General features: G+C 69.5%; 105 protein-coding genes and 2 tRNA genes (2 of these 107 running past the window's edge). 52 read left to right on the plus strand and 55 right to left on the minus strand.

Annotation, left to right across the window (positions count from 1 at the left end):
• The 7 genes from pheS to uvrB all read right to left on the minus strand — a co-directional run.
• Positions 1-878 carry the 5' portion of a phenylalanine--tRNA ligase subunit alpha gene (gene pheS / locus ICG51_RS03155; RefSeq protein ID WP_190281610.1) on the minus strand. It extends 133 nt beyond the left edge of the window, so only the first 878 of its 1,011 coding nucleotides appear in the window; its start codon is at positions 876-878; its stop codon lies off the left edge, out of view.
• Positions 879-1,036: 158 nt separating this feature from the next.
• Entirely contained in the window at positions 1,037-1,396 is a 360-nt protein-coding gene (gene rplT, locus ICG51_RS03160; protein ID WP_190281611.1) for a 50S ribosomal protein L20, read from the minus strand.
• A gap of 11 nt (positions 1,397-1,407) precedes the next feature.
• The gene (gene rpmI / locus ICG51_RS03165; protein WP_027083463.1) at positions 1,408-1,605 is read right to left on the minus strand and encodes a 50S ribosomal protein L35; all 198 of its coding nucleotides are present in this window, start codon (positions 1,603-1,605) and stop codon (positions 1,408-1,410) included.
• 325 nt (positions 1,606-1,930) lie between these two features.
• Positions 1,931-2,455, minus strand: coding sequence for a translation initiation factor IF-3 (gene infC / locus ICG51_RS03170; RefSeq protein WP_223809556.1), 525 nt, complete (start codon positions 2,453-2,455; stop codon positions 1,931-1,933).
• Positions 2,456-2,545: 90 nt separating this feature from the next.
• Positions 2,546-4,447 carry a threonine--tRNA ligase gene (thrS, locus tag ICG51_RS03175; protein ID WP_190281613.1) on the minus strand — a complete coding sequence of 634 codons (1,902 nt, stop codon included), beginning with the start codon at positions 4,445-4,447 and terminating at the stop codon, positions 2,546-2,548.
• Positions 4,448-4,690: 243 nt separating this feature from the next.
• Positions 4,691-4,765, minus strand: a tRNA-Val gene (locus tag ICG51_RS03180).
• A 105-nt stretch (positions 4,766-4,870) separates the two neighbouring features.
• Entirely contained in the window at positions 4,871-6,919 is a 2,049-nt protein-coding gene (uvrB, locus tag ICG51_RS03185; RefSeq protein ID WP_190281614.1) for an excinuclease ABC subunit UvrB, read from the minus strand.
• Between the two features lie 172 nt (positions 6,920-7,091).
• On the opposite strand from uvrB, the gene ICG51_RS03190 reads away from it, so the two are divergent.
• Both ICG51_RS03190 and ICG51_RS03195 read left to right on the plus strand, forming a co-directional pair.
• Positions 7,092-7,622, plus strand: coding sequence for a GspH/FimT family pseudopilin (locus tag ICG51_RS03190; protein WP_190281615.1), 531 nt, complete (start codon positions 7,092-7,094; stop codon positions 7,620-7,622).
• Between the two features lie 116 nt (positions 7,623-7,738).
• Positions 7,739-7,815, plus strand: a tRNA-Asn gene (locus ICG51_RS03195).
• A 179-nt stretch (positions 7,816-7,994) separates the two neighbouring features.
• On the opposite strand, the gene ICG51_RS03200 is transcribed toward ICG51_RS03195, so the two are convergent.
• A complete protein-coding gene (locus tag ICG51_RS03200) occupies positions 7,995-8,630 on the minus strand; it encodes a lysoplasmalogenase family protein (protein WP_190281616.1) in 636 nt (211 codons plus the stop codon).
• 311 nt (positions 8,631-8,941) lie between these two features.
• On the opposite strand from ICG51_RS03200, the gene ICG51_RS03205 reads away from it, so the two are divergent.
• The 19 genes from ICG51_RS03205 (at position 8,942) to ispA (ending at position 30,900) form a co-directional block, all read left to right on the plus strand.
• On the plus strand, positions 8,942-10,429 hold the full coding sequence (locus ICG51_RS03205) for a GGDEF domain-containing protein (protein ID WP_190282330.1): 1,488 nt from the start codon (positions 8,942-8,944) through the stop codon (positions 10,427-10,429).
• A 76-nt stretch (positions 10,430-10,505) separates the two neighbouring features.
• Complete coding sequence (pyrH, locus tag ICG51_RS03210) at positions 10,506-11,228, plus strand: UMP kinase (RefSeq protein WP_190281617.1); 723 nt, start codon at positions 10,506-10,508, stop codon at positions 11,226-11,228.
• A 68-nt stretch (positions 11,229-11,296) separates the two neighbouring features.
• The gene (gene frr / locus ICG51_RS03215) at positions 11,297-11,854 is read left to right on the plus strand and encodes a ribosome recycling factor (RefSeq protein WP_190281618.1); all 558 of its coding nucleotides are present in this window, start codon (positions 11,297-11,299) and stop codon (positions 11,852-11,854) included.
• A gap of 58 nt (positions 11,855-11,912) precedes the next feature.
• The gene (gene uppS / locus ICG51_RS03220) at positions 11,913-12,683 is read left to right on the plus strand and encodes a polyprenyl diphosphate synthase (RefSeq protein WP_190281619.1); all 771 of its coding nucleotides are present in this window, start codon (positions 11,913-11,915) and stop codon (positions 12,681-12,683) included.
• Positions 12,680-13,531: a phosphatidate cytidylyltransferase gene (locus tag ICG51_RS03225; RefSeq protein ID WP_190281620.1), complete on the plus strand. Its 852-nt coding sequence runs from the start codon at positions 12,680-12,682 to the stop codon at positions 13,529-13,531. The genes uppS and ICG51_RS03225 overlap by 4 nt, the downstream gene beginning before the upstream one ends.
• Positions 13,516-14,697 (plus strand): 1-deoxy-D-xylulose-5-phosphate reductoisomerase, encoded by a 1,182-nt coding sequence (gene dxr, locus ICG51_RS03230; RefSeq protein ID WP_190282331.1) that lies wholly within the window; start codon positions 13,516-13,518, stop codon positions 14,695-14,697. Before ICG51_RS03225 ends, dxr begins: the two co-directional genes overlap by 16 nt.
• Positions 14,694-16,052: an RIP metalloprotease RseP gene (gene rseP / locus ICG51_RS03235; RefSeq protein WP_190281621.1), complete on the plus strand. Its 1,359-nt coding sequence runs from the start codon at positions 14,694-14,696 to the stop codon at positions 16,050-16,052. Before dxr ends, rseP begins: the two co-directional genes overlap by 4 nt.
• Positions 16,053-16,150: 98 nt before the next feature.
• On the plus strand, positions 16,151-18,616 hold the full coding sequence (gene bamA / locus ICG51_RS03240) for an outer membrane protein assembly factor BamA (protein ID WP_190281622.1): 2,466 nt from the start codon (positions 16,151-16,153) through the stop codon (positions 18,614-18,616).
• A 13-nt stretch (positions 18,617-18,629) separates the two neighbouring features.
• Complete coding sequence (lpxD, locus tag ICG51_RS03245) at positions 18,630-19,649, plus strand: UDP-3-O-(3-hydroxymyristoyl)glucosamine N-acyltransferase (RefSeq protein WP_190281623.1); 1,020 nt, start codon at positions 18,630-18,632, stop codon at positions 19,647-19,649.
• On the plus strand, positions 19,646-20,113 hold the full coding sequence (gene fabZ, locus ICG51_RS03250) for a 3-hydroxyacyl-ACP dehydratase FabZ (RefSeq protein ID WP_190281624.1): 468 nt from the start codon (positions 19,646-19,648) through the stop codon (positions 20,111-20,113). Before lpxD ends, fabZ begins: the two co-directional genes overlap by 4 nt.
• A gap of 16 nt (positions 20,114-20,129) precedes the next feature.
• On the plus strand, positions 20,130-20,924 hold the full coding sequence (lpxA, locus tag ICG51_RS03255; protein ID WP_190281625.1) for an acyl-ACP--UDP-N-acetylglucosamine O-acyltransferase: 795 nt from the start codon (positions 20,130-20,132) through the stop codon (positions 20,922-20,924).
• Between the two features lie 256 nt (positions 20,925-21,180).
• On the plus strand, positions 21,181-22,320 hold the full coding sequence (lpxB, locus tag ICG51_RS03260) for a lipid-A-disaccharide synthase (protein ID WP_190281626.1): 1,140 nt from the start codon (positions 21,181-21,183) through the stop codon (positions 22,318-22,320).
• The gene (locus tag ICG51_RS03265) at positions 22,317-22,931 is read left to right on the plus strand and encodes a ribonuclease HII (RefSeq protein WP_190281627.1); all 615 of its coding nucleotides are present in this window, start codon (positions 22,317-22,319) and stop codon (positions 22,929-22,931) included. The genes lpxB and ICG51_RS03265 overlap by 4 nt, the downstream gene beginning before the upstream one ends.
• A gap of 121 nt (positions 22,932-23,052) precedes the next feature.
• Positions 23,053-23,682 (plus strand): hypothetical protein, encoded by a 630-nt coding sequence (locus ICG51_RS03270; protein ID WP_190281628.1) that lies wholly within the window; start codon positions 23,053-23,055, stop codon positions 23,680-23,682.
• Between the two features lie 100 nt (positions 23,683-23,782).
• A complete protein-coding gene (gene dnaE, locus ICG51_RS03275; protein WP_190281629.1) occupies positions 23,783-27,355 on the plus strand; it encodes a DNA polymerase III subunit alpha in 3,573 nt (1,190 codons plus the stop codon).
• Positions 27,356-27,409: 54 nt separating this feature from the next.
• The gene (locus ICG51_RS03280; RefSeq protein WP_190281630.1) at positions 27,410-28,372 is read left to right on the plus strand and encodes an acetyl-CoA carboxylase carboxyltransferase subunit alpha; all 963 of its coding nucleotides are present in this window, start codon (positions 27,410-27,412) and stop codon (positions 28,370-28,372) included.
• Between the two features lie 70 nt (positions 28,373-28,442).
• Positions 28,443-29,765, plus strand: coding sequence for a tRNA lysidine(34) synthetase TilS (tilS, locus tag ICG51_RS03285; RefSeq protein ID WP_190281631.1), 1,323 nt, complete (start codon positions 28,443-28,445; stop codon positions 29,763-29,765).
• 9 nt (positions 29,766-29,774) lie between these two features.
• Positions 29,775-30,038 carry an exodeoxyribonuclease VII small subunit gene (locus ICG51_RS03290; protein ID WP_190281632.1) on the plus strand — a complete coding sequence of 88 codons (264 nt, stop codon included), beginning with the start codon at positions 29,775-29,777 and terminating at the stop codon, positions 30,036-30,038.
• Entirely contained in the window at positions 30,025-30,900 is an 876-nt protein-coding gene (gene ispA, locus ICG51_RS03295) for a (2E,6E)-farnesyl diphosphate synthase (RefSeq protein ID WP_190281633.1), read from the plus strand. Before ICG51_RS03290 ends, ispA begins: the two co-directional genes overlap by 14 nt.
• 31 nt (positions 30,901-30,931) lie before the next feature.
• Here the strand turns inward: ispA and ICG51_RS03300 are convergent, their stop codons facing one another.
• The 4 genes from ICG51_RS03300 to pmbA all read right to left on the minus strand — a co-directional run bounded on the left by ICG51_RS03300 (position 30,932) and on the right by pmbA (position 34,428).
• On the minus strand, positions 30,932-31,777 hold the full coding sequence (locus ICG51_RS03300) for a CPBP family intramembrane glutamic endopeptidase (RefSeq protein WP_190281634.1): 846 nt from the start codon (positions 31,775-31,777) through the stop codon (positions 30,932-30,934).
• A gap of 148 nt (positions 31,778-31,925) precedes the next feature.
• Positions 31,926-32,366 (minus strand): DUF4870 domain-containing protein, encoded by a 441-nt coding sequence (locus ICG51_RS03305; protein WP_190281635.1) that lies wholly within the window; start codon positions 32,364-32,366, stop codon positions 31,926-31,928.
• Between the two features lie 186 nt (positions 32,367-32,552).
• On the minus strand, positions 32,553-32,972 hold the full coding sequence (locus ICG51_RS03310) for a DUF4870 domain-containing protein (RefSeq protein WP_190281636.1): 420 nt from the start codon (positions 32,970-32,972) through the stop codon (positions 32,553-32,555).
• Between the two features lie 88 nt (positions 32,973-33,060).
• Positions 33,061-34,428: a metalloprotease PmbA gene (pmbA, locus tag ICG51_RS03315; protein ID WP_190282332.1), complete on the minus strand. Its 1,368-nt coding sequence runs from the start codon at positions 34,426-34,428 to the stop codon at positions 33,061-33,063.
• 32 nt (positions 34,429-34,460) lie between these two features.
• Here pmbA and yjgA point away from each other — a divergent pair, with 32 nt between their 5' ends.
• Positions 34,461-35,036: a ribosome biogenesis factor YjgA gene (gene yjgA / locus ICG51_RS03320; protein WP_190281637.1), complete on the plus strand. Its 576-nt coding sequence runs from the start codon at positions 34,461-34,463 to the stop codon at positions 35,034-35,036.
• Positions 35,037-35,044: 8 nt separating this feature from the next.
• Here the strand turns inward: yjgA and tldD are convergent, their stop codons facing one another.
• The 4 genes from tldD to ICG51_RS03340 form a co-directional block, all read right to left on the minus strand.
• A complete protein-coding gene (tldD, locus tag ICG51_RS03325; RefSeq protein WP_190281638.1) occupies positions 35,045-36,484 on the minus strand; it encodes a metalloprotease TldD in 1,440 nt (479 codons plus the stop codon).
• Positions 36,485-36,615: 131 nt separating this feature from the next.
• The gene (locus ICG51_RS03330; protein WP_223809557.1) at positions 36,616-40,440 is read right to left on the minus strand and encodes a YhdP family protein; all 3,825 of its coding nucleotides are present in this window, start codon (positions 40,438-40,440) and stop codon (positions 36,616-36,618) included.
• Between the two features lie 127 nt (positions 40,441-40,567).
• On the minus strand, positions 40,568-42,061 hold the full coding sequence (rng, locus tag ICG51_RS03335) for a ribonuclease G (protein ID WP_190281640.1): 1,494 nt from the start codon (positions 42,059-42,061) through the stop codon (positions 40,568-40,570).
• Positions 42,058-42,627 carry a Maf family nucleotide pyrophosphatase gene (locus ICG51_RS03340; RefSeq protein WP_190281641.1) on the minus strand — a complete coding sequence of 190 codons (570 nt, stop codon included), beginning with the start codon at positions 42,625-42,627 and terminating at the stop codon, positions 42,058-42,060. Before ICG51_RS03340 ends, rng begins: the two co-directional genes overlap by 4 nt.
• 122 nt (positions 42,628-42,749) lie before the next feature.
• Here ICG51_RS03340 and ICG51_RS03345 point away from each other — a divergent pair, with 122 nt between their 5' ends.
• The 6 genes from ICG51_RS03345 to ICG51_RS03370 all read left to right on the plus strand — a co-directional run bounded on the left by ICG51_RS03345 (position 42,750) and on the right by ICG51_RS03370 (position 49,318).
• Positions 42,750-43,487 (plus strand): SIMPL domain-containing protein, encoded by a 738-nt coding sequence (locus ICG51_RS03345; protein WP_190282333.1) that lies wholly within the window; start codon positions 42,750-42,752, stop codon positions 43,485-43,487.
• Positions 43,488-43,708: 221 nt separating this feature from the next.
• Positions 43,709-44,407 carry an energy transducer TonB gene (locus tag ICG51_RS03350; RefSeq protein WP_190281642.1) on the plus strand — a complete coding sequence of 233 codons (699 nt, stop codon included), beginning with the start codon at positions 43,709-43,711 and terminating at the stop codon, positions 44,405-44,407.
• 79 nt (positions 44,408-44,486) lie between these two features.
• Complete coding sequence (locus tag ICG51_RS03355; protein WP_190281643.1) at positions 44,487-44,735, plus strand: GlsB/YeaQ/YmgE family stress response membrane protein; 249 nt, start codon at positions 44,487-44,489, stop codon at positions 44,733-44,735.
• A gap of 193 nt (positions 44,736-44,928) precedes the next feature.
• Positions 44,929-46,755 carry an assimilatory sulfite reductase (NADPH) flavoprotein subunit gene (locus ICG51_RS03360; RefSeq protein ID WP_190281644.1) on the plus strand — a complete coding sequence of 609 codons (1,827 nt, stop codon included), beginning with the start codon at positions 44,929-44,931 and terminating at the stop codon, positions 46,753-46,755.
• A 59-nt stretch (positions 46,756-46,814) separates the two neighbouring features.
• On the plus strand, positions 46,815-48,560 hold the full coding sequence (gene cysI / locus ICG51_RS03365) for an assimilatory sulfite reductase (NADPH) hemoprotein subunit (protein ID WP_255428741.1): 1,746 nt from the start codon (positions 46,815-46,817) through the stop codon (positions 48,558-48,560).
• A 23-nt stretch (positions 48,561-48,583) separates the two neighbouring features.
• Positions 48,584-49,318: a phosphoadenylyl-sulfate reductase gene (locus ICG51_RS03370; protein ID WP_190282334.1), complete on the plus strand. Its 735-nt coding sequence runs from the start codon at positions 48,584-48,586 to the stop codon at positions 49,316-49,318.
• 57 nt (positions 49,319-49,375) lie between these two features.
• Here ICG51_RS03370 and ICG51_RS03375 read toward each other — a convergent pair whose 3' ends face one another.
• Positions 49,376-50,338 carry a LysR family transcriptional regulator gene (locus ICG51_RS03375; protein WP_190281646.1) on the minus strand — a complete coding sequence of 321 codons (963 nt, stop codon included), beginning with the start codon at positions 50,336-50,338 and terminating at the stop codon, positions 49,376-49,378.
• 149 nt (positions 50,339-50,487) lie between these two features.
• Here ICG51_RS03375 and cysG point away from each other — a divergent pair, with 149 nt between their 5' ends.
• Together cysG and cysK are read left to right on the plus strand one after the other, a co-directional pair.
• The gene (gene cysG, locus ICG51_RS03380) at positions 50,488-51,942 is read left to right on the plus strand and encodes a siroheme synthase CysG (protein WP_190281647.1); all 1,455 of its coding nucleotides are present in this window, start codon (positions 50,488-50,490) and stop codon (positions 51,940-51,942) included.
• Positions 51,943-51,975: 33 nt separating this feature from the next.
• Positions 51,976-52,935 carry a cysteine synthase A gene (gene cysK, locus ICG51_RS03385; protein WP_190281648.1) on the plus strand — a complete coding sequence of 320 codons (960 nt, stop codon included), beginning with the start codon at positions 51,976-51,978 and terminating at the stop codon, positions 52,933-52,935.
• 214 nt (positions 52,936-53,149) lie between these two features.
• Here the strand turns inward: cysK and ICG51_RS03390 are convergent, their stop codons facing one another.
• The gene (locus tag ICG51_RS03390; protein ID WP_028838986.1) at positions 53,150-54,568 is read right to left on the minus strand and encodes a mannose-1-phosphate guanylyltransferase/mannose-6-phosphate isomerase; all 1,419 of its coding nucleotides are present in this window, start codon (positions 54,566-54,568) and stop codon (positions 53,150-53,152) included.
• A gap of 42 nt (positions 54,569-54,610) precedes the next feature.
• Between ICG51_RS03390 and ICG51_RS03395 the strand changes: the two genes are divergently transcribed.
• A complete protein-coding gene (locus ICG51_RS03395; RefSeq protein ID WP_190281649.1) occupies positions 54,611-55,615 on the plus strand; it encodes a phosphotransferase in 1,005 nt (334 codons plus the stop codon).
• Positions 55,612-56,310 (plus strand): N-acetylmuramate alpha-1-phosphate uridylyltransferase MurU, encoded by a 699-nt coding sequence (murU, locus tag ICG51_RS03400; RefSeq protein ID WP_190281650.1) that lies wholly within the window; start codon positions 55,612-55,614, stop codon positions 56,308-56,310. Before ICG51_RS03395 ends, murU begins: the two co-directional genes overlap by 4 nt.
• Here murU and hda read toward each other — a convergent pair.
• Genes hda through ICG51_RS03415 form a run of 3 tightly spaced genes read right to left on the minus strand, consistent with a single transcriptional unit; the run spans position 56,307 to position 59,285 of the window.
• Positions 56,307-57,014 (minus strand): DnaA regulatory inactivator Hda, encoded by a 708-nt coding sequence (gene hda / locus ICG51_RS03405; RefSeq protein ID WP_190281651.1) that lies wholly within the window; start codon positions 57,012-57,014, stop codon positions 56,307-56,309. The genes murU and hda overlap by 4 nt on opposite strands.
• Position 57,015: 1 nt before the next feature.
• Entirely contained in the window at positions 57,016-58,179 is a 1,164-nt protein-coding gene (locus ICG51_RS03410) for an AI-2E family transporter (RefSeq protein ID WP_190282335.1), read from the minus strand.
• A 2-nt stretch (positions 58,180-58,181) separates the two neighbouring features.
• Complete coding sequence (locus tag ICG51_RS03415; RefSeq protein ID WP_190281652.1) at positions 58,182-59,285, minus strand: DUF2066 domain-containing protein; 1,104 nt, start codon at positions 59,283-59,285, stop codon at positions 58,182-58,184.
• Positions 59,286-59,436: 151 nt separating this feature from the next.
• Between ICG51_RS03415 and purM the strand changes: the two genes are divergently transcribed.
• Genes purM through ICG51_RS03430 form a run of 3 tightly spaced genes read left to right on the plus strand, consistent with a single transcriptional unit; the run spans position 59,437 to position 61,835 of the window.
• A complete protein-coding gene (purM, locus tag ICG51_RS03420) occupies positions 59,437-60,486 on the plus strand; it encodes a phosphoribosylformylglycinamidine cyclo-ligase (RefSeq protein WP_190281653.1) in 1,050 nt (349 codons plus the stop codon).
• Positions 60,486-61,130 carry a phosphoribosylglycinamide formyltransferase gene (gene purN, locus ICG51_RS03425; protein ID WP_190281654.1) on the plus strand — a complete coding sequence of 215 codons (645 nt, stop codon included), beginning with the start codon at positions 60,486-60,488 and terminating at the stop codon, positions 61,128-61,130. The genes purM and purN overlap by 1 nt, the downstream gene beginning before the upstream one ends.
• A 33-nt stretch (positions 61,131-61,163) precedes the next feature.
• On the plus strand, positions 61,164-61,835 hold the full coding sequence (locus tag ICG51_RS03430) for a DUF3108 domain-containing protein (RefSeq protein WP_190281655.1): 672 nt from the start codon (positions 61,164-61,166) through the stop codon (positions 61,833-61,835).
• A 273-nt stretch (positions 61,836-62,108) separates the two neighbouring features.
• Here the strand turns inward: ICG51_RS03430 and ICG51_RS03435 are convergent, their stop codons facing one another.
• From ICG51_RS03435 to surE, 4 genes are read right to left on the minus strand one after another with little or no spacing between them, the layout of a single operon-like run.
• A complete protein-coding gene (locus ICG51_RS03435) occupies positions 62,109-62,891 on the minus strand; it encodes a peptidoglycan DD-metalloendopeptidase family protein (protein WP_190281656.1) in 783 nt (260 codons plus the stop codon).
• 30 nt (positions 62,892-62,921) lie between these two features.
• Entirely contained in the window at positions 62,922-63,569 is a 648-nt protein-coding gene (locus ICG51_RS03440; protein ID WP_190281657.1) for an exopolysaccharide biosynthesis protein, read from the minus strand.
• Positions 63,566-64,246, minus strand: a complete 681-nt coding sequence (locus tag ICG51_RS03445) for a protein-L-isoaspartate(D-aspartate) O-methyltransferase (protein WP_190281658.1) — start codon at positions 64,244-64,246, stop codon at positions 63,566-63,568. The genes ICG51_RS03440 and ICG51_RS03445 overlap by 4 nt, the downstream gene beginning before the upstream one ends.
• Positions 64,243-65,031 (minus strand): 5'/3'-nucleotidase SurE, encoded by a 789-nt coding sequence (surE, locus tag ICG51_RS03450; RefSeq protein ID WP_190281659.1) that lies wholly within the window; start codon positions 65,029-65,031, stop codon positions 64,243-64,245. The genes ICG51_RS03445 and surE overlap by 4 nt, the downstream gene beginning before the upstream one ends.
• Positions 65,032-65,103: 72 nt before the next feature.
• Here surE and ICG51_RS03455 point away from each other — a divergent pair, with 72 nt between their 5' ends.
• Positions 65,104-65,670, plus strand: coding sequence for a Smr/MutS family protein (locus ICG51_RS03455; RefSeq protein ID WP_190281660.1), 567 nt, complete (start codon positions 65,104-65,106; stop codon positions 65,668-65,670).
• Between the two features lie 46 nt (positions 65,671-65,716).
• Here the strand turns inward: ICG51_RS03455 and truD are convergent, their stop codons facing one another.
• From truD to ICG51_RS03500, 9 genes are all read right to left on the minus strand, one after another.
• The gene (truD, locus tag ICG51_RS03460; RefSeq protein ID WP_190281661.1) at positions 65,717-66,748 is read right to left on the minus strand and encodes a tRNA pseudouridine(13) synthase TruD; all 1,032 of its coding nucleotides are present in this window, start codon (positions 66,746-66,748) and stop codon (positions 65,717-65,719) included.
• The gene (gene ispF / locus ICG51_RS03465) at positions 66,745-67,224 is read right to left on the minus strand and encodes a 2-C-methyl-D-erythritol 2,4-cyclodiphosphate synthase (protein WP_190281662.1); all 480 of its coding nucleotides are present in this window, start codon (positions 67,222-67,224) and stop codon (positions 66,745-66,747) included. Before ispF ends, truD begins: the two co-directional genes overlap by 4 nt.
• Positions 67,225-67,320: 96 nt before the next feature.
• On the minus strand, positions 67,321-68,007 hold the full coding sequence (gene ispD / locus ICG51_RS03470) for a 2-C-methyl-D-erythritol 4-phosphate cytidylyltransferase (protein ID WP_190281663.1): 687 nt from the start codon (positions 68,005-68,007) through the stop codon (positions 67,321-67,323).
• Positions 68,004-68,339, minus strand: a complete 336-nt coding sequence (gene ftsB / locus ICG51_RS03475; protein WP_190281664.1) for a cell division protein FtsB — start codon at positions 68,337-68,339, stop codon at positions 68,004-68,006. Before ftsB ends, ispD begins: the two co-directional genes overlap by 4 nt.
• Before the next feature lie 13 nt (positions 68,340-68,352).
• Entirely contained in the window at positions 68,353-69,645 is a 1,293-nt protein-coding gene (gene eno, locus ICG51_RS03480; protein WP_190281665.1) for a phosphopyruvate hydratase, read from the minus strand.
• 22 nt (positions 69,646-69,667) lie between these two features.
• The gene (kdsA, locus tag ICG51_RS03485) at positions 69,668-70,501 is read right to left on the minus strand and encodes a 3-deoxy-8-phosphooctulonate synthase (RefSeq protein WP_190281666.1); all 834 of its coding nucleotides are present in this window, start codon (positions 70,499-70,501) and stop codon (positions 69,668-69,670) included.
• A gap of 8 nt (positions 70,502-70,509) precedes the next feature.
• Positions 70,510-72,177 (minus strand): CTP synthase, encoded by a 1,668-nt coding sequence (locus ICG51_RS03490; protein ID WP_190281667.1) that lies wholly within the window; start codon positions 72,175-72,177, stop codon positions 70,510-70,512.
• A 183-nt stretch (positions 72,178-72,360) separates the two neighbouring features.
• A complete protein-coding gene (locus tag ICG51_RS03495; RefSeq protein WP_190281668.1) occupies positions 72,361-73,380 on the minus strand; it encodes a glucokinase in 1,020 nt (339 codons plus the stop codon).
• 106 nt (positions 73,381-73,486) lie between these two features.
• Positions 73,487-73,900, minus strand: coding sequence for a globin (locus ICG51_RS03500; RefSeq protein WP_190281669.1), 414 nt, complete (start codon positions 73,898-73,900; stop codon positions 73,487-73,489).
• A 169-nt stretch (positions 73,901-74,069) separates the two neighbouring features.
• Between ICG51_RS03500 and parE the strand changes: the two genes are divergently transcribed.
• Positions 74,070-75,959, plus strand: a complete 1,890-nt coding sequence (parE, locus tag ICG51_RS03505; RefSeq protein WP_190281670.1) for a DNA topoisomerase IV subunit B — start codon at positions 74,070-74,072, stop codon at positions 75,957-75,959.
• Positions 75,960-76,032: 73 nt separating this feature from the next.
• On the opposite strand, the gene ICG51_RS03510 is transcribed toward parE, so the two are convergent.
• The 3 genes from ICG51_RS03510 to ICG51_RS03520 form a co-directional block, all read right to left on the minus strand.
• Positions 76,033-76,221 (minus strand): hypothetical protein, encoded by a 189-nt coding sequence (locus ICG51_RS03510; RefSeq protein ID WP_190281671.1) that lies wholly within the window; start codon positions 76,219-76,221, stop codon positions 76,033-76,035.
• A 99-nt stretch (positions 76,222-76,320) separates the two neighbouring features.
• A complete protein-coding gene (locus tag ICG51_RS03515; protein WP_223809558.1) occupies positions 76,321-77,580 on the minus strand; it encodes an FAD-dependent oxidoreductase in 1,260 nt (419 codons plus the stop codon).
• A 284-nt stretch (positions 77,581-77,864) separates the two neighbouring features.
• Positions 77,865-78,347, minus strand: a complete 483-nt coding sequence (locus ICG51_RS03520) for a peptidylprolyl isomerase (RefSeq protein ID WP_190281673.1) — start codon at positions 78,345-78,347, stop codon at positions 77,865-77,867.
• 62 nt (positions 78,348-78,409) lie between these two features.
• Here ICG51_RS03520 and ICG51_RS03525 point away from each other — a divergent pair, with 62 nt between their 5' ends.
• Entirely contained in the window at positions 78,410-78,970 is a 561-nt protein-coding gene (locus tag ICG51_RS03525; protein WP_190281674.1) for a C40 family peptidase, read from the plus strand.
• A 146-nt stretch (positions 78,971-79,116) separates the two neighbouring features.
• Positions 79,117-79,773: a C40 family peptidase gene (locus tag ICG51_RS14460; protein WP_345776114.1), complete on the plus strand. Its 657-nt coding sequence runs from the start codon at positions 79,117-79,119 to the stop codon at positions 79,771-79,773.
• 46 nt (positions 79,774-79,819) lie between these two features.
• On the opposite strand, the gene ICG51_RS03535 is transcribed toward ICG51_RS14460, so the two are convergent.
• The 3 genes from ICG51_RS03535 to ICG51_RS03545 all read right to left on the minus strand — a co-directional run bounded on the left by ICG51_RS03535 (position 79,820) and on the right by ICG51_RS03545 (position 82,490).
• Positions 79,820-80,329 (minus strand): acyl-CoA thioesterase, encoded by a 510-nt coding sequence (locus ICG51_RS03535; protein ID WP_190281675.1) that lies wholly within the window; start codon positions 80,327-80,329, stop codon positions 79,820-79,822.
• Positions 80,330-80,446: 117 nt separating this feature from the next.
• A complete protein-coding gene (gene dgcA / locus ICG51_RS03540; protein ID WP_190281676.1) occupies positions 80,447-81,430 on the minus strand; it encodes an N-acetyl-D-Glu racemase DgcA in 984 nt (327 codons plus the stop codon).
• 22 nt (positions 81,431-81,452) lie between these two features.
• Complete coding sequence (locus ICG51_RS03545) at positions 81,453-82,490, minus strand: DUF1611 domain-containing protein (RefSeq protein WP_190281677.1); 1,038 nt, start codon at positions 82,488-82,490, stop codon at positions 81,453-81,455.
• A gap of 190 nt (positions 82,491-82,680) precedes the next feature.
• Here ICG51_RS03545 and ICG51_RS03550 point away from each other — a divergent pair, with 190 nt between their 5' ends.
• The gene (locus ICG51_RS03550) at positions 82,681-83,793 is read left to right on the plus strand and encodes a helix-turn-helix transcriptional regulator (protein ID WP_190281678.1); all 1,113 of its coding nucleotides are present in this window, start codon (positions 82,681-82,683) and stop codon (positions 83,791-83,793) included.
• 6 nt (positions 83,794-83,799) lie between these two features.
• Here the strand turns inward: ICG51_RS03550 and ICG51_RS03555 are convergent, their stop codons facing one another.
• Together ICG51_RS03555 and ssb are read right to left on the minus strand one after the other, a co-directional pair.
• Positions 83,800-84,972, minus strand: coding sequence for a P1 family peptidase (locus tag ICG51_RS03555; RefSeq protein ID WP_190281679.1), 1,173 nt, complete (start codon positions 84,970-84,972; stop codon positions 83,800-83,802).
• 193 nt (positions 84,973-85,165) lie between these two features.
• Positions 85,166-85,708 (minus strand): single-stranded DNA-binding protein, encoded by a 543-nt coding sequence (ssb, locus tag ICG51_RS03560; protein ID WP_190282337.1) that lies wholly within the window; start codon positions 85,706-85,708, stop codon positions 85,166-85,168.
• Between the two features lie 143 nt (positions 85,709-85,851).
• Here ssb and ICG51_RS03565 point away from each other — a divergent pair, with 143 nt between their 5' ends.
• On the plus strand, positions 85,852-86,850 hold the full coding sequence (locus tag ICG51_RS03565; protein ID WP_223809507.1) for a polyprenyl synthetase family protein: 999 nt from the start codon (positions 85,852-85,854) through the stop codon (positions 86,848-86,850).
• Positions 86,851-86,885: 35 nt separating this feature from the next.
• On the opposite strand, the gene ICG51_RS03570 is transcribed toward ICG51_RS03565, so the two are convergent.
• The 4 genes from ICG51_RS03570 to ICG51_RS03585 form a co-directional block, all read right to left on the minus strand.
• Positions 86,886-87,680: a dienelactone hydrolase family protein gene (locus ICG51_RS03570; RefSeq protein WP_190281680.1), complete on the minus strand. Its 795-nt coding sequence runs from the start codon at positions 87,678-87,680 to the stop codon at positions 86,886-86,888.
• A 138-nt stretch (positions 87,681-87,818) separates the two neighbouring features.
• Positions 87,819-89,216, minus strand: coding sequence for a UDP-N-acetylmuramoyl-L-alanine--D-glutamate ligase (murD, locus tag ICG51_RS03575; protein WP_190282339.1), 1,398 nt, complete (start codon positions 89,214-89,216; stop codon positions 87,819-87,821).
• Between the two features lie 4 nt (positions 89,217-89,220).
• Entirely contained in the window at positions 89,221-90,582 is a 1,362-nt protein-coding gene (gene murL, locus ICG51_RS03580) for a UDP-N-acetyl-alpha-D-muramoyl-L-alanyl-L-glutamate epimerase (RefSeq protein WP_190281681.1), read from the minus strand.
• Positions 90,579-93,227, minus strand: coding sequence for a bifunctional aspartate kinase/diaminopimelate decarboxylase (locus ICG51_RS03585; RefSeq protein ID WP_190281682.1), 2,649 nt, complete (start codon positions 93,225-93,227; stop codon positions 90,579-90,581). The genes murL and ICG51_RS03585 overlap by 4 nt, the downstream gene beginning before the upstream one ends.
• A gap of 91 nt (positions 93,228-93,318) precedes the next feature.
• Between ICG51_RS03585 and ICG51_RS03590 the strand changes: the two genes are divergently transcribed.
• The 4 genes from ICG51_RS03590 (at position 93,319) to ICG51_RS03605 (ending at position 96,420) form a co-directional block, all read left to right on the plus strand.
• Entirely contained in the window at positions 93,319-94,185 is an 867-nt protein-coding gene (locus ICG51_RS03590; RefSeq protein WP_190281683.1) for a PhzF family phenazine biosynthesis protein, read from the plus strand.
• A gap of 30 nt (positions 94,186-94,215) precedes the next feature.
• Positions 94,216-95,097 carry a PhzF family phenazine biosynthesis protein gene (locus ICG51_RS03595; RefSeq protein ID WP_190281684.1) on the plus strand — a complete coding sequence of 294 codons (882 nt, stop codon included), beginning with the start codon at positions 94,216-94,218 and terminating at the stop codon, positions 95,095-95,097.
• 141 nt (positions 95,098-95,238) lie between these two features.
• Positions 95,239-95,739: a sigma-70 family RNA polymerase sigma factor gene (locus tag ICG51_RS03600; protein WP_190282340.1), complete on the plus strand. Its 501-nt coding sequence runs from the start codon at positions 95,239-95,241 to the stop codon at positions 95,737-95,739.
• 9 nt (positions 95,740-95,748) lie between these two features.
• Positions 95,749-96,420 (plus strand): hypothetical protein, encoded by a 672-nt coding sequence (locus tag ICG51_RS03605; protein ID WP_190281685.1) that lies wholly within the window; start codon positions 95,749-95,751, stop codon positions 96,418-96,420.
• An 80-nt stretch (positions 96,421-96,500) separates the two neighbouring features.
• Here ICG51_RS03605 and ICG51_RS03610 read toward each other — a convergent pair whose 3' ends face one another.
• Positions 96,501-98,159 (minus strand): serine hydrolase, encoded by a 1,659-nt coding sequence (locus tag ICG51_RS03610; protein ID WP_190281686.1) that lies wholly within the window; start codon positions 98,157-98,159, stop codon positions 96,501-96,503.
• A 93-nt stretch (positions 98,160-98,252) separates the two neighbouring features.
• On the opposite strand from ICG51_RS03610, the gene ICG51_RS03615 reads away from it, so the two are divergent.
• From ICG51_RS03615 to ICG51_RS03635, 5 genes are all read left to right on the plus strand, one after another.
• Positions 98,253-99,086, plus strand: a complete 834-nt coding sequence (locus tag ICG51_RS03615) for a DUF72 domain-containing protein (protein ID WP_190281687.1) — start codon at positions 98,253-98,255, stop codon at positions 99,084-99,086.
• Positions 99,087-99,120: 34 nt separating this feature from the next.
• Positions 99,121-100,068 (plus strand): DMT family transporter, encoded by a 948-nt coding sequence (locus tag ICG51_RS03620; protein WP_190281688.1) that lies wholly within the window; start codon positions 99,121-99,123, stop codon positions 100,066-100,068.
• Positions 100,069-100,104: 36 nt separating this feature from the next.
• Positions 100,105-100,335 carry an RNA-binding S4 domain-containing protein gene (locus tag ICG51_RS03625; RefSeq protein WP_190281689.1) on the plus strand — a complete coding sequence of 77 codons (231 nt, stop codon included), beginning with the start codon at positions 100,105-100,107 and terminating at the stop codon, positions 100,333-100,335.
• A gap of 73 nt (positions 100,336-100,408) precedes the next feature.
• Positions 100,409-100,960, plus strand: a complete 552-nt coding sequence (locus ICG51_RS03630) for a LemA family protein (protein WP_190281690.1) — start codon at positions 100,409-100,411, stop codon at positions 100,958-100,960.
• A complete protein-coding gene (locus ICG51_RS03635) occupies positions 100,957-102,687 on the plus strand; it encodes a DUF2207 domain-containing protein (RefSeq protein WP_190281691.1) in 1,731 nt (576 codons plus the stop codon). Before ICG51_RS03630 ends, ICG51_RS03635 begins: the two co-directional genes overlap by 4 nt.
• A gap of 46 nt (positions 102,688-102,733) precedes the next feature.
• Here ICG51_RS03635 and ICG51_RS03640 read toward each other — a convergent pair whose 3' ends face one another.
• The 3 genes from ICG51_RS03640 to ICG51_RS03650 all read right to left on the minus strand — a co-directional run bounded on the left by ICG51_RS03640 (position 102,734) and on the right by ICG51_RS03650 (position 105,599).
• The gene (locus ICG51_RS03640; protein WP_190281692.1) at positions 102,734-103,858 is read right to left on the minus strand and encodes a hypothetical protein; all 1,125 of its coding nucleotides are present in this window, start codon (positions 103,856-103,858) and stop codon (positions 102,734-102,736) included.
• 93 nt (positions 103,859-103,951) lie between these two features.
• Positions 103,952-105,049 (minus strand): DUF1615 domain-containing protein, encoded by a 1,098-nt coding sequence (locus ICG51_RS03645; RefSeq protein WP_190281693.1) that lies wholly within the window; start codon positions 105,047-105,049, stop codon positions 103,952-103,954.
• Positions 105,050-105,110: 61 nt separating this feature from the next.
• Complete coding sequence (locus tag ICG51_RS03650) at positions 105,111-105,599, minus strand: MgtC/SapB family protein (protein WP_190281694.1); 489 nt, start codon at positions 105,597-105,599, stop codon at positions 105,111-105,113.
• 105 nt (positions 105,600-105,704) lie between these two features.
• Between ICG51_RS03650 and dbpA the strand changes: the two genes are divergently transcribed.
• A complete protein-coding gene (dbpA, locus tag ICG51_RS03655; protein ID WP_190281695.1) occupies positions 105,705-107,087 on the plus strand; it encodes an ATP-dependent RNA helicase DbpA in 1,383 nt (460 codons plus the stop codon).
• A gap of 26 nt (positions 107,088-107,113) precedes the next feature.
• Here dbpA and arsJ read toward each other — a convergent pair whose 3' ends face one another.
• The 5 genes from arsJ to ICG51_RS03680 are packed head-to-tail and all read right to left on the minus strand — an operon-like array spanning position 107,114 to position 110,998.
• Positions 107,114-108,340: an organoarsenical effux MFS transporter ArsJ gene (arsJ, locus tag ICG51_RS03660; RefSeq protein WP_190281696.1), complete on the minus strand. Its 1,227-nt coding sequence runs from the start codon at positions 108,338-108,340 to the stop codon at positions 107,114-107,116.
• A 4-nt stretch (positions 108,341-108,344) separates the two neighbouring features.
• On the minus strand, positions 108,345-109,349 hold the full coding sequence (locus tag ICG51_RS03665; RefSeq protein ID WP_190281697.1) for an ArsJ-associated glyceraldehyde-3-phosphate dehydrogenase: 1,005 nt from the start codon (positions 109,347-109,349) through the stop codon (positions 108,345-108,347).
• Between the two features lie 10 nt (positions 109,350-109,359).
• On the minus strand, positions 109,360-109,620 hold the full coding sequence (locus ICG51_RS03670; RefSeq protein ID WP_190281698.1) for a thioredoxin family protein: 261 nt from the start codon (positions 109,618-109,620) through the stop codon (positions 109,360-109,362).
• A gap of 14 nt (positions 109,621-109,634) precedes the next feature.
• Positions 109,635-110,636 (minus strand): permease, encoded by a 1,002-nt coding sequence (locus tag ICG51_RS03675; RefSeq protein ID WP_190281699.1) that lies wholly within the window; start codon positions 110,634-110,636, stop codon positions 109,635-109,637.
• Positions 110,636-110,998, minus strand: coding sequence for a helix-turn-helix domain-containing protein (locus ICG51_RS03680; protein ID WP_051247080.1), 363 nt, complete (start codon positions 110,996-110,998; stop codon positions 110,636-110,638). Before ICG51_RS03680 ends, ICG51_RS03675 begins: the two co-directional genes overlap by 1 nt.
• Before the next feature lie 170 nt (positions 110,999-111,168).
• Here ICG51_RS03680 and ICG51_RS03685 point away from each other — a divergent pair, with 170 nt between their 5' ends.
• Positions 111,169-112,340, plus strand: partial view of a hypothetical protein gene (locus tag ICG51_RS03685; protein WP_223809508.1) — the 5' portion only. 127 nt of this gene lie beyond the right edge of the window; 1,172 of the gene's 1,299 nt are visible here — the first part of the coding sequence; the start codon lies at positions 111,169-111,171; the stop codon falls past the right edge of the window.

The raw sequence follows: 112,340 nt of genomic DNA on the forward strand, positions 1-112,340 counted from the left end.
CCCACGCTCTTCAATACATTCGGATGCACCATCCCGCAGCCCAGCACCTCCAGCCAGCGGGTGCTGCCATCGGCCTGCTGCCAGGCGATGTCCACCTCCGCCGATGGCTCGGTGAAAGGGAAGTAGCTCGGACGGAAGCGCATCTCGAAGTCACGCTCGAAGAACGCGCGCACGAATTCCACCAGCGTGCCCTTGAGGTCGGCGAAGCTGGCGTGCTCGTCCACCAGCAGGCCCTCCACTTGGTGGAACATGGGCGTGTGGGTCTGGTCGGAATCGCTGCGATAGACCTTGCCGGCCGCGATCATGCGCAGCGGCGGCTGGCCGCCCCGCGCCAGCAGGTCCTGCATGTAGCGGATCTGCACGCCGGAGGTATGGGTGCGCAGCAGCCGGCCGTCCGGGAAATAGAAGGTGTCGTGCATGGCGCGCGCCGGGTGATGCGGCGGGAAGTTCAGCGCCTCGAAGTTGTGCCAGTCGTCCTCGATTTCCGGGCCGTCGGCGGACTCGTAGCCCAGCCTCCCGAAGATCTCGCTGATGCGTTCCAGCGTGCGGCTGACCGGGTGCACGCCGCCGCGGGCGGCATCGCGGCCGGGCAGGGTCACGTCGATCGATTCGCCGGCCAGGCGCGCGTCCAGCGCGGCGCTTTCCAGCAGCTGCCTGCGTTCGCCCAGCGCGGCGCCGATGGCGTCGCGGGCGCGGTTGATGGCCTCGCCCGCAGCCTTGCGCTGGTCGCCAGGCAGGCCGCCGAGCGCCTTCAGCTGGGCAGTGATGGTGCCGTTCTTGCCGAGCAGCGCCACGCGCAGGGCTTCCAGCGCATCGGGGGTCGCCGCGGCGGCGATGTCGGCCAGCGCCGCGGTGGACAGGGATTCGATATCGCTCATGTGCTTGATGACTCCAGGACCACTGCGTCCTCATTCCCGCCCTTGCGGGAATGACGCGAAGAATTCAGCGCCGCAAAAACAAACATGGGGAAGGACTTGCGCCCTTCCCCACGTGATGGCGACCGAGGCCGCCGCTACAACTGCTGTGGAGTGACGGCTTACGCCGCCAAAGCGCCCTTGGCCTTTTCGGTCAGGGCGGTAAAGCCCGCCGCGTCGTGCACGGCGATGTCCGCCAGCACCTTGCGGTCCAGGGTGATCCCGGCCTTCAGCAGGCCGTTCATGAAGCGGCTGTAGCTCATGCCGTTGGCGCGCGAAGCAGCATTGATACGCGCAATCCACAGGGTGCGGAAGTGGCGCTTCTTCTGCTTGCGGCCGATGTAGGCGTACTGCAGGGCCTTGGTGACGGCCTGCTTGGCAACGCGGAAGACCTTGCGGCGGGCGTTGTAGTAGCCCTTGGCCTGGCCGATGATTTTCTTGTGACGGCGGCGCGCCGTGACACCACGCTTGACTCGTGCCATTTCTTATCTCCTCACAAATACGGAAGCATGCGGTCCAGACGGCCCGCGTCCTCGGCACGAACATGGTTCGTCTGCCGCAGGTTGCGCTTCCGCTTGGTCGCCTTCTTGGTGAGGATGTGGCTCTTGTTGGCGTGGCCGCACTTGTACTTGCCGGAAGCGGTCTTCCGGAAGCGCTTGGCCGCCGCCCGATTGGTCTTGATCTTGGGCATTGGGAATCCTTGCGAAATCTAGAACTGGCCTGGGCGGCGGTATTGCCTTGCGGCGCCACCACGCTTTCCATCCTGCCCGACCGGTGGGTAAGCCCTTGATCCCAAAAGGATCAGGGCGGGTCCATTGGCGCAACTGACAACAAACCCGGCGAACCGGGCCGCCCATTATGGTTGGCCGTCCGGGGGTTTGCAATCTTCTTCTTTGAAATCAGCGGGTTTCATCCCCGCGAATCCCGGAGGGCGACTGCCGGGCATCCCGATCAGCCGCTCCCCGATGCCTGGTGACGGAACACGCCGCAGTCGCCTGCGGGGCCCGTCGCTAGGCTCACTTCTTCTTCGGCGCGATCATCATCACCATCTGCCGCCCTTCCAGGCGCGGACGCGACTCGATGACGATGTCCTCGCCCAGATCGGCCTCGATCCGCGCCGCCATCTCGCGGCCCAGCTCCTGATGGCTCATCTCGCGGCCACGGAAGCGGATGTTGACCTTGATCTTGTCGCCTTCGACCAGGAATTCGCGCATCTTGCGCAGCTTGATCTGGTAGTCGCCCTCGTCCGTGACCGGACGGAACTTCACTTCCTTGATCTCGACCTGCTTGGTCTTCTTCTTGGCTTCGTTGGCCTTCTTCTGCAGTTCGAACTTGAACTTGCCGAAGTCCATGATCTTGCAGACCGGCGGATCCGCGTTGGGCTGGATCTCGACGAGGTCGAGTTCCTCTTCCTCGGCCATGCGCAGCGCTTCGTCGCGCGAGAGCACGCCGATCATTTCGCCGTCGCTGCCGATGACGCGTACGCGCGGGACGCGGATTTCGCCGTTCCGCCGGTTCTGCTTGTTGTCAGGGATGCTGATTGTGGCTGTCTCCAAGGGTTGGCCCCTGCGGGCCGGTTCGCCCGCCGGTTCCGGAACCGGTGGGCGGGTTTGCGCGAAGCGGCGGGGCGGTCAGCCTGCGCCTTCTTCCCGCAGTCGGGCGGCGAAGGCGTCAACGGTCATGCTGCCAAGGTCTTCCCCACCCCGCGTACGCACCGAGAGCATGCCATTTTCCTTCTCGCGGTCCCCGACCACCAGCAGGTATGGCACGCGCTGCAGCGTGTGCTCGCGGATTTTATAGCCGATTTTTTCGTTCCGCAAATCGGAAACCACCCGGAATCCTTGATTCGCAAGGGTTTTCCTTGCCTCCTCGACGGCATCGGCCTGGGCATCGGTGATATTCATCACAATCGCCTGCACCGGAGCCAGCCAGGCCGGGAACTGGCCGGCATGGTGCTCGATCAGGATGCCGATGAAACGCTCCATCGAGCCCACGATGGCACGATGCAGCATCACCGGGTGGCGGCGCTGGCTGTGTTCGTCCACGTATTCCGCGCCCAGCCGGCCCGGCATCATGAAGTCCACCTGCATGGTGCCCAGCTGCCAGGTGCGGCCGATGGCGTCCTTGAGGTGGTACTCGATCTTCGGGCCATAGAACGCGCCCTCGCCGGGCAGCTCCTCCCATTCCACCCCGGAGGCGCGCAGTGCGCTTCGCAGCGCGTCCTCGGCCTTGTCCCAGGTCACGTCGTCGCCCAGGCGCGAGTCCGGGCGCAGCGCGATCTTGATCTGGATGTCCGAAAAGCCGAAGTCCGAATAGACCTTGAGGGCCTGCGCGTGGAAGGCGCGCACCTCGGACTCGATCTGCTCCTCGGTGCAGAAGATGTGGCCGTCGTCCTGGGTGAAGCCGCGCACGCGCAGGATGCCGTGCAGCGCGCCGGAGGGCTCGTTGCGGTGGCAGGCGCCGAACTCGCCGTAGCGGATCGGCAGGTCGCGGTAGCTGTGCAGGCCCTGGTTGAAGACCTGCACGTGGCCCGGGCAGTTCATGGGCTTCACCGCATAGGTCCGCTTCTCGGACTCGGTGAAGAACATGTTGTCCTTGTAGTTGTCCCAGTGCCCGGACTTCTTCCACAGCTCGACGTCGAGGATCTGCGGGCAGCGGACTTCGCCGTAGCCGGTCTCGCGGTAGACCTTGCGCATGTACTGCTCGACGGTCTGCCAGATGCTCCAGCCCTTGGGGTGCCAGAACACCAGGCCGGGGCCCTCCTCCTGCAGGTGGAACAGGTCCTGCACCTTCGCGATCTTGCGGTGGTCGCGCTTCTCGGCCTCCTCCAGCTGGTGCAGGTAGGCCTTGAGGTCCTTGTCGTTCAGCCAGGCGGTGCCGTAGATGCGGCTGAGCATCTGGTTGTTGTGGTCGCCACGCCAGTAGGCGCCAGCCACCTTCATCAGCTTGAACGCGCGCAGCTTGTCGGTGCCCGGCACGTGCGGGCCGCGGCAGAGGTCGGTGAACTCGCCCTGCGAATACAGCGAGAGATCCTCGTTGGCCGGGATCGACTCGATGATCTCGGCCTTGTAGGCCTCGCCCAGGCTCTTGAAGAACGCCACCGCGTCGTCGCGCGACTTCACGCTGCGGCTGACCGGCAGGGCTTCCTTGACGATCTTCTGCATCTCCGCCTCGATCGCCGGCAGGTCCTCCGGCGTGAACGGGCGCTCGTAGGCGAAGTCGTAATAGAAGCCGTTGTCGATCACCGGGCCGATGGTGACCTGCGCGCCCGGGAACAGGCGCTGCACGGCCTGCGCCAGCAGGTGGGCGGTGGAGTGGCGCAGGATGTCCAGCGCCTCCGGCGACTTGTCGGTGACGATGGACAGCTCGGCGTCACGGTCGATGACGTGGCTGGCATCGACCAGCCGGCCGTCGACCTTGCCGGCCAGGGTGGCCTTGGCCAAGCCCGCGCCGATGGAGGCGGCGACGTCCTGCACGGACACGGGGGCATCGAACTGGCGCTGGGAGCCGTCGGGGAGCGTGATCGAGATCATGGGATTGGCTCTTCTGGAGCGTCCGGCCCGGATGGGCGGACGTGATGTTCAGGACGAACGAACAAAACGAAAAAAGGCGCCGAGGCGCCTTTCGATCATCCACATTGAAGGGAGCGCGAGTGCGTCGGCAGGAATCAGCGGTGGGCGCCGGTAGTGTCCATGTCGCACGCTCGGCCGGCGTTTCCGCGGGCCACCTCTCTCCGTTTCGTTGCCACGCCCGCTCTCCATGCCTGAGAACCAGCGTGGTGGGCGGTACAGGGTTCGAACCTGTGACCCCTACCATGTCAAGGTAGTGCTCTACCGCTGAGCTAACCGCCCGAAGGGGCGCGAATTGTAGCCTGACAAATCGTGCGCCGACAAGCGTCCGGATGCTTTTTGTTGCCCCAGCCCCGCCGGACCCGCATCGGCGCCGTCGCGCGCGCCCTACAGGCTCGCCTCGCGAAGCCGGCGGATCTGGTCGCGGACGCGGGCGGCGTCTTCGAATTCGAGGTCGCGTGCATGCTGGTGCATCTTCTGCTCCAGCTCCCTGAGCCGGGCGGCCTGCTGGGCCGGGCTCAACCGCAGGTACTCCTGCTCCGGCTCGGCCACCCGCTTCGTCTTGCCACGCCCCTTCAGCTCGCCCGGTTCGGCGCGCGCGCCCTCCATCACGTCGCGCACGGCGCGTTGCACGGATTGCGGGGTGATGCCGTGCTCGGCGTTGTGTTCCAGCTGGCGGTTGCGGCGGCGGTCGGTCTCGTCCAGCGCGGCGCGCATCGAGTTGGTAACCCGGTCGGCGTACAGGATCGCCTTGCCACGCAGGTTGCGGGCGGCGCGGCCGATGGTCTGGATCAGCGAGCCGGTGCTGCGCAGGAAGCCTTCCTTGTCGGCGTCGAGGATGGCGACCAGCGAGACTTCCGGCATGTCCAACCCCTCGCGCAGCAGGTTGATGCCCACCAGCACGTCGAACACGCCCAGGCGCAGGTCGCGGATGATCTCCACCCGCTCCACCGTGTCCACGTCGGAGTGCAGGTAGCGCACCTTCACGTCGTGCTCGGACAGGTACTCGGTGAGGTTCTCGGCCATGCGCTTGGTCAGGGTGGTGACCAGCACGCGGTCGCCCAGCGCCACCCGCTCGCGGATCTCGCCCAGCAGGTCGTCCACCTGGGTGGCCACCGGGCGGATTTCCACCGGCGGATCGACCAGCCCGGTCGGACGCACCACCAGCTCGATGATCTCGTCGCCGGCCTCGCGCAATTCGTACGGGCCGGGCGTGGCCGAGACGTAGACGCTGCGCGGCGCACGCGCCTCCCACTCATCGAACTTCAGCGGCCGGTTGTCCAGCGCCGACGGCAGGCGGAAGCCGAACTCCACCAGCGTTTCCTTGCGCGAACGGTCGCCCTTGTACATCGCGCCGATCTGCGGAATGGTCACGTGCGACTCGTCGATCACCAGCAGCGCGTCCGCCGGCAGGTAGTCGAACAGCGTCGGCGGCGGGTCGCCGGGCGCGCGCCCGGTCAGGTGCCGGGAGTAGTTCTCGATGCCGTTGCAGTAGCCGACCTCGGCCATCATCTCCAGGTCGAACTGGGTGCGCTGCTGCAGGCGCTGCGCCTCGACCAGCTTGTTGGCGGCGTACAGGTGCTCCAGCCGTTCCCGCAGCTCGGCCTTGATCGTGTCCACCGCGCTGAGGGTGCGCTCGCGCGGTGTGGCGTAGTGCGTCTTGGGATAGACCACGTAGCGCGGCATCCGGCGCAGGATCTCGCCGGTCAGCGGGTCGAACATCGACAGCTGCTCGATCTCGCCGTCGAACAGCTCGATGCGCAGTGCCTCCAGGTCCGATTCGGCCGGAAACACGTCGACCGTCTCGCCGCGCACGCGGAAGGTGCCGCGGTCCAGCACCATCTCGTTGCGCGAATACTGCAGCGTGGTCAGGTGGCGCAGCAACTCTCGCTGGTCGATGCGCTCGCCGCGCGACAGGATCAGCCGCATCGCCAGGTAGTCCTCCGGCGCGCCGAGGCCGTAGATCGCCGACACCGACGCCACCACGATGGTGTCGCGCCGCGACAGCAGCGCCTTGGTCGCTGCCAGCCGCATCTGCTCGATGTGATCGTTGATCGAGCTGTCCTTCTCGATATAGGTGTCGCTGGACGGGACGTAGGCTTCCGGCTGGTAGTAGTCGTAGTAACTGACGAAGTACTCCACCGAGTTGTGCGGGAAGAACGCCTTGAACTCACCGTACAGCTGTGCCGCCAGGGTCTTGTTGGGCGCCATCACCAGGGTCGGCTTCTGCACCTGCTGGATCATGTTGGCGACGGTGTAGGTCTTGCCCGAGCCGGTCACGCCCAGCAGCACCTGCTTGGCCAGCCCGCTCTCGAAACCGGCGACGAGTTTTTCGATGGCCTGCGGCTGGTCGCCCGCGGGCGAATACGGCGACACCAGCTCGAAGCCGGCGGACGCGGTGGTCAGGTCGAGGTCGGACGGGACGGACTGGGTCATCTGGCGGCGCGCAACAAGGCAACCTGCGAGTTTACGCCGCCGCCATGACGCCGTCCGTCACGGAAAAACCCACGGTCCGGCCGGGGACTTTTCCGACCCGTCCACCCGCCACCCGCCGATGCCGCCCCCGGCGCGGTCAGCCCAGGCTGTGCCCACCTGCCGGAGCACTGCCATGCCCAAACGCCCTGCCGGATTCACCCTGATCGAGCTGCTGGCCACCACCTCCATCCTGGCCATCGTCGCCGGCATCGCGCTGTCACCGATGAGCGCGCTGCTCGAGCGCCACCGCGCTTCCGCCGCCGCATCCGCCTTGGTCGCCCACATGCAGCTCGCCCGCATGGCGGCCGTCAACCGAGGCCGCCGCGTGGTGCTCTGCCCGAGCAGCGACGGCGCCGGCTGCGACGCCGGCACCGACTGGAGTCCCGGCTGGCTGCTGTTCGTAGATCAGGACGGCAACCGGCAAGCCGACGCCACCGACGACATTCTCCGCGCCGACCAGCAGCCCACCAGCCGCCACCTCCGCATCGTCGGCAGCGCCGGGCGCCAGCAGCTGCGCTACCTGCCCGACGGCACCAGCGGCGGCAGCAACCTGACGCTCTCCATCTGCAGCCAGCGCGGCGAACTGCTGGCCCGGGTCATCGTCAACAACGTGGGCCGTCCGCGCAGCGAGCGGCCGTCGACGACACTCACCTGCCCCCGCTGAAGTCCTGCAGGACGGCGGATTGCGGCCTCTTCCGCCGCGACCGTACGCATGCCCCGCAGAAATTCGCGCGCAACCGCTTGCCCAACCGCAATGACCCGAATACAATGCGCGACCTCGCCCGAATAGCTCAGCCGGTTAGAGCACTTGACTGTTAATCAGGGGGTCGTTGGTTCGAGTCCAACTTCGGGCGCCATATTCAAAGACTGGGGTCGCTTCGGCGGCCCCAAGTTTTTTCCGGCGTAGCCAGAACGTAGCCGAGCGGATTGCCAGCCGAACGGCGTCGGCACGTCTCTCCTCCGAATCCAGCACCCGACCGCGGGGGCGCCGTACCCCACTCCGCTGCGGCGCCCGTGGGCCCTTGCGGCGTAATCGTCACCCCAACGACAGCGCGAACGCGAGCTGGGCCGCGTAGTACAGGGGCAGTCCCCACGCCTTGTTCGCAGGGCCCGGGGCAACGAAACGATTGCGCGCAACGGCGACGTCCGACGCAGCGAACGCCAGCGCGCCGGCCGCGTAACGCCAGTCCCCGCCGGCTGCGGTGGCCGAGATCGCCGGCGCCGCCATCGCCACCAGCGCCGCCACATAAGCTGTCACCGCCGACCGGTAGAACGCCCTCAGGTGCGGCCACAGCCAGCGCAGCAACACCAGGCCGCTTGCACCCATCACGCCAAGCGCGCCCCATAGCGCCGGCACCGCCAGCGGCAGTGACAGGAAGGCTGCCGCGAACGCGACATGCGCGGCCAGGAAGGTGAACAACCCTGCCAGGAACACACGGCTGCGCGCCGACAGCAGCAGCGCATCGCCGATCCAGCTCAGCACGAACGCCAGCAGCAGCCAGCGGCCGTGATTGCTCGCGGTGGCATCCAGCCGCCAGGCGATGGCAACGAAGGCGCTGCTGGCTGCCAGCTTGGCCACGACGCGCATCGGCTGCGCAGCGCGGTACTCCGCCCACACCAGTACGACGACGGCCAGCGCGCAGGCAAGCACCAGCCATGCGACGCCATTCATCGCCGCCGCCCCACCGGTCGCGCACGGAAATCCGCAGCCAACGCTGGCGGCGGCAACAACGGACACCCCATTTCCTCTCCCTTCACTCGGAAAGCACCCGGCTGCACTGCCCGCAGCGAGCGCGCTCGCTGACACAAGGACAGCGGCCGGCCGCGGCCGCGCATTCCGTTGACGCGCACGGCGGCAACAGTAGACGAGGCAACGGGAGAAGTCCCTCCCCCGGCGACACGCGAAACCACAAACTTCCCCCGCGGCTTACCACAACGCCTGTTCACACGCATACTAGGGCCTTGGAATCAAATCCACGCATGATGCGACCGGAACTCGAAGCCACCCTCCTGCACTGCCGCAACCTGCCATCGCCGCCCAGCGTCGCGATGCAGATCATTGCGCTCGCGCAGGACCCCAACGCCACCCTGGGCGCGGCCGCGCAGATCATCAGCGTCGATCCGGCCCTGAGTGCGCGACTGCTGCGGGTGGCCAATTCACCGCTGTACGCCACCCGGCGACGCATCGACACGCTCACGCAGGCGATGGCGATGCTGGGCCTGAACGCGACCCTGAGCCTGGCGCTCGGGTTCTCGCTGATCCACGGCCTGCGCGGCCACAACGGCACTGCCGAGCTCCAGGAGCGGATCTGGCGGCGCAGCGTGCTGGCGGCGATGGCGTCCAGGCTGCTGGGGCAGCAGGCCAACCTCAAGCGCGCCGAGTCGCTGATGCTGGCGGGGTTGCTGCAGGACATCGGCCGGCTGGCGCTGCTGCAGGCGATGCCGGAGGAGTATTCCGCGCTGTGCGCCGGCGCCGGCGACAATGCCGCGCTGCTGGCGCAGGAACGGGAACGCTTCGATGCCGACCACACCGACGTCGGCGCGTGGCTGGCGCGGAGGTGGAACCTGCCCGATTACCTGGTGGAGGCCATCGCGGCCAGCGAGCTGGAGGATGCGGAAGATCCGTTCCTGCGCTGCATCCAGGCCTCCGGTGCGATTGCCGACCTGTGGCTTGCGCCAGCCGGGGAAAACGATGCCGAGCGCGCTCTGGCCTGCGCCCGGACCGACTCGTGCACTGGCCGCGGCGAAGAGGCGCTGGCCGAGGTGCTCTCGCTGCTGGCGGTCTCGCTGCCGGAGATCAGCACCCTGTTCGAGGTGCGCATCGAACAGCCCTTACACCTGCAGGCGATTTCCGATGAGGCGCGCGAACTCCTGATCCTGCGCAACCTGCGCCAGATCCAGGATGCCTCGCAATCGCACCAGGAGGCGCAGGCCACCGAGGAACGCATGCGCCAGCTGAGCGAACAGGCGCGCCGCGACCCCCTCACCGGGGTGTACAACCGCCTGCACATGGAAGAAGTGCTGGAGCAGGAGTTCGCCGCGGCCGGACTGCACCCGCTCACGGTCGCGCTGGTGGACCTCGACGACTTCAAGAAGATCAACGACCGGTTCGGCCATCTGGTCGGCGACCAGGTACTCCGCCAGTTCGCCCAGACCGTGCAGCGCACCCTGCGCAGCACCGACCTGATCGCACGCTACGGCGGCGAGGAATTCCTGCTGGTACTCAACTACTCCAGCGAATCCTCCGCGCGCCAGGTATTGCAGCGGCTGCTGGAAGAGGTGTCGCGCACGCCGATGGCGATCGTCGACGGCCAGCCAGTGTTCACCACCTTCTCCGCCGGCATCGCCACCCACAACGGCGAGCCCGAGAACCGGTTCGAAAGCGTCCATGAGCTGCTTCAGGCAGCCGACGACGTGCTCTACGGCGCCAAGCGCGAGGGCCGCAACCGCGTCCGCCTGCACGGGGCATGACCGCGCCGCGGCGCAGTGCTGAGGCGCCGCGCGGTTTCCGCTAGAATCCGCGGGTTTTCCATTGCCCGAGGCACCCATGTCCAATCTCGCCTATCGCCGCGTCCTGCTGAAGCTGTCCGGCGAGGCGCTGATGGGGGACGAGGACTACGGGATCGACCCCAAGGTCCTGAACCGGCTGGCGCGCGAGGTCATCGAGGCCAGCGAGGCCGGCGCCGAGATCGCGCTGGTGATCGGCGGCGGCAACATCTTCCGCGGCGCCGGCCTGGCCGCGAGCGGGATGGACCGCGTCACCGGCGACCACATGGGCATGCTGGCCACGGTGATCAATGCGCTGGCCATGCAGGATGCGCTGGAAAAGCTCGGCGGCAAAGCGCGGGTGATGAGCGCGCTGAAGGTCAACGATGTATGCGAGGACTACATCCGCCGCCGTGCCGTGCGCCACCTGGAGAAGCGCCGGCTGGTCATCTTCGCGGCCGGCACCGGCAATCCGTTCTTCACCACCGATTCCGGCGCCGCCCTGCGCGCCATCGAGATCGGCGCGGACCTGCTGCTGAAGGCGACCAAGGTCGATGGCGTCTACGACAAGGACCCGAAGAAGTACCCCGATGCGGTCAAGCTGGACATCCTGACCTATGACGAGGTCATCTCGCGCAATCTGCAGGTCATGGACACCGCCGCCTTCGCCCTGTGCCGCGACGCCCGCCTGCCGCTGCGCATCTTCGACATGGCCGAGCCCGGCGTGCTGCTGCGGATCCTCCGCGGCGAACCGATCGGCACCCTGGTCCGCGCCCGCGACTGATCCGCACGCCCGGCGGCACCAGCCCCGCTTATAATCGCGGGTTTGCAGACCATCCCCGGAGCGCCGCCATGTTGAACGAGATCAAGAAAGACGCCCAGGCCCGCATGGCCAAGAGCATCGAGGCGCTGCGCCACAACCTGGTCAAGGTCCGCACCGGTCGCGCCAACGCCGGCCTGGTCGACAGCATCAAGGTCAACTACTACGGTTCCGACATGCCCCTGTCTCAGGTCGCCAGCGTGTCGGTGGCCGACGCCCGCTCCATCGTCATCACCCCGTGGGAGAAGCAGATGGTGGGCGCGGTCGAAAAGGCGCTGCTCGCCTCCGACCTCGGCCTGACCCCGAACACCGCCGGCACCACCATCCGCCTCAACATCCCGGCCCTGACCGAGGAGCGCCGCCGCGACCTGACCAAGGTCGTGCACAGCGAGGGCGAGGACGCCAAGGTGGCGGTCCGCAACATCCGCCGCGACGCCAACCACCAGGTCAAGGAACTGCTGAAGGACAAGCAGATCACCGAGGACGAGAGCGCGCGCACCGAGGCCGAAATCCAGAAGATCACCGATGCCGCGATCAAGGACGTGGATGATGTGATCAAGGCGAAGGAAGTCGAGCTGATGTCGGTTTGATCGACGTGGCCGGCGACCGCGAGGCTTCGACCGTGACCGGGCCGTGCCCTTGAGCGGCATGGCCAACCTGCACGCGGACGCGCCCGCCGCCGGCGGCGTGCCGCGGCACGTTGCCATCATCATGGACGGCAACGGCCGCTGGGCGCAGCAGCGCCATCGCCCGCGCCTGGTCGGCCATCGTGCCGGCGCGCGCGCAGTCAAGCGCAGCGTGGAGTTCTGCCTGGAGCGGGGGATCGGCGCGCTCACCCTGTTCGCGTTCTCGAGCGAGAACTGGAACCGGCCGGCCGAAGAGGTCGGCGGCCTGATGAAACTGTTCCTCGGCGCGCTCGAACGCGAGGTCGAGGAGCTGCACCGGCTCGGCGCGCGACTTCGCTTCATCGGCGAGCGCGGCCGCTTCGACGGCGCGATCCTCGCCCGCATGCAGGCAGCGGAAACGCTGACCGCCGGGAATGCCCGGCTGCATCTCAACATCGCCGCCAGCTACGGCGGCCGCCAGGACATCGCGGTGGCGGCACGCGCGCTGGCCGAGGACGTCGCCGCCGGCCGGCTGCGCCCCGAGCAGATCGACGAGGACGCGCTGGGTGCCCGCGTGGCGCTGGCCGACCTGCCCGCCCCCGACCTGTTCATCCGCACCGGCGGCGAGCTGCGGATCAGCAATTTCCTGCTCTGGCAACTGGCCTACACCGAACTCTGGTTCACCGACGCACTATGGCCCGACGTCGACGCCGCGCTGCTGCAGACGGCGCTGGACGACTACGCCGGGCGCGAACGCCGCTTCGGCCTGACCAGCGCCCAGCTCGGGCAAACCGCACCCGGAGGAATAACGTGACCAAGACCCGCATCCTGGCCGCCCTGGTCATGGCACCGTCCGTCATCGGCGCGGTCCTGCTGCTGCCCACCGGGTGGCTGATGCTGCTCAGCGCGCTGGTCTTCCTGGCGGCAATGTGGGAATGGCTGAAGCTGGCCGACATCGAAGACGCGCTGGCGCGCAGCATCCTGCTGGCCTGCAACCTCGCACTGATGGTGGCACTGGTGTGGGGATCGCGCTCGCAGCACCCGGGGGCGTTGCCACTGTTCCAGCTGACCGTGGTGCTGGGGGTGGTGTGGTGGCTGCTGGCGCTGCTGTGGCTGCGCCATTACGACTTCGCCTCCCGCCACGACGGCAATGCACGGGTATTCAAGCTCGCCGCCGGCACCGCCGCGGTGGTGCCTGCCTGGTGCGCGCTGGCGGTGATCCACGCCAGCCAGCCCAACGGACACCGTTGGCTGCTGCTGGCGTTGCTGCTGGTGTGGGCGGCCGACAGCGGGGCCTATTTCACCGGCCGCAAGTTCGGTGGGCAATGGTTCGGGGGGCGCAAGCTGGCGCCGCGGATCAGCCCGAACAAGACACTGGAAGGCGTGGCCGGCGGCGTCGGCCTGGCGATGCTGGTGGCGATCATCGGCGCCCTGCTGATCGGCGCCAAGGCCAGCCAGCTGCCGGCGGTCGCGCTGGTGGCGGCGGTGACGGTGGTCTTTTCCGTGGCCGGTGACCTGTTCGAAAGCCTGCTCAAGCGCCACGTCGGCGTGAAGGATTCCGGCACCCTGATCCCCGGCCATGGCGGCGTGCTGGACCGCGTCGACAGCGTGCTGGCGGCGCTGCCGGTGTTCGCGCTAGGCAAGATCTGGCTGGGGTTCTGAACATGCAGCGGGTAGCGGTCCTCGGTGCCACCGGCTCGATCGGCACGTCCGCGCTGGACGTGATCGCGCGACATCCCGGCGCCATGCGCGCCAGCGTGCTGGCGGCCGGCAGCAAGGTCGACGGGTTGCTGGCACTGTGCCTGGCGCATCGCCCGGAGCATGCGGTGATCGCCGACCAGGCCGGCTATGCGGCGCTGCGCGACGGCCTGCGCGAAGCCGGTCTGGCCACCCGGGCGCACGCCGGCAGCGAGGCATTGGAGGCACTGGTTGCCGGCGATGCCTGCGATACCGTGGTCGCCGCGATCGTCGGCGCCGCCGGCCTGCCCTCCACGCTTGCCGCCGCCCGCGCCGGCAAGCGCCTGCTGCTGGCCAACAAGGAGTCGCTGGTGCTGGCCGGCGAGCTGCTGATGCGCGAGGCGCAGGCAAACGGCGCCACCATCGTCCCGATCGACAGTGAACACAACGCCATTTTCCAGTGCCTGGCAGACGGCAACGCGCCGGCGCGGATCACCCTGACCGCCTCCGGCGGCCCGTTCCGAGGCTGGACCCGGGCCAGGCTCACCACGGTCACCCCGGCGCAGGCGGTGGCGCATCCGAAGTGGTCGATGGGGCCGAAGATCTCGGTCGATTCCGCCAGCCTGATGAACAAGGGACTGGAGGTGATCGAGGCCCATCACCTGTTTGGCGTGCCGGGCGACGCCATCCGCGTGCTGGTGCACCCGCAGTCGCTGGTGCATTCACTGGTGGATTTCGCCGACGGCAGCACCCTCGCCCAGCTCGGCCTGCCGGACATGCGCACCGCGCTGGCGGTGGGGCTGGGGTGGCCGCGGCGGATCACGTCCGGGGTCGGCCCGCTGGATCTGCTGGCGCAGGGCGGCCGGCTGGAGTTCGAGGCGCCTGACCTGGATGCCTTCCCCTGCCTGGCGCTGGCGTTCAGCGCGCTGGCCGCGGGTGGCACCGCGCCGGCGGTGCTCAACGCCGCCAACGAAGAGGCGGTTTCAGCCTTCCTTCAGGGCCGGATCGGTTTTCTGGACATCCCCGACACCGTTGCCGCCACCCTCGACGCCATGCCGCCGCAGCCCGCCGACTCGATTGATGCGCTGCTGGCCGCCGATGCCGGCGCGCGCACGCGCGCACGTGGGCGCATCGCAGGGGCAGCGGCGTGAGCGATTTCTTCGGTTCGTTGTGGTGGCTGCTGGTCGCGCTGGGGGTGCTGGTCACCTTCCATGAATTCGGCCATTTCTGGGTTGCGCGCCGCTGCGGGGTGAAGGTGCTCCGCTTCTCGGTGGGTTTCGGCAAACCGCTGTGGACGAAGATCGGCAAGGACGGCACGGAGTACGTGATCGCGGCGATCCCGCTGGGCGGCTACGTGAAGATGCTGGACGAACGCGAGGGCGACGTGGCCCCGCACGAGCTGGGGCGCGCATTCAACCGCGCCTCGGTCTGGCAGCGCATCGCCATCGTGGCTGCGGGTCCCCTAGCCAACCTGTTGCTGGCGTTCGGCCTGCTGTGGGCGATGCTGGTGATCGGGCGTCCCGATTACGCGCCGGTGGTCGGCAGCGCCACCGGCATCGCGGTGCAAGCCGGACTGCAGCCAGGCGATCGCATCCTGGCGGTTGGCGAGCGCGACACCCCCACCTGGAGCGAGCTGGGCATGGCGCTGTCGGTGGCCGCGCTGGATCGCCAGCCGGTGCCGCTGCGGATCCAACGCAAGGACGGCGGCACCGCCACCCGCTCGCTGCCGCTGCAGAAACTGCCGGTGCAGGCGGACGAGCTGCGCGCGATCGGCGAGATCGGGCTGGTGCCCCGCCATCTGCTGCTGCCGGCGCTGGTCGGCAGCGTGCGCGAGGGCACGCCGGCCTGGGGCGTGCTGGCCGAGGGTGACCGCATCACCGCCATCGACGCCCACCCGGTGGCCAGCTTCGAGGACATCGCCCCGCTGGTCGCACGGCTGGGCGAGCGTGGCGTGCCCGGCATGGTCGAAGTGGAGCGTGACGGCGAGCGACTGGCGCTGGAGCTGGCGCCGCAGCAAATGTCCGGCGAGGATGGGCAGCGGCGCTGGATCCTCGGGGTCGGCAACGCCGCCACCGGCCCGGCGCCCCATGACGCCACCCTCCGCTACGGGCCGCTGGCGGCAATCCCCGCGGCCGCACGCGAAACCGGCTTCCAGGCCCGCCAGCTGGTGGACATGATCGGCCGCGCCCTCACTGGCCGTGTGTCGGTCCAGAACACCGTTTCCGGTCCGCTGACCATTGCCCGCGCCGCCAATGACTTCGCCGCCCGCGGCCCGGCCTGGTTCCTGAACTTCCTGGCCCTGCTGTCGGTCAGTCTGGCGTTGATCAACCTGCTGCCGATTCCCGTCTTGGACGGGGGTCACCTGCTGTATTACCTTATCGAGCTTGTCATCCGCCGCCCGCTGGGCGAGCGGGCCATGGCTGTCGGCCATTACATCGGCCTTGCGATCATCGCAGGGTTGATGGGGCTGGCGTTCTACAACGACATCCTGCACCTGGTGTCGTGACCCTACCCCGGCTGGCGCGCCCGCGCCGCCGCATTTCCCCGCAACAGGGTGCTGCGATACTGCAGCGCCGGACCAGGCAGCTCAACAGGATGTTCCGAATGACCCGACCCATGCACCGCCGCCTGCTCACCCTTGCCCTCGCCTCGGCGCTCTCGCTGCCGGCACTGGCACAGACGGCGCTCGCGCCCTTCACGGTCAGCGACATCCGCATCGACGGCCTGCAGCGCATCGGCGCCGGCACCGTGTTCACCTACCTGCCGATCGAGCGTGGCGACACCCTCGACCAGGGCAAGGCCGCTGAAGCCCTGCGCGCCCTGTACAAGACCGGCTTCTTCGAGGACGTGCGGCTGGACCGCCAGGGCGGCATCCTGGTTATCAGCGTGGTCGAGCGCCCGGCGATCAACAAGCTGACCCTGTCCGGCAACAAGGACCTCAAGACCGAGGACCTGACCAAGGGTCTGAAGGACATCGGCCTGGCCGAGGGCGAGACCTACAACCCGCTCAACCTGGACCGCGTGACCCAGGAGCTGACCCGCCAGTACAACAACCGCGGCAAGTACGGCGTGCAGATCACGCCCTCGGTCGAGCGGCTGGACCGCAACCGCATCAACCTGACCATCAACGTCAAGGAAGGCAAGGCGGCCAAGATCCGGCACATCAACCTCATCGGCAACGAGACCTTCGAGGAAGAGGACATCACCAAGGCCTGGGAATCGCACACCAGCAACTGGATGAGCTGGTACAAGCGCGATGACCAGTACTCGCGCGAGAAGCTGTCCGGCGACATCGAGAAACTGAATTCCTGGTACCTGGACCGCGGCTACGTGGACTTCAGCCTGGACTCCACGCAGGTGGCGATCAGCGGCGACCGCAAGGGCATGTTCATCACCGCCGGCCTGACCGAGGGCGAGGTCTACAACTTCGCGGACGTCTCCGTGTCCGGCGACACCGTGCTGCCGAAGTCCGAAGTCGAAACCATCGTCAGCTTCATCAGGCCTGGCAGCACTTTCTCCCGTGGTCTGCTGGAAATGGCGACCACCGCGATCACCGCGCGCCTGTCCAACATCGGCTACGCCTTCGCCCGGGTCAATCCGGTGCCGAACATCGACCGCGACAAGCGCACCGTGGCGGTCGATTTCCAGGTGCAACCCGGTCCGCGCGTGAACGTGCGCCGGATCGTGTTCAAGGGCAATACCCGCACCGCCGATCCGGTGCTGCGCCGCGAGATGCGCCAGTTCGAGGGCAGCTGGTACTCGCAGGCGGCGATCGACCGCGGCAAGGTCCGCCTGGACCGCCTCGGCTACTTCGAGGAGGTCAGCGTCGACAGCGAACCGGTGGCCGGCACCGATGACCAGGTCGACGTGGTCTACACGGTCAAGGAAACCACCTCCGGCAGCATCGCGGCCGGCGTCGGCTATTCGCAACTGTCCGGCCTGAACCTGTCGCTGCAGCTGTCGGAAAACAACTTCCTCGGCACCGGCAACCGCGTCTCCACCGCGATCACCCGCAGCGACTACCAGAAGCGCTACGACTTCTCGTACGTGAACCCCTACTTCACCGACGACGGCATGTCGCTGGGCTACAACCTGTGGTGGCGCGAGTTCGACTACTCCAGCTTCAACGTCGCCTCCTACTCCACCAACAGCGGCGCCTTCCAGGTGTTCATGGGGCTGCCGCTGAGCGAAACCGATTCGATCTCGCTGATGGTCGGCCTGGACAGCAACGAGATCCTGGCGTTCGAGGGCTCCACCCCGCAGCCGCTGGTCGACTACGTTAAGGCGGTCGGCCAACGCACCTTCCACAGCTGGCGCGCGCAGGTGGGCTGGGGCCGCGATACCCGCAACAACTACTTCACCCCCGTGATCGGCGGCACCCAGAACCTGTCGGCCGAGATCGCCCTGCCCGGCTCCACGGTGGAGTACTTCAAGCTGCAGTACGACATCTCCAAGTACTGGCCGCTGCATCCGGCACTGGTGGTCAAGACCGCGCTGAACGTCGGCTACGGTGACTCCTACGGCAAGGACTACACCCGCAACATCTGCTTCACCGCGCCCACCCTGGTGGACACCAACAACGACGGCCAGGGCGATACCTACGTCCCCGGCCCGGTCGGCACCGATCCCTGCCTGACCACGTCGCCGGACTACCTCAAGACCGTCACCGCCACAGGCCTGCCGTTCTTCGAGAACTTCTACGCCGGTGGCATCGCTTCCAGCGGCCGGGTCCGCGGCTTCATGGACAACACCCTCGGCCCGGTGCACACCTCCAGCTTCGGCTATCGCCAGCCGCTGGGCGGCTCGGTGCTGCTGGCCGGCTCGGTGGAGGCAATCTTCCCGAAGCTGTTCGACAGCCCGTCGGCACGCGTCTCCGCGTTCCTGGACGTCGGCAACGTCTACAACGGCTGGGACAACTTCGACGCCGGCGAACTGCGCGCGTCCGCTGGCGTGGCGCTGCTGTGGCGCTCGCCGATGGGCCCGCTGTCGATCAGCTACGCGCTGCCGATCCGCAAGAAGGACGGCGACCAGATCGAGCGGTTGCAGTTCAATTTCGGCGGCCAGCTCTGACGGCAACGGCGGCATGAGCCTGCCGACCTTCACCGCCGCCGAGCTTGCTGCCCGCTTCGGGCTGGAGCTTCGCGGCGAGGACCGCGTCGTGGCCGGCGTTGGCACCCTCGCCGACGCCGCGCCATCGCAGTTGGGCTTCCTGGCCAATCCGCGCTATCGCGGCCAGCTGGCGCAGACCCGCGCCGGCGTGGTGGTATTGCGCGCCGAGGACGCCGACGCCTGCACCGGCACGGCGCTGCTCGCGCGCGATCCCTACGTGGCATTTGCGCGCATCGCTGCGCTGTTCGAGCAGCGGCCAACGCACGCTCCCGGCATCCATCCGAGCGCGGTGGTGGACCCGAGCGCGCAGGTCGACCCGGCCGCCAGCATCGGTCCGCACGCCAGCATCGGCGCGCGCAGCAGGGTCGATGCCGGCGCGAGCATCGGCCCCGGCTGCGTGGTCGGCGACGACTGCACGGTCGGCGAGGACTGCGAACTGCAGGCGCGGGTGACCCTGTGGACGCGGGTGCGGCTGGGCAAGCGGGTGCGCATCCTGCCGGGTGCCGTGCTGGGCGCAGCGGGATTCGGCATGGCGATGGAAGGCGGGCACTGGATCAACGTGCCGCAGCTGGGCGGCGTGGTGGTCGGCGATGACTGCGAAATCGGCGCCAACACCACCATCGACCGCGGCGCGCTGGGCGATACCGTGCTCGAAGAGGACGTGCGCCTCGACAACCAGATCCAGATCGGCCACAACGTGCGCATCGGTGCGCATACCGCCATGGCCGGCTGCGCCGCGGTGGCCGGAAGCGCCAGGATCGGCCGCCACTGCCTCGTCGGCGGCGGGGCCGGCATCCTCGGCCATCTCGAGATCTGCGACCGCGTGGTGATCACCGCGATGTCGCTGGTCACCCATTCGATCCGCGAGCCCGGCGAGTATTCTTCCGGCACCCCGTTGATGGACAATCGCAGCTGGCGCAAGAGTGCCGCCCGCTTCAAGCAACTCGACCGCATCGCCCGGCGCAGTCCCGGCGAGGCGAAGGACACCGAATGACCGACACCACAGCAACGCCGGCGCTGCCCGCCACCATCGCCGACATCCAGCGCCTGCTGCCGCACCGCTATCCGTTCCTGCTGGTGGACCGGGTGGTGGAGCTGGAGCCGAACAAGCGCGTGCTGGCCTACAAGAACGTCAGCATCAACGAACCGTTCTTCCAGGGTCATTTCCCCGGCAAGCCGGTCATGCCCGGTGTGCTGGTGGTGGAGGCACTCGCGCAGGCCGGTGGCCTGCTGACCCAGCTTTCCACCGCGGCGGGTGATCCGCAGACGGAAACCTTCTACCTGGTGAAGGTGGACAACGCGAAGTTCAGCCGGATGGTGGTGCCTGGCGACCGCCTGGAGCTCGACGTCGAGCTCAAGCGCCGCATCCGCAACATGGCCCAGTACGTGGGCGTGGCGCGGGTCGACGGCGAGCAGGTCGCCTGCGCCGAGATTCTGTGCGCGGCATCGCGCGACTGAGCCAGCACCAATAGTCATGAGCAGCCACGACGCCAGCGCCATCCACCCCACCGCCGTGATCGACCCGCGCGCGCGGATCGGCGCGGGCGTGCAGATTGGTGCCTATGCGGTGATCGGCGCCGAGGTGGAGGTGGGCGACAACACCCGCATCGGCCCGCACTGCCTGATCGAGGGCCCGACCCGGATCGGCCACGACAACGTGTTCCACGGCTACGCCGCGATCGGCGGCGAGCCGCAGGACAAGAAGTACCGCGGCGAGCGGGTGGCACTGGAGATCGGCGATGGCAATTCGATCCGCGAATTCGTCACCATCAACCGTGGCACCGGCGACGGCGGCGGCCTGACCCGCATCGGCAGCCGCAACTGGATCCTGGCCTACAGCCACATCGCCCACGACTGCATCGTCGGCGACGACTGCGTGTTTTCCAACAATGCCACGCTGGCCGGCCATGTCACCGTCGGCAACCACGTGATCCTGAGCGGCTTCTCCGGCGTGCACCAGTTCTGCCGGATCGGCGACCACGCGTTCATCGGCATGGGGGCCTTCGTCAATGGTGACGTGCCGCCGTTCCTGATGATCGCGCAGGAGAAGTACGCGCGTCCGCGCGGGATCAATGCCGAGGGCCTGAAGCGCCGCGGCTTCGACGCCACCCGCGTCGCCGCGATCAAGCGCGCCTACCGGGCGCTGTACATGGGCGAGGCGAGATTGGACGAAGCCAAGCTCGAGCTGGCGGAGATCGCCGCGAGCAGCGAGGACGTGCGCGCCTTCCTCGATTTCATCGACGCTGGCGAGCGGCCGTTGCTGCGGTGATTTTGATCGGCTGTGTCGCACCTGCGGCGGGGGCGGACTCCAAGTCGCTCCCCGATACTCGCTTGGTTGGAGTCCGCCCCCGCCGCAGGTGCGACCCGATTTCATCGCGAGTGACAAGAATGCAGGCTGCTCCAACGCGCGACACAACCAGCGCCATCGCGCGGGCTGGCCTGTGTCCCGACAAAGCGAATAACGTGGGGCGGCTCGGGACACAGGCCAGCCCGCGCGATGGCGCGACCCAGAAGCAAAACAAGCCATGACCCCACGCATCGCCCTCTGCGCCGGCGAAACCTCCGGCGACCAGCTCGGCGCCGGCCTGATCGAAGCGCTGCGCGAACGTTTTCCCGATGCCCGGTTCGCCGGCATCGGCGGCGATGCCATGCGCGCGGCCGGCATGGACACGTGGTTCGACGCCGACGAACTGGCGGTGATGGGACTGGCGGAAGTGCTGGCGCACCTGCCGCGCCTGTTGAAGCTGCGCAAGGCCTTCCGCCAGCGCGTGCTGGAGTGGAAGCCCGACGTGTTCATCGGCATCGACGCACCGGACTTCAACCTCGGCGTGGAGCGCTGGCTGAAACAGCGCGGCGTGCGCACCGTGCACAATGTCAGTCCTTCGATCTGGGCCTGGCGCGAGAACCGCGCGCTCAAGATCGGCGAAAGCGCCGACCGCGTGCTCTGCCTGTTCCCGATGGAGCCGCCGATCTACGCCCGGCACGGCGTGGATGCCGCCTTCATCGGCCATCCACTGGCCGATGCCATTGCGTTGCAGCCTGATCGCGCCGGCGCACGCAGCGTGCTGGGCGAATCCAGCGATGCGCCGCTCCTGGCGCTGCTGCCCGGCAGCCGGCTGGGCGAGATCCGGCGCATGCTGCCCGACTTTGCCGAAGCCGCGCGCCGGCTTGCCGCGGAGGTCCCCGGCCTGCGCGTGCTGGTACCGGCGGCAAACGCGCAGTGCCGCGCCACCATCGACGCCATCCTCGGCGATGCGCCGGGATTCCGCGTCATCGACGGACAGGCGCAGCCGATCATGATCGCCAGCGACGCGGTGCTGCTGGCATCCGGCACCGCCGCGCTGGAGGCGATGCTGTGCAAGCGGCCGATGGTGGTGGGCCACCGCATCGCGCCGCTGACCTACCGCATCGTGCGGATGTTCGGCATGCTCAAGTCCGCGCACGTCAGCCTGCCCAACGTGCTGGCCGGCGAGGAACTGATCCCCGAACTGCTGCAGGACGACTGTACGCCGGACAACCTGCACGCCGCACTGCTGCGCTGGTTCCGCGACGACGATGCGGTGGCGGCCCTGCAGCCGCGCTTCCTCGCCATCCACCAGACGCTGCGCCGCGATGCCTCCGCGCGCGCCGCCGACGCTGTGGCGCAGCTCCTGCAGCAGCCATGAACCTGCGCGTTGCCGGAATCGACGAAGCCGGACGCGGCCCACTGGCCGGACCGGTGGTGGTGGCCGCGGTGGTGTTCGCGCCGGGTCGCACGCCGGTGAACGGGCTGGACGATTCCAAGGCGCTGACCGGGAAGAAGCGCGAGCTGTTGTATCCGCGCATCCTCGAACGCGCGCTGGCGTGGAAGATCGTGTTCGTCGAGGCCGACGAGATCGACCGCCGCAACATCTTCCAGGCCACCATGCACGGCATGCGCGAAGCGCTGCTCGGCGTGGCCCACGTCGCCGACTGCGCGCGCATCGACGGCAACCGCCTGCCGAAGGACCTGCCCTGCCCGGCCGAGGCCTGGGTGGGCGGCGACGCACGCGACCGCGCCATCATGGCCGCCTCGATCCTTGCCAAGGTCGCGCGCGATGCGCGCATGCGCGAATTGCATGCGCAGCATCCGCAGTACGGCTTCGACCGCCACAAGGGCTATCCCAGCCCGCTGCACTTGGCCGCACTGCAGGCACACGGCCCCTGCCCGCAACATCGGCGGAGCTATGCGCCGGTCCAGCGCGCACTACGTGAACAATTCAGGGAAGAATCGGTCCACCCCACTTCCGGCACGTGACACTTATTCGACTGCGACGTAGGTTAGGCCTGCATTGACAGATGCGGCCGCGTGTACGGATCGGCCGACGCTTGCACGCCGCCTTCCCCCGCATGTCGGCATCGCGAGGTACGTCATGCTCATGCGTACAGTCAAACACCAACCCGCCGCGTTGCCATGGCAACAGCGTCCCGGCAAGAGCCTGCGTCGCCATGCCGGCAGCCACCTGCTCACCCCCGAGGCGGTGGCGCAGTTCGACCGGTACATGCACCGGATCAACCCGCAGGCCCCGCAGATCGACGCCGACCGCATCGCCACCTTGGCGCGCTGGCTGCAGGATCTGCCCGAAGACCAGGCTCGGAACTTCCTGGGCGACCGCCTCTCCCGCTTCGAGCTGCTGCGCGCGATGCGCGACGACTCCGACTGGAACGCGAGCGACGACAGTCGCCGGCGGATCGATGCGCTGCTGGCCTATTTCGACCACGGCGACGGCGAGCAGCTGATCCCCTCAGGCATCCCGCTGCTCGGCCTGCTAGACGACGTGCTGCTGCTCGAAATGGCGTGGCCGGCCCTGCAGATCGAAGCCGAGGACTACCGCGATTTCTGCGGATTCCGCGACGACGAGCAACCGCGGGGCAGCGCGGCCGAGCAGCGCGAGGCCTGGGTCCGGGCGCGGCTGGAGGCATTGGCGCTGCACCGCCATCACGCACGCGTCAACGCCAGCCACTACGCAGACAGCGGCAGACCCAGCCAGCCCTTCAGGATCGGTTGACGGACTTCGGCAGCGTGGACGTTCGGGCTAGCGGCAGTGTCAAGTCCTTGTCCGAATGAGTGCCGCGGCCTAACCTGCGGGCTTCGCCTGCGGTACGCCGATGCCCGCCCGTTTCGTCCACCTGCACCTGCACACTGAATTCTCGCTGGCGGATTCCACCATCCGCGTACCCGAGAAGCCCGACTATGCGCGCCCGGAAAAGGCCGGCGACCGGCCCAACCTGCTCAGCCGCGCGGTGGAACTGCAGCTGCCGGCGCTGGCGGTCACCGATCGCAACAACCTGTTCGCGCTGGTCAAGTTCTACAAGGCGGCAGAAAGCGTGGGCATCAAACCCATCGCCGGCGCCGACGTGCTGGTGGCAGACGGCGGCGATGCGCCCTCCCAGCTCACCCTGCTGTGCCGCGACCAGGACGGCTACCTCAGCCTGTCGCGTCTGCTCAGCCGGGCCTGGTTGGAGGGCCAGCGCGGCGACTGCGTGGCGATCGAGCCGGAATGGCTGCGCGACGACCATGCCGGCCTGTTCGCGATCGCCGGTCGCGCCAGCCTGGCCGGGCGGCTGGTGCAGGCCAATCGCCATGACGTCGCCGAAGCGCAGCTGGCGGAATGGCGCCGGGTGTTCGGGGACGACCTGCACCTGGAGCTGACCCGCACCGGCCGCGACGGCGAGGAGGCGTTCAACCAGTTCGCCCTGCACGCATCCGGCAAGCTCGGCCTGCCGGTGGTGGCCAGCAACGACGTGCGTTTCCTCGATGCCACCGGGTTCGGCGCGCACGAGGCGCGGGTATGCATCTCCAGCGGCCGCGTGCTGGATGATCCGCGCCGCCCGCGCGACTACAGCGCGCAACAGTACCTGCGCTCGACCGAGGAAATGGTCGAGCTGTTCGCCGACGTGCCGGACGCGCTGGACAACACTGTGGCGCTGGCGCAGCGCTGCAACCTCCAGCTGAAGCTGGGCACCTATTTCCTGCCCGCCTACCCGGTGCCGTCCGACGAGACCCTGGACAGCTGGATCCGCAGCGAATCGCGGCGCGGGCTGGAAGCGCGATTGCAGAAGAACCCGCTGGCACCCGGCAAGACCCGCGAAGACTACGACGCGCGGCTGGAATTCGAGCTGGACACCATCATCAAGATGGGCTTCCCCGGCTACTTCCTGATCGTGGCCGACTTCATCCAGTGGGGAAAAAACCAGGGCATCCCGATCGGCCCCGGCCGCGGCTCCGGCGCCGGCTCGCTGGTGGCGTGGGCGCTGCAGATCACCGACCTCGACCCGCTGCCGTACAACCTGCTGTTCGAGCGCTTCCTCAACCCGGAACGCGTGTCGATGCCCGACTTCGACATCGACTTCTGCATGGACCGGCGCGACGAGGTCATCGACTACGTCGCCCGCAAGTACGGCCGCGAGCGGGTTTCGCAGATCATCACCTACGGCACCATGGCCGCCAAGGCGGTGCTGCGCGACACCGGCCGCGTGCTCGGCTTCGGCTACGGCATGGTGGACGGCATCGCCAAGCTGATCCCCAACATCCTCGGCATCTCGCTGAAGGACGCGATGGGCCAGGGCAAGGGCGGGATGGATGGCGAGATGGCCTCGCCCGAACTGATCCAGCGCTACGAAAGCGAAGACGACGTCCGCGACCTGATCGACCTGGCGCTGCAGCTGGAGGACCTCACCCGCAACGCCGGCAAGCACGCCGGCGGCGTGGTGATCGCACCCTCGCCGCTGTCCGACTTCTGCCCGCTGTACGCCGAACACGATCACGGCACGCGGGGCAAGAACCCGGTCACCCAGTTCGACAAGGACGACGTCGAAGCGGTGGGGCTGGTGAAGTTCGACTTCCTCGGCCTGCGCACGCTGACCATCATCGACTGGGCGGTGAAGGCGATCAACACGCGTCGCGCGAAGGAAGGCGGTGAACCGGTCGACATCGCCGCGATCCCGCTCGACGACGCGTCCGTCTACCGCAACATCTTCGCCAACGGCAATACCGGCTCGGTGTTCCAGTTCGAATCCTCCGGCATGCGCCGCGCGCTGAAGGACGCCAAGCCCGACCGCTTCGAGGACCTGATCGCGCTGAACGCGCTCTATCGCCCCGGCCCGATGGAGATGATCCCGTCGTTCGTGGCGCGAAAGCACGGCACCGAGACGTTCGAATATCCCGACCCCCGCACCAGGGGGATGCTCCAGGAGACCTACGGCATCATGGTCTACCAGGAGCAGGTCATGCAGATGGCGCAGATCGTCGGCGGCTACTCGCTGGGCGGCGCCGACCTGCTGCGCCGCGCGATGGGCAAGAAGGTGCCGGCCGAGATGGCCAAGCACCGCGAGATCTTCCGCGAGGGCGCGGCCAAGGGCGGCGTCAGCGCGGCCAAGGCCGACGAGATCTTCGACCTGATGGAGAAGTTCGCCGGCTACGGCTTCAACAAGTCGCACGCCGCCGCGTACTCGCTGGTCGCCTACCAGACCGCTTGGCTGAAGCAGCATTACCCGGCGGAGTTCATGGCCGCCACCCTGTCCAGCGACATGGACAAGACCGAGAAGGTGGTGGCCTTCCTCGATGAGGCACGCGGCCTCGGCCTGGCGGTGCTGCCGCCGGACGTGAATGCCTCCGCGTACATGTTCGAGGCGACCACGCCGGACACCATCCGCTACGGCCTGGGCGCGGTGAAGGGCGTGGGCCAGGGCGTGTGCGAGGCGATCGTGGCGGCCCGCGACGGCGCCGGCCCGTTCCGCGACCTGCTCGACTTCTGCCAGCGCGTCTCCGCCGCAGGCCTCAACAAGCGCACGCTAGAAGCGCTGATCCACGCCGGCGCGATGGATGCGCTGGCGGTCAACCGCGCCTCGCTGATGCTGCAGCTGCCGGAGGCGATGAAAGCCACCGACCAGATGGCGAAGAACCGGGAAGCCGGCATGTTCGACATGTTCGGCGGTGGCGGCGGCGCCGACATCCGCGTGGAACTGCCGGAGACCACCGAGTGGCCGCTGGCGCAGCTGCTGCAGGGCGAACACGACACGCTGGGCCACTACCTCAGCGGCCATCCCATGGATCCTTACCGGGACGACGTGCAGAAGCTGGTCGGCCACGACCTGTCGGCGTTGGCGGGGATCTGGGAGGGCGCCGCGCGCAGCAGCCGCCCGCAGGAAGGCCGCAGTTGGCGGCCGATGGTGCAGACCGTCGTCGCAGGCCAGGTCATCGGCATGCGCAAGCGCGGCGAATCGCAGGCCTTCGTGCAGCTGGAGGACGGCCGCGGCCGGATCGAATGCGGCTTCTTCAACGAACAGTGGCAGGAATTCGCCCCGCTGCTCACCCGCGACCGCATCCTGGTGGTCGAGGGTGGCCTGCGCGAGGACGAGTTCAACGGTGGCTACTCGCTGCGCGCCAGCCGCTGCTGGGACTTCGCCCAGATCTGCGGCCAGCAGGCACAGCGCATTTCCATTCGCATCGATCTGCGCGTGCCCGGGGCACAGCAGCAGCTGGAGCAGGTGCTGAAGGCCCATGCCGGCCCGACCCCGGTGCTGCTGGAGGTCGCCACCGCCGCCGGCATCGGCCGGCTGACGGTAGGCGGCGGCCGTGGCCTGCAGGTGGACGCCAGCCTGCCCGGCCTGCTGCGCAGCCTGCCGGGCGTCAGCACGGTGCAGGTGCAGCTGGCGCGGCCGTGGACGGCGGCCAACTGATCCTGCCAGCCCTACGCCTCGGTACGGCGCCCCCGCTGCGATAAACTCCACGGGATGAACCCGAATTACCTCGACTTCGAGCAGCCCATCGCCGACCTGGAGACCAAGATCCAGGAGCTGCGGCAGGCCAGCGACGGCCCGGCGCTCAACATCGACAAGGAAGTGCAGGCGCTGCAGGACAAGCTGCGCAAGCGCACCGCGACGATCTTCCGCGACCTCACGCCATGGCAGGTGTCTCAGCTGTCGCGCCACCCGCAGCGGCCATACACGCTGGACTACCTGCGGGTGATCTGCGACGAGTTCCAGGAACTGGCCGGCGACCGTGCCTTCGCCGACGACCAGGCCATCGTCGGCGGCCTGGCCCGCATCGACGGTCGTCCGGTCATGGTGATCGGCCACGAGAAAGGCCGGGACACCAAGACCAAGGTGCGCCGCAACTTCGGCATGCCCAAGCCCGAGGGCTACCGCAAGGCACTGCGGCTGATGAAGATGGCGGAGCGCTTCGGCCTGCCGATCCTGACCTTCATCGACACCCCCGGGGCCTGGCCGGGCATCGACGCGGAGGAGCGCGGCCAGTCCGAGGCCATCGCGCGCAACCTGCTGGAAATGGCGGAACTCACGGTGCCGATCCTCTGCACCGTGATCGGCGAAGGCGGCAGCGGCGGCGCACTGGCGATCGGCGTGGGTGACCGCACCATCATGCTGGAGTACAGCACTTACTCGGTGATTTCACCGGAAGGCTGCGCCTCGATCCTGTGGCGCGATTCCGCCAAGGCCAAGGACGCCGCCGAGCAGCTCGGCATGACCGCCAAGCGCCTGCATGGGCTGGGCCTGATCGACAAGGTGGTGCGCGAGCCCACCGGCGGCGCGCACCGCAATCCGGTGCAGATGGCCAAGCGCCTGAAGGCGGTGCTGCTGCGCGAACTGGACGCGCTGGAGAACCTGCCCGCCAACGAACTGCTGGAGCGCCGCTACCGCCGCCTGCGCGCCCTCGGCGCCTACGACCTGGCCTCCTGATCCCGGCACGCTGGGCCCGCCCGGCGATGCGTCGCGACCTGCCGCGCAGGCGTCGCCCTACACTGGCGGCATGCGCCTGCCCAACCCGCCGCTGCCGTCACCGATCCTGCTGGGTTTCAGCGGCGGGCTCGACTCCAGCGTGCTGCTGCAGCTGCTCGCTACGGATCCCGGCATCCGCAGCCGCGGCCTGCGTGCGCTGCACGTCCACCACGGCCTGCATGCGGACGCCGATGCCTGGGCGGCACACTGCCGGCGCGTCTGCGCAGCGCTGGACGTGCCGCTGGAAGTCGTCCGCGTCCAGGTCAACCTGAGCGCGGGGCTGGGCGTGGAAGGCGCCGCACGCGCCGCCCGTCATGCCGCCTTTGCCGCAGCGCTGGGCGATGGCGAAATCCTCGCCCTGGCCCATCATCGCGACGACCAGGCCGAGACCTTCCTGCTGCGCGCACTGCGCGGCGCCGGCGCAGACGGGCTGGCGGCGATGCGGCCGTGGCGCCGCCACGCGCGCGGCTGGCTGTGGCGCCCGCTGCTCGAGCTGCCGCGGGCAGCGCTACAGGACCACGCCGCGTCGCAACACCTGCAGTGGATCGACGATCCCGCCAATATGAACGCAGACTTCGACCGCAACTTCCTGCGCAATGCGGTCCTGCCCCTGCTCCGCCAGCGCTGGCCGGACGCCCCCGGCAGCTTCGCCCGCAGCGCCGCGCTGTGCGCACAGGCCGTCGACCTGCTGGAGACCGAAGACGCGGCAGCGCTGGCAGCTGCCCGCGGCGATCCGCAGACGCTGGAGATCCGCATGCTGCAGGCGATGCCGGAAGCGCGCCGGGCGCGCGTGCTGCGGCGCTGGATCGCGGATTTACAGCTGCCGCCGCTGCCGGGCAACGGCATCGCCCGCATCGAGCATGAACTGCTGGCCAGCAGGCGGGATGCCAGCCCGCAATTTGACTGGCAGGGCGCGCGGGTCTGGCGCTGGCGCGGGCTGCTGCACGCAGACGTGCAGCGTGCTTCGCTGCCAACCGACTGGGCCCAAGCTTGGGATGGCCGCGCGGCACTGCTGATGCCAGCTGGCGAGCGCCTGCAGCTGGTGGGCGCACCAGGCTTCGACGCACCGTTGCGCGTGCATGCCCGGCAAGGCGGCGAACGCATCGTGCTGCCGGGACGCCGCCATTCGCATGCGCTCAAGCACGTGCTGCAGCACGCCGGCATGCCGCCGTGGCAACGCGCCCGTTTGCCGCTGCTGTCGGCCGCCGACGGCTCCCTGCTGGCAGCGGGGGATAAGATCTTGTCGGCGCCCATGGCGGCATGGCTGTCGGCGCATGGCGCCCATCTGTCGCTCTCCCGACCGGTCCCTGAGCGCGCGGAGGGCGACAGCGGAGGAACGGCCGCGCTGGCGTAAACTGCACGCATGGCCAAGAAACCCGCCCCCGACATTTCCCCCGTCGCCGACTTCGAACAATCGATGCTGGCGCTGGAAGACCTGGTCGGCCGGATGGAAGCCGGCGAGATGACGCTGGAAGAATCGCTGGCCGCCTACGAGCGTGGCGTCGGCCTGTACCGCCGCTGCCAGGGCGCGCTGGAGCAGGCCGAGCTGCGCGTGCGCCTGCTCGATGATCCCGCCAGCCCTGGCGATGCCCGCGAGTTCGACGCCGGCGACGATGGCTGCGCCTGATTTCGCGCCGTGGCGCATGCGCGCCGAAGCCGCGCTCGAACGTGCCCTGCCCGACCCCGCTACCGCCCCGCGGCGCCTGCACGCAGCGATGCGCCACGGTGTCCTCAACGGCGGCAAGCGCATGCGCCCGCTGCTGGTGTACGCCACCGGCACCGCGCTGGGCGCACGCGAGGCCGACCTGGACGCCGCCGCCGCCGCGGTGGAACTGGTGCACTGCTATTCGCTGGTCCATGACGACCTGCCGGCGATGGACGACGACGACCTGCGCCGTGGCCAGCCCACGGTGCACGTCGCCTTCGACGAAGCCACCGCCATCCTCGCCGGAGATGCGCTCCAGACGCTGGCGTTCGAGGCCCTGGCGGCCGCACCGCAAGCGCCCGCACAGCGCATCGCGATGCTTGCCGAACTGGCCCGCGCCTCCGGCGTGGCCGGCATGTGCGGCGGGCAGGCGCTGGATATCGATGCCACCGGCCAGGCCATCGCGCTGATCGAACTGGAGCGCTTGCACGCGCTGAAAACCGGCGCGCTGCTGCGCTGCGCGGTGCGCCTGGGTGCGCTGGCCGCCAACGCGACGCCGGCGCAGGCGGAACAACTCGACCGTTACGCCGACGCGCTGGGGCTGGCCTATCAGGTGCGCGACGACCTGCTGGACATCGAGGGCGACGCCGCCACGCTGGGCAAGACCGCCGGCAAGGACATCGCGCAGGACAAGGCGACCTTCCCGGCGCTGCTCGGCGTCGACGCCAGCCGCGCCCGGCTTGAAGAACTATCGGCAGTCATGCGACAGGCGCTCGACGCACTGGATGCCGAGACCGGCGCACTGCACGCGCTGGCGCGGCAGGTCGTCGAACGCAGCCACTGATCCACGCGACGGATCCCCAACTGCGCCTGCGCTAACGCATGCGCAGCGCAGCTGGCGAACACAGCTTGCCGCGCCGATGCGCCGTCCGCAGCACCAGCACCACCGCCATCGCGATGACCGCGATCACCAGTAGCGAATTTTCCGGGCCAAACATTCCGCCGGTCAGCCAGTCCGGGCCGGCAAGGCGGGTTTCCAGCGGCGCCAGCGCGCGCCAGTCCCCGATGCCGGATAGCGGTACGCCGCTGAGCAGGATGCTGAAGTTCCATGCCGCATGGTGTGCAGCCGACACCCACAGGTTGCGGGTCAGCACGAACACTCCGCCCCACAGCAGCCCCAACAAGGTGACCGATACCAGCACGGCCATGGCGTCGGCACTGCCGCCGTCCTGCACGTTGGCCAGATGCGGCAGGGCGAACACCAGCGCCTGCACCGCCAGCGCAACACCGGTTCCCCAGGCCCGCTCCAGCACCTGCAGCAGCAGGCAGCGGTACAGCAGTTCTTCCAGAGTTGCGGCGATGCCGATCACCGCGGCAGCGCCAAGCAACCCCGATGTTGCCGGCCGGTGCTGCACCAGCTCGTAAGCGCCCAGTCCGAACAGCGCGGCAATCGGCAGCACCACCAATGCCGCCCCCGCGATGCCGCCCAGTGCCAATGCCCACGGCTGCAGCCGCAGCTCGGTCGCATCGCGCTTGTCGTGGACGCGCACGTAGGCCCAATAGCCCAGCATCGCGGCAAGGAAGATGCCGGCACGCCGGATCCCGCTCAGTGCGCCGGAGCCGGGCTGGAACATCGCCTCGATCCCCGGCAGCAGCCCTTGCCGGAACGCGAACATCGCCCCCAGCACCGCCGCGCCACCCAGCAACAATGCCCACAGCACCCCGCCGATGGCGCGCAGGTGGCGCCCGGCGGCTGTTTCTGTCGACGCGGCCGCCGCGCCCATATCGAGGGCGGTCGAGCCGGCTGCGACTGTTGCCGGCCCACCCCGCGCGGTCACTGTTCCTGTGCAGTCGCTGCGCATCCCCGCCTCACAGCAGACGCAGGGTGAAGGGATAGCGGTAGCTTTCCCCATTCAAGGCCTTGAACGTGGCGATGACGCTGCACACCAGCCAGCTCACCGCCACCACCCCCGCCAGCAACACCAGCACCAGCCCGGCCGGCAGGGTGACGATGGCGCCGATGCCCAGGGTCAACACGGTCGCGCCCACCAGCACCACGCCGGTGATCGCCAGCGCACAGGTCAGCAGGAACATGGTCAGGTTGAAGTTGAACGCCTCGCGCGCGTGTTCGGCGACGAAGGCGGAATCGTTCTTCTTCAGGAAATAGACCGCCAGGCCCGCCAGCATCCCGGCCACACCCGCGGTCCAGCTGGTCATGAAGGCCAGCAGCAGGGCGCCCGCATGCACGCCAGCGGCCCAGCCACGCTCGCCCTGGGCGGTCGACAGCGTCTGCATCTGCACGGTTTCCATTGTCGTCTCCTGCCGGAACCATTCCGGTATGGATCGATGATGGCGGCGCCTTGCCACCGCGCAAGCGGGCACGCGACGAAACCGGGCGTGGCGCGACGGAGGGCCGCGCCGGGGCATCGAATGCGGCCCCAAAACGGACGAGCCCGGGCAAGCCCGGGCTCGTCGCACTCGTTTGGACCGCCGGGCTTACTTCACCAGACGGATGGTCAGCGGATAGCGGTAAGCCACGCCGTCGTTGGCCTTGACCGCCGCCAGGATCACCAGCACCAGCGCACCGATGCCCACCACCATTGCCACCGGCACGGTCAGCAGCGCGCCAATGCCGATGGTGAGGATGGTGAAGATCAGCAGCAGCAGGAAGATCGCCGACACGGTGATGTTGAAGTTCAGCGCTTCCTTGGCCTGGTCGGCCACGAACGGCATCTCGTCCTTCTTCATCAGCCAGATCACCAGCGGGCCGATGAAGAAGCCCCAGCCGCCCAGTGCCGACGTCAGCAGGCCACCCACCAGCGCGGACAGGTGGGCAAACATCGCCCACTGGCGCTCTTCCTTGGAAGGCCCGACGGGCGGCGGTGGCGGCGTGGCGACGGTATCGTTCTGGTCCATGAATTTCCCCGATTGGTCATACGGCATCGATTGCCGCGTCCGGGAGGATAACGCGAACCGGTGACGCTTTCGGCCATCGTCAGGGCCGTCAGCCCTCGCCCGCCACCGTCATCCGGCCGACCAGGATCGAACCGGTGCGCACGTGCGAACGCGGATCGATGTCGCTGCCCACCGCCTCGATCCCGGCGAACATCGCCTTGAGGTTGCCGGCGATGGTGATGCCGTCGACCGGGTAGGCGATTTCGCCGTTTTCCACCCAGAACCCCGCGGCGCCGCGCGAGTAGTCGCCGGTGATCGGGTTGACGCCCTGGCCCATCAGTTCGGTCACCAGCAAGCCGGTGCCCATGCCGCGCAGCATCGAAGCAAGGTCGCCGGCATTGGCCCGCACGTTGAGGTTGTGCACGCCGCCCGCGTTGGCGGTGCTGGCCAGGCCCAGCTTGCGTGCCGAATAACTGCCCAGCACATAGCGCTGGACGATGCCGTCGTCCACCAGCATCGATTTGCGGGTGGCCACGCCCTCGGCGTCGAACGCGGCGGAACGGAAGCCGCGCGGCAGGAACGGATCTTCCTCGATCGCGAACCACGCCGGGAATACCCGCGTGCCCGCGCTGTCGAGCAGGAAGCTGGCGCGGCGGTACAGCGCGCCGCCGGACACCGCGCCGATGAAGCTGCCCACCAGCGACCGGGCCATCTCCGCGGCGAACAGCACTGGCACCTGCCCGGTCGGCAGCCGGCGCGGATCCAGCCGCTCCAGCGTGCGCCGGGCGGCCCGGCGGCCGATGGTCTCGGGCGATTGCAGGTCACCCTGCGCCAGCGCCACGCTGTACCAGGCGTCGCGTTGCATCGCCTCGCCCTCGCCGGCGATCAGCGCGCAGCCGATGCTGTACGAGGTAGCGCGCTCGGCGCCCAGGAAGCCGTGCGAGTTGGCATACACGCTGAGCGAAGCGTTGGCGTTCATCGACGCGCCGTCGGAATTGCCGATGCGCGCGTCCACCTCGCGCCCGGCCGCCTCGCAGGCGAGCGCGATGTCGATGGCGCGGTCGGCATCGAACGGCGCCGGGTGCCAGGTATCGAATTCGCGCAGCACCTGCGCCATCAGCGCGGCATCGGCCAGCCCGGCCGCCGGATCCTCCTCGGTATGGCGGGCGATCGCGCAGGCCTGCGCCACGGTGGCGGCCAGGCTGTCCTCGCGCAGGTCGGCGGTGCTGGCGCTGCCCTTGCGCTTGCCGAAGTAGACGGTCATCGACACCCCGCGGTCGCGGGTGGCCTCCACCGTCTCCACTTCGCCCAGGCGCACGTTGACCGCAAGACCGGCGTCCTCGTCACAGGTGACTTCGCACTGGTCGGCGCCGGCGGCGCGGGCGCGGTCCAGCAACTGGCGGGCGACGGCGGACAGCTGTTCCAGCCGCTGCCGGCTGTCGTCGGCGGGCGTCGCAAGATCGGCGGGCGAGTTCAATGACCTGCTGTTCAATGGCTTATCCTGTAGCAATGCGAGGACGTGACGAAGATACCGGTGAATTTTTCAGCCCCAGCCGCAGCGAGCAGCGCCGCGCGGCGCTGGACGTGCTGGAGCTTGGCGAACAACTGGTGGCGATGACCGCCACCCAGCTGGGCAGGCTGCCGATTCCCGAGGAGCTGCTCCCGCATATCCGCGAGACCCAGCGCATCACCTCGTTCGGCGCGCGCAAGCGGCAGCTGGCCTACCTGGCCAAGCAGATGCGCAAACTGGACGACGAGGCGCTGGACGCGATCCGCGACGCCATGAGCAAGGACGGCGAGGCCGCGCGCCGCGAAACCGCCGCGCTGCACCGGGTGGAAGCGCTGCGCGACGCACTGCTGGGCGACGACGGCGATGCCGCGCTGACCGATCTGCTGGCCGCGCATCCGCACGCCGACCGCCAGCAGCTGCGCCAGCTGCTGCGCAACGTCCGCGAGGAGCGGGCGAAGAACAAACCGCCGCGCGCGTTCCGCGAGCTGTTCCGGGTGCTGCGGGAGCTGCAGGCGGGAGACGGCGACGCCGGCAGCGACGACGACGCGGCGCTGGACGACGACAGCGACGCCTGATCGCGGCATCACGCCTGGGTCCCGCCCACGGTCAATTCCGAAATCAGCAGGGACGGCTGGCCCACGCCGACCGGCACGCTCTGGCCGTCCTTGCCGCAGATGCCGACGCCGTCGTCCAGCGCCAGGTCATGGCCGATCATCGCCACCTTCTGCATGGTTTCCGGACCGTTGCCGATCAGGGTGGCGCCCTTCACCGGCGCGGTGATCCTGCCGTCTTCGATCAGGTAGGCCTCGGTGGCGGAGAACACGTACTTGCCGCTGGTGATGTCCACCTGGCCGCCGCCGAAGTTGACCGCGTACAGGCCCTTCTTCACCGAGCGGATCATTTCCTCCGGGTCATGGCTGCCGGCGCGCATGTAGGTATTGGTCATGCGCGGCATCACCAGGTGGGCGAAGGACTCGCGGCGGCCGTTGCCGGTGGGCGCCATGCCCATCAGCCGCGCGTTGAGCGTGTCCTGCATGTAACCGACCAGGATGCCGTCGTCGATCAGGGTGGTGCAGGACGTCGGCGTGCCTTCGTCGTCGATGTTGAGTGAGCCACGGCGGCCATCGAGGGTGCCGTCATCGACGATCGTCACGCCCTTCGACGCCACCTGCTGCCCCATCCGCCCGGCGAAGGTGCTGGTGCCCTTGCGGTTGAAGTCGCCTTCCAGCCCGTGGCCCACCGCTTCGTGCAGCAGCACGCCCGGCCAGCCGTGGCCCAGCACCACCGGCATCACCCCGGCCGGCGCGTCGATCGCGTCGAGATTCACCAGCGCCTGCCGCAGCGCCTCGCGGGCGAACTTCTCCGGCTTGCCGTCGGCCAGCAGCTCTTCGTACGAATAGCGCCCGCCGAAACCGGCGTAGCCCGATTCGCGGCGACCGTTCTGCTCCACGATCACCTGCACGTTCATCCGCACCAGCGGCCGCACGTCGCCGGCCAGCACGCCGTCGCTGCGCGCCACCAGCACGGTGTCCACGCCGCCGGACAGGCTCACCATCACCTGCTGCACGCGTGGGTCCAGCGCACGCACCAGCGCGTCCACGCGGCGCAGCGCCTCCACCTTGGTGGCGTTGTCGAGCGCATCGATCGGATCGAGCGCGGGATAAAGCGCGCGCCCATTGCTGCGCCGGAGGGCGTGCGCACCGTGCGCGCGGCCATCGCGGGCGATGGCGCGGGCCGACTGCGCCGCGGCGAGCAGCGCCGGCGCATCCAGCTCGTCGGAATAGGCGAAGCCGGTCTTCTCGCCGGAGATCGCCCGCACCCCGACGCCCTGCTCGATGCTGTGCGAACCGTCCTTGACGATGCCGTCTTCCATGCTCCAGCCCTCGCGGCGGGCGTGCTGGAAATACAGGTCGCCGAAGTCGATGCCAGGGCCCAGCAGGGTGCCGAACGCGCGCTCCAGCGCGGCGGCGTCCAGCCCGGTGGGCAGCAACAGGCGGGATTCGGCGATGGAAAGATGGGGCATGGGGTTGTCCTGGTGCTGCGTGGATGGAGCATCGCGTGCGCGATGTGTGCCTGCCGGGGCAGGCAGGCGCAGCAGGTTGGCTGCGCACCGACGACGTCGAGGTGGTCAATGTCGTGGCGTTTGCGCCGAAATCAATCGCCCGGGGGTCGCCCGGCGGCGGCCTGCGTCGCGTTATCGCGGGCGATGGCTTCCACCTTGGGCTCCGCCCACGGGCCGGTGACACGGTAGGTCTTGGCGCCGATGCCGCGCATCGGCTTGTCCAGCACCGCATTGGCCACCGCGCCGACCGCGGCGCCGACCGGGCCGCCGGCCAGCGCGCCCACCGCGGTGAGCAGGCTGCCGGATTTCGGCCGCACTTCCACGGTCTGGTCGAAGCGACGGTTGCGCAGGTCGGTGCTGCCGCGCACGTGGATCTCGGCGGCGGGACCGCGCACGGCCAGGTCCTCGGTGCGCAGCTGGCCCTGCGCCAGCGTCGCGTCGCCCTGGATGCGGTCGAAGGCGAAGCCCTTGCTGAAGAAGTCGCTGAAATCCAGGGTCAGCCGGCGGCGCAGCTGGGCCACACCCAGCAGGCCAAGCACGCGACCGGCGCCCGGCTCGATTTCCAGCAGTTGGCCGTCGCGCACGTCGGTGCTGAGGCGCGCCTCCACGCTGGTGAGGCCGAATTCGCCGGGGCCGCCACGCCAGCTGGCTTCGGCGCCCAGCTTGCCCTTGCCGCCTGCCACCTGCCCGCCGAAGCCGAACCCGTCCAGCAGTGCGCCGATGTCGTCGCTGGCCACGTCCAGCTTGAACTGGGTGCGCGCGGATGCACCACGCCCGAGCCAACTGCCGGTGGCGCTGAGCCGCTGCTTGCCGCCGGCGGTGGTGAATTCGTCCATGCGCAGCCCGCCGGCCACCGGCGTGCTGCGGAAGCGCGCGCGACCCATCGCGGTCCTGCCGATGCGCAGGTCGGCCACGTCCAGCAGCAACGGCGGCACCGCGGCGGGATCGGCACCGGTTGTCGCCGCGTTCGCGGGCGTGGGCGCGGGCGCAGCGTCCTTGCCGGCCACCGGCAGCGACCAGTGCAGTCGCTCGAAGCGGCCGGCGACGGTGGCGCCGTCCTGCGTCGGCACCAGCAGCGCGCCGGAAATGCCCGTGCCCTGGACCTGCACCGAGGTGCCGCGCGGCGCCGGCGCCACCACCAGTCGCGCCGCGCCCACATCGGAACCCAGCACCTGCAGGTGCGCGGCTTCCAGCTCGATCCGGCGCAGCGGCAGGTCGGCATTGCCGCTTCCGCCTCCGCCGATGCCGACCCAGTCCAGCGCATCCAATTGCTCCACCCGCCCGCCAACCAGCAGGCCGGAGGCCGGCGGCGCGCCCGCCGGGCCGCCGCCGAGCTGCAGGCGCAGGCCGGTGCGGCCGTTACTGGTGCGGCTGCGCAGCGACAGCAGGTTGCCGAGGGCGGCTTCGACCTCGCCGCTTTCCAGCGGCAGGCGGATCTCGATCTCGGTGGCCAGCGCCTGCACCGCCGGCTTGCGCAGCGGCGCCGGCAGGTCCAGCGCGGTGCCGACGAGGTTGGAGCGCAGCCGCAGCCGCGCCGGCTGCGACCCGGGCGCCGCGCCCCGCGGCACCGCCAGCTCGGTGGTCCAGCTGGAGCTGCCGCGCACATGCGGCTTCAGCCAATCCAGGTTGCCGGCCTTCGCCAGCAGCGCATCGATATCAGACGCGGCCTGCAGCGTCGCCTCGAACGCATGGGCGGGATCGCGCACATGCGGTCCCGCACGCAGCGACAGCAACCCCGGCGCGCCGTCCTGGCGCACCTGCAGGTCGCTGGCATCGAAGCCTCCGCGATCGAAACGGGCCTGCCCGCGCACCTGCTCGAACGCCAGCTTCCAGCGCTGTTCGGCCAGGCGCACGCCGCCCAGCGCCACCGTGCCTTCGATCCGCGAGGGCGGCGGCTGCTGGTGGTGCAGCGGCAGCAGCAATTGCACCCGCGCCTGCGCCGGCCCGGCCGCGCGCAGGTTGTCGAGGATGTCGCGGTGTTCCTTGTGCAGCGGGCTGGCGCGTAGCATGGCCAGGAAATTGCCGGCATCGCCGCCGGCCGCGGCCTCCACCTGCAGCTCGGCCTTGCCGAAGCGGGCGATGCCGGCCTTGAGCGCGCTTACCGGCACGCCGCCGAGGTTGGCGCTGCCGGTCAGGCTGAAGCCATCGGCCACGAAGCTGACGTCGGCATCCATGCGCTGCGCCGCCGGCCAGTCCGGCTGGAACTTCACCGTGCCGTCCGCGATATGCGCATCGGCGCGGAACACACCGGCGCCGGCCATGCCCGGCTCGTTGCGGAACGGCCAGTCGTCGAGGTCGCCCGCCACCACCGCGTGGACATTGCGCAGGGTGCCGCCCTGCAGCGCCGTGTCCAGCCACTGCACGGTCGCCTTCGGCATCAGGTGGTGGATCCAGAAGCCATGCGCGGCCGAGATCGGTACGTCGCCGATGTCGACCGCAAGGTCGAGGTGCGGGCGGCTGCCGTCGCCCTCGAAGCCGATCCCGCCGCGCGCCTGCAGCCGCAGCGGGTCACCATCGACGGCCAACCCCGGCGTGCGCACGGTCCAGCCGTTGCCGTCGCGCCAGAGCACGGCTTCGCCGTCCAGCGTGAACGCATGCACCACGCCGAACCCGGCAGGCCAGTCGAAAGCCACCTGCGCGGCGCGGTCGAAGCGCAACCGCAGCCCGTCCTGGTCGGCCTGCAGCCAGCCGCTGACCCCGCGCATGCCGGGCGCGTGCCCGACCGGATCGAAGCGGAAGCCGTCGATGCGCGCGGCGGCGCGCAGCCGGCCACCGCGCTCGCCGGCCAGCACGACATCCTGCACCACCGCCCCCGGCGCGGTGGTGCGCAGCCAGTGTCGCAACGAGGGTGGCAGCGCGTCGCTTAGCGCCGCCAGCTGCAGCAGCGGGGCAACGTCCACCCGCTGCGCGCGCAGCGCATAGCGGCGCTCGCCGCCGGCCAGCGTCAGTCCGTCCAGCGTCTGCCGGCGCGCGCCGACGCCGATGCGCAGGCGCGGCAGGCGCAGCTGCCAGTCCTGCAGGCTGCCAGCCCAGCTGGCATCCAGCACCAGCTCGCCCAGCGCTTGGGTGGGCGCGGTGGCGCCGGCCGCGGCGCTGCCACGCAGGCGAACGTCCAGCAACCCCGCATCGGCACGCACCGCGACGACACGGTGCCCGCGCAGCTGCGCCCAGGCGCGCAGGCGACCGCGTCCCGACAGCGGCGAAACGCCCGCCACGTCGAACGTGCCGGCCAGCGCCGCCAGATCCGCCTGGCGGGTGCCGGCATAGACGCGGCCGTCGCCGCTGGCGCGGTCGAGCTCGCCGGCGATATCGAAGGGTTGGATGTCTTCGCGCAGCCAGGCGCGTGCGCCGGCGCGCACCCGCTCGCCTTCCACGCGCAGGCGCAGGTCGATGCGCGGCAAGCGCAGGTCGATGCCCAGCTCCGGCGCCAGCACGTGCAGGCGCGCCTGCGCCAGCTGCAGTTCGCCCAGGTTCGACAGCGCCTCCAGCGGATCCCCGCCGGCCTGCTGGCCGGGCAGCCCGCGCACCTGCCACTGGCCGTCGGCGCTGCGCTGCAGGGTCAGGTCCACCCCGCGCAGGCGCAGCTCGGTGAACGAACGCCCCGGCAGCAGGCCGGCGTACTGCGCCACCAGCACTTCGGCATCGCCGATCCGCAGCGGGTTGGCGGGATCGCCGATGCGCAGGTTGTCCAGCCGCAGCAGCGGCCCGCGCCGGGTCCACTGGGTTGTCACGTGGTCGAATGCGACTGGCCGGCCGGCGCGCTCACCCAGCCATGCCGCGATGCGTTCCGGATGACGCTCCGCCAGCGGCAGCAGCTGGCTGCCGACGCCGTTGCCCAACGCCGCCAGCACCAGCATCGCCGCCAGCGCGTACCAGGCACCGCGGCGCAGCAGCCGCAGGCGATGGCGCCAGGGCATGGTCACGCCAATCTCCGCGATATACCCCGTAGGAGCGCACCGCAGGGGCGCGAACGCTTTCGCGAAATGTCCGAAAAAGCATCGCGCCCCTGCGGCGCGCTCCTACAGTGAAGTGAGGTGGCGTCCATCAGAGCAGCACCACATCGAACTGCTCCTGCAGGTACTGCGCATCGGCCTGGAAGCGGATCGACTTGCCGATGAACTCCTCCAGCTCGGCCACCGCGTTCGACTCCTCGTCGGTGATCCGCGCCACCACGCTGGGGGATGCGATCACCAGCAGCCGCGCGGCGTCGAACTGGCGCACCGCGCGCACGATCTCGCGGAAGATCTCGTAGGTCACGGTCTCCGCGGTCTTGAGCATGCCGCGCCCGCCGCATTCGTGGCAGGGCTCGCACAGCTGGCGCTCCAGCGATTCCACCGTGCGCTTGCGGGTCATCTCCACCAGTCCCAGCGGCGAGAAATCGTAGACCGTGGTCTTGGCATGGTCCTTCGCCAGCGACTTCTCCAGCGTGCGCAGCACCTGCCGGCGGTGCTCGGCATCGTGCATGTCGATGAAGTCGATGATGATGATGCCGCCCAGGTTGCGCAGCCGCAGCTGGCGCGCCACCGCCTGCGCGGCTTCGAGGTTGGTGCGGTATACGGTTTCCTCGAGGTTGCGCTGGCCGAGGAAGCTGCCGGTGTTCACGTCGACCGTGGTCATCGCCTCGGTCTGGTCGATGACAAGGTAGCCGCCGGACTTCAGCGGCACCTCTTTTTCCAGCGCGTGCTGGATCTCGTCCTCGACCCCGTACATGTCGAACACCGGGCGGGCGCCGGTGTAGTGCTCCACCTTGTCCGCCAGCGCCGGCATGTAGCGCGCGGCGAACTCGCGCAGGCGCTCGCAGGTCTCGCGCGAATCCACCTTCACTTTTTCAACGTCGCGGCGGATCAGGTCGCGCACCGCGCGCAGCGGCAGGCTGAGGTCCTCGTACACGCGGCTGCCGACCTTCGCCTCGGCGGCATTGCGTTCGATCAGCTCCCACACCCGGCCGAGGTAGGCGATGTCCTCGGCAAGCGCCTCGGCCGGCTGGCCTTCGGCATTGGTGCGGACGATGTAGCCATGCCCGGCGCCACCGGCGGTCAGCTCGGCCATCAGGGTCTTGAGGCGGGCGCGCTCGGCCTCGTCCTCGATGCGCGCGGAGATGCCGACCACCTTCGAGCGCGGCAGCAGTACCAGGTAGCGCGAGGGGATGCTGATCTGGGTGGTCAGCCGCGCACCTTTGCTGCCGATCGGGTCCTTGACCACCTGCACCACCACCTCGGCGCCGTCGCGCAGCAGGTCGGCGATGGGGATCTGCATCTGCGGCGGCGGCGCAGCCGGAGCGTCGTCGCCGGCCACCGCGTCCAGCGGCGCGCTGCGGAAGATGTCGTTGGCGTGCAGGAAGGCGGCGCGCTCGAGGCCGATGTCCACGAATGCGGCCTGCATGCCGGGCATCACCCGCTGCACCTTGCCCTTGTAGACGTTGCCGACCACCCCGCGCTGGCTGCCGCGCTCGATGTGCAGCTCCTGCAGCATGCCGTTCTCGACCACCGCGACGCGGGTTTCGCGCGGGGTCACGTTGACCAGCAACTCCTCGCTCATGGCAGCAGCCCGAACTGGCGCAGCAAGCCTGCGGTTTCGTGCAGCGGCAGGCCCATGACCCCGGAATAACTGCCGTCCAGCCGCTGCACATGCGCCTCGAAGCGGCCCTGGATGGCGTAGGCCCCGGCCTTGCCCTGCCATTCGCCGCAGGCCAGGTAGCGGGCGATGGCATCGTCCGACAGCGTCTCCACGGTCACCCGGGTCAGCACCGCGGCCTGCGCTTCGCGCCCGGCCGAGACCAGCGACACGGCGGTCAGCACCTCGTGGGTGCGGCCGGACAGCGCGCGCAGCATCCCGGCCGCATCGACGGCATCGGCCGGCTTGCCGAACACGCGATCACCGAGGATGACCTCGGTATCGGAGCCCAACACCACCGCGCCCGGCACCGCCACCACTTCCAGCAACCCCGCGCCGGCCTTTTCGCGGGCGACCCGGCGCACGTAGTCGGCGGCGGGCTCGGTGCCCCCCCGCTGTTCGGGAACATCGAGATCGAGGATGCCGAATTCCAGCCCGAGGCGGGCCAGCAGTTCGGCGCGGCGGGGCGAACGCGAGGCAAGATGCAGCATCCCGGAAGTCTAACCTGTGGCTGACTGCGCACCGCACTGGCACAGCCGCGTAACCCCGCCGTGGCTCACCGGCCGTTCACCCCCCGCAGGTACATCCTTTCCACCATCATCCACGGGAGTCCATCATGACCCTGCGCCCGCTGTTCCTTGCCCTCGCCCTTGCCACGGCCCTGCCCATGACCGCCAACGCCCAGACCCCTGCCGATGTCGGCGCCGCCGCGCAGGCTGGCACGCTGCTGTCGGTGTCCGCCAGCGCCGAGGCCAGCCGCACGCCGGACATCGCCACCATTTCCACCGGCGTGGTGACCCAGGCCGCCGATGCCAACGGGGCGATGCGCGACAACGCCGGCCAGATGGACAAGGTGATGGCGGCGCTGCGTGCGGCCGGGATCGCCGCGCGCGACATCCAGACCAGCGGGATCAACCTCAATCCGCAGTACAAGTACGTGGAGAACATGCCGCCGGCCATCGTCGGCTACCAGGCCAGCAACACGGTCAACGTGAAAGTCCGCGAGCTGACCAAGCTGGGCAAGGTGCTGGACGCGCTGGTGGCGCAGGGCGCCAACCAGATCAACGGGCCCAGCTTCGGCATCGACAAGCCGGAGGCGGCGCTCGACGAAGCCCGCGTCGCTGCGGTCAAGAAAGCGCAGGCACAGGCGCAGACCTATGCCGACGCGCTGGGCCTGAAGATCCGGCGGATCGTCAGCATCAGCGAAGGCGGCGCCGGCCTGCCGCGCCCGCCGATGCCGATGCTGCGTGCGATGTCGGCCGATGCCGGCTACGCCAAGGAAACCGCGGTGGCGCCGGGCGAAAGCTCGGTGTCGGTCAGCGTAGAGATGGTGTTCGAACTCGGCCGCTGACCTCCTCCCGCCGCGCATGCCACGACGCCCGCCTTGCGCGGGCGTCGTCGCTTGTGCCGCCAGCTGAACACATGGCAACGGCCGCGCCGCGTCCCGTTGCCGATCGCGGAAGCGGCGGCGCAGCGTACAGGCGTGCGCCGGCCGGGCCGCAACCCCATCCACCCCGCCCGCCCGTTGCATGACTCGTGGTTCCCGCTTCCGCACCGGAAAGGAGATTGGCCATGATTCACGCATCCGTCCCTGCTCAAGTCCCTTCGCACGCATCCCGGCTGCAGCCGGATCCGGCGCGCATCCTCACCCTGAGCGGCACCTTCGCGCTCAACCTGCTGGTGTTCGGCCTGCTGCTGGTGCCGGTGGCACTGCCGCCCCCGGCCGTGCTGACGCCCAGCAGGCCGAACATGGCGATCCGCGACATCGTCAAGCCACCGGAGCCGGTCGTCGTCGACATCGTGCCGATCCAGCCGCCGCGTCCGACCACGTCTGCACCCAAGCTTGAGCGCCAGCGCCTGGCCCCGCCCACCCGCGATGCCGGCGCCACCGCCGTGATCACCGATACCGGCAGCGAGCCGGTCGCGGATGCCATCGCCGACACCAGCGATATCGCGCCGCCCCGCGGTGACATCGGACCCGCCGGCGGCCCGGCGCCGATGCAGCTGGCCTACCGCAATGCCCCGGCGCCGGCGTATCCGCGCATCGCGCTGCAGCGGCAGTGGAGCGGTATCGTGCTGCTGCACGTGCTGGTGGACGTGGACGGCCGTCCGCTGGACGTGGGCATCGCCCGCAGCAGTGGCCACCGCGAGCTGGACGAAGCCGCACGCCAGCAGGTGCTCAAGCGCTGGAGCTTCCAACCGGCCATCCGCGACGGCGCGCCGGTGCAGGCCATCGGGCTGGTGCCGGTGGAGTTCAGCCTGCGCCACTGACGCGCAGGCGTCACGCCATCCATACCAGCACCGCGGGACACTCGCTGCATTCAACCAGCTGCATCAGGCAGGAGGAAACATGTTCGACGGCATCCTCGGTTACATCTTCGGCGGCCTGGTCATCGGCCTGCTGGCGCGCATGGTCAAACCCGGTGCAGACGCCATGGGCTGGATCATGACGATCCTGCTTGGCATCCTCGGCGCCTTCGTCGGCGGCTGGGCCGCCACGCGCTTCGGGCTGGGCGGGCTGATGACCTGGGTAGTCGCCATTGCCGCGGCGATCACCCTGCTGTTCATCTACGAGGCTGCGCGCAAGAAGAAGGTCTGACCCGCACGCCGGCGGCCCCGGAACGCCCCGCCATGCGGGGCGTTTCCGTGTCCGGCGTGCGGCAGCCACCGGCGCCTGCGGACGCGGGCCATGCGCTCATGCGCCGCGTGCATATGCGCATGGCCCGCGATCCTTTCCGCGCCGGCCACGCGCGCCCTAGCCTGCCGGGACGCTACCTTTCCCCGGTGCCGCCATGTCGCACGCTGCCGCTCCATTGCCTTCGCCGCTCACCGGCGACCAGGGCGCGCTGCTGTCCCGGTTTGTCGAAGGCGCCGACGGCGGCGCCCTGCTGTGGGCCTCGGGCTATCTGGCCGGGGCGGCCCGCGCACTCACCCCCACCGCGCTTGCCATCGCCGCGCCGGCGCTTGCGCCCCAGCCCGCAACCATCATCTACGGCAGCCAGACCGGCAACGCCCGTCGCACCGCCGAAGCGCTGCACGCGCAGCTGCGGGACGCTGGCCTTCCTGCGCGGCTGCTGCGCGCCGACGCCTATCCGCTGCGTGAGCTGGGCAACGAATCGCTGCTGTACCTCGTCATCAGCACCCAGGGCGAAGGCGACCCGCCGGACGATGCCATCGGCTTCGCCGAATTCCTGCACGGCAAGCGCGCACCCAAGCTGCCGCAGCTGAAGTACGCGGTGCTGGGACTGGGCGACTCGTCCTATGCCGACTTCTGCGGCATCGCCCGCAAGCTGGATGCGCGGCTGGCCGAACTCGGCGCCGCGCGCGTGCAGGCGCTGGGCGAGGCCGACCTAGAGATCGACACCGTCGCTGCGCCCTGGCGTGAAGCCGCGTTGGGCCACGCTCGCGAACTGCTCAAGCCCACGCCGGCCGCGCACCTGGCCACGGTCACCCCGCTGCGCCCGCATGCCGCGCCGGCGTGGTCGCAGGACCGACCCTTCCCCGCCGAGCTGCTGGCCAACCAGCCACTGAGCGGACGCGAGTTCAAGGGCACCGGATTCCGTCGCTACGCCGCGCCGGACAAGGACGTGCGTCACATCGAACTGTCGCTGGGGGGCAGTGGCCTGCACTACGAACCCGGCGATGCGCTGGGCATCCGCCACCGCAATCCCGATGCGCTGGTCGACACGGTGCTCGCGGCCACCCGCTTGGACGGGGATAGCGAGGTCGAACACGACGGCGAGTCGCTGCCGCTGTCGCGCTGGCTGGCCGAGCGGCGCGAGCTGACCCGGCTGGCCAAGCCCGTGCTGGCCGCGCTGGCCGAACGCGCGAATGCACGGGAGTTGGCGCAGCTGCTGGAACCCGGCAACAGCGGACTGGCCACGCTCCTGAACGACCACCAGCTCATCGACGCACTCCGCCGCTGGCCGGCCGACTGGGACGCTGCGGCGCTGGTCGCCGCCCTGCGCCCGCAGGTGCGCCGGCTGTATTCGATCGCCTCTAGCCGCAAGCGCGTTGGCGACGAGGCCCACCTCACCCTAGACGTGCTGCGCTACCACGCGCACGGCTTCGATCACCTCGGCGCGGCCAGCGGCTTTCTCGCGGCGCTGGAGGAAGGCGCACAGCTGCCGGTCTACATCGAGCCGAACGAGCGCTTCCGCGTCCCCGCCGACGCCAGCCGCGACATCATCATGGTCGGCCCCGGCACCGGCGTCGCCCCGTTCCGCGGCTTCGTGCAGGAGCGCGCCGAAACCGGCGCATCGGGCCGCAACTGGCTGTTCTTCGGCGCCCGTCATTTCAACACCGGCTTCCTCTACCAGACCGAGTGGCAGGACGCGCTGCAGAAAGGCGAACTGCACCGCCTCGAGCTCGCGTTCTCGCGTGACCAGGCCGAACGCATCCATGTCCAGCAGCGCCTGCGCGAGCAGGGCCGCGACGTCTTCGACTGGCTGCAGGGCGGCGCACACCTGTACGTCTGCGGCGCTATCGACATGGGCAAGGACGTGCATGCCGCGCTGCTGGAGATCGTGCGCGAACACGGCGGCGGCGACGCCGAAGCGGCGGCGGACTACCTGTCGAACCTGCAACGCGAAGGACGCTACAGCCGCGATGTGTACTGACCTGTAGGAGCGCACCGCAGGGGCGCGAGCAATCTCCGCACTTCGGTCGCGCCCCTGCGGTGCGCTCCTACAGAAATACAGCGAGCAACAACACCATGAGCCACCCCTCCGTCGAAAAGATCAAACTGGAAAGCCGCCGCCTGCGCGGCACGCTGTCCGAGGGCCTGCTGGATGCCAGCACCGGTTCACTGTCGTTCGAGGACCAGCGCACCATCAAGTTCCACGGCAGCTACCAGCAGGACGACCGCGACCTGTGGGACGAGCGCCGTCGGCAGAAGCTCGAACCCGCGCACCAGTTCATGATCCGCATCCGCGCGCCGGGCGGGGTGTTCACGCCAAAGCAGTGGCTGGGGATGGATGCCATCGCAACCGCCTATGCCAATCACTCGCTGCGCGTCACCACCCGGCAGACCTTCCAGATCCACGGCGTGGTCAAGCGCGACCTGAAACAGACGATGCAGGCGATCAACGCCGCCACGCTGGACACCATTTCCGCCTGCGGCGACGTCAACCGCAACGTGCTTGCCGCCAGCAACCCGCAGCGATCAAGGCTGCACGCACAGGTGCACGACTGGGCGCAGCGACTGTCGGCGCGCTTCAGGCCGGCCACCCGCGCCTACTACGAAGTGTGGCTGGACGAGGAAAAAGTGGCGGAAAGCGGCGTCGAACACGAGCCGCTGTATGGCGATGCCTACCTGCCGCGCAAGTTCAAGATCGCGATTGCCGTGCCGCCGGACAATGACGTGGACGTGTTCGCCAACGACCTGGCGCTGATCGCGATCGTCGACGCGGACGGCGTGCTGGCCGGCTTCAACGTCGGCATCGGCGGCAGCATGGGCGCCAGCCATGGCATCGCCGCGCACTACCCGCGGGTGGCCAACGTGATCGGTTTCGTGACGCCGGAACAGGTCTTCGCGATTGCCGAAGCCGCGATCAGCGTGCAGCGCGACCTGGGCGATCGCGAGGACCGCAAGCACGCGCGGTTCAAGTACACCATCGACGACCACGGCGTGGAAAAGATCGTGGCGCTGATGCAGGAGCGCGCCGGCTTCACCCTGCAACCCGCGCGTTCCTACCGCTTCGAACACAACGGCGACCGCTTCGGCTGGGTGGAAGGGGAGGACGGGGCATGGCACCTGACCCTGTCGCTGCCGTCCGGCCGCATCGCAGATTTCGAGGATGGCCGGCCACTGCTGACCGGCCTGCGCGAGATCGCGAAGATCCATAGCGGCGAATTCCGCCTGACCTGCAACCAGAACGTGATCGTCGCCGGGGTGCCAGCCGGCGCGCGCGCGCAGATCGACGCGCTGGTGGCGCAGTACCGGCTGGACGTGGAAAACCACGCGCCCAGCGCACTGGCGCGCAGCGCGGTGGCCTGCGTGGCCCTGCCCACCTGCGCACTGGCGATGGCCGAAGCCGAGCGCTACCTGCCCACCTTCCTGCGGGTGGTGCAGCCGCTGCTGGACCGGCATGGCCTGCGCGATGCCCCCATCGTGCTGCGCATTTCCGGCTGCCCCAACGGCTGCTCGCGGCCCTACCTCGCCGAGATCGCGCTGGTCGGCAAGGCGCCGGGGCGCTACACCCTGTTCCTCGGCGGCGACCACCCCGGCACCCGCCTCAACACGCTGTACCGCGACAACATCAGCGAGACGCAGATCGTCGAGGCGCTGGACCCGCTGCTGGGCCGCTACGCCGGCGAGCGCGAACCCGGCGAACACTTCGGCGACTTCCTGCATCGCGTCGGCATCGTCGCGCTGCCGCCCTATCCCACCCACGTCCGCATCGACCCGGCACAAGCCGCCTGATGCCGAACCACCCCACGAACGCCATGCACCTCCTAGACCCTGCCACCCTTCCTGCCGCCGAACTCGATGCGATCAACCGCGACCTGGAGCGGATGGGCGCGCAGGCGCGCATCGCCTGGGCGCTGCAACACCTGCCCGGCACGCACGCACTGTCGACCAGCTTCGGCGTGCAGTCGGCGGTCACCCTGCATCTGCTGACGCAGGCGCGTCCGGACATCCCGGTACTCCTGGTCGATACCGGCTACCTGTTCCCGGAGACCTACCGCTATGCCGACCAGCTGGTCGAGCTGCTCGGGCTGGACCTGCGGGTATACCGGCCCGGCATCGGCATCGCCTGGATGGAGGCGCGCTTCGGTCGCCTGTGGGAAGCCGGCAGCGACGGCCTGCGCCGCTACAACCAGCTGCGCAAGGTCGAGCCGATGCAGCGGGCGCTGCGCGAACTGGAGGTGGGCTGCTGGCACGCCGGCCTGCGGCGTGGCCAGTCCAACAGCCGCAGTGGCATAGAAGTGCTGCAGGTGAAGGACGGACGCTTCAAGTTCCACCCCATCGCCGACTGGACCGACATCGATGTGGGCGCCTACATGCTGTTGCATGACCTGCCGGAACACCCGCTGGTCCAGCAGGGCTATGTCTCGGTGGGCGATGTCCACACCACCGCGCCGCTGCGCCCGGGGATGGACGCCGCGCAGACCCGCTTCTTCGGGCTGCGCCGCGAGTGCGGCCTGCATTTCGACGAGTCCGCTTCGTCGGCGGCCTAGCTAGCGCGGGCGCACGACGGTCACGGCAGCGACGCCCGGATGGATCCGCGCGGTCGCTCAGGCCTTCCAGCGCGGGGGCAGCGGCCAGTCGGGGGCGAGGTTGCCCTCGAGGATGCGGCGCAGGTCGCGCGGGTCGATCTGCGGCGCCAGCCCGTGCAGCAGCGCCAGCGCGTATTCGCGCAGCACGCGGCCGCGCGGCACCACCGCCCAGGTGATGCACTCGGGCAGCTCCGGCGGCGCCCCGATCACCCGCAGGTCGTCGTCTTCGCGTCCGCCCACCGCCATCTCGGCCAGCAGGCCCGCGCCCATGCCGGTGCGCACATAGGTCTTGATGAGGTTGGCATCGCGCGCCGTCATCGCGATCGACGGCGCCACCCCGATGGCCGCGAAGGCGCGCTGCAGCGACGATTCCGGCAGGGTCGAGGACTCGTAGGAAATCAGCGGATGCCGCGCCAGCTCGGCCAGCGACGGCGGCCGCCCCAGGCTGGCCAGCGGATGCGTCTTCTGCACCAGCAGCACGCGCTGCCAGCGGAACAGGGGCACCGCCATGCCGCTGGTCGGCGGCGGGCTGCCGGCGGTGCTGATCAGGCCGAAATCGGCCTCGCCCAGCTTGTCCAGCACCTCCGCATCCCCGGCCGCGAACAGATCGACGCTGACCTTGGGGTAGCGCCGGGTCAGCTCCGCGATGACCTTCGGCAGCACGTAGCGCGCCTGGGTATGGGTGGTGGCCAGCAGCAGGCGGCCGCTGTATTCGCCGCGCTCGTTGGCGGCGTAGCTGCGGATGTTGGCGGCCTCGACCAGGATCCTGCGCGCGTGCTCGATCACCTTTACCCCGGCCGGCGCCACGCCTTCCAGGCTGCGGCCCTTGCGCAGGAACAGCTGGAAGCCCAACTCGTCCTCCAGCTGCTTGAGCTGCTTGGACAAACCGGGCTGGGTGGCGTGCACCTTCTCCGCCGCCTGGGTGATGTTGAACCCGGAATCGGCAATGGCGACGAGGTAGCGGAGCTGGGTCAGGGTCATGGCGGCGTTTATATATCTCTACATCGGCATATAGCGATGAAGTATACATGCGCGAGAGCGCTTCTCCGCGGCTCGCTTATGCCACAGGAGCATAAGCAGACATCCTGCCACCATTTCCCCGCGCAGGCCACGCCGCCTAGCGTGTCGGCATGTCCCAACCCGGCGCCGCGCTGTTCCCCCTGTTCCTCGACCTGCGCGGCCGCCGCGTGCTGGTGGTGGGCGGCGGCGAGGTGGCCGCGCGCAAGGTGGCGGCGCTGCTGGACAGTGGCGCCGCAGTCGTCATGGTGGCCCCCGCCATCACCCCGGCACTGGCAGCGCTGGCACAGGCGAATCGATTGGCGCACATTCCGACTGCGTTCGCGCCCGAACAGCTCGACGGCAGCTGGCTGGTGATCGCCGCCACCGATGACGACGCGGTCAACCGCGCGGTGGCCGCCGCGGCGCACGCCCGCCGTCTGTTCATCAATGTGGTGGACGATGCCGAACTCGCCAGCGCCCAGCTGCCCGCGCGCGTGCAGCGCGGCCCGCTGCAGGTGGCGATCTCCAGCGGCGGCGCCTCGCCGATGCTGGCGCGGCACCTGCGCGAGCAGCTGGAGACCCGCCTCGACGAAGCGCTGGGCCAGCTTGCCGGGCTGCTGGGCGAACTGCGCGGGCGCATCCGCATGCAACTGGCCGACCTGGGCCAGCGCCGCGCCTTCTTCGAACGCGTGCTGGCCGGCCCGGCGCAGTCGCTGCTGCGTCGTGGCGATGCAGTGGCGGCGCGCCGCGCGGTGGAAGCGGAGCTGGCGTCGCGGCGGGCATCGTCCGCCGGCCGCGTCGCACTGGTCGGCGCCGGCCCGGGCGATCCCGGCCTGCTCACCCTGCGCGCGCTGCGCCTGCTCAACGAGGCCGACGTGATCCTGCACGACCGGCTGGTCAGCGATGGCGTGCTCGCGCTGGCACGCCGCGACGCGCAGCGCATCGATGTCGGCAAGCACGTCGGCGGCGACCACGACGCCACCCAGCAGCACATCCACGCCCTGCTCATCGAGCATGCCAGCGCCGGACGCCGGGTGGTGCGACTGAAGGGCGGCGACCCGTTCGTGTTCGGCCGCGGCGGCGAAGAACTCGAAGCGCTGCGCGACGCCGGCATCGATTTCGAAGTGGTCCCGGGCATCACCGCCGCGACCGCCTGCGCCGCCTACGCCGGCATCCCGCTGACCCATCGCACGCATGCGCAATCGCTGCACCTGCTCACCGCGCAGGCCCGCGACGGCGACGCCGACCACGACTGGCCCGCGCTGGCCAAACCTCGCCAGACCCTGGTGTTCTACATGGGCGTGCAGGGCCTGGCCCGCCTGCGCGACAACCTGCTAACGCATGGCCGCGCAGCATCCACCCCGGTGGCGCTGGTGGAGAACGGCAGCCGCCCGCAGCAGCGGGTGATTGCCGGCACGCTGGCGCAACTGCCGGAACTGGCCGCGGCGCATGCCGTGCGCGCGCCGGCGCTGCTGGTGGTGGGCGAAGTGGCCGCGCTGGCCACGCGCCTGCACTGGTTCGGCGCCCCGCCGCTGGGCGGCGAACACCAGCGATGTCCGCCCGACGCCCTGGCCCGCGCCGCCTGACCGTTTTCCATCGCATTCCAAGGATCCATCGCAATGACCATCTACAACAGCATCCTCGACGCCGTCGGCAACACCCCGATCATCCGCCTCAACCGCATCGCACCGAAGCACGCGACGGTGTATGTCAAAGCGGAATCGTTCAATCCCGGCGGCTCGGTCAAGGACCGGCTGGCGCTGGGGATCATCCTCGACGCCGAGCGCCGCGGCCTGCTCAAGCCCGGTGACACCATCGTCGAAGCCACCTCCGGCAACACCGGCATCGCGCTGGCGATGATCGCCGCGGCGCGCGGCTACAGGTTCGTGGCGGTGATGACGGAAACCTTCTCGATTGAACGCCGCAAGGCGATGCGCGCCTACGGCGCCAAGGTCATCCTGACCCCTGCCGCGGCACGCGGCACCGGCATGGTCCAGAAGGCCAGGGAACTGGCGGAAAAACACGGCTGGTTCTGGGCCAGCCAGTTCACCAACCCGGCCAACCCCGCCTACCACCGCCAGACCACCGCGGCGGAAATCCTGCGCGACTTCGCCGGCAAGCGGCTGGACGTCTTCGTCAGCGGCTGGGGCAGCGGCGGCACCCTCACCGGCGTGGGCGAAGTGCTCAAACTGGCGCGCCCGGACACCCGCATTGTCGCCACCGAACCGGCCGGCGCCGCCCTGCTCAAGGGCGATGCGTGGGCGCCGCACAAGATCCAGGGCTGGACGCCGGACTTCGTGCCCGAGGTCATCAACCGCAACGCCTTCGACGAACTGCGCACGGTCACCGACGAGGACGCCATCGCCACCTCGCGCCGGCTGGCTGCCGAGGAAGGCATCTTCGTCGGCATCTCAGCCGGGGCCACCGCCGCCACCGCCCTGCAGCTGGCGGAAACCGCGCCCGAAGGCAGCGTGCTGCTCGCAATGCTGCCGGATACCGGCGAGCGCTATTTCTCCAGTCCGCTGTTCGCCGACATCAACGAGGGCAGCGACGACGAGTGGCTGGCCAGTCTGGGCTGACTGCCAGCCTAGTCCAGCGCGTACACAAACCCTCCCGTATCGCGTGGAGGGTTTTTCACTTCAGGTGCCGCGATGCCCCAGCCGCCTTCCTGCGGGCGCTGCCTGGAGCGAAATCAAGGAGGAGGCATTGGCCCTGGGCCAATGCCGGAGGACATTCGCGGAAGGCAGTGCCCGCAGGAACGCGGCCGCGAAAGAATGCACGCCGCACACACCCTCACGACCGCCCGTACACGTCCTCATAGCGGACGATATCGTCCTCGCCCAGGTAATCCCCGGACTGCACCTCGATCAGCTCCAGCATCTCGCTGCCGGGATTCTCCAACCGATGCTTGGCGCCGATCGGAATGTACGCGCTCTGGTTGGCGAACAGCTCGAACACGTCGTTGTCGCGGGTCACCCGCGCGGTGCCGCGCACCACCACCCAGTGCTCGGCGCGGCGCTCGTGGGACTGCAGCGACAGCCGCGCCCCCGGCTTGACCTTGATCCGCTTGACCTGGAACCCGTCGGCCATGTCGATGGAGTCGTAGCTGCCCCACGGGCGATGCACCTCGCGGTGCAGCACGGCCTGCGAGCGCTGCCCGGCCTTTAGCTGCGCCACCACGTCCTTGACCTGCTGCACCCGGTCCTTGCGCGCCACCAGCACCGCATCGTCGGTTTCCACCACCACCAGATCGTCCACGCCCACCAGCGCCACCAGCCGCCGTGCGTACGCGTAGCTGTTGCGACTGTCGATGGACACCACGTCGCCGTGGTGCGCGTTGCCGTGGGCGTCCTGCTCGCTCACCGCCCACAGCGCCGACCACGAACCGACATCGTTCCAGCCGATGTCCACCGGCAGCACACAGGCGGCATCGGTCTTCTCCATCACCGCATAGTCGATGGAGTCCGACGGACAGGCGGCGAACGCGGCTTTGTCCAGGCGGATGAAATCGCCGTCGCGGGCGGCGGCATCGAACGACGCACGCACCGCTGCGACGATGTCGGGACGGAAGCGCTGCAACTCATCGAGGTAGCGCGAAGCCCGCAGCAGGAACATGCCGCTGTTCCAGTAATAGCCGCCGGCATCCAGATAGCGCTGCGCGGTGGCCGCATCGGGCTTCTCGACGAAGCGCAGCACCTTGCGCACGCCATCGCTCCTGCCGGCTTCGCCCGCTTCGGCATGGATATAGCCAAAGCCGGTCTCCGGCCCATCCGGCACGATCCCGAACGTCACCAGCGCACCCGCCTCGGCCGCCGGCATCGCTTGCCGCACGGCGGCACGGAAAGCCTCACCATCGCGTACCACGTGGTCGGAAGGCAGCACCAGCAGCAGCGGATCATCGCCCCCGGCCAGCGCCTGCAGCGCCGCCGCCGCGATCGCCGGCGCGGTGTTGCGGCCCAGCGGCTCCAGCACGATCGCCGGAGTGGGGGCACCGATCTGGCGCAGCTGCTCGGCGACCAGGAAGCGGTGGTCTTCGCCGGCCACGACGATCGGCGCGGCATCGGCGATCGCGGCTACCCGCAGCCAGGTGGCCTGCAGCATGGTGTCGTCGCCCGCCAGCGGCAGGAACTGCTTGGGATAGGCCTCGCGCGACAGCGGCCACAGGCGGGTACCGGAGCCGCCGGACAACAACACGGGCTGCAACTTCGCCATACCTGCCTCGCTGGAATCGAATCGGCAGTTTACCCTTTGCCCATGAGCAGCCCTGCAACCGACGATCGCGCCATCCTCCGCCTGCACTGGGCCCGCCACGCGCTGGGAAATGCCGATGCCGGGCTTGAGCGGGCCTCCACCGACGCCGGCTTCCGCAGCTACTGGCGCAGCGTGGGCGTCACCCCGTCACGGATCGTGATGGACTCGCCGCCGGACCGGGAAGACGTGCGCCCGTGGCTGAGCATCCGCGACCTGCTGGAAGCCGCCGGCGTGCGCGTGCCGCAGGTGCTGGCGCGCGACGTCGACGCCGGCTTCCTGCTGCTGGAAGACCTCGGCGGCCCGACCGTGGCGCAGCTGATCAACGACGCCAACGCCGATACGCACATGGACGCCGCGATCACCCAACTGCTGCGGCTGCAGTCGCTGGCGCTACCGGCGGATTTCCCGGTGTTCGGCGAGGCCCTGCTGCAACGCGATGCCGGACTGTTCGAGGACTGGTTCATCCGCCGCCACCTCGGCATCGAACTGGACTGCGGCGACAGCGAACGGCTGGAGCTGGCGCAGCGCCGCCTGATGGACAACGCGCTGGCGCAGCCACGCGTGCCCACCCATCGCGACTACATGCCGCGCAACCTGATGCCGGTCGAAGCCGGCCCGGCGGTGCTGGATTTCCAGGACCTGGTGCTGGGCCCGATCGCCTATGACCCGGTCAGCCTGCTGCGCGATGCTTTCCTGAGCTGGCCGGAAGCGCGCGTCGATGCCTGGCTGCGCCGCTACCACGCGCGCGCCATCGAAGCCGGTTTGCCGGTGCCGGCGCTGGAGACTTTTCTTCGCGACGCCGACTGGTGCGGCGTGCAGCGGCACCTCAAGATCCTCGGCATCTTCGCCCGCCTGCACCACCGCGACGGCAAGCCGCACTACATCAAAGACGCACAGCGCTTCTTCGTCTACCTCGACGCGGTGGTGCCGAGATACCACCAGCTCGCGCCGCTGCGCGAGCTGCTGGACAACACCATCAAGCCCGCGTTCGCGAGGGTCGCGGCATGAAGGCGCTGATCTTTGCCGCCGGCCTCGGGGAGCGCATGCGCCCGCTCACCGACACCACGCCGAAGCCGCTGCTGCGAGTCGGCGGCAAGCCTCTGATCGAATGGCACCTGGAGAAGCTGGCGGCGCTGGGCATCCGCGACGTCGTCGTCAACACCTCGTGGCTGGCAGACCAGTTTCCCGCGTCGCTGGGCGACGGCGCGCGCTGGGGCCTGCGCATCCACTATGTCTTTGAAGGCGATACCCCGCTGGAAACCGGCGGCGGCATGTGGAACGCGCTGCCGCTGCTGGACCGGACCCCCTTCCTGCTGGTCAATGGCGATGTGTGGACGGACTTCGATTTCGCCGGCCTGCCGCGCGAACCGCGCGGGCTGGCGCATCTGGTGATGGTGGATCGGCCGCCGCAGGCGACCCACGGTGATTTCGCCCTCGACGCCGACGGCTGCGTGCGCGCCGATGGCGGACACAAGCTCACCTATGCCGGCATCGGCGTCTATCGCCCGCAGTTGCTGGACAACTGGCAGGCAGAAATTCCCAAGCCCGCCATGGCCAACGGCAAGCCGAAGTTCCCGCTGGCGCCGCTCCTGCGCGCGCGCATGGCCCTCGGCGCGATCACCGGCGAACACCACAAGGGGCGCTGGACCGACGTGGGCACGCCGGAGCGGTTGCAGGGATTGGACGCGGCGCTGCGCGGCTAGCCCGGATCCGCTTCCAGCACCTGCCGCAGGAACGGCACGGTCAATCGGCGCTGCGCGGCCAGCGAGGCGCGGTCCAGACGTTCGAAGATCGCGGTCAGGCTGCCAAGGTCGCGGCTGCAGCGGCGCAGCAGCCAGTCCAGCGCGGCCTCGTCGAGATCCAGCCCGCGCGCAGCGGCACGCTGGCGCAGCAGCTCGGCGCGGCCCGCATCGTCCAGCACCGGCAGCGCCCAGCGCGCGCATTGCGCCAGCCGCGAACGCAGGTCCGGCAACACCAGCGGCAGCGCGTCCGGCGCCGCGTCGGCGGCGTACAGGACGCCGCGCCCGGCGTCATGCAGGCGATTGTGCAGGTCGAACAGCGCCACCTCGTCGTCGCGGCCGCCGGCGATGGCGTCGACGTCGTCCACCGCCACCAGGGCCGCACGCTCCAATCCCTCCACCGCCGCGCGCACGTGGCCCTTCAGGCCGCGCAGGGTGAGGTAGGCGGCGCGGGCACCTGCCGCCTCCGCCTCGGCGCAGGTGGCCAGCAGCAGGTGGGTCTTGCCGGTGGCGTGTGCGCCATGCAGGTAGAGCCCGGCGGCGGCGCTGCCGACCGCCAGTGCATGCAGGCTCTCCACCAGCCCGGGCGACGCGCCGACATAGCGCGACAGCCGCTGGTCGGGCGGCGCGCGCAGGGCCAGCGGCAGCTGTGGCACCAGTTCGGCCATCTCAGATCGCGGGCGGCTCGCGCTCGTCCGCCGGCGCCTCGACGGCTGCGGCGCCCGGCTGCAGCAGGATCGTCGGGGTGTCGCCTGCATACAGGCGGCTGTGCCGATAGCGGTCCTGCGCATAGCGCAGCAGCACGTTCGCCACCGCCGCCACCGGCAGCGCCAGCAGCATGCCGAGGAAGCCGAACAGGGTGCCACCCGCCATCACCGCGAAGATCACCGCCATCGGGTGCAGGCCGATCCTGTCGCCGACCAGCTTCGGGGTCAGCCAGTAGCTTTCGATGACCTGGCCGAGCGCGAACACCACGCCCACGCCGGCCAGGTGCTGCCAGTCGCCGTACTGGACCAGTGCGGCGATGCCGCCGAACACCACGATGGCCGCCGGCCCCAGGTAGGGCACGAAGGTCAGCAGGCCGGCGATCAGGCCGATCAGGATGCCGAGGTTGAGGCCAACCGCCCACAGGCCGATCGCGTACAGCACGCCCAGAATCAGCATCACCGTGAGCTGGCCGCGCAGGAAGCCGCCCAGCACCTCGTCGGATTCACGCGCCAGCCGGCGTACGGTGTCGTAGTGGTCGCGCGGCACCAGCGCACCGACGCGTTCGACCAGCAGGTCCCAGTCGCGCAGGAAGAAGAAGGTGAGTACCGGCAGCAGCACGATATTCGCCAGCCAGCCCATCAGCGCGAAGCCGGAGCGCGAGACATAGCCCAGCACCGTCGCGGCCATCCCGCCGGCGCTCTGCCAGTGTTCCCGGATCAGCTGGAACAGGCGTTCGGGGTCCAGCCACGACAGGATCTGCAGGCCAGTGCGCCGCTCGATCCATGGCAGCGCGGTCTGCACGAACCAGTCGCGGTAGTTCGGCAGCGATTCGACCAGGGTCACCAGCTGCTGCTCCAGCAGCGGCACCAGCAGGATGGCGACGATGGTCAGCACCAGGGTCATCAAGCTGAACACCAGCACCACCGCGGTATTGCGCTGCATGCGGCGGGCTTGCAGGCGGTCGACCATCGGGTCGCCCAGCCAGCCCAACAGTGCGGCGAACACGAACGGGCTCAGGATCGGCGCCAGCAGCCAGACCATCCACACCACGCCCAGCGCCAACGCGGCCCACTGCACCCGCCGGTAGAACGCGGCGATCGTGGCCAGGTCGTCTTCGCGATGCATGCTCAACGTGCTCCCAGCCTGAATGTGGCGATGCCTGCTTCCGTCCCGGCTTCGCCGGCCGGCATCGGTGACAGCGTGCCGCCGCGGCTGACGTAGCGGGCGAACCCGCTGATGCCGGAGGCCAGCTCGAGGTCCAGCTCCAGTGCGTCCGGCGCGGCGGCGGCCGGGGTGATGCGCCTGACGATGGACAGGCCGTCCAGGTACCCGGCCAGGCGCAGATAGGCGTCGGCGCCATCGATGCCGAGCACGCGCACGCGGTAGACCCCCGGAGGCCCGGCCGTACCGGCCTTGGCATAGCGCCTGAAGAGCGCGTCCGCCGCGCCCTCGGCACCGCCGGCCATTGCCTTGCGCGCATCCACGCTGCTGGTCTGCCAGCTCGACAGCACCTTGCCGGCGTCAACGAAGGTCCAGTCCGCGCGCCAGCCGCCATCGCTGCGTTGCAGCTTGCCGATCAGCTGCATCGGCGGGCTGTAGCGCTTCGACAGCGAGGCGATCGCGGCGGTGTCGCCGCGCCAGATCGCACCCACCGCGGCCTGTTCGGCGGCAGTTCCCGCCGGCAGGCCCAGCGCATAACCGCGCGACTTGGCCGCATCCAGCACCGAACGCGCGGCGTTCACCTGTCCCAGCCCCACCAGCCGGGGTCCGCTGCCATCGTCGATGGCCAGCCACAGCACCGGCTTGGGTCTGGGTTGCGGCCAGCTGGGCAGACCCAGCATCGCCACCAGGTCATCCACGTCCTGCTGGCGGAAGCGCACCACGAGCCTGGTCTGGAAGCTGGGCGCCCCGGTGGCGGATACGCCTTCGTCCTGGCGGTAGTCGTAGCCCTCGACGTAGTCCTCCGCCCTGGCCAGTTCTTCGCGCACGCCAGGCCGCTGGGCGGCACCGTCGTCGCCGGTGACGTTGCCCAATACCTGTGCCAGCGCGCGGGTGAAGGCTTTTTCGCGCTCACCGTCGGTCTGGTTACGCACCACCACTTCGGCCTGGTAGGCGCCCTGCGCCTGTGCGCGGTCGCCCTCGGTGCGCTGCGCCAGGGTCGCGCCCACCGGCAGCAGGCACAGGCCGGCCCCCAGCAGTGCCGCCCAGAGCCATCCCTTGCACCGTCGCATCGTCCCTTGCGGCTTCGTCTGCATTGCGGTTCCTCGCCGGAAATCCCGGCCGTCGCTGCCGAAATGGTGCCGCAGCCGGGCGGGCGCGTCCATGTCCGGGGCCGGCGGCTGTTAAAATCACCGGTTCATCTTCCGCCTGCGCGAGTCCGCCGTGACGTCATCCACGCCTTCCTCCCCCGGCCTGACCTACCGCGACGCAGGCGTCGACATCGATGCCGGCAACGCGGTGGTCGAGCGCATCAAGCCGCTGGTCCGCCGCACGATGCGCCCGGAAGTGCTGGGCGGCGTGGGCCTGTTCGGTGGCCTGTTCGACCTCTCCAGCCGCTACAAGGAGCCGGTGCTGGTGTCCGGCACCGACGGCGTCGGCACCAAGCTGATCCTGGCCAAGCAGTTGGACCGCCACGACAGCATCGGCCAAGATCTGGTGGCGATGTGCGTCAATGACGTGCTGGTGCAGGGCGCCGAGCCGCTGTTCTTCCTCGATTACTTCGCCACCGGCAAGCTGGACGTCGAGACCACGGTGAACGTGGTCGGCGGCATCGCCAGGGGTTGCGAGATCGCCGGCTGCGCGCTGATCGGCGGCGAGACCGCGGAAATGCCCGACATGTATCCGCCGGGTGAATACGACCTGGCCGGCTTCACCGTCGGCGCGGTGGAAAAGTCGAAGCTCATCGACTCCAGCAAGCTGCGCGCGGGCGACGTGCTGATCGGCATCGCCTCCAGCGGCCCGCATTCCAACGGCTATTCGCTGGTGCGCAGGATCCTCGAGCGGGCAGGCAACCCACTGGATCTCGACCTCGGCGGCGTGACCCTGGCCGACGCGCTGATGGAACCCACCCGCATCTACGTCAAGCCGGTGCTGGAGCTGCTGGCCAAGCACGACATCCACGCCATGGCCCACGTCACCGGCGGCGCACTGGTGGAGAAGGTCATCCGGGTGGTGCCGCCCGGCCTCGGGCTGGAGATCGACACCGCCAGCTGGCCGCTGCCGGCGGTGTTCGACTGGCTGCAGCGCGAGGGCAACGTGGCGCGCGAGGAAATGTGGCGCACCTTCAACTGCGGCATCGGCTACGTGCTGATGGTGGCGCCGGAAGCGGTCGCCGCGATCGGCGCCGACCTCGACCGGATGGGGCTGCCGCACTGGCAGATCGGCCAGGTCGTGCCGGCCGCGGGCGAAGGCGAGCGGCTGCACATCCGCTGATGCCGGCCCGCCTCGCCATCCTCGCCTCCGGCCGCGGCAGCAACCTGCAGGCGATCCTTGATGCGATCGCCGCCGGCAGGCTCGACGCCCGCATCGTCGGGGTGTTTTCCGACAGACCCGACGCGCAGGCGCTGCAGCGGGTGCCGGAACCGCTGCGCTGGTCGCGGACGCCCAAAGCCTGTGGCGGCCGCGAGGCCTTCGACGCGGTGCTGGCCGATGCGGTGGCCGCCTGCGAACCGGACTGGATCGTCTGCGTCGGTTACATGCGCATCCTCGGCGAAGCGTTCGTGCAGCGCTTCACCGGACGCATCCTCAACATCCACCCTGCCCTGCTGCCGAACCACAAGGGCCTGCACACCCACCAGCGCGCGCTGGAGGCGGGCGATGCCGAGCACGGCGCCAGCGTGCATTTCGTGAATGCGGAGCTGGACGCAGGCGCGGTGATCGCACAGGCGCGAGTGCCGGTGCACCCGGGCGACGATGCCGACACCCTCGCCGCGCGGGTGCTTGCGGTCGAACACCCGCTGATGGTGAAAGTGCTGCAGCTGGCGGCCGCCGGCCGGCTTGCTGAACGCAATGGACAGGCAACCCTGGATGGTCAGGCCCTGTTTACGCCGCTGTCGCTAGAGTCGATGGCGACTTGACGCGATCGCGTCGGTAATGAACAGGTATTCCGCATGAAAGCAGTCCGTATCGCCTCCGCCCTGACCCTGCTCCTCGCCGCCTCGCAGGCATGGGCGGTGAAGCCGTTCGTGGCCGATTACGAGGCCAGCTGGAAGGGGGTGCAGGCCAACGCGCAGATCACCCTGAACCGCGGCGGCGACAACCGCTGGAACTACGAGCTGAGCGTCAGCAACCAGCTGGGCAGCTCGCGCCAGACCACCGTGTTCGAGGAGCATGGCGGCAGTTTCCGTCCGCTCTCCGGCGTTGATGCGACGCAGGTGCTGTTCAAGCGGTCGCAGAAGAACGCCACCTACAACTGGGCCCAGCGCGAGGCGCACTGGAGTGGCGACGTGAAGGCCGACCGGGTTGGCCCGGTGAAGCTGGAAGACGGCGACCTCGACGGCATGCTGATCAACCTGGCGCTGGTCCGCGACGTCGCCGCCGGCAAGCCGCTCAGCTACCGGCTGGTGGACAACGGCGTGGCGCGCCCGCAGCGTTTCCAGAACCTCGGCAAGGACACCGTCACCGTCGGCGGGCAGCAACGCACGGCCACCAAGGTGTCGCGCAGCAGCGACGACAAGCAGGTGATCGTGTGGATCGTCGACGGCCTGCCCACCCCTGCACGCATCCTGCAACGCAAGGATGGCAAAGACGAGCTGGAGCTGACCCTCAAGTCGGTGCGCTGACAGTCGGCAGGCGGCACACGCCGCCTTCTCGGCAGGATTGGCGTGGGCCTGCGCCGCGCGTTGATGGATCGATGCCGCTCGAAGCTGCGACAGACCCGACGACCAGCCTTCATTCCGCTGCAAACGCAATCGAAGGCTGGCGCCAGCTGGGGAAGCAACCGAGCAGGTGCCGCGCCTGCCGCCGTCGCACCAAGAGTTACCGCCTTGGCCACCGGTTCGACCGGGGGCCCGGTCCTTGCCGGTCGCCGCGCGCCCCTCTTTCCCCGCCCGCGATCAGCGCGCGGGCAGGTATGCCTGCGGGTTGACCGGCTTTCCGTTGTAGCGGATCTCGAAGTGCAGCATGTCCCGTGAAGCGCCGCTGCGGCCCATTTCCGCGATCTGCTGTCCGGCCTTGACCAGCGCGCCCTCGTTCACCAGCCGCGCGCGGTTGTGGCCATAGGCGGACAGCCACTGGTCGTTGTGCTTGACGATGACCAACTCGCCATAGCCCACCAGGCCCGAACCGGAATACACCACCACGCCATCAGCCGAAGCGCGCACCGGCTGGCCTGCCTTGCCCGCGATATCGATGCCCTGGCGGGTGGGATCGCCCCCAGCGAAGGTGGCGACCACCGCGCCGTCGGCCGGCCAGCGCCAGGCCAGGTCGCTCCCCGCAGGCGCCGGCGGCGGCGTGGCTGGGCGCTGTTGCGGCGGTCCCGCCACCACCGGCTTGGCGGCGGCGACAGGGCGCACCGGCGGATCGCGGCGATCACTGGGGTAGAGGCGCAGGCGCTGGCCCGGATGGATGGTGTACGGCGGCGGGATGTCGTTCCACAGCGCCAGGTCCAGCGCGGTGATGCCGTTCTCGGTGGCAATCCGGTAGACCGTCTGGCCGCGTTGCACCAGCGCGGTCGCGCCGTACTTCGGCTGCGACACCCGCACCGGCGGCAGCGCGCTGCTGGCGCCGGGCCCCGCGCGGTGCGGATATTCGCGCACCACCCGGCTGCGCCCGCAGCCGGCCAGCACCAGCACGGCCAGCACCGCCACCATCCACCGCCAAGTATCCATACGCTGCATTCCGCCTCCCAGTGTCCGATGCCGGCGGGCTCAGCCCGGCCAGTATCGGCTGATCAGTTCCTTGACCACCAGGCCGCCGCCGCCGACCAGGATGCTGAAGTAGACGATCGTGGCGACGTTGGCCAGGTGCCCCAGCAGCACCGCGCCGCCATCGCGCTGGATGAAGCCCACCGCAAACAGCAACAGCGCCAGCGCGGGCAAGGTATTGCTGAAGGGCACCAGCCCGAACGGCGCCATCAGCAGCAGCGCCGCCAGGATGAACGCCAGGTTGTTGAACACGCCGATCGCACCGCCGCCCGCCAGCCGTGGCAACCGGTGCGGCCGGCTGACCGCCTCCATCCGGCGCACCCAGGTCAGCCCACGCTCCAGCGCGGGGCGCAGGCGGGTGGTGGAAACCTCCCGCGCACGCAGCTTCTGCGGCAGCCATAGTGGCTTGTTGCGCAGGCGGCTCAAGCCCACCAGCAGGATCGCGGCGCCGAACGCGGTGCTGACGCCGGGGATCGACACCGGGATCAGGAAGATCAAGGTCAGGAACACGGTCAGCAGCAGCAGGCCTTCGTCGCCGAACTGGTCCAGCAACCCGCCCAGCGGCAGGCTGCCTTCGGGCAGGCGCTCGATCATGCCGGACAGCTGCTCGCGCAGCGATGCATCCTGCGGCGACTCCGGCATCCGGCTCATGCGTCCACCATCCCCGACAGCAGCGGCACGAAGACCACCGCACCCAGGTCTTCCTGCGCAATGCCGCCATCCGCCTGCTTGCGCAGGCACAGCAGCGACTGCCCGCCTGAGGCCCCTACGGGCGCCACCAGCACGCCACCCGGGCCAAGCTGGGAGATGAGCGCATCCACCAGCGCGGCGCCTGCGGCGGTGACGATGATGGCATCGAACGGCGCCTCCTCCGGCCAGCCGATGCGGCCGTCGTCGTGCTTGCTGCGCACGTGCAGGCCCAGCGCGCGGAAGCGCTTGCGCGCGGTGCGCAGCAGGTCGCCGATGCGCTCGACGGTGAAGACCTCCAGCCCCAGCGCGGCCAGCACCGCGGCCTGGTAGCCGGAGCCGGTGCCCACTTCCAGCACCTTCTTCGGCCCATCGCGCAGCAGCGCTTCGGTCATCTTCGCCACCACGAAGGGCTGCGAGATGGTCTGCCCGTGCCCGATCGGCAGGGCGTTGTTCTCATAGGCGCGCGAGGCCAGCGCCTCGTCCACGAACTGGTGGCGCGGCACCGTGCGGATCGCGTTGAGCACGCGCTCGTCGGTGATGCCGCCCTTGCGCAGGTCGTCGATCAAGCGGTCGCGCACGCGCTGGCCAGTCAGGCCCATGCCGAGGTCGGCCGGCTGCAGGCGCATCCGCGCGATCACGATTTCGCCTCCATCGACGCGGCCAGCCCGCCGACCCAACCGGCCACCTGCTCCAGCGCCTGGTAGCGGGTGAGGTCGACGTGGATCGGGGTGATCGCGATATGGCCGCTGCGCACGGCGTGGAAATCGGTGCCGGGGCCGGCGTCCTGCTCGTCGCCGGCGGCGCCGATCCACCACCACTGGCGCCCGCGCGGGTCTTCCTGCGGCGTGCACGGCTCGGCGCGGTGACGGTGGCCGAGGCGGCTGGTCTCGAAGCCGCGGATCTCTTCCCACGGCAGGTCCGGCACGTTGACGTTGAGGATGGTGGACGCCGGCAGCGGGTCGCGGCGCAGGCGTTCGACGATCTCCACCGCCGCGCGCGCCGCGCTTTCGTAGTGCCTGCCTTGGTGGGCCTCGGTGACCAGCGACATCGCCACCGCCGGCAGCCCCAGGAAGCGCCCTTCCATCGCCGCCGCCACGGTGCCGGAATAGATCACGTCGTCGCCGAGGTTGGCGACGTTGTTGATGCCGGACACCACGATGTCGGGCTCCAGCCCCAGCGCCTCCAGCATGCCCGTGACCGCCACGTGCACGCAGTCGGTCGGGGTGCCGTAGACCTTCCAGGTGCGCTCGTCGAGTTGCACCACCCGGATCGGCGCGTCAAGCGTCAGTGAATTGCTGGCGCCGCTGCGGTCGCGGTCGGGGGCCACCATCACCACCTCGTGGCCGGCATCGCGCAGGCCCTTGGCCAGCGCATGGATGCCAGGGGCGTCGACGCCGTCGTCGTTGCTGACCAGAACCCGCATCACGGCATCGGAACATTGTGCATGCGGCCATGATACCGGATGCGCGAAAGCGCTTCGCGGTAACCTGATGCCATGCGCAAGGCACCGCCCGACATCCAACCCGTGCAGGACGACCGGGACGACGCCAGCCTGTTCCGCGCCGCCATCGGCGCGGACCGGGGCAAGGTGCGGGCGCTGCCGGAGGCCGCGCCCCCGCCCGCCGCGCCCAAGCCGAAACCCGCCGCGAAAATGGCCCGCCGCGACGAGGAGGCCGCCCGCGAGGAATTCCGCCACATGCTGGTCTCCGCGCTGGAGGCCGGCGACGCGATGAGTTACCGGCGCGAGGAAATCACCCCGCGGGTGCTGAAGAAACTGGCGCGTGGCGAATACGCGGCGCAGGAAGAACTCGACCTGCACGGCCTGCCCGCGCACGCCGCCGAGGCGCTGCTGCGCGAATTCCTGCGCGACTGCCGGGCGCATGGCCTGGGCTGCGTGCGGATCGTGCACGGCAAGGGCCGCAACTCGGAGGAGCGGCTGCCGGTACTGAAGAACCTGGTGGATCGCGTCCTGCGCCAGCGCGCGGACGTGCTGGCGTTCCATTCGCCGCCGACCGCCCAGGGCGGCACCGGAGCGGTGCTGGTGCTGCTGGAGAAGCGCTGAAGCCATTCCCCTCCCCTTTCGCGCAGCGAAGGGGAGGGAGTTTTCATCATTGCGCTGCAGCGTCCACGATATCGCCCAGCTCGGACAGCACCGTCGTCGCATAGCACCCCGGCGGCAGCCCGAAGCGCAGCTCCAGCGCGCCGTCCTCGCGCCACGTCCACGCCAGTTCCATCGGCCGCAGCCGCAGCGCGCGGCGCTCCTGCTTCAGGCCCGCGCGCTCCAGTCCCGCACGCAGGCGCGAGGCGGTATCGCCGGCCAGCGCCGCCAGCTCCAGTTCGCGGGCAGCGCCGGTGCTGCGCAGTTCGCCCTCGCCCCAGAGCGGGCCGCTGGGATGGATGTCGAATGCCTCCAGCCTCGCCTGCAGTTCCGGTGTGAACGGCTCGGGGCCGAACACGCTGCGGCTGCCGTCCAGCATCCACACCTCGCCGTCCAGCGCGGCGTCCCAGTTGCCCGCCTCGACCCGCGCTGCCAGCACCCGGTTGAACAGGTCCGAACGCGCGGCGGACAGCAGCATCGTGCGCTCCTCGCGCTTGACCCGGCCGCCGGCGAACATCGCCACCGCCTTGCGCACGTTGTCACCTCCCCGGCCGAAGCGCTGTTCGCCGAAGTGGTTGGGCACGCCGCGCCGTGCGATCGCGGACAGCCGTGCATCGATGGCCCCGCGCTCGCCCTCGACTTCGCGCAGCACCAGCACGAAGCGGTTGCCAGCCAGCGCGCCGCGCGGCAGCTTGCGCGCGTGCCATGCGTGTTCCAGCACCTGCAGCTCATCCGACCTCAGCGCATCGATGGCCGGCGCGACCTTCTTGGGCAGCCATACGCTGAAGCGCTGGCGGGTCACCGCATGGCGGTCCTTCAGCCCGGCGTAGCCGATCGCCGATTCATCCACGCCCGCCCATTGCGCGATGGTCCTAGCGGCGAAGGCGGTGTTCATTCCGCGCTTCTCGATGGTCAGCAGCAGGTGCTCGCCGGCGCCGCTGGCCTCGAAGCCCGGCAATTCCTCGACGAAGAAATCTTCCGCGCTGCTGCGGATGCGCGCGGCCAGCACCGGCGCGCCGTGGGCGCGCGCAGCCGCCGTCACGCCCGCACCAGCAGGCAGATCGCCTGCGCCGCGATGCCCTCGCCGCGGCCGGTGAAGCCCAGCTGCTCGCTGGTGGTCGCTTTCACGCTTACCGCATCGATGTCGATGCCGAGGTCGGCGGCGATCCGTTCGCGCATGACCTGCGCGTGCGGCCCGACCTTGGGCGCTTCGCAGATCACGGTGATGTCGCAATTGCCTACCCGCCAGCCGCGCTCGCGCAGCAGCGCATCGCAATGGCGGACGAAGGCACGGCTGTCGGCGTCCTTCCAGCGCGCGTCCGACGGCGGGAAGTGGCGGCCGATGTCGCCCAGTGCCAGCGCGCCGAGCATGGCGTCGCACAGCGCGTGCAGCGCCACGTCGCCATCGGAATGCGCCAGCACGCCGCGCTCATGCGCGATGCGCACGCCGCCCAGCATCACATGATCGCCATCGCCGAAGGCGTGGACGTCGTAACCCTGGCCGATCCTGATATCCATCTACCCGCCTTTCACCTGCTTTTGTAGGAGCGCACCGCAGGGGCGCGAGGCTTGCGCGGGATCTCACAAAGGGCATCGCGCCCCTGCGGTGCGCTCCTACGGGGCTCTTGCCAGCAAAAATTCGACCAGCGCCAAATCCGCCGGCGTGGTCACCTTCAGATTATCCTCGCGGCCTTCGACCAGCGCAGGATGCAGGCCCAGCCGCTCGACCGCCATTGCCTCGTCGGTCACCACCACGCCATCGGCCTGCGCCGTTTCCAGCGCGCGCCGCAGCAGGTCGCGGCGGAACGCCTGCGGCGTCAGCGCGCGCCACAGGCGCTCACGCGGCTCGGTGGCCTCGATGCGAACGTCGACACTGCTGCGCTTGAGGGTGTCGCGGACCGGCGCGGCGAGGATGGCGCCGTCGGCGCAGGCCGTCGCAGCGTCGATCAGCCTGCCGATGTCGTCCGCGCGCAGATTGGGCCGCGCGGCGTCATGCACCAGCAGCAGCGCGTCTTCGGCCACACCTTCCGGCAACGCGCGCAGCGCGGCCAGCACCGAGTCGGCGCGTTCAACGCCGCCCACGCAGGCAATCACCGGCTTGCCATGCATGCTGGTCCAGCCCGGCCAGTGCGGATCGTCCGCGGCCAGCGCCACCACCGCGCCATCGACACGCGGATGCGCCAGCAGCGCCTCCAGCGCATGCGCGATCAACGGCTTGCCGGCGGCAGGCAGGTACTGCTTCGGCACCTCGCCGCCGAAGCGGCGTCCGCTGCCGGCGGCGGGCATCAGCGCCCAGCTCATGGCTGCGGTGCGGCCTCGCCCGCCGGCGCGCCGGATGCGGGCGCGGCCTGCGCGCCGTCGATCACCCGGTAGAAGGTTTCGCCCGGCTTGACCATGCCCAGCTCGCTGCGCGCGCGTTCTTCCACCGCTTCGCCGCCGGCCTTGAGGTCGGCGACTTCCGCGGCCAGCGCATCGTTGCGCGCCTGCAGCTTGCGGTTCTCGGCCGTCTGCGTCGCGACCTGCACCTTCAGTGCGGCCACCTCGCGCTGGCCGCCGCTGCCGTACCAGAGCTTGGCCTGCAGCGCCGCCAGCAGCAGCGCCAGGATCAGCAGCAGCACGCGCATCGACGTCACCAGGGCGACCGGCTCAGCGCTTCAGCGAGACGAAGGCGTCGCGGCCGGCGTAGCGCGCGGCCGCACCCAGCTGCTGTTCGATGCGCAGCAGCTGGTTGTACTTGGCCACGCGATCGCTGCGGCACAGCGAGCCGGTCTTGATCTGGGTGGCGGTGGTGGCCACCGCAATGTCGGCAATCGTGGTGTCCTCGGTTTCGCCGGAGCGGTGCGAGACGATCGCCGCGTACTTCGCCGCGTCGGCCATCGCGATGGCTTCCAGCGTCTCGCTGAGGGTGCCGATCTGGTTCACCTTGATCAGGATGGCGTTGGCCACGCCGCGACTGATGCCGTCCTTGAAGATGCGCGGATTGGTGACGAACAGGTCATCGCCGACCAGCTGCACCTTGCCGCCGAGGCGGTCGGTCAGCAGCTTCCAGCCGTCCCAGTCGTCCTCGGCCATGCCGTCCTCGATGGTGACGATGGGGTACTGCGCGCACCAGTTGGCGAGGAAGTCGACGAACTGCTCCGAGGTCAGGCGCTTGCCCTCGCCGGTGAGGTTGTACTTGCCGTTCTCGAAGAATTCGGTGGACGCCACGTCCAGGCCCAGCAGCACGTCCTCGCCGGCCTTGTAGCCGGCCTTGCCGATGGCCTCAAGGATGGTTTCCAGCGCTTCCTCGTTGCTGCGCAGGTCGGGGGCGAAGCCGCCCTCGTCGCCCACCGCGGTGGACAGGCCGCGCGCCTTCAGCACCGACTTCAGCGCGTGGAAGATCTCAGTGCCGCTGCGCAGCGCTTCGCTGAAGGAATCGAAGCCCACCGGCAGGACCATGAACTCCTGCAGGTCCACGTTGTTGTCGGCGTGCGCGCCGCCGTTGATGATGTTCATCATCGGCACCGGCAGCACTGGCGCGGCGCCGGTCAGGCCGGCAAGGTACTGCCACAGCGCCAGCTTCTTCGAGGCCGCCATCGCGTGCGCGGCCGCCATCGACACGCCCAGCAGCGCGTTCGCGCCCAGCCGGCCCTTGTTCTCGGTGCCGTCGAGGTCGATCAGGCGCCTGTCCAGGCCGGCCTGGTCGGCGGCATCGACGCCCTGCAGCGCATCGGCGATCACGCCGTTGACGTTGCCCACGGCCCTCGAAACGCCCTTGCCGAGGTAGCGGGTCTTGTCGCCGTCGCGCAGCTCCACCGCCTCCTTGCTGCCGGTGGAGGCACCGGACGGCACCGCCGCGCGACCGAACGAACCGTCGGCCAGGGTCACTTCGGCTTCAAGGGTGGGGTTGCCGCGGCTGTCGAGGATTTCGCGGGCGTGGATCCTGGTGATCGTGGTCATCGTGGGAAATCGTCTCGGGGAATCAGAGGGAGGATTCGAGGAAGCCGCCGCGCTTGGTCACGGCGTCCAGTTCCAGCAGGGTTTCCAGCAGCGCCTCCATCTTGCCCAGCGGCCAGGCATTGGGGCCGTCGGACAGCGCCTTGCTCGGATCGGGATGGGTTTCCATGAACACGCCCGACACACCCACGGCAACGGCGGCGCGCGCCAGCACCGGCACGAACTCGCGCTGGCCGCCGGAGCTTGCGCCCTGCCCGCCGGGCAGCTGCACCGAATGGGTGGCGTCGAACACCACCGGACAGCCGGTGTCGCGCATCACCGCGAGGCTGCGCATGTCGCTGACCAGGTTGTTGTAGCCGAAGCTGGCGCCGCGCTCGCAGACCATGATCTGCTGGTTGCCGGTGGACTTGGCCTTCTCCACCACCGGCTTCATGTCCCACGGCGACAGGAACTGGCCCTTCTTGATGTTGACCGGCTTGCCGGTAGCGCAGACCTTGGTGATGAAATCGGTCTGCCGCACCAGGAAGGCCGGCGTCTGCAGCACGTCGACGACGGAAGCCACTTCGTCCATCGGCGTGTACTCGTGCACGTCGGTGAGCAGCGGCACGCCCAGCTGGCGCTTGACCTCGGCCAGCACGCGCAGGCCCTCCTCCATGCCGGGGCCGCGGAAGCTGCCGATGGAGGTGCGGTTGGCCTTGTCGAAGCTGGACTTGAAGATGAAGTTGATCCCGAGCTTGCTGGTGATCTCCTTCAACTGTCCTGCCACGTCGATCTGCAACTGCTCGCTTTCCACCACGCAGGGGCCGGCGATCAGGAACAGCGGCTGATCCAGCCCGACCTTGAAGCCGCAAAGATCCATGGATGCACTCACTTCTGCTGGGCCGCCCTGCGTTCGCGGGCGGCGCGGATGAAGCCGATGAACAGCGGATGCCCGCTGCGCGGCGTGGACAGGAATTCGGGGTGTGCCTGGCAGGCCAGGAACCACGGATGGACGGATTGTGGCAGTTCCACCATTTCCACCAGCAGGTCGTCCATCGACTTGGCGGAGATCACCAGCCCGGCGTCCTCCAGCTGGGTGCGGTAGCGGTTGTTGAACTCGTAGCGGTGGCGGTGGCGCTCGCCCACCACGTCCTTGCCGTACAGCGCGTGCGCCAGCGTCCCCGGCTTGACCCGCTGCTCCTGCAGGCCCAGACGCATGGTGCCGCCGAGGTCCGATTCCTCGCTGCGACGCTCGACCTCGCCGCTCTGGGTGCGCCACTCGGTGATCAGGCCGATCACCGGGTGGGCGGCGTTGCGGTCGTTCTCGGTGCTGTTGGCCCCGGCCAGGCCGGCTTCGTGGCGGGCCATGTCCACCACCGCCGCCTGCATGCCGTAGCAGATGCCGAAGTACGGCAGCCCGGTGGCACGGGCGTACTGCGAGGTCAGCACCTTGCCCTCGAAGCCGCGGTCGCCGAACCCGCCCGGCACCAGCACGCCGTCGACGTCGGCCAGCAGCGCGGCAGCGCCCTCGCGCTCGATGTCGCCGGCCTCCAGCCACTTCAGGTTCACGCGGGTGCGCTGGCGGATGCCGCCGTGCTTGAGCGCCTCGCCCACCGACTTGTAGGCGTCCTTGTGGTCGATGTACTTGCCGACCACCGCGATCGTCACCTCGCCGTCCGGATGCTCGGCGGCATCGACCACCGCGTCCCATTCCGACAGGTCCGCCGCGCGGGCCTTGCCGTCCAGGCGCAGCTGCTCCACCACCAGCTGGTCCAGGCCCTGCGCGTGCAGCCAGCGCGGGATCTTGTGGATGTTGTCCAGGTCGATGGCGGACACCACCGCCTTTTCCGGTACGTTGGTGAACAGCGCGATCTTGCGGCGCTCGCCGTCCGGCAGCGGCTTCTCGCTGCGGCACATCAGCACGTCGGGCTGGATGCCGATGCCGCGCAGCTCCTTCACCGAATGCTGGGTGGGCTTGGTCTTCAGCTCGCCGGCGGCGGCGATGTACGGCACCAGGGTGAGGTGCATGAACATCGCCTTGTCGGCGCCGCGCTCGATCCGCAGCTGGCGGATCGCCTCGAGGAACGGCAGCGACTCGATGTCGCCGACGGTGCCGCCGATCTCGACGATACCGACGTCGAAACCCGCGGTGGCGGCGTCGATGCAGTGCTTGATCTGGTCGGTGACGTGCGGGATCACCTGCACGGTGCCGCCGAGGTAGTCGCCGCGGCGCTCCTTGCGGATCACGGCGTCGTAGATCTTGCCGGTGGTGATCGAATTCAGGCCGGACAGGCGGGTGTTGACGAAGCGTTCGTAGTGGCCGAGGTCGAGGTCGGTCTCGGCGCCGTCGTCGGTGACGTAGACCTCGCCGTGCTGGAACGGGCTCATCGTGCCCGGGTCGACGTTGAGGTACGGATCCAGCTTCATCATCGTGACCTTCAGGCCACGGGCTTCGAGGATCGCTGCAAGCGAGGCGGCGGAAATGCCTTTGCCGAGCGAGGACACCACGCCCCCGGTCACGAAGAGGAGGGGCGTATGGGTAGCAGGGGAAGTCATGGCGGCAGCGCGGCGCTGGAAACCCGCATTCTAGCGGCTAGACGCGCCGGCGTACATGGCCGCCGCCCCGCACCCCGGACATAAACCATTGATCCTGATACGGAAAGCCGCTTTCCGGGAAATCCGGCAATGGGGCCACCACCGCGACCGGTGCCGCCACCGAGTGGCGACTGCGGCCGCCGCTCAGTCGCGCGGCTGTGCCGCGTGCCAGGCCGCAGCGCCGATCAGGCCCAGGTCACCGTGCTCCAGCGCGTGCACCGGCAGCTGGCGCAGGCTGTCGGACAGCACGCCCTTGTCGACGAAACGCCGCATGAAGTCACCCTGACCCAGGTGCCGCTGTAGATGCCCGGTCAGGCCCCCGGCCAGGCAGACCGAACCGGCCCGGAAGGCCAGCGCCAGGTCGCCGGCGAAGCTGCCCAGCCATCCGCAGAAGAGCGTGATGCACTCGACCGCCAGCGGGTCATCCCCGTGGTCCGCCGCCGCCACCAGTTCCGCGGGCGCATTCCAGCGCGGCGGCACCCCGCGCAGCGCGCACAGCGACTGGTACAGGTTCACCAGCCCGGGGCCGGAGAACACCCGCTCGTTGGCCACATGACCAAAACGCGCCTGCAGCATCCGCACCACATCCAGCTCCAGCGGCGTGCCGGCGGCAAGCGCGGCCTGTCCCGCTTCGCTGGGCTGGACGGCGAGCCGGCCGTTCTGGTCGACCAGCAGCGCGGCGCCAAGCCCGGTCCCCGGACCCAGCAACAGCACCGGCAGCGGCAGCCCACCTGCCGCGCCGAGTGGCTGGAACTGCGCAAGCGGAATCCGCGGCAGCGCCCAGGCCAGCGCCTCGAAATCATTGATCAGGTGCAGGTGGCCGATGCCGGCGTCGCCACGTGTCGCAGACAGCGACACCGGCCACGCTAGGTTGCCGTTGAGCAGGTGATCGCCCTGCAGCACGCCGGCAATCGCCACGACGCAGGCGTCCGGGAACGCGGCTTCGCCGGCCTCGACGGCCTCGTCGTGGAAATGGCGCAAGACCGCGGCCAGGCTGGGGAAGGCCGCGCATTCGTAGCGGCGGTGGAAACCAACGGTGAAACCGCTGCCGTCCGGATCAACCAGACCCACCCGTGCATAGGTGCCGCCCACGTCGGCGGCAAGCAGCCGCGTCGTCGCTGCCGGTGCGGTTGCGCCCGCCTCATCCACCGCCCTGTTGCCCATGCACCTGTCGCCGTCGCCTGCCTTCGGGAAGGATCGACCCGTCCGGCGACCCCGCGGCGATTGTAGGCGATGGCGCCGCGCCGGCGGATGGCCGGCGCGGCAAGGCTCACGCAGCCGGATAGCGGCGGGTGAAGGTGTCGCAGACCACGCCCATCGCGGTGTGCCAGCGCGCCATCAGCGCCGGCGTGGCCTCCTCGTCGGTTTCGCCGATCACCTGCAGCAGGCTGTCGATCCAGTACGGATACAGCACCGGATCGACCGGGGCGCGCCCCTGGCAGGCGTGCACGTCGGCCATCTGCTCGGTGGTCCGCCGCGACAGCCCGCTGCCGGCGGCATGCAGGATCGCCACGCTGATTCCGCGCCGCAGCGCCATCCGCTGCTTGCTGAAGTCGGTGTCGGCGAACATCGGTGCGATGGCCGGATGGCTGGCCATGAACACCTCATAGAAGCGTTCGATGAAGCGCTTGTCACGCAGGCAGCGGCCGTAGCTCTGCTGCAGGTCTTCGTACTGGTCGGACATCGCCGGCCGCTCTCCATGGGGGTTGCACGGCATGATCGGCCCGGCACGCACGGCCGGTGTTGATCTGGCGCAAAGCCGCACACGGCGTGGCACGGTTCGTGACGGCGTTCAACCTTGACCGCGGCAGGCGGGGCGACCATCCTGCGCCGTCCCCCCGCAGTACGCCCGCATGAACACCCGCTACAACGCCGCCGACATCGAAGTCCTCTCCGGCCTGGACCCGGTCAAGCGCCGGCCCGGCATGTACACCGACACCAGCCGCCCGAACCACCTGGCGCAGGAAGTCATCGACAACGCGGTGGACGAGGCACTGGCCGGGCACGCGCGCGGCATCGAGGTGACCCTGCATGCCGACGGCAGCTGCGAAGTGGCCGACGATGGCCGCGGCATGCCGGTGGACATCCATCCGGAGGAGAAGATCCCCGGCGTCGAGCTGATCCTCACCCGCCTGCACGCGGGCGGCAAGTTCAGCAACAAGAACTACACCTTCAGCGGCGGCCTGCACGGCGTGGGCGTGAGCGTGGTCAACGCGCTCTCGACCAAGGTCGACGTGTTCATCAAGCGCGACGGCAGCGAGTACCACATGGCCTTCGCCGACGGCGATCGCATCTCGGCGCTGTCGGTGGTCGGCAGCGTGGGCAGGAAGAACACCGGCACCCGCGTTCGCTTTTGGCCGGACCCTAAATACTTCGACACGCCGAAGTTCAACCTGCGCGCGCTCAAGCACCTGCTGCGCGCCAAGGCCGTGCTGTGCCCGGGCCTGACCGTCTCGCTGTTCGACGAGGCCAGTGGCGAGCGCGTGCAGTGGTATTTCGAGGACGGCCTGCGCGACTACCTGAAGGGCGAACTGGACGGCCGGGAACTGCTGCCGCCGGAGCTGTTCGTGGGCAGCCTGAAGAAGGACACCGAGGTGGTGGACTGGGCGGTGGCCTGGCTGCCGGAAGGCGACCTGGTGCAGGAAAGCTACGTCAACCTGATTCCCACAGCCCAGCACGGCACCCACGTCAACGGCCTGCGCAGCGGCTTCACCGATGCGCTGCGCGAGTTCTGCGACTTCCGCAACCTGCTGCCGCGCGGCGTCAAGCTGGCGCCGGAAGACGTATGGGACCGGGTCGCCTTCGTGCTGTCGCTGAAGATGACCGACCCGCAGTTTTCCGGCCAGACCAAGGAGCGGTTGTCATCGCGCCAGGCCGCGGGTTTCGTCGAGGGCGCCGCGCACGACGCCTTCAGCCTGTGGCTCAACGCCCACACCGAGTTCGGCGAGAAGATCGCGCAGCTGGCCATCGAACGCGCCTCGGCGCGACTGAAGACCGAAAAGCAGATCGTCCGCAAGAAGGTCACCCAGGGCCCGGCCCTGCCCGGCAAGCTTGCCGACTGCATTTCGCAGGACCTGTCGCGCACCGAGCTGTTCCTGGTCGAGGGCGACTCCGCCGGCGGCAGCGCCAAGCAGGCGCGCGACAAGGATTTCCAGGCCATCCTGCCGCTGCGCGGCAAGATCCTGAACACCTGGGAAGTCGCCTCCGGGCAGGTGCTGGGTTCGCAGGAAGTCCATGACCTGGCGGTCGCCATCGGTTGCGATCCCGGCAAGGACGAGATCGACGGACTGCGCTACGGCAAGATCGTGATCCTGGCCGACGCCGACAGCGACGGCCTGCACATCGCCACCCTGCTCACCGCGCTGTTCCTCCGGCATTTCCCCGCGCTGGTCGCCGCCGGCCACGTGTTCGTGGCGATGCCGCCGCTGTTCCGCGTGGACGTGGGCAAGCAGGTGTTCTACGCGCTGGACGAGGAAGAAAAGCGCCTGCTGCTGGAGAAGATCCAGCGCGAGAAGCTCAAGGGCCAGGTCCACGTCACCCGCTTCAAGGGCCTGGGCGAGATGAACCCGCAGCAGCTGCGCGAATCCACCATGCACGTGGACACCCGCCGGCTGGTGCAGCTCACCGTCGACGACGACACCGCCACCCGCTCGCTGATGGACATGCTGTTGGCGAAGAAGCGCGCCTCCGACCGGAAGGCATGGCTGGAGCAAAAGGGCGACCTGGCCACGCTGGAAGTCTGAGCCGACGACCCGCGGCCACCGGCCGTGGCGCCTGCTGCACCATGATGTCCATGGCAGCCGCCGGCGCACCGGTCTAGGCGAACCAGCCGGAAACCCAGCGCACCACGCCGTGGAAGCGCGCGGCCAGCCAGTCGGCGCTGGCCTGCAACTCGGACGGGAACAGCCTGCCCAGCAGCCAGTAGACCAGCCAGGCCGCGGCGGCGAGGATCGCCAGTCCCAGCAGCTGCATGCGGAAGTCAGCGCGGGCCTTGCTCGTGGTCATCTCATCCGTCTCCTGCGCCGATCCCCGGCCGGCGCATCGATAGTGCACCGGCCGCGGCCGACAGGCTACCGGCGCCCCGGGCGGGCGCGAGCGCCGTACTCAGGCGAACCGCGCCGGATCGAACGGCTCCGGGTTCACGCAGGGCGTGCGGCCGGCGATCATGTCGGCCAGCAGCTGGCCGGTGCTGGCACTCATGCTCACCCCCATCATGCCGTGGCCGACAGCCATCCACAGGTGCGGATGGCCGGGCGCCCGCCCGATCAGCGGGATGTCATCGCGGCTCATCGGCCGCCATCCACACCACTTCTCGCGCACTTCCGGGCCGACCGGATGGTGCAGGAACTGCGCCGCGCCACGCTCCAGCGCACCCAGGCGCTTCTCGTTGAGGCTGTCATCGAAGCCGGTGAATTCCATCGTGCTGCCCAGCCGGTAGCCGCTGCCCCAGGCGGTCACGCAGACCGACGGCTCGTAGAGGATGACCGGACGCTTCGGCGCCAGCGGCGGCGAGCTGTAGGTGATCGAATAGCCCTTGCCCGGCTGGATGGTCTTGCGCAGCCAAGGCAGGCCGACCTCCGAGGCGATCTGCGGCGACCATGCACCAGTCGCCAGGATCACGTCGCGCGCGCGCAACTGGCCCTGCGCGGTGGTGGCCAGCACGCCCTGCGCGCCGGACGCCAGCGACTGCAATGCGCAATGCTCGATGATCCGCCCGCCGCGCGCGCGCACGACGCGGGCCAGCTCGGCCACGTAGCGGTCCGGGCGCAGCGCGGCATCGCCGCGGAAGCACATGGCGCCGGCCAGGCCGGGCTTGAAGGCGGGATCGCGCGCTTCGTAGTCGCTGCCCTCGACGACTTCCACATCCACGCCCAGCTCGTTCAGCAGCGGCACGTCGCCCAGTTCGCGGTCCAAGTCGCGGCGGGTTTTGAACACGTAGTCCTCGCCGGTTTCGGCGAACTCGCAGTCCAGCGCGTAGCGTTCCACCCACTGCTGGATGCGCTGGCGCGAATCCGACAGCAGGGTGTACTTGGCGCGGGCGCTGGCCACGTAGTCGCGGTGGTTGCAGCGCTGCATGAAACCCAGCATCCAGCGCAGGGTGTCGGGATTCAGGGTGGGCTTGATGTACAGCGGCGCGTCGGGGGTGAACATCCAGCGCGCGGCACGCAGCAGCGTGCTTGGGCCCGCCAGCGGCGGCGCGTGGCTGGGGGTGAGCGTGCCGCAGTTGCCGTGCGAGGCGCCGGCGCCGACCTTGCCGGCATCGATCACCGTCACTTCACGCCCATCGTCGAGCAGCGCCAGCGCGGTGGCAAGCCCGGACACGCCGGCTCCGACCACGAGGCAATCGATGGATTCTTCGGCGATGGCTGCGCTCACGATGTCCGGCGTCCGCTGGGAAAGAACGCCCATTATCAGGGCGTGGGCGCCGCCGGGACAGCCCGTCGCCGCCCGCCAGCAACGGAGTGACGGCATGCCGGCCCCGGGAACGCGAACGGCCCGCGAGGGCGGGCCGTTGCGATGCAGCTGTTACCCAGCCCCCTGAGTCAGGGGGCGATTCGTGCCGCAGGCACGAATGGGGGTCTGGCAGCGAACAGCGGGGCCCAAGGTTTGCGTAGCAAATCTTGGGATTGATTCATGCGCAGCATGGATCAATGCGCGTGGCCGCCCTCGCCGTGCACGTGGCCGTGGGCGATCTCTTCCTCGCTGGCCTCGCGCACTTCGACGATCTCGATGTCGAATTCCAGGTCCTTGCCCGCCATCGGGTGGTTCAGGTCCACGTCGACCACGCTCATGCCCACCTTCTCGATGGTCACCGCGCGCGGGCCGAAGTTGGTGTTCAAGACCACCTGCATGCCCGGGGCGAGCTTCTGGTCGCCGAAATGCTTCTTGGGAATGCGCTGGGTCAGCCCGTCGCGGCGCTCGCCATAGGCCTCGCTGGCGGTGACCGCGGCCTTGAAGCTGTCGCCGGCTTCATGGCCGTCCATCGCCTTTTCCAGGCCGGGGATGATCTGCCCGCGGCCGAACAGGATGGCCAGCGGCTCGCCCACGGCCTTGGAGCTCTCCAGCTGCTCCTTGCCGGCCTCGGCCACGGCGTAGTGGAAACGGACAACGCGGTCTTTTTCGATCTTCATGATGTGCCTGCCAATCGGTTGGGCGCTTGCCGCCGCATGCGGTTGCGGCAACACTGCGCGGGATGGAACCAGCCGACTGCATCCAGCGACCGGGCGCGCATTATCGACGCTGCGCCGCGCTTGCGCCATTGCCGGGCCTGCTGCTGGCCGCCGCGCTGGCCGGCTGCGGCGGCGGCAAAGCCACCCGCGACCCGCCGCCACGCCCGGTCGCCCGCGACTGGCCGATCGTGGCGCCGGCCGACCCGGCCAAGGCCAACGCGGTGCTGATGCGCGCCATCAGCCTGGTCGGCACGCCCTATCGCTACGGCGGCAACACCCCCGAAGGGGGCTTCGACTGCAGCGGCCTGGTCGGCTACGTATTCCGCGACATGCTGGACCTGCGCCTGCCGCGCACCACCCGCGAACTGGCGGCCCTGCAGGGCCCACGCATCCGGCCGGAGCGGCTGGCAGGCGGCGACCTGGTGTTCTTCGGCAGCGCCGGCCAGGTCAGCCACGTCGGCATCTACGTAGGCCAAGGCCGCTTCGTCCATGCGCCCAGCAGCGGCGGTACGGTCCGGCTTGATTCCCTCGACGGACACTGGTGGATCGACCATTACTCCGGGGCGAGACGGCTGCTGAAGTGAAACGTGAAGCCCGTCACGAAAGCTCGCATCCCGATGATGGATATGTGAATTCCTGCCTATTCATCTTGCTCCAGCTAACAGTTTCTGAACTTCCCGACCCGTCTTCGCAGGCATAGTCGCCCCTGTTTTTGCCTCGTGATGACCGCGTGAAGACAGCGAACCTGCCCCACGGCCATTCCGCACCGCGTTTCCGTCGCGTGCTCCGACTGGCCCTTGCCCTCGCCCTCGCGGCGGGCAGCCTGCCGGCACTGGCGATGAATCCCGCGATTTCCAAGGCTGACCCCGTGTCGCAGACCGCGCCATCGGCGGCGGCCAGCGTGCTGGCCCTGCCCGCCCCGGCGGCCATCGCCACCCCCGATACCGCGCCGCTGTCCGCACAGCTCGCCATCCTGCAGAAGGCCAAGGACGCGCCTACCAGCCCGTCGCTGGTCAAGACCGTGCTGCAGCGCGCTATCTCCCTGCTCGGTACGCCCTACCGCTGGGGCGGCAGCTCGCCGGAAAGCGGATTCGACTGCAGCGGCCTGGTCGGCTACGTGTTCCGCACCATCGGCATCGACCTGCCGCGCGTGTCGCGCGCGATGGCCGATGAAGGCACCAAGGTGGCAAGCCGCGACGCGCTGGCCGAGGGCGACCTGGTGTTCTTCGGCAAGCGCGGCCACATCGACCACGTCGGCATCTATGTCGGCGAAGGCAAGTTCGTGCACGCACCGCGCACCGGCCGCGACGTCACCGTCTCCAGCCTGACCAGCGGCTATTGGGCGCAGAAGTATCTCGAGGCGCGGCGCCTGGCCACCGGCAGCTGAGCCGGCAGGCCCTGGGCCACACCGATGACGCCGCCTGCGGGCGGCGTCACTGTTTGCGGGTGTCGGCGGCCGCCTGCCGGTAGCGCGACACCGCCTGCTCCACGTCGCGACCCAGCGCCATCACCTGTTGCGCGTACTCGGCCAGCTTTCGGTCCTCCTCGCTGCGCGGCTGCCACGCCGGCACCGGCACCGGCGCGCCTTCCGGGGCATCCAGCGCCACGAACACGATCACGCAGTGGGTGCACAGGCGCGCGTCGGCCTCGTCGGCGCGCGGATCGCGCGCACGCACGTCCACCGCGAAGTGCATGGAAGTGGTCCCGGTATGGATCAGCGTGGCCTGCACCGCGACCAGATCGCCGATCCGGATCGGTGCCACGAAGCGGATCCCGCCCACCGCCACGGTGACGCTGTAGTGCCCGCTCCAACCGACCGCCGCGGCATAGCCGGCCTGGTCGATCCAGCGCATCACCTGCCCGCCGTGCACCTTGCCGCCGAAATTCACGTCCGATGGCTCGGCAAGGAACCCCATGCTCAACTGGCGCTGACGTCCGCTCATGCGTGGCTCCTGGCTGCGCCGGGTGGCGTCGGTCGCCAGCCTAGCGGAACCGCCGCGGTCGTGTCAGCCGCCCGCAGCGCGCCCAGACGCCCTGCGAACACGGGATCCAGCGCGGCCTCAACCCCAGAGCGCAGGTGCCGGCAGCGACATGCGCCCCTGGCGGTAGACGATCCCGCCCGGCCAGTCTTCCGCCTGCAGCCATGGTCCGTCCAGATCGCAGACCTCGCACTGCTGCGCCAGGACCATGCCCGGCGCGACCGAAATCGAGCCGCCCAGCATGCAGCCCACCATCAGGCGGAACCCGGAGGCGCGCGCCGCCGACGCCAGCTGCAGCGCCGCGGTCAGGCCGCCCACCTTGTCCAGCTTGATATTGACGAACTGGTAGCGCCCCACCAGCCGCGGCAGGTCGTCCGCGGTGGAAAGCGACTCGTCGGCGCACAGTGGGATCGGGCAGGTGTAGTCGCACAGGCCCGCGTCGGAGCCGGCGGCCAGCGGCTGTTCCAGCAGATCCACCGCGAAGGGCCGCAGCTGCAGGGCGTAGTCGCGCAGCTCGTCCAGCGTCCACGACTGGTTGGCATCGACGATCAGGTGCGCATCCGGCGCGCCGCGCCGCACCGCAGCCACGGCTTCGCGCGGAGATCCAGGCCCGACCTTCACCTTGATCCAGGAGAAGCCCGCGCGTTCGCGCGCCGCCGCCTCGTAGTCGGCGATGCCGCGGATGCCGATGGTCACCGCGCTGTCGACCGGCTGCCAGCCGGGCGCACCCGCGCGCTGCCAGACAGGCACGCCGGTGCGCTTGGCTTCCAGATCCCACAACGCCGCATCCACGGCGTGCCGCGCACCGCCGGCGGGCAACAGGTGCAGCAGCTGCTGGCGGTCGCAGCCGGCTTCGATAGCCGCGCGCACCTGCTCGATCTGCGCCGCCATCGTCTCCGGGGTTTCGCCGTGGTAGGGCACGCCACAGGCCTCGCCGCGGCCGACACTGCCAGCCTGCTGCAACTCGACCATGATCACCCTCGCCTCGCTGCGCACGCCGCGGGCGATGGCAAAGGGTTCCTTCAGTTTCCAGGCGTGCGGCCTGATCTGCAGCTTGCGCGTCATGGGCTCTTCCTTTCGCGGCGCATCAATCCAGCAGCGCCGCCACCGCACGCTCCAACGGCGTGCGCATCGGGTCGAACGCCGGCACGCCAAGCGCCCGTTCGGCCTGCACCAGCGCTTCCTGCGCCGCCGCATCGTCCAGGGCGGAGGTGTTCAGGCTGACCCCGGCGAGGCGGGCGCCGGGATTGGTCATCCGCGCCATGCGCAGGTACAGATCGCGGGCCTCCTCCAGGCCCGGCAGCGGATAATCCGGCCAGCTGACGATGTGCGTGCGCGACGGATCGTGGCAGAGGATCAGCGCATCCGGCTGCGAGCCATGCAGCAGGCCCAGGGTGACCCCGGCATAGGCGGGATGGAACAGCGAGCCCTGGCCTTCGATCAGGTCCCAATGGTCGGGCGCGGCCGCGGGCGAGATGCACTCGGCCGCACCGGCGATGAAGTCGGCGATGACCGCGTCGACCGCGATGCCGGCGCCCACGATCATGATCCCGGTCTGCCCGGTGGCGCGGAAATCGGCGTCGATCCCCTCCCCGCGCATCGCCCTGGCCAGCGCCAGTGCGGTGTATTTCTTGCCCAGCGCGCAGTCGGTGCCGACCATCGCCGCGCGCTTGCCGCTGCGGCGCTTGCCGGTGGCGCGCGGCAGGTTGTCGGGCGGGCGGCGCACGTCCACCAGCCTGACGCCCGCCGAGGCGGCGGCCTGCGCTAGGCCCGGCACTGATTCCAGCGGCGTGTGGAGCCCGCTGACGATGTCCAGGCCCGCCTCCGCCGCGGCGACCAGCACCGGCGCCCAGTGCGCGGGGATGCGCCCGCCCACGGGGGTGACGCCGATCAGCAGCGAGCGGGCGCCAGCCGCAGCGGCCGCGACCGGCGCCAGTTCGGGCAGGCCCAGGTCCACGCTGCCTCCGGGCATGCGCGTCTGGCCCAGGCAATGGGCCGGCGCCCAGTCGCGCAGACCCAGCGCGGTTTTGGCCTTCAGCGGATTGGTTTCCTCGCCGAGGAACAGCAGATAGGGCGTGCGCAGGGTCAGCGTGTGCAACTGGTCCACGAATGCGTTCTCCGTCATCTGGTGCGCGGATCCCGGCCCGGCCATCCACGGCACCATTCGATCACACCTACGCGCCGACGCAATCGGAGAAAACCCGCATGTTCCCGCCAGCCGCCTTGCCGCCCCCTTGGGCCGATGCTACAAGTTCGCGCGCACGACGCCATGCGCCCCCGGCAGACATGCCGCGGGCCTTCCGCCAAGGGACGACATGCTGATACCCGATGCCTGCAATGCCCTCGCCCATGCGGACACGCTGGCGGTGGCGCGTGCCAACCTGGTGAAGGCCGCCGACCTGGACGCGCTTTGGGCTTCCTGCGCCGCGTTCATCACCAGCTCCCTGCCCTGCCACTCCTGCAGCCTGCTCTTCGATATCCGGGGATTCCATCCTCTGCAGGGCAGGCACCACCTGCCGGAAAGCGGCGGCATTGCCGCGCGGCTGGCCACCAGCCTGGATGTCGCCGCCCCCTACCTGACCGCGAACCCGCGGGTGCGCTGGTACACCTTTTCGCAGATCGCTTCGCAGGATGCCGCTGCGCGCGCGCGCCTGGAAGCACAGGACCAGACGCCAGGCTGGAACGAATTCATCCACCTTGCGTTCTGGGACGCCACCCGGCTGGAAGCGGTGCTGAGCATCCGCATCCGCGCCGGCCATACGACGCTGTCGGACGGCGAAGCGGCCTTCCTGATGGACCTGTACCCCTTGCTGGACGCCAGCCTGCAGCGCATCCGCGCGCTGGAGCGCGAACGCGCGCGCAGCCACGCATTCGAAACCCTGCTGCACGAATTCCCGCTGCCGGCGGTGCTGGTGGACGGCGACCTGGTGCCGGGCTGGATGTCGCTGGAAGCCAGCCGCCTGTGCCGTCGCTGGAGCGGGGATGCCGAAGCGGACGGACGGCTCCCGCGCGCGATTGAAACGCCTTTGCGCCAGTGGCTGGAAAGCGGCGCCGTGCTGCCTCAGGCGCCGGGCAACAGGACGACGCTGACACTGCAGCATCCACAGCGCCCGGACCTGCGCCTGCGGCTGGAAATCAGCTCGGCGCCGGGCCATTCCGCCCGTTCCGCCCAGCACCTGCTGATCCTGGCCGCCGACGGCCCCGCGATGGCGGCGGTCGACACCACCTCGCCGCGGGTCCTGCCGCTGCTCAAATCGCTGTCGCCGAGTGAACGCAAGGTGGCGGCGCTGGTCGCCGCCGGGCTCCGCAACGGGGACATCGCGCAGCAGCTGTGCCGCTCGCGCAAGACCATCGAAAGCCAGGTCAGCTCGATTTTCCGCAAGCTCGATGTCGCCAACCGCACCCAGTTGGCGCGGCTGCTCGGCTGAACCGCCTCAGCGCGCGGGCGCCTGCGCCGCCTGCAGCGCCCCGGCCCGGCGCAACGCCTGCAGCACCGGCGCCAGCGGCAGCGCGGCGGCGTTGCCGCGGTGCCCGCGCACGCTGGTGGCACGGAACAGCGAGTTCACGATCGCTTCCTCGGTCGCTTCGGCTGTTGCATGGAACAGCGGCGTGATCGCTTCGCCGGCAACGCTGCGCGCCGGCTGCACGGCGGCCTCCGGATCGCGCCGGTTTTCCTTCGCGGTGGAAAAGGAGATGACGTAGTCGCCGGACCCGTTCGACATCACCGAGCCGGTGCGGGCCAGGCCCACCAGCGCACGCCGGGCCAGCCGCTGCAGGCCGGCGGCGTCCAGCGGCGCATCGGTGGCCACCACGATCATGATGCTGCCATCGCCGGTGCTCGGCGGCGGCGCCTTGAGGCTTTGCGCCTGCGCTGCCGGATCCGGCAGCTGCTTCCATACCGGTACGCCGGCAATGGTGAGGTCGCCACCGAAATTGCTCTGCACCAGCACCCCGACCGTGTAGCCGCCGTCCGCCTGTGCAAGCCTGCGCGAACTGGTGCCGATGCCGCCCTTCCAGCCGAACGCCACCGTGCCGGCACCGGCCCCGATGCTTCCTTCGGCGACCGCGCCGTGCGACAGCGAGGTCAGCGCCTGCTCGACCAGCGCGGGTGTCAACGGCCGCGCGCGGATGTCGCTGAGGTAACCATCGTTGGTTTCGCCGACCACCGGGTTGATCGAGCGCACGTTTTCCATCCCGGGCCGGCGCAGCAGCCAGTCCGCCGCGGCGTCGGCGACCTTCCACGTGCCCAGGGTGCCGGTCAGCAGGATCGGCGTTTCCAGCTCGCCGAGTTCCTGGACCTGGGTGATTCCGACCAGCTTGCCGAAGCCGTTGCCGACCACGATCGCCGCCGGTACCCGCTGGCGGAACAGGTTGCCGGTGTGCGGCACGATCGCGGTGACGCCCGTGTGCAGGCGCGTGCCCTCGGCCAGCGTGGCATGGCCAACGCCAACGCCGTCCACGTCGGTGATCGCGTTATGCGGGCCCGGCGCCATGCTGCCGATGACCACGCCGGCGGCACGCGCGCGGGGGCGCTGCTCGCCGGCAGCGACAGGCTGCATGGCGGCAGCCAGCGACAGCAACAGCAGGACAGGGAGTCCGGGTTTCATCGATGCATCGCCTCCAGTCGGAACAACGCGGAACCGCCGGGCGGGTCGCCGCGCAGGACGGGCGGCACCATGGACACGCCGTCCCCGGATGCTGCCCGCTGCGCCGCGACGGCGCATCGGGGGAAACCCTGCATTCCTCCGGTCGGTGCCGTCTCGGCGCGCGCTCTGCGCGGCCGGGCACCGGTCTGGTGGATCAGAACGGGATATCGTCGTCGAACGGCACGTCATCGAAGGCCGGCTTGGAAGGCGCCTGCGCGGGCTCGCGGCGCTGGGCCGGCGCGCTGCGCTGCGGGCGATCACCGCCGTAGCCACCACCGCTGCCACCGCCACGCTGGTAACCGCCGCCTTCGCCGCCGCCACGCGGCTGGTAACCACCGCCACCCTCGCCGCCACCGCGCTGGCCTTCGCCGCCGCCGATCATCTGCATCTCGTCGGCGACGATGTCGGTGGTGTAGTGCTTGACCCCGTCCTTTTCGTAGGAGCCGTATTCGAGGCGACCTTCGATGTAGACCTGGCGACCCTTCTTCAGGTACTCACCGGCAATCTCGCCGAGCTTGCCGAACAGCTTGACGCGGTGCCATTCGGTCTTTTCCTGCTGGTTGCCGTCGCGGTCCTTGCGCACGCTGGTGGTCGCCACGGACAGCGTGGTGATCGCCATCCCGCCCTGCGTGTACTTCACGTCGGGGTCGTTGCCCAGGTTGCCGACCAGGATCACTTTATTCACGCCGCGCGCCATGTGCTGCCTCACTCTGGATTTCGCTCGTCCGGGACTGGACGATGGCATCGGAGTATAGCCGGCGCCAGCCGGCCGACGCCGCGCCGCGGGGTCGGGAAACCACCCTACCGCTTATACTTCGGCATTCCCCGCCGATGCCGCCCATGACCGCTCCCGACCTCGCGCATGCCGCGCCCGACCTCAAGGCGATCCAGGCCCTGGCCGCGCCCGACATGACCGCGATGGACGCGCTGATCCGCCACCGGCTGGCCTCGGACGTGGTGCTGGTCAACCAGATCGCCGAGTACATCGTCGGCGCCGGCGGCAAGCGGCTGCGACCGATGCTGCTGTTGCTGGCGGCGGGCGCGCTGGGCCACCGCGGCCCCGATGCGCACCAGCTGGCGGCGGTGGTGGAGTTCATCCACACCTCCACCCTGCTGCACGACGACGTGGTCGATGAATCCGACCTGCGCCGCGGCCGCAAGACCGCGAACGCGGTCTGGGGCAACGCGGCCAGCGTGCTCGTCGGCGACTTCCTGTATTCGCGCAGCTTCCAGCTGATGGTGGAACTGGAGCGGATGGACGTGCAGAAGATCCTTGCCGACACCACGAACATGATCGCCGAGGGCGAGGTGCTGCAATTGCTGCACGTGCGCAACCCGGACACCGACGAAGCCGCCTACCTGCGGGTGATCGAGCGCAAGACCGCGATCCTTTTCGCCGCCGCCACCCGTCTGGGCGCGCTGCTGGCCGGCGCCGACGCCGCCACCCAGCAGGCCCTGCACGACTACGGCCTGCGCCTGGGCTACGCCTTCCAGATCGCCGACGACGTGCTGGACTACGCCTCCGACGCCGCCACCCTGGGCAAGAACCTCGGCGACGACCTGGCCGAAGGCAAGATGACCCTGCCGCTGATCCACGCGATGGGGCACAGCGACGACGGCGTGCGCGCCGAGCTGCGGCGGATCGTGGAAGAAGGCGATCTGGACGGACTGGCCACGGTGCAGGCGGCGATCGCCCGCTGCGGCAGCCTTGACTACAGCCGCGCGCGGGCCATGGCTTACGCCGAAGCGGCTGATGCCGCGCTGGCGGCGCTGCACGGCAATACCTATCTGGATGCGCTGCGCGGACTGGCCCGCTATTCGGTCAGCCGCGACCACTGAGCCGGCCGCGGCGCCGGGCGCGCAGAAGCGACGCGCTACTGCGAAAACCGCTCGCGGAAGAAGTCCGCCATCATCCTGTAGGCGCGCTTCGCCGCGCGCTCGTCGTAGCGACAGTTGCTGGCGGGATCGCTGCCGGCCGAAGGCTCGGCGAAGCAGTGCACAGCGCCGCTGAAGTCGACGAACTGCCAGTCCGCGCCGGCGCCGTCCATCTCCTGCTCGAAGGCGACGATGTCGCTGTCGGGAACTGCCTTGTCGTCTGCGCCATTGAGCACCAGCACCGGCGTCTTCACCACCGCGGCGGTGGCCGACTTCGCACCTGGCGCCAGCCCGCCGTGCAGGCTGACCACGCCGGCGAGATCCGCGCCGTTGCGCGCCAGCTCCAGCACGGTTGAACCGCCGAAGCAGAAGCCGAACGCGCCGATCCTCGCCGCATCCAGCGGCGTGCTGCCGGCCTGGCCCTTCAGCGTGGCCACCGCGGCGTCGATGCGCGCGCGAAGCGCGGCCCGATCATCTCCGCGCAGGCCGCCGGCCAGCTTGCCTGCCTCGCCCGCGTTGGCAGGCTGGCGGCCCTTGCCATACACATCCGCCACCAGCACCACGTAATCGGCCCCAGCCACCGCCTTGGCACGCGTCACCGCGTCGTCGGTGACGCCCATCCAGTTCGGCACCATCACCAATCCCGGCCGCTTCGCCGCCGAGGCATCGTCGTAGACCACGTAGCCGCTGAAGCGGTCCTTGCCGACCATCCATTCCACCGGCTTGGCCTGCATGGCCGCGAACGCGGGCAAGGCGGCAAACGAAAGCGCGAGGGCAAGCAGCGAACGACGCATGGCGAGGCTCCGGAGGGATGACTGGCTTACGCTACCCGAATCCGGTTCAACCACCGTGAAATTTTTGCCTGGCCCGTCGGGGCTGGATCTGCGAGGCACACGCCGACCAACCGCCTTAGCGGGCACGCCCGTAAAGGCTCAGGCGATCCCCATGCCCTGGATGCCGGAAATCGCGTCCGGATCGAAGCCGGCCAGCCGCGCGAAGTGGCGACCGCGTTCGACGTAATTGCGGTACGGCCCGAAGCTCGGCGCACCGGGCGAGAGCAGCACCACGCCGCCGTCGGGCAGGGCCGAGCGCGCCTTGTCCATCGCATCGGCCAGATCGCCCGCGGCCTCCAGCACGAAACCGGCCTGCGCCGCCACCGGCATCAGCAGCGCGTGGATGCGCGGCCCGTTCTGGCCCATGGTGATGACCGCACGCGGCGCGTGTTCACGCATGGCATCGGCAAATTCGTCCCACGGCAGGCCGCGATCGTGGCCACCGACCAGCACCGCGACGTCGCGGCCGGCATACAGGTCGAGCGCCGCCTGGGTGGCCATCGGCGTGGTGCTGATGGAATCGTTGACGTAGAGGACGCCGTCTCTTTCGCCCAGCGGCTGCAGGCGGTTGGGCAGTGGCTGGAAGCTGGCGGCGCGCGCAGCCAGTGCCGCCGCGTCGAGTCCGAACGCTTCCAGCGCGGTCAGCACCGCGCACAGATTGCTGCGGTTGTGCCGACCGGGCAGCGGCAGCGCGGCGGTGTCCATGATGAACGCGTCGCCGCGATACAGCGCGTCCTCGCGCAGATGCCAGCCTCGTCCATCGCCGTACCAGTGTATGTCGCTGTCAGGCAGCTGCAACTTCGCCAGCAGCGGGTCGGCGGCGTTGAGCACGGCGATGCGCGGCTTTGCCTGCGTCACCAGCGCCAGCTTGTCGGCGATGTAGCGCGCCTCGCTGCCGTGCCAGTCCAGGTGCTCCGGGTGCAGGTTGGTGACGATGGCGATGCGCGGGCGTGCGCCGGAAGCGGCAACATCGTCGGTCTGGTAGCTGGACAGCTCGATGGCCCAGGCATCGGCATGGCCGTCCAGCAATTCCAGCAGCGGCACGCCGATGTTGCCGCACAGGGCGGTGCGCAGCCCCGCTGCACGCAGCAGGTGCGCCAGCAGCGAGGACGTGGTGCTCTTGCCCTTGGTGCCGGTCACGCAGATGGCATTGGCCACCTCGCCCGCTGCATCGGCGCGCTCGGCGAACCACAGCGCGGTGCCGCCGATGAAGCGGGTGCCCTGTTGCGCAGCATACGCGGCTTCGGGCTTGTACGGGCTGATGCCGGGGGACTTCACCACCACGTCGAACGTGGCCAGGCGCTCGCCGGTGGCGGCGTGTTCGATGGACAGCAGCGGATCGCCCAGCGCCGCCACTTCCGCTGCCTCGGCCTCGCTGCAGAACAGCGTCATGGCCTGCTGCGGCAGGCGCGCGCGCAACGCCGCACGGGCAGCGCGGCCTTCATGGCCCCAGCCCCACAGCGCCACGCGGCGGCCGGACAGGTCGGCGATGCGCAGCCGCTCAGGCAGCGAAGCGGGCACGCAGGCGCTCCCACAGCGCGGCGGGGATGCGGTGCTCCGCGTCCAGCGCAAGCAGCGGCTCGATGGCCAGCGCGGCCGCGTCCAGCTGCGGCGCGATCTGGCGGGCGAAGCGCTGCACCACCGCGTCCTCGCGCCAGTCCGGGCGCTGCGCCAGCGCGGCCATCGCCGCGCGCGACTCGCGGCCCTCGCCCACGCATTCGAACGGCTTGTGGTCGCCGTATTCCAGCAGCGCGTCGAAGCCCGGGATCTGCGCCGGATCGTCCAGCAGGTTGCGGCCGACGATGCCGACCAGCCGCAGCTTGGGCATGAACGGCGCCAGCGCCAGGAACACGAAATGGCACTTCGGGCAGACCCCGCACCAGCGGCTGGTGGGGCGCTCGCCGAGGATGTGGAAGTTGCGGTTGCAGCTGGAGAAATGCGCGTCGTAGCGGTCCGTCCTGGCGAACTGCCGCGCCACCGCCAGCTCCGACAACGGCCGCAGCAGCGAGTAGTAGTGCAGGTCGGCGGCGACATGCGACTGCAGGTAATCACCGAACGCGGACTCGAACGCCCAGCCCTTGGACCACTGGTGGTTGACCTCGCCGGTGCCGGGGATCTGCGAGCCGTAGCTGGCCGAGCGCTCGTTGGAGAACACCACCTGGTCGACGCCCAGCAGCACCGCGGCGAAGGCCATGATCGCCGAGTTCACCGCGGTCACCGGGATGTGGCCGTTCCACGCGCCCTGGCGGTTGAATTCGAACAGCTGCGGCGCCAGCTGGCGGCCGATGTTGAGCGTGGGCAGGCCGGTGTGCGCGGCGCAGGCGGCGATCAGCTGCGAACCGCCGATCCAGGTCACCGTCTGGGCGACGCCCTCGGCGCGCAGCGCCTCGATGCTTACCAGCGAATCCTTGCCGCCGCCAATGGCGACCAGCGCGTGCTCGCGCAGGCCGAGCCCGGGTGCGGGCAGCGAGGGCGCGGCGTCAGCCGGAAAGCGGATCCTGCCGCGCAGGTCCAGCCCGTTGCGGTAGGCGAATTCGCCCAGCCCGTTGCGGTAGACAGTCTGCAGCAACGCGGCGGTGTCGGCATCGATGGCGTAATCGTCGAGGCGGATCTCGCCCGGCACCGCCGCCTTGTAGTAGCTCACGCCGGCGATCAGGTGCAGCAGGCGCAACGCGCGCTCCGCGGCGGTGGCGCGGGCATCGTCCAACACGAACGGCGCGCCCGGCACGGTGACCGTCTCGATCAGTTCCGGGCCGTCATCGAAGGCGTACACCAACTGCGCCACGCCGGTCTGCGCATCGAAGGCGCAGCGGACGAAGCGGAACGTGCGGATGGTGTCGCGGTTGAAAATCCAGTCGGTCATGGTTGCTCGATAGCGTTGCTGCGCGGTTCAACCGCGTCCGGAAGGACGGCTTCCGCCGGCAGCGCCCGCAGATTGTAGGCGCTGGCCATGCTGAAGCCGTAGGCGCCGGCGTCGGCGATCAGCATGACGTCGTCCGGCGCGGTGGCGGCGGGCAGCTTGACCCGGTGGCCGAACACGTCGCTGGACTCGCAGATCGGCCCGACCACGTCGAAATCGCGCTGCGCGCCATCGTCCAGCCGCGACAGGTTGTGGATGTCGTGCCACGCGTCGTAGAGCGCCGGGCGGATCAGCGCGTTCATGCCGGCGTCCAGCCCGACCCGCAGCACCTCGTCCTTCTCCACCACCTGCGTCGCGCGCGCCAGCAGCACGCCGGCTTCGGCCACCAGGAAGCGGCCGGGCTCGATCGCCAGCTGGAAGGCCGGATGCACCGCCTTGATCGCGGCCAGTCCCGCCGCCCAGGTGGGAAGGTCGAACGGCTCGTCGTCGTCGGTATAGGGAATCGGCAGGCCGCCGCCGATGTCCAGCACCTCCACGCTACCGATGCGGCGCGCGAAGCCGGCCAGTTCGTCCACCACTTCCTGCCAGTGGCCGATGGTCTCGATGCCGCTACCCAGGTGCGCGTGCAGTCCGGTGATGCGCACGTCCAGCGCGCGCGCCAGGTCCACGAATTCGTCCACCCGCTGCGCCGACAGCCCGAACTTGGCCTCCTTGCCGCCGGTGTTGACCTTCTCGTGGTGGCCGTCGCCGTGGCCGAGGTCGATCCGCAGCCACAGCGCGCGGCCGCGGAACACCTCCGGCCAGCGCTGCAGCAGCTCGACGTTGTCCACCGTCACCGTGACGCCGCGCGCCAGCGCCGCCTGGTATTCGGCGATGGGCGCGAAGCTGGGGGTGAACAGCACGCGCTGCGGATCGAAACCGGGCAGTGCTTCAAACACGCGCTCGATCTCGCCCAGCGACACGCATTCCAGCCCGAACCCCTCGTCCGCCAGCGTGCGCAGGATCTCCGGGTGCGGGTTGGCCTTGACCGCGAAATAGCGCCGGTCCACCGCCGCGATCGCCTTCAGCTGGGCGGCGCGGGCGCGCACCGTGGGCAGGTGGTAGGCGTAACGCGGCGTACCGGCCTGCGCCAGCTGCAGCAGGGCGTCGCGTTCGGCCGGGGCCTGCCACCACGGCGCAGGGCGCGGGCGGAACGTGCCCTCGATCTCGCGCCAGCGCGGGCCGAACACGGCCTCCTCGTGCACCGGCATCGCGCCTGCATCGATCAGCGCCGCGTGCAGCTTGGGCAGCATGCCGTCGGCGGCGGCCTCGTCCACCACGAAGGTCAGGTTGAGGTCGTTTGACGACTGCGAGATCAGGTGCACGTTCTCGCGCCCGAACATCGCCCACACGTCCTGCAGCTTGTGCAGCAGCGAACGCATGCCGCGCCCGACCAGGGTGATGGCGGCGCAGGGCACGATGATCTTGACCCGGCAGATCGCCGACAGGTCGGCCGACAGCGCGGCGAGCACGTCGGTATTGACCAGGTTCTCGGACGGATCCAGCGACACGGTGACGTTGGTTTCCGCCGAACCGATCAGGTCCACCGACAGCCCGTGCTGCTTGAACAGCGCGAACACGTCGGCGAGGAAGCCGACCTGCTGCCACATGCCGATGCCTTCCATCGACACCAGCACGATGCCGTTGCGGCGGCTGATCGCCTTCACCCCCGGCACCGCCGCGGCGGCGTCGTCGATGCTGGTGCCGGGCAGTTCGGGGCGCTCGGTATCGAGGATGGCCATCGGCACGCCGGCGTTGCGGCAGGGCCGCAGCGAGCGCGGGTGCAGCACCTTGGCGCCGGTGGTGGCGATCTCCTGCGCTTCGTAATAGTCCAGCCGGGTCAGCAGGCGCGCGTCCGGCACCTCGCGCGGATTGGCGCTGAACATGCCGGGCACGTCGGTCCAGATCTCCACCCGGCGGGCGCCGAGCAGCGCGCCGAAATAGGCGGCCGAGGTATCCGAACCGCCGCGCCCGAGGATCGCGGTGCCGCCGTCCTGGTGGCGGGAGATGAAGCCCTGGGTGATCAGCAGGCGGGTGGGCTGCGAGGCGAAATGCACGCGCCAGTCGGCGCTGCCCTGCCAGCGGCAGTTCACCGACAGCCGCTGCGACCATGCGCTCTGGTTGGGCTGCGGCGGCAGCGCATCGAGCCAGTCGCGCGCATCCATCCAGCCGATGTCCAGACCCTGCGCGCGCAGGTAGGCCGCACCGATGGTGGACGAGAGCAACTCGCCCTGCCCCAGCACCTCGGCCTGCCAGTCCAGGGTGCGCGCGGGCGCGCGCGGATCGGCCAGCAGGGCGTGCAGCGCGGCCAGCCGTTCGCCCAGCACCGCGCCTGCATCGAGGTCCAGACCGGCGACGAACTCGCGGTGGCGCGCGTCGAGTTTGGCGATGCGTTCCGCGCTGTCCGCGGCGCCATCGGCAATCGCGGTCAGTTCGTTGGTGACGCCGGACAGTGCCGACACCACCACCAGCACCCGCGCGTCGAAGTCGCGCGCGCGCGCCGCCGCCAGCTTCCCGATATTGTCCCAGCGCGTGCGTTTCGAGACCGAGGTGCCCCCGAACTTGAGGACAAGCCAGCAGTCGTTGGACGCGGGAAAGGAAGGGGACATGGGTCCTGGTCGGGAAATTGGGGGAAAGATGCCGCTCGCGCGGGCCTGCGGCATTCTAGCGGCCTCTTCCGCCACCTTGACGCATCGCAACATGGCACGTCGTTATATGCAGCTGGACGTTTTCGCCGCCCGCCCCGGCCAGGGCAATCCGCTGGGCGTGGTGCTGGACGCGCAGGACCTGGACGGTACGTCGATGCAAGCGCTGGCCGCCTGGCTGAACCTGTCGGAGACGGTGTTCTTCCTGCCGCCCGATAGCGGCGCCGACTACCGCATCCGCATCTTCACCCCCGGCAGCGAACTGCCGTTCGCCGGCCACCCCAGCGTGGGCGCGGCGTGGGCGGCGGCGCAGCTGGGCTTGGCGCAGCCACGCGCGGGCGCGCTGGTGCAGCAGTGCGGCGCCGGGCTGCTCCCGGTGCGGATCGAAGCGGAAGGCGCGCGCCTGCTGCCGTCCGTGCGCAGTCCGCGTGCGCGCGAGCTGGCGCGTCACGAAGGACCACTGCCGGCCGGGCTGGAGGCGCTGGCCGCTCCGGGCATCGCCGCCGCGCTGTGGGACAACGGCCCGCGCTGGTGGCTGGTGGAGGCCGCATCGGCCGCCCGGTTGCGCAGCCTGCGCCCGGACTTCGCCGGGATCGCCGCATGGAGCAACGCCACCGCGTCCACTGGCGTGGCGGTGTTTGCCTTCGAGGACGGCGCCGACCACCAGCTGGCGGTGCGCGCGTTCTGCCCCGGCGATGCCGTGAACGTGCCGGAAGATCCGGTCACCGGCAGCGCCAATGCCGCGATCGCCGCCTGCCTGCACCGGCAGGGCCGGTTGCCGGGCGATGGCCACAGCTACGTCGCCAGCCAGGGCCGCGAACTCGGCCGCGATGGCCGGGTGGCGGTGCGCGTGGACGCCGAGGGCGACGTCTGGATCGGCGGCCAGGTGCAGCAGGTGATCGCCGGCACGCTGGACTGGTAACCTGCGCGGCCCCTCCGACGGCCTTCCCCCATGCCGCGCCGCTACGTGCAACTCGATGTGTTCGCCTCCCGTCCTGGCGACGGCAATCCGCTGGCCGTGGTGCTGGAGGCGCAGGGACTGGACGACGCCACCATGCAGGCGATCGCGCGCTGGACGCGACTGCCGGAAACCACCTTCGTGTTCCCGCCCACCACGCCGGAAGCGACCCACGCCATCCGCATCTTCAGCCCGCGCCGCGAGGTGCCATTCGCCGGCCATCCCAGCGTCGGTACCGCGTATGCGCTGCTGGATGCGGGACTGGTGACGCCACGTGACGGACTGCTGGTGCAACAGGGCATCGCCGGCAACCTGCCGCTGCGGGTGCATGGCGAGGGCGCCGCACGCACGGTGGCGGTGCGCACGCCGCGCGCCCGCGTGCAGGAAATCGCCGCGGCCGACGACACCCGCCTGGCCGCCGCACTTGCCGGCCTGCAGCTGGGCGCGCTGCCGCCGGTGCAGATGGACGGCGGTCGCCGCTGGTGGCTGGTGGAACTGGCCAGCGAAGCGCACCTGCGCAGCGCCGAACCCGACTGGGACGCCATCGCCGCGCTGGCCGAGGCCAGCGACAGCATGGGCCTGTTCGTCTATGCACGCAGCACGGATCCGGTCTACTACTACGCCGTGCGCGCCTTCGTCGGCGCACCGGCGCGCTTCGAGGACGCCGCATCCGGCGCCGCCAACGCCACCCTTGCGGCATGGTTGGCCGAACGCGATGCCCTGCCCTCCAGCGGCGGCTTCTACCGCATCAGCCAAGGCCGCGAAGTGGGCCATGACGCCATCATCGAACTCACCGTCGATGCCGACGGCGAAGTCTGGTCCGGTGGCCGCGCGGCGACGGTGGTGACGGGCGTGCTGGAGTGGCCGGAGGCCTGACCTTCCGGCGGGTGGGCGGTGCGGGGCGGCCGTCGTCCTGCGGGGGCGTGTGAGATTTTCCGCGCTGGCACGAATCATGGAATCGAGAGGCGCGAAGGCCGCGCCGGGGTTTCCATGACTACACTCACCTCCATTGCCGCCATGAACACGCCCGACGCCCGAGCCGCCTTCGGCACGCTGTTGCAGCAACACGCCGGGATCGTGTTCAAGATCGCCCGCAGCTATGCGCGCGGCGCCGAGGACCGCGCCGACCTTGCGCAGGAAATCGCCGCCCAGCTCTGGCACGCCTGGCCGAAGTACGACCCGGCGCGCAGCTTCAGCACCTGGATGTACCGGATCGCGCTGAACGTGGCGATCGGCCATCTGCGCCAGCAGGAGCTGCGGCGCCGGCACGACGCCGTGCCGCTGGACGACGCCCTGCACGACGTGGCGGATGCGAATGCCCCAGACCCGGAACAGGCACAGCACCTGCGCCTGCTGCAGGGTTTCATCGCCCGCCAGCCGCCGCTGGACCGCGCCCTGCTGCTGCTCTACCTCGACGATCGCCCGCAGCGCGAGATCGCGGAGATCCTCGGGATCAGCGAAAGCAATGTCTCCACCAAGATCGGGCGGCTGAAACAGCGCATCCGCGACGCTTTCTGAGCAACGACCATGCACACGACGATGGACACCGCCATGGAACTCGACGACTTCAAATCCGCCTGGCAGGCGCTGGACGCACGACTGACCCGCCAGGACCGCCTGCAGCTGGAACTGCTGCGCGAACACCGGCTGCACCAGGCCCGCCGCAATCTGCGCCCTCTGCATATCGGCCTGTTGTTCCAGGCGCTGCTCGGCATCGGGCTGGTGGTGCTGGGCGTGGCCTGCTGGAAGCGCAACCTCGATATCCCCGGCCTGCTGGCGGCGGGCATCGCCCTGCACGCCTTCGGCGTCCTCAACATCGCCTTTGCCGGCATCCTCACCGGGTTGGCCGCGGGCATTGACCTGGCCGCGCCGGTGCTGGCCATCCAGAAGCGCCTGCGCCTGCTGCTGCGGCTGCAGACGCTGAACTCGAACCTGTGCGGCGCGCCGTGGTGGATCCTGTGGGTGGTGGTGGTGATCGGCTTCACCGGTTTGGCGCCGACACCGCCCGCCACGACCACCCCGGCCTGGATCTGGATCAGCCTGGCCCTGGGCGTGGTCGGCACGCTGGTGACCTGGGCGTGGGCGGCACGCGCCGCGGGCAGGCCCGACAGCCTGCATGCACGCATCGACGACGGCACCGGTGGCATCCGCCGCACCCTGCACCTGCTCGACGACCTCGAGCGCTTCGAGCGCGACTGAGTTTCGGACGGACGCAACATCGCCCGCAAACGAAACCGGCCGCAATCGCGGCCGGTTTCATGCGTGGTACCGCTCCCGGCTTACTGCGCCTTGACCGGCGCCAGCCGCAGGTCCTGGAAGTCGAAGCTGAAGTCGGTCAGCGGCGACACCGGCTCCATCCGCAGCTCGCGGATGTTGCCGTCCGGATCCAACGAGAAGTTGACGAAGGCGTCGGCGTTCAGGCTGCGGTCGCGCCAGCGCACGATGAAGCTGTCGTGCTGCCAGTGCTCGATGTCGCCCAGCAGCTCGGCGGTCTTGCTGAACTGCATCTCCAGCCCGTTCTTGCCCTGCCGGATGACGACATCGCCGTACCACGGATCACGGTAGGTACCGGCGTATTTCGCCAGCGGCAGCGAGGGCTTGCTGGCGGCGTCGCGCGCGGCGACGTGCTTCTGCCAGTCCTCGTCGGCATTGCCCTGCGCCCTGGCGAACGCGGCGGCATAACCCTTGAGCCAGTCGTTGCCGCTCTTGCCCAGCATCATGTCCATCGCTTCGTAGGTGATCGCGTTGAAGGCCACGCCCGCCTCCGCACTGGTCAGTACCACCACGCCGATCTTCTCGTTCGGCAGCAGGGTCAGGCGCGATACCTGGCCCGGCCAGCCGCCGGTGTGCCAGACCAGTTTGTGGCCGGCGTAGTCGGATACCTGCCAGCCCTGCGCATAGCCCATCGCGTTGGGGGTGGCCACGGCCAGCTCGGGGATGGACGGCTTGCCGACCGGGATCGGCGTCAGCACCGTCCACATCTCGCGCTGGCGCTGCTCCGCGAACAGGCGCTTGGCCTTTTCGCCCTCACCCGAAATCACGCCGCCGGCAAGCTGGACGTTCATCCACTTGGCGATGTCATGCACGCTGGAATAGATGCCACCGGCACCGGAGACGTTGCGCCAGCTGGTCACGCCGACCGGCCGCAGGTCCTTGAAGTCGAACTTGGCGTGGCCGGTGGCGACGTTGTCGCCGGGCTTGAGCCCATCGCTGTTGTAGCGCGTCTCCTTCATGCCCAGCGGTTCGAAGATGCGGGTTTCCAGGAACTTCTGGAACGACATGCCGGATGCGGCTTCCACCACCAACCCGGCGACGCCGAACAGGATGTTGTCGTAGGCGTACTGCTCGCGGAAGCCGCCGGTCAGCGGCACGTCCTTCAGGCGTTCCGCCACCTCGCGCGTGGTGTAGGTGGTGGTCGGCCAGTACAGCAGGTCGCCCGCGCCCAGACTGAGGCCGCTGCGGTGCGCCAGCAGGTCGCGGATGCGCATTTCACGTGTCACGTAGGCATCGCTCATGCGGAACCACGGCAGGTGGTCGATGACCCGGTCGGTGGTCTTCAGCTTGCCCTCGTCCTGCAACATGTTCAGCGCCGCGGCGGTAAACGCCTTGGTGTTGGACGCGATGGCGAACATGGTGTGTTCGTCCACCTTCGCCGGCTTGCCCAGCTCGCGCACGCCATAGCCGCGCGCCATCACCACCTCCCCGTCCTTGACGATGGCCACTGCCACGCCGGGCACATCGAACTGCTTCTGCACCGCTTCGACGTAGGCATCGAAGCGGGCCAGCCGCGCCGCATCCGGCAGCGGCGCAGCCAGCGGCGCGCGGGTGTCGTCGATCAGGAACGGCCGCGATACGGTCCGCTCGGCCTGCTGCGCCGACACCGGCGCGGCGGTGGCAAGGGTCAGGGCCAGGGCGACGGCCAGCGGGGCGATGCGCATGACGGGGCTTCCTCGGGGATCGAAAGCACCGAGTATGCCGGCGCCGTTGCCCCGGCGCGATCCGCCATCGGTCATGCGCGCTATGCTGCGGCGATGGACATGTTCGATGACGGCGTCGCCGCGATCGACGGCATCCGGGTCGGCATCGGCGGCTGGACCTTCGCGCCGTGGCGGGCCAATTTCTACCCGCAGGGCCTGGTGCAGCGGCGCGAGCTGGAGTACGCCAGCCGCCAGCTCAGCTGCATCGAGATCAACGGCACCTACTACGGCACGCAGAAGCCGGCGACCTATGCGAAATGGCGCGATGAAACGCCGCCCGGCTTCATGTTCTCCGCCAAGGCGCCGAAGCGGATCATGCAGGCGCGCGCGCTGGAGAAGACCGGACCGCAGATCGAGGACTTCGTCGGCGGCATCGCCGAGCTCGGCGACAGGCTGGGTCCGCTGGTCTGGCAGTTCGATGCCGGCACCCGGCTGGAGGCCGGGGCGTTCGAAGCGTTCTGCGCGCTGTTGCCGAACAGCGTCGGCAACCGTCGCCTGCGGCACGTGCTGGACGTGCGCGATCCGGGCTTCGTCGATGCCGGACTGGTGGCGCTGGCGCGCAGGCACGGCTTTGCCACCGTGTTCACCGATTCGCCCGAACATCCCTCGTTCGCGGACCTGTCCGCCGACTTCGTCTACGCCCGCCTGATGCGCTCGCAAAGCGCCATCGCCAGCGGCTACAGCCCGCAGGCGCTGGCGCAATGGGCGCAGCGCGCGCGCCTGTGGGCGGCAGGTGGCGAGCCCGCGGACCTGCCGCGGCTATCGGCCGACCCGCCGCCGCCCGCGAGCGCGCGCGACGTCTTCATCCTGTTCATCAGCGCCGCCAAGGAGCGCAACCCGGCGGCCGCGATGGCCATGATCGGGCTGCTGGGCGGCCGGCGCGGGTAAGCGCAAGCGGGTCGTTGCCCGCGATAATGCGCGGATGCGAAATCCCGACACCACCCGCGCGCTCTGGCAGATCCACTTCTGCGTGCTGCTGTGGGGCTTCACCGCCATCCTCGGAAAACTCATTTCGCTGCCGGCGCTGCCGCTGGTGTGGTGGCGGATGCTGATCGTGGTGGCGGCACTGGCGCTGCTGCCCAAGGTCTGGCGCGGACTGCGCGCGATGCCGGCGCGCACGCGCCTGGCCTATGCCGGCATCGGCGCGCTGGTGGCGCTGCACTGGCTGACCTTCTACGGCGCGATCAAGCTGGCCAACGCCTCGGTGGCCGCCACCTGTATCGCGTTCGCCACCCCGATGACCGCGCTGATCGAGCCGTTGCTCACCCGGCAGAAGTTCCAGCCGCGCGACCTGCTGCTGGGGTTGGCCTCGCTGCCGGGCATCTGGCTGGTGGTGGGCGGCGTGCCCGCCGGCATGCATGCCGGGATCGTGGCCGGCGTGGCCTCTGCCGCACTGGTGGCGCTGTTCGGCACCCTCAACAAGCGCATGGTCGACGGCGGCGATCCGCTCACCGTCACCGCGCTGGAACTGGGCGCCGGCACCCTGATGCTGACCATGCTGGCACCGTTGATGCCATTGCTGGTGCCCGCCTTCGCCGGCCCGCTGCTGGTGCTGCCCTCCACCACCGACACGCTGTGGCTGGTGCTGCTGGCGCTGGCCTGCACGCTGCTGCCGTTCGCGCTGTGCCTGGTGGCGCTGCGCCACCTGTCCGCCTTCACCGCGCAGCTGTCGGTGAACCTGGAGCCGGTCTATGCCATCGTGCTGGCCGCGATCCTGTTCAACGAACAGCAGGAACTGTCGCCGCGCTTCTACCTCGGCGTCGCCATCATCCTCGGCGTGGTGTTCGCGCAGGGCCTGCTGGCCGGCCGTCGCCAGCCGGCGCATGTCGAACAGGTCGGCGTGAGCGAATCCCACCATCTCGCCGACTGACACCACATCCCAACGCATCGCCACGGAGCTCCACCCATGCAGGCAACCCAGGCCATCGATTTCGAACTGGACCGCGACTACATCGAGCTGAACCAGCTGCTGAAGCTCGCCGGCCTGTGCGATTCCGGCGGCGCCGGCAAGCAGCTGGTGGCCAGCGGCGCGGTGCGGGTCGATGGGCTGCCGGAACAACGCAAGACCGCCAAGATCCGCGCCGGCCAGACCGTGCAGCTGGGCGACGTTCTGATCCACCTGCGCGACGTCAGCTGACACCGCAAACACGAACACACCGGGCACGGCCGCCTCGTTTACCCTTGCCACTGGCAATCGCGGACGACTGGCTATGACCCTGTTGGCACTGGTGATCCTCGCGGCGCTCGCGGTCTGGGCGATGCTGGCCTACAACCGGCTGGTGCGGCTGCGCAACCAGCACCGCACCGCCTGGGCCGACATCGACGTGCAGCTGCAGCGCCGGCACGACCTTGTGCCACAGCTGGTGACCGTGGCGCAGGCCTATGCCGCACACGAGCGCGCCACGCTGGAGGCGGTCACCGAGCTTCGCGCGCAGGCGCAGGCAGCGCACGGCGCGGCCCGGCAAGGCCAGGCCGAAGCGGCGCTGGAGCAGGCGCTGGGCCGGCTGATCGCGCTGCGCGAGGCCTATCCCGATCTCAAGGCGAACCAGAACTTCGCCCAGCTCTCGTCCGCGCTGGTGGAGGTCGAGGAACACCTGCAGTACGCGCGCCGCTTCTACAACGGCGCGGTGCGCGACTACAACGACGCCACCCAGCGATTCCCCGCGCTGCTGGTGGCGCGCAGCTTCGGTTTCGCCGCGGCGGAATTCTTCCAGGCGGAAGGCGACAGCCGCGCCGCGCCGAAGCTGGAGCTGGCATCGTGATCCGCGCGCTGCTGGTGGCCACGTTCGCCCTGCTGACGGCGCTGCCGCTGCAGGCGCGAGCACAGGAACGCATCCTGTCGTACGACAGCACGGTGACGGTGAACGCCGACGGCAGCATGGACGTGGAGGAGCGCATCCGCGTGCGCGCCGAGGGCGAGGCGATCCGCCGAGGCATCTACCGCGACTTCCCCACCCGCTATCGCGACCGCCACGGTAATCGCGTGGTCGTCGACTTCACGGTGAAGGCCGTGCTGCGCGACGGCCGGCCGGAACCGTGGTTCACCGAAAGACAATCCAACGGCGTGCGCCTGAATACCGGCAACGACGACTTCCTGCCGGTGCCGGCGGAATACACCTACACCCTGCGCTACCGGACCAGCCGCCAGCTGGGCTTCTTCGCCGACCACGACGAGCTGTACTGGAACGCGATCGGCACCGGCTGGGCCTTCCCCATCGAGAGCGGCAGCGTGGACGTGCGCCTGCCGCGTACCGTCACCACCAGCGAACTGCGCGCCGAGGGCTATACGGGTGCGCAGGGCGTGCAGGGCCAGGATTTCGTCACTTCGCTGCCTGCACCAGGGCTGGCGCACTGGCAGCTGACCCGCCCGCTGGCACCGCAGGAAGGGCTGACCATCGTGCTGTCCTTTCCCAAGGGCGTGGTCGTGGAGCCCACCACCGCACAGCGCGCATGGTGGCTTCTGCGCGACAACCGCGGCGTGCTGGTGGCGCTGGCCGCGCTGCTGGCCATGCTGGCCTACATGCTGCGCCGCTGGCGGCGGGTCGGCCGCGACCCCGCGCCCGGCATCATCATCGCGCGCTACCAGCCACCGGGCGGCTATTCACCGGCCGCGCTGCGCTTCATCCGCCGGATGGCCAGCGACACCCGCTGCATCACCGCCGACCTGCTGGCGCTGGCGGTGGCCGGCCACCTGCGCATCGAGCGCGAGAAGGGGCTGCTGAAGGACGACTGGACCCTGCATCACCTGCCGGGTGGTGAGGTCGCAGCGCTGGCTGACTCGCCGCGGGCGCTGCTGGCCGGGCTGTTCCGCGAAGGCGACACGCTGGAACTCAAGAACAGCAACCATGCGCTGCTGCAGGCGGCCATCGCGGCGCAGACCAAGGTCATGGAAAAGTCCTACGCCGGGCGCATGTTCCAGCGCAACTACGGCAGCATGGGGGTCGCCTTCGCGATTGGCGCGGTTGGACTGGCGATGGCGGCGGCGGTATCCGGCGGCGGCGGCCTCCTGCTGATCGCGATCATCGGCGCACTGATGCTGGCGGCGGTGATCACCTTCGCTTTCCTGGTGCCGGCACCGACCGCAGAAGGCCGCAAGCTGCTGGACGAAATCGAAGGATTGAAGCTGTATCTCGGCGTGGCCGAACGCGACGAACTGGCGCGCATGCCGGGGCCGGACGCACCGCCACCGCTGGACGCGCAGCGCTACCAGCTGCTGCTGCCCTACGCACTGGCGCTGGACGTGGAAGCGGCGTGGACGGAAAAGTTCACCGCCGCGGTCGGCGCCGCGGCAGCGGAAGCGGCAACCGCCAACATCGGCTGGTACCGGGGCGGCAACCTCACCAGCCTGAACCAGCTCACCAGCAGCCTTGGCAGCAGCCTCGGCTCGCAGATCGCATCGGCATCCTCACCACCGGGCAGTTCCTCCGGCGGCGGCGGCGGCGGCTTCTCCGGCGGCGGCGGCGGCGGCGGGGGGGGCGGCGGTCGCTGAGGTTGGAGCCGTCAATCCCGACCTTCAGCTCGCACGCCAACGCCGATCAGGGGTGGGCCACCACCGTGGCGTCCTCGCCGGCGGCGTGCTCGGCGGCGCCTGGCGCAGCGGTACCGGAATCGCCCCCCGCCGCCACGTCCGCCGGCGCCGGCTCCGCAGGCATCGCCAGCACCGCGCCGTCCAGTTCCGCCATCGGACTTTCGATCGGGCAATGCGGGTCGGGGAAGCCGTAGCGCGTCCGCAGCGCCAGACCACAGGCGTTGATGTCGGCCACGTCCTGGTGGGCCGCGTCGGCCGGCTGCACGCACTGCGCCTCGTAAGCACGACGGAAGCTGTCGCGGCGGCGCAGGAACTCGGTGCCGCAGCGGCGCGCCAGGCGGATGCGGTCGAGGTCGTCCTCCACCGCGTTGGAGCCGGCCAGGCCGAAATCCTCCAGTTCCTGGTCGGTGAGGATGCGCAGAGTGCGGTTGGGCACCGTTGTCATCAGGTCGTAGACCTCGATCGAAGCCCCATTGCGCTCCAGGTAGTTGCGCAGGTCGTCGCTGATCCTGCGCAGCTCCTCGCCCAGCTCCTTGCGCGAGGTGGCGGTGGAACGCAGCCGGATCATCCGGTGGATGCCCACCGGACCGACGATCACGCGCATGTCGCCCGCCGCCAGCAACAGGACGCAGGCGCTGTGGCAGACCGAATCGGCGCGCACCCAGATGGTCCAGTCGTTCTCGCCGATGGCGTCGCCGGCACGCATGGCTGACTCCACGCTGCCACCGCCGGAATCGATGTCGAGAATGCGCTTGCCGATGCCCAGGTCGCCCGCCACCTTGCCCGCGCGCTCGGCCAGCGCAGCGAAGCTGGCGGTCATCCGGCCCTTGTAGCGCAGTCGCAGCAGGCCGGTGGACCGGCAGTCCTGCATGGCGCCGCGCAGGTCGATGTAGGCAAGCGAAAGCACTGGCCGGCCGTCGCCCTGACGGTAGTCGGCGCCGCAGTCAACCCAGGCATCACCAGCCTCCAGCCGTACCGGCGACCAGTCGATCTCCGCCTGCGGCTTGCGTTGCACGGCCGGCGCCGGCGCCTCCATCGCCTCGGTGCTGGCGCTGGTCTGGACGTCGGGAGCGCGGCTGCAGGCAGTGGCCAGCAGCAGGAAAACCAAGATCAGGGTCCGGTAGAACGGCATCGGCACGGTCAGGCGGGGGATGGCCCCAGTCTAGTGCGGGGTCTGTGGAAAGCGTGCAACCGTACATGAACCGGCGGGCCTGCCGCGCGGTGCTCAGCGCGCCATGCACGCCTGCCAGCGTCGCTCCACCCGTTCCGCGAACCAGGCGGTGGTCAGGCGCCGGCTGATCTTGGGGCTGCGCAGCTCGATCTGGGGCAGCCCGGCACGCGGCACCGGCCTGCCGGCGCCCTTGCCATCGGCAATCGCCATCACCCGGCGGTACAGCTCGGTGTGGATGAAACCCTGGTCGCGTTCGCGGCCCAGGTCGCGGCGGATCGCCGCGGCATCCATCCCCAGTGCCGGGGCGATGCGGCGCAGGGCGGCTTCGGTGGCGCCCGGGCGTTCCATCGGCGCCCCCGGCACAAGCAGGTCGCCATCGCGCGCCAGCCTGACCCCGCTGGCGATTGCAGCCGCCTGCTGGAAGGCTGCATTGCGACTGGCGTACCAGCCGGCGTTGAAATCGGCGAAGCGGTAAAGCGGCCGCTCGTAGTCGGCCGGATAGCCCAGCAGATGCTTGATGCCGAAGTACAGCCCGCCGCGGCGGTCGAATACCTCGCGCCGGATGGAACCCGCCGACGTGTAGGGATAGCCGCGCGCATGCCGTTCGGCGAAGTCCACCCGCACCTGCATCGGGCCGCCGGTGCGCACAGGGTTCAATCCGGCCAGCAGGCGACCGCTGCCCAGCGGCAGGCGCGCGATCATCGCTTCGTACATCTCGCTCAGTTCGCGCTCGCTGCGCAGCGCCTGCAGTTGCTGCGCGTAACTGCGGCCGTCCGGACCGCGCAGTGCCAGCGCGGCATCGACCATGAAGCCCGGCACGTGCTTCTCGGCGGCCCGCCGGCGGATCTCGGCTATCGCGATGCCACCCAGCCCCGGCACCGGCGGATCGGCGCGATAGCCGGACTCCTGCTCCACCACCGCCAGCACCGCGCAGAGATTGGAGGAGGTCGGCTCGATCTTCTGGGTGGCGAACGCGGTCTGGATATCACGCGCCCAGCCTTCGCGGTCATGCAGGGTGGCAGGCAGCTTGCGCAGCAGTTCGGCATGCACCTGCTCCGGCGAGCGCTGCGTTCTGCAAGCGGAAAGGCAGGCCAACGTCAGGCACAGGGCCGTCAGGGTGAACCAGCCAGGCGGTCGGGAAATCGGCGTCATGCGGCGCAGTCATTGGAGTCCGGTGAAGGCTAGCAAAGCGGGCCAAGCGATAGCCGCGCCCTCAATCGGCGTCCGCACCGCCATCCCGGTGCGCCGGCATGCGGCTCATCAGCTTGGGAACTGCCGCCACCACCAGCCAGGCCAGCAGGGTGGTCAGCAGCGCCAGCATTTCCTGGCCCATGCCCACCGCCATGCCGATGGCCGCCGTCATCCAGATCCCGGCCGCGGTGGTCAGGCCCTCCACGCGCATGCCGTCACGCAGGATCGCGCCCGCGCCGAGGAAACCGATGCCGGAGACAATGCCCTGCATCACGCGGGTGTTGTCGCCGCCGGAAATCCCGGCCACTTCCGGCGCCAGCACGAACAGGGCCGAGCCCACCGACACCAGGATATGCGTCTTCAGCCCGGCGGCGCGGCCTTTCCGTTCACGCTCCCAGCCGATGATGCCGCCCAGCATGGCGGCGGCCAGCACCCGCACCAGGATCACCGTCATCGTGGCAATGTCCGGCAATGCCAGTTCCGACGCCAGCGTGCGCGCGACTTCGTCCATCTTCCGCCTCCGTCTGTGGCACCTGCAGGGTCGCATCCGCGGCGTCATGCCGGCGTCACCACACCCACGGCCTACGGCGAGCGGCAGCACCGGCGATAATGGGCAATGACCACGCCCGCTACCTTCGCCGACCTCGCCCTTGCGCCCTCCCTGCGCGCCGGCCTCGACGCACTCGACTACACCGCTCTCACGCCCATCCAGGCGCAGGCGTTGCCCGCCATGCTCGAAGGCCGCGATCTGGTCGCGCAGGCGCCCACCGGCAGCGGCAAGACCGCCGCGTTCGGACTGGGCCTCCTGCAACGGATCGACCCCGCGGCCGGCGGCACGCAGGCGCTGGTGCTCTGCCCCACCCGCGAGCTGGCCGACCAGGTGGGCAAGCAACTGCGCAAACTGGCCACCGGCATCGCCAACCTCAAGCTGTCGGTGCTGTGCGGCGGCATCCCGCTTGCGCCGCAGCTGGCGTCGCTGGCGCATGCCCCGCAGGTGGTGGTGGGCACGCCCGGACGGGTGCTGGAACTGGTGCAGAAGGACGCGCTGGACCTGCGCGGAGTGCGCGTGCTGGTGCTGGACGAGGCCGACCGCATGCTGGACATGGGATTCGACGAACCGATCCGCGCGCTGGTCAAGCGCACCCCGAAAACGCGGCAAAGCCTGCTGTTCTCAGCCACCTACCCCGACGCCATCCGCACGCTGGCCACCGCGATGCTGCGCGAGCCGCTGGAAGTCAGCGTCGACGGCGGCGCCCAGCCAGCCACCATCGAAACGCATTTCTTCGAGGCCGAACCCGCCCGCCGCGCGCCGCAGCTGGCCGCGCTGCTGCTGCAGTTCAACCCGGAATCCACCGTGGTGTTCTGCAATATGCGCAAGGACACCGAGGAAGTGGTGGGCTCGCTGGCGCACTACGGCTTCACCGCGCTAGCGCTGCACGGTGACATGGAGCAGCGGGACCGCGAGGAGGTGCTGGTGCGCTTCGCCAACCGCAGCTGCAACGTGCTGGTGGCCAGCGACGTGGCCGCGCGCGGGCTGGACATCGACGACATCGGCGCGGTGGTGAACTTCGAACTGCCCACCGACGCCGACACCTACCTGCACCGCATCGGCCGCACCGGCCGCGCCGGCCGCGATGGGCTGGCACTGAGCCTAGTTGCGCCGGGCGAGCGCAACCGCGCCGCGCTGATCGAGGAACGCCAGGGAAACCCGATCCGCTTCGAACGCATCGCAGCGTTGGAAGGCAAGCCGCGCGGCGTGCCGCAGGCGGCGATGGCGACACTGCGCATCGACGCCGGCCGCACCGACAAGCTGCGCCCCGGCGACATCGTCGGCGCGCTCACCGGCGAGGCGGGACTGGCGAAGGAGGCCGTCGGCAAGATCGACGTCTATCCCACCCGCAGCTACGTGGCGATCGCCCGCGGCCAGGCCGACCGCGCACTGGAGCGCCTGCGCGCCGGCAGGATCAAAGGCCGGCGCTTCCGCATCCACCGGCTGTAGGCCGAGCGGGTGCGGTGCCGTGCCGGCTATGGTGCGCCCGGCACCGGCACGGCATGCCGCGGCAGCGCCAGCGAAATGAGCGCTGCCAGCGCGACGAACACCGCCGAGATCGCCAGGCATGCGCCGAGCCCCGCCTGCTGGAACACCCAGCCGGACAGCACCGTGCCCAGCAGGCGGCCCAGCGCATTGGCCATGTAGTAGAAGCCGACGTCCAACGACACGCCGTCCTCGCTGGCGTAGCTGACGATCAAGTAGCTGTGCAGCGACGAATTGATCGCGAACAGCACGCCGAACACCATCAGCCCGAAAACCAGGACGAGCTCGGCCGGATACTCCCGCGCCAGCAGCCCCGCCATCGTCGCGGGGATGATCGCCAGCAGCGTTGCCCAGCCGAACGCCGCGCGGCCGTCGGGGACTTCGCCACCGCGTCGCCCGGTGACATACGGCGCCAATGACTGCACCAGCCCGTAGCCGATCACCCACGCGGCCAGGAACCCGCCCACCTGCCAGAAATCCCAGCCCAGCGACTGCGCCAGGAACACCGGCAAGGCGACCACGAACCACACGTCGCGTGCGCCGAACAGGAACAGCCGCGCCGCCGACAGCAGGTTGATCGCGCGACTCTTGGACAGCAGGTCGCGGAACCTGGGCGTGTGCTTCGCCTTGCCCAGGTCGCGCTTGAGCAGGGCCAGGCTCGACAACCACACCAGTGCCAGCGAGAAGGCCATGGCGGCAACCGAGGCCTTGAACCCGACCACGCTCAAGAGCGCGCCACCGAGGAAGAACCCGATCCCCTTCAGCGCATTCTTGGAGCCGGTGAGCGCGGCCACCCAGCGGTACAGCGTGCCCTGCCGCTCGCCCGGCACCAGCAGCTTGATGCTGCCCTTGGCGCTCATCTTGTTGAGATCCTTGGCGATGCCGGACAGCGCCTGTGCAGCCATCACCCACGGCACCGCCAGCACCGCCGATGGCACCAGCAGCATCGACAGGGCCACCACCTGCATCGCCAGCCCGAGGTTCATCGTGCGATTGAGCCCGAGGCGTGCGCCCAGCCAGCCGCCGACGAGGTTGGTGATGACGCCGAAGATCTCGTAGAACAGGAACAACATCGCCACCTGCAGCGGCGAATAGCCCAACTGGTGGAAGTGCAGCACCACCAGCATGCGCAGCGCACCGTCGGTCAGGGTGAACGCCCAGTAATTGCCGGTGACCAGCAGGTACTGGCGAACGTCCGGCGACAGGCGCGAAAGCATCGGCTCAGCCCGCCTTGCCGACCAGCCGCACCAGCTCGGCGGTGCGGTTCACGTAGCCCCATTCGTTGTCGTACCAGGCGTAGAGCTTCACCTGGGTGCCGTTGATGACCATCGTGGACAACGCATCGATGATGCTGGAGCGCGGATCGGTCTGGAAATCGATCGACACCAGCGGACGGGTTTCATAGCCCAGCACGCCCTTGAGTTCGCCTTCGGCCGCCGACTGCAACAACTGGTTGACCTCCCCTACCGTGGTCGCACGCTCCACCTCGAACACGCAGTCGGTCAGCGAGGCATTGGTCAGGGGCACGCGCACCGCGTGGCCGTTCAAGCGCCCCTTGAGTCCGGGAAAAATCTCGGCGATGGCGGTGGCCGAACCGGTCGAGGTCGGGATCAGGCTGCTGCCACATGCGCGCGCGCGGCGCAGGTCCTTGTGCGGCGCATCGACGATAACCTGCGTGTTGGTCAGGCTGTGGATGGTGGTCAGGCTGCCGTGGCGGATTCCCAGGCCTTCGTGGATCACCTTGACCACCGGCGCCAGGCAGTTGGTCGTGCACGAGGCCGCGGACACGATGCGATGCTGCGCCGGATCGAAGCGTTGGTGGTTCACGCCCATGACCACGTCCAGCGCACCGGGCGACTTGACCGGCGCGGTCACCACCACGCGCTTCACGCCCTGATCCAGGTACGGCTGCAGCACGTCTGGCTTGCGGAACCTGCCGGACGCCTCGATCACCACGTCGCAGCCGGACCAGTCGGTGGCGGCCAACTCCTTGTTGCGACTGACCGGGATGCGCACGCCATCGACAAGCAACGCATCGCCATCGGCGATCGCCTCGCGCGTCCAACGCCCGTGCACCGAATCGAAATCCAGCAGGTGCGCAAGCGTTGCCGCATCGCCGGCCGGGTCGTTGATGTGGACGAATTGCAGGTCGGGATTGCCCCAGGCCGCACGCAGGGTGAGGCGCCCCATGCGGCCGAAGCCGTTGATGCCAACGCGAATCGCCATGTCCTTGCCCTCATCCATTGCCATGCAACCCGGCGTCATGGGCCAGGATCAGGTCTTCGATCGACTTCGGCGCCAGCACCCGCCCGGTGGAGACGACGACATCATCGATTGCGAGCGCGGGGGTGGACATCACCCCGAGCATCGCGATCTCTGTGAGGTCGGTGACTTTCACGATCTCGGCATCGCGGCCCATGTTGTCGAGGGCACGCCGCGTGTTGTCCGCCAGCATTATGCACTTGGAGCAGCCGGATCCCAGAATCTTGATGCGCATGGCGCCGTCCTCGGTCAGGTGAAAAAGGATGCGGTGGCGTTGAACAGCAGGCCGATCACGACGATGCCGGCAACGACGATGAACAAGAACGTTGCCAGCAGGCGGGCCTTGACCACCCGTTTGAGCATGATCAGCGAGGGCAGCGACAGCGCGGTGACCGCCATCATGAAAGCAAGCACGGTGCCCAGGCCGACGCCCTTTCCGACCAGCGCCTCGGCGATAGGGAGCGTGCCGAAGATGTCCGCGTACACGGGGACGCCCACCAGCACCGCCACCGGCACCGCCCACCACTTGTCCTGCCCCAGCAGCGTGGTGATCACATCCTGCGGGATCCAGTTGTGGATTGCAGCGCCGATGCCTACGCCGATCAGCACGTACAGCCATACCCGGCGCACGATCTCGATGACCTGATCGCGCGCATAGGCTGCACGCTCACGCCAGCTCATTGCCTGCGGCGCCACGTCCACCGCCGGTGCGCGGGTAACGAACGCCTCAATCTCCCCATCCATCCGCAACGCACCGATCAGGGTGCCTCCCGCCACCGCCAGGACAATGCCAACGGCGACATAGGCGATCGCCACCGTCCAGTTGAAGATGCTGGCCAGCAGGATCATCGAAGCCAGATCCACGAGCGGCGAGGAGATCAAAAACGAGAACGTGACCCCCAACGGCAAGCCCGCGCTGGTGAAGCCGATGAACAGCGGGATCGACGAGCAGGAACAAAACGGCGTCACCGTACCCAGCAGGGCGCCCACCGTATTCGCCTTGACCCCGCGCATGCCCCCCAGGATCCGGCGCGTGCGTTCCGGCGGGAAGTGGCTCTGGATCCATGACACCGCGAAGATCAGGACCGCCAGCAGCAGGAAGATCTTGATCGTGTCGTAAATGAAGAAGTGCACCGATCCACCGAGCCGGCTGGAAGGATCCATCCCCGCCCTCCCCAACAGCCATGCCACGAGGTCGGACAGCCATTGCATCCGCAGCAGTTGTTCATTGAGCCAGCGCAGGATTTCCATCAGCGGATGCTCCGGGCTCTTGCAGACGGCGCTGTTGCCTCTGCTTTCCTGCTCGCAACCGGTGCGCACTGCGCACTGTCACCGCCACAGCAGTTGCGGGTGAGGAAAGCGATGAGCTCGGCCATCCGCCGGAAGTCGGCGCTGTAGCGGATGCACCGGCCCAACTGCTCGCCGCGGATCAACCCGGCGGCGCTCAGCTCCTTCAGGTGGAACGACAGGGTGGCCCCGGGCAACGACAGCGCCTCGGCGATATCGCCCGCCATGCGGCCCTCCGGGCCCGCCTCGACCAGCAGACGGAATACCGAAAGGCGGGTGGCCTGCCCCAGCGCCGACAAGGCGAGGGTTGCATCTTTTATTTCCATGTTTCTAGAATATTGGAATTACCGAATCGTAGCAACCCGCCATGACAGAAATGCGACTGTCCGATGTTGCACCGCCAGCCATGGCCGCGCCGGCTCCGGGCGGACGCCGGGCGTGCGCCGCAGCGTCGCCTTCTGCAGCCAGCGAGCGCCTGAACGCGGAGTGCTTTTGCGTGGGCCTGGACGACGACGCCCTGCGCGCTGCGATCGAAGCGGCCAGCCCGCAGCCCGGATTCCTGGCGCTGCTGCAGGAGCGCTGTCCGTACGCGTTTGCCGCGCATCCGGTGTTCGTTTCGGCGCGTCAAAGCGCAAGGATGACGGCGCTGGTCGGCGCGATCGAATCGGTGGTGGCGCTGCCTGCCTATCAGGATGAAGTCCTGAAGCGCGCGCCTGCCATCGCGCGCTACCAGCCGGGCGCAAGCGGCGTGTTCTTCGGTTACGACTTCCATGTGAGCAACACCGGCCTGGGCCTTATCGAAATCAACACCAACGCCGGCGGTGCGATGCTCAACGCCCTGCTTGCCCGCGCGCAGCGGGCCTGCTGCGCCGCGGTGCAGGACCTGCTGCCGGCCGCCGCCACGGTGGAGGCATTCGAGTCGGGCATCGTGGCGATGTTCCGCAACGAATGGTCGCTGAGCGGGAAAACCCGCCCGCTGCGCAGCATCGCCATCGTGGACGAGAACCCCGAGGCGCAATACCTGTATCCGGAATTCCTGCTGTTCCAGCAGCTGTTCGAAGCCCACGGCCTGCGCGCGATCATCACCGCGCCCGAGGCGCTGCAACTGCGCGACGGCGTGCTGTATTGCGGCGCCGAGGCGATCGACCTGGTTTACAACCGCCTCACCGATTTCTACTTCGAAACCGAAGCCAGCGCCGTCCTGCGCGAGGCTTACCTTTCCGACGCCGCGGTGGTGACGCCACATCCGCGCGCGCATGCGCTGCATGCGGACAAGCGCAACCTCGTCCTGCTCTCCGATCCCGGCCATCTGCGCCGGCTGGGCGTGCCCGAATCCACCCAGGCGGTGCTGCTGGAACACATCCCGCGCACCGAGATCGTGACCGCCGCGAACGCCGACCACCTGTGGGGCGAGCGCAAGCGGCTCTTCTTCAAGCCGTTCGCGGGATTCGGGAGCCGCGCCGCGTACCGCGGCGACAAGCTCACCCGGCGCGTATGGCAGCAGATCGCCACCGGGGGCTACATCGCACAAGTGCTGGTCGCGCCCGGCGAGCGCATGCTGTCGGAACACGATGCCGCGCCCGCGCTCAAATTCGACCTGCGCGAATATGTCTACCAAGGGCAAGTGCAGTGGACAGCGGCCAGGTTGTACCAGGGACAGACCACCAA

Origin of the sequence: Thermomonas sp. XSG (genome assembly GCF_014678725.1) — a bacterium.
GTDB lineage: Bacteria > Pseudomonadota > Gammaproteobacteria > Xanthomonadales > Xanthomonadaceae > Thermomonas.

What these genes read in the sequence shown, in the direction of transcription:
- rplT (WP_190281611.1), bottom strand. Translation starts at nt 1,396, where the DNA reads ATGGCACGAGTCAAGCGTGGTGTCACGGCGCGCCGCCGTCACAAGAAA.
- rpmI (WP_027083463.1), bottom strand. Translation starts at nt 1,605, where the DNA reads ATGCCCAAGATCAAGACCAATCGGGCGGCGGCCAAGCGCTTCCGGAAG.
- thrS (WP_190281613.1), bottom strand. Translation starts at nt 4,447, where the DNA reads ATGATCTCGATCACGCTCCCCGACGGCTCCCAGCGCCAGTTCGATGCC.
- uvrB (WP_190281614.1), bottom strand. Translation starts at nt 6,919, where the DNA reads ATGACCCAGTCCGTCCCGTCCGACCTCGACCTGACCACCGCGTCCGCC.
- ICG51_RS03190 (WP_190281615.1), top strand. Translation starts at nt 7,092, where the DNA reads ATGCCCAAACGCCCTGCCGGATTCACCCTGATCGAGCTGCTGGCCACC.
- ICG51_RS03200 (WP_190281616.1), bottom strand. Translation starts at nt 8,630, where the DNA reads ATGAATGGCGTCGCATGGCTGGTGCTTGCCTGCGCGCTGGCCGTCGTC.
- ICG51_RS03205 (WP_190282330.1), top strand. Translation starts at nt 8,942, where the DNA reads ATGCGACCGGAACTCGAAGCCACCCTCCTGCACTGCCGCAACCTGCCA.
- pyrH (WP_190281617.1), top strand. Translation starts at nt 10,506, where the DNA reads ATGTCCAATCTCGCCTATCGCCGCGTCCTGCTGAAGCTGTCCGGCGAG.
- frr (WP_190281618.1), top strand. Translation starts at nt 11,297, where the DNA reads ATGTTGAACGAGATCAAGAAAGACGCCCAGGCCCGCATGGCCAAGAGC.
- uppS (WP_190281619.1), top strand. Translation starts at nt 11,913, where the DNA reads ATGGCCAACCTGCACGCGGACGCGCCCGCCGCCGGCGGCGTGCCGCGG.
- bamA (WP_190281622.1), top strand. Translation starts at nt 16,151, where the DNA reads ATGACCCGACCCATGCACCGCCGCCTGCTCACCCTTGCCCTCGCCTCG.
- lpxD (WP_190281623.1), top strand. Translation starts at nt 18,630, where the DNA reads ATGAGCCTGCCGACCTTCACCGCCGCCGAGCTTGCTGCCCGCTTCGGG.
- fabZ (WP_190281624.1), top strand. Translation starts at nt 19,646, where the DNA reads ATGACCGACACCACAGCAACGCCGGCGCTGCCCGCCACCATCGCCGAC.
- lpxA (WP_190281625.1), top strand. Translation starts at nt 20,130, where the DNA reads ATGAGCAGCCACGACGCCAGCGCCATCCACCCCACCGCCGTGATCGAC.
- lpxB (WP_190281626.1), top strand. Translation starts at nt 21,181, where the DNA reads ATGACCCCACGCATCGCCCTCTGCGCCGGCGAAACCTCCGGCGACCAG.
- ICG51_RS03265 (WP_190281627.1), top strand. Translation starts at nt 22,317, where the DNA reads ATGAACCTGCGCGTTGCCGGAATCGACGAAGCCGGACGCGGCCCACTG.
- ICG51_RS03270 (WP_190281628.1), top strand. Translation starts at nt 23,053, where the DNA reads ATGCGTACAGTCAAACACCAACCCGCCGCGTTGCCATGGCAACAGCGT.
- dnaE (WP_190281629.1), top strand. Translation starts at nt 23,783, where the DNA reads ATGCCCGCCCGTTTCGTCCACCTGCACCTGCACACTGAATTCTCGCTG.
- ICG51_RS03280 (WP_190281630.1), top strand. Translation starts at nt 27,410, where the DNA reads ATGAACCCGAATTACCTCGACTTCGAGCAGCCCATCGCCGACCTGGAG.
- tilS (WP_190281631.1), top strand. Translation starts at nt 28,443, where the DNA reads ATGCGCCTGCCCAACCCGCCGCTGCCGTCACCGATCCTGCTGGGTTTC.
- ICG51_RS03290 (WP_190281632.1), top strand. Translation starts at nt 29,775, where the DNA reads ATGGCCAAGAAACCCGCCCCCGACATTTCCCCCGTCGCCGACTTCGAA.
- ispA (WP_190281633.1), top strand. Translation starts at nt 30,025, where the DNA reads ATGGCTGCGCCTGATTTCGCGCCGTGGCGCATGCGCGCCGAAGCCGCG.
- ICG51_RS03305 (WP_190281635.1), bottom strand. Translation starts at nt 32,366, where the DNA reads ATGGAAACCGTGCAGATGCAGACGCTGTCGACCGCCCAGGGCGAGCGT.
- ICG51_RS03310 (WP_190281636.1), bottom strand. Translation starts at nt 32,972, where the DNA reads ATGGACCAGAACGATACCGTCGCCACGCCGCCACCGCCGCCCGTCGGG.
- yjgA (WP_190281637.1), top strand. Translation starts at nt 34,461, where the DNA reads ATGCGAGGACGTGACGAAGATACCGGTGAATTTTTCAGCCCCAGCCGC.
- tldD (WP_190281638.1), bottom strand. Translation starts at nt 36,484, where the DNA reads ATGCCCCATCTTTCCATCGCCGAATCCCGCCTGTTGCTGCCCACCGGG.
- ICG51_RS03330 (WP_223809557.1), bottom strand. Translation starts at nt 40,440, where the DNA reads ATGCCCTGGCGCCATCGCCTGCGGCTGCTGCGCCGCGGTGCCTGGTAC.
- rng (WP_190281640.1), bottom strand. Translation starts at nt 42,061, where the DNA reads ATGAGCGAGGAGTTGCTGGTCAACGTGACCCCGCGCGAAACCCGCGTC.
- ICG51_RS03340 (WP_190281641.1), bottom strand. Translation starts at nt 42,627, where the DNA reads ATGCTGCATCTTGCCTCGCGTTCGCCCCGCCGCGCCGAACTGCTGGCC.
- ICG51_RS03350 (WP_190281642.1), top strand. Translation starts at nt 43,709, where the DNA reads ATGATTCACGCATCCGTCCCTGCTCAAGTCCCTTCGCACGCATCCCGG.
- ICG51_RS03355 (WP_190281643.1), top strand. Translation starts at nt 44,487, where the DNA reads ATGTTCGACGGCATCCTCGGTTACATCTTCGGCGGCCTGGTCATCGGC.
- ICG51_RS03360 (WP_190281644.1), top strand. Translation starts at nt 44,929, where the DNA reads ATGTCGCACGCTGCCGCTCCATTGCCTTCGCCGCTCACCGGCGACCAG.
- ICG51_RS03370 (WP_190282334.1), top strand. Translation starts at nt 48,584, where the DNA reads ATGCACCTCCTAGACCCTGCCACCCTTCCTGCCGCCGAACTCGATGCG.
- ICG51_RS03375 (WP_190281646.1), bottom strand. Translation starts at nt 50,338, where the DNA reads ATGACCCTGACCCAGCTCCGCTACCTCGTCGCCATTGCCGATTCCGGG.
- cysG (WP_190281647.1), top strand. Translation starts at nt 50,488, where the DNA reads ATGTCCCAACCCGGCGCCGCGCTGTTCCCCCTGTTCCTCGACCTGCGC.
- cysK (WP_190281648.1), top strand. Translation starts at nt 51,976, where the DNA reads ATGACCATCTACAACAGCATCCTCGACGCCGTCGGCAACACCCCGATC.
- ICG51_RS03390 (WP_028838986.1), bottom strand. Translation starts at nt 54,568, where the DNA reads ATGGCGAAGTTGCAGCCCGTGTTGTTGTCCGGCGGCTCCGGTACCCGC.
- ICG51_RS03395 (WP_190281649.1), top strand. Translation starts at nt 54,611, where the DNA reads ATGAGCAGCCCTGCAACCGACGATCGCGCCATCCTCCGCCTGCACTGG.
- murU (WP_190281650.1), top strand. Translation starts at nt 55,612, where the DNA reads ATGAAGGCGCTGATCTTTGCCGCCGGCCTCGGGGAGCGCATGCGCCCG.
- hda (WP_190281651.1), bottom strand. Translation starts at nt 57,014, where the DNA reads ATGGCCGAACTGGTGCCACAGCTGCCGCTGGCCCTGCGCGCGCCGCCC.
- ICG51_RS03410 (WP_190282335.1), bottom strand. Translation starts at nt 58,179, where the DNA reads ATGCATCGCGAAGACGACCTGGCCACGATCGCCGCGTTCTACCGGCGG.
- ICG51_RS03415 (WP_190281652.1), bottom strand. Translation starts at nt 59,285, where the DNA reads ATGCGACGGTGCAAGGGATGGCTCTGGGCGGCACTGCTGGGGGCCGGC.
- purN (WP_190281654.1), top strand. Translation starts at nt 60,486, where the DNA reads ATGCCGGCCCGCCTCGCCATCCTCGCCTCCGGCCGCGGCAGCAACCTG.
- ICG51_RS03430 (WP_190281655.1), top strand. Translation starts at nt 61,164, where the DNA reads ATGAAAGCAGTCCGTATCGCCTCCGCCCTGACCCTGCTCCTCGCCGCC.
- ICG51_RS03435 (WP_190281656.1), bottom strand. Translation starts at nt 62,891, where the DNA reads ATGCAGCGTATGGATACTTGGCGGTGGATGGTGGCGGTGCTGGCCGTG.
- ICG51_RS03440 (WP_190281657.1), bottom strand. Translation starts at nt 63,569, where the DNA reads ATGAGCCGGATGCCGGAGTCGCCGCAGGATGCATCGCTGCGCGAGCAG.
- surE (WP_190281659.1), bottom strand. Translation starts at nt 65,031, where the DNA reads ATGCGGGTTCTGGTCAGCAACGACGACGGCGTCGACGCCCCTGGCATC.
- ICG51_RS03455 (WP_190281660.1), top strand. Translation starts at nt 65,104, where the DNA reads ATGCGCAAGGCACCGCCCGACATCCAACCCGTGCAGGACGACCGGGAC.
- ispF (WP_190281662.1), bottom strand. Translation starts at nt 67,224, where the DNA reads ATGGATATCAGGATCGGCCAGGGTTACGACGTCCACGCCTTCGGCGAT.
- ispD (WP_190281663.1), bottom strand. Translation starts at nt 68,007, where the DNA reads ATGAGCTGGGCGCTGATGCCCGCCGCCGGCAGCGGACGCCGCTTCGGC.
- eno (WP_190281665.1), bottom strand. Translation starts at nt 69,645, where the DNA reads ATGACCACGATCACCAGGATCCACGCCCGCGAAATCCTCGACAGCCGC.
- kdsA (WP_190281666.1), bottom strand. Translation starts at nt 70,501, where the DNA reads ATGGATCTTTGCGGCTTCAAGGTCGGGCTGGATCAGCCGCTGTTCCTG.
- ICG51_RS03490 (WP_190281667.1), bottom strand. Translation starts at nt 72,177, where the DNA reads ATGACTTCCCCTGCTACCCATACGCCCCTCCTCTTCGTGACCGGGGGC.
- ICG51_RS03495 (WP_190281668.1), bottom strand. Translation starts at nt 73,380, where the DNA reads ATGGGCAACAGGGCGGTGGATGAGGCGGGCGCAACCGCACCGGCAGCG.
- ICG51_RS03500 (WP_190281669.1), bottom strand. Translation starts at nt 73,900, where the DNA reads ATGTCCGACCAGTACGAAGACCTGCAGCAGAGCTACGGCCGCTGCCTG.
- parE (WP_190281670.1), top strand. Translation starts at nt 74,070, where the DNA reads ATGAACACCCGCTACAACGCCGCCGACATCGAAGTCCTCTCCGGCCTG.
- ICG51_RS03510 (WP_190281671.1), bottom strand. Translation starts at nt 76,221, where the DNA reads ATGACCACGAGCAAGGCCCGCGCTGACTTCCGCATGCAGCTGCTGGGA.
- ICG51_RS03520 (WP_190281673.1), bottom strand. Translation starts at nt 78,347, where the DNA reads ATGAAGATCGAAAAAGACCGCGTTGTCCGTTTCCACTACGCCGTGGCC.
- ICG51_RS03525 (WP_190281674.1), top strand. Translation starts at nt 78,410, where the DNA reads ATGGAACCAGCCGACTGCATCCAGCGACCGGGCGCGCATTATCGACGC.
- ICG51_RS03535 (WP_190281675.1), bottom strand. Translation starts at nt 80,329, where the DNA reads ATGAGCGGACGTCAGCGCCAGTTGAGCATGGGGTTCCTTGCCGAGCCA.
- dgcA (WP_190281676.1), bottom strand. Translation starts at nt 81,430, where the DNA reads ATGACGCGCAAGCTGCAGATCAGGCCGCACGCCTGGAAACTGAAGGAA.
- ICG51_RS03545 (WP_190281677.1), bottom strand. Translation starts at nt 82,490, where the DNA reads ATGACGGAGAACGCATTCGTGGACCAGTTGCACACGCTGACCCTGCGC.
- ICG51_RS03550 (WP_190281678.1), top strand. Translation starts at nt 82,681, where the DNA reads ATGCTGATACCCGATGCCTGCAATGCCCTCGCCCATGCGGACACGCTG.
- ICG51_RS03555 (WP_190281679.1), bottom strand. Translation starts at nt 84,972, where the DNA reads ATGAAACCCGGACTCCCTGTCCTGCTGTTGCTGTCGCTGGCTGCCGCC.
- ssb (WP_190282337.1), bottom strand. Translation starts at nt 85,708, where the DNA reads ATGGCGCGCGGCGTGAATAAAGTGATCCTGGTCGGCAACCTGGGCAAC.
- ICG51_RS03565 (WP_223809507.1), top strand. Translation starts at nt 85,852, where the DNA reads ATGACCGCTCCCGACCTCGCGCATGCCGCGCCCGACCTCAAGGCGATC.
- ICG51_RS03570 (WP_190281680.1), bottom strand. Translation starts at nt 87,680, where the DNA reads ATGCGTCGTTCGCTGCTTGCCCTCGCGCTTTCGTTTGCCGCCTTGCCC.
- murL (WP_190281681.1), bottom strand. Translation starts at nt 90,582, where the DNA reads ATGACCGACTGGATTTTCAACCGCGACACCATCCGCACGTTCCGCTTC.
- ICG51_RS03585 (WP_190281682.1), bottom strand. Translation starts at nt 93,227, where the DNA reads ATGTCCCCTTCCTTTCCCGCGTCCAACGACTGCTGGCTTGTCCTCAAG.
- ICG51_RS03590 (WP_190281683.1), top strand. Translation starts at nt 93,319, where the DNA reads ATGGCACGTCGTTATATGCAGCTGGACGTTTTCGCCGCCCGCCCCGGC.
- ICG51_RS03595 (WP_190281684.1), top strand. Translation starts at nt 94,216, where the DNA reads ATGCCGCGCCGCTACGTGCAACTCGATGTGTTCGCCTCCCGTCCTGGC.
- ICG51_RS03600 (WP_190282340.1), top strand. Translation starts at nt 95,239, where the DNA reads ATGAACACGCCCGACGCCCGAGCCGCCTTCGGCACGCTGTTGCAGCAA.
- ICG51_RS03605 (WP_190281685.1), top strand. Translation starts at nt 95,749, where the DNA reads ATGCACACGACGATGGACACCGCCATGGAACTCGACGACTTCAAATCC.
- ICG51_RS03610 (WP_190281686.1), bottom strand. Translation starts at nt 98,159, where the DNA reads ATGCGCATCGCCCCGCTGGCCGTCGCCCTGGCCCTGACCCTTGCCACC.
- ICG51_RS03615 (WP_190281687.1), top strand. Translation starts at nt 98,253, where the DNA reads ATGGACATGTTCGATGACGGCGTCGCCGCGATCGACGGCATCCGGGTC.
- ICG51_RS03620 (WP_190281688.1), top strand. Translation starts at nt 99,121, where the DNA reads ATGCGAAATCCCGACACCACCCGCGCGCTCTGGCAGATCCACTTCTGC.
- ICG51_RS03625 (WP_190281689.1), top strand. Translation starts at nt 100,105, where the DNA reads ATGCAGGCAACCCAGGCCATCGATTTCGAACTGGACCGCGACTACATC.
- ICG51_RS03630 (WP_190281690.1), top strand. Translation starts at nt 100,409, where the DNA reads ATGACCCTGTTGGCACTGGTGATCCTCGCGGCGCTCGCGGTCTGGGCG.
- ICG51_RS03640 (WP_190281692.1), bottom strand. Translation starts at nt 103,858, where the DNA reads ATGCCGTTCTACCGGACCCTGATCTTGGTTTTCCTGCTGCTGGCCACT.
- ICG51_RS03645 (WP_190281693.1), bottom strand. Translation starts at nt 105,049, where the DNA reads ATGACGCCGATTTCCCGACCGCCTGGCTGGTTCACCCTGACGGCCCTG.
- ICG51_RS03650 (WP_190281694.1), bottom strand. Translation starts at nt 105,599, where the DNA reads ATGGACGAAGTCGCGCGCACGCTGGCGTCGGAACTGGCATTGCCGGAC.
- dbpA (WP_190281695.1), top strand. Translation starts at nt 105,705, where the DNA reads ATGACCACGCCCGCTACCTTCGCCGACCTCGCCCTTGCGCCCTCCCTG.
- arsJ (WP_190281696.1), bottom strand. Translation starts at nt 108,340, where the DNA reads ATGCTTTCGCGCCTGTCGCCGGACGTTCGCCAGTACCTGCTGGTCACC.
- ICG51_RS03665 (WP_190281697.1), bottom strand. Translation starts at nt 109,349, where the DNA reads ATGGCGATTCGCGTTGGCATCAACGGCTTCGGCCGCATGGGGCGCCTC.
- ICG51_RS03670 (WP_190281698.1), bottom strand. Translation starts at nt 109,620, where the DNA reads ATGCGCATCAAGATTCTGGGATCCGGCTGCTCCAAGTGCATAATGCTG.
- ICG51_RS03675 (WP_190281699.1), bottom strand. Translation starts at nt 110,636, where the DNA reads ATGGAAATCCTGCGCTGGCTCAATGAACAACTGCTGCGGATGCAATGG.
- ICG51_RS03680 (WP_051247080.1), bottom strand. Translation starts at nt 110,998, where the DNA reads ATGGAAATAAAAGATGCAACCCTCGCCTTGTCGGCGCTGGGGCAGGCC.